At 67.7% G+C, this 113080-nt stretch carries 102 protein-coding genes (1 of these 102 running past the window's edge); 67 read left to right on the top strand and 35 right to left on the bottom strand.

What is annotated here, in order from left to right:
• On the bottom strand, positions 1 to 425 hold the 5' portion of the coding sequence (locus FBZ90_RS16705; RefSeq protein WP_145733805.1) for a carbohydrate kinase. The gene continues 682 nt to the left of window position 1, outside the view; 425 of the gene's 1107 nt are visible here — the first part of the coding sequence; the start codon lies at positions 423 to 425; its stop codon lies beyond the left edge, outside the window.
• A 290-nt stretch (positions 426 to 715) separates the two neighbouring features.
• Between FBZ90_RS16705 and FBZ90_RS16700 the strand changes: the two genes are divergently transcribed.
• From FBZ90_RS16700 to FBZ90_RS16690, 3 genes are all read left to right on the top strand, one after another.
• Positions 716 to 3298: a tyrosinase family protein gene (locus FBZ90_RS16700; RefSeq protein ID WP_186455855.1), complete on the top strand. Its 2583-nt coding sequence runs from the start codon at positions 716 to 718 to the stop codon at positions 3296 to 3298.
• A gap of 75 nt (positions 3299 to 3373) precedes the next feature.
• Entirely contained in the window at positions 3374 to 3769 is a 396-nt protein-coding gene (locus tag FBZ90_RS16695; protein WP_145733803.1) for a hypothetical protein, read from the top strand.
• Between the two features lie 216 nt (positions 3770 to 3985).
• Positions 3986 to 5491 (top strand): S10 family peptidase, encoded by a 1506-nt coding sequence (locus FBZ90_RS16690; protein WP_145733802.1) that lies wholly within the window; start codon positions 3986 to 3988, stop codon positions 5489 to 5491.
• A gap of 73 nt (positions 5492 to 5564) precedes the next feature.
• On the opposite strand, the gene FBZ90_RS16685 is transcribed toward FBZ90_RS16690, so the two are convergent.
• The 5 genes from FBZ90_RS16685 to FBZ90_RS16665 are packed head-to-tail and all read right to left on the bottom strand — an operon-like array spanning position 5565 to position 10814.
• Positions 5565 to 6629, bottom strand: coding sequence for an ABC transporter ATP-binding protein (locus FBZ90_RS16685; RefSeq protein WP_145733801.1), 1065 nt, complete (start codon positions 6627 to 6629; stop codon positions 5565 to 5567).
• A gap of 9 nt (positions 6630 to 6638) precedes the next feature.
• Positions 6639 to 7478 (bottom strand): carbohydrate ABC transporter permease, encoded by an 840-nt coding sequence (locus tag FBZ90_RS16680; RefSeq protein ID WP_145733800.1) that lies wholly within the window; start codon positions 7476 to 7478, stop codon positions 6639 to 6641.
• On the bottom strand, positions 7475 to 8362 hold the full coding sequence (locus tag FBZ90_RS16675; RefSeq protein WP_186455854.1) for a carbohydrate ABC transporter permease: 888 nt from the start codon (positions 8360 to 8362) through the stop codon (positions 7475 to 7477). Before FBZ90_RS16675 ends, FBZ90_RS16680 begins: the two co-directional genes overlap by 4 nt.
• On the bottom strand, positions 8359 to 9624 hold the full coding sequence (locus FBZ90_RS16670) for an ABC transporter substrate-binding protein (protein ID WP_145733799.1): 1266 nt from the start codon (positions 9622 to 9624) through the stop codon (positions 8359 to 8361). Before FBZ90_RS16670 ends, FBZ90_RS16675 begins: the two co-directional genes overlap by 4 nt.
• Entirely contained in the window at positions 9624 to 10814 is a 1191-nt protein-coding gene (locus FBZ90_RS16665; protein WP_145733798.1) for an aminotransferase class I/II-fold pyridoxal phosphate-dependent enzyme, read from the bottom strand. Before FBZ90_RS16665 ends, FBZ90_RS16670 begins: the two co-directional genes overlap by 1 nt.
• 380 nt (positions 10815 to 11194) lie before the next feature.
• Here FBZ90_RS16665 and FBZ90_RS16660 point away from each other — a divergent pair, with 380 nt between their 5' ends.
• Positions 11195 to 13531 carry an Orn/Lys/Arg family decarboxylase gene (locus FBZ90_RS16660; protein ID WP_145733797.1) on the top strand — a complete coding sequence of 779 codons (2337 nt, stop codon included), beginning with the start codon at positions 11195 to 11197 and terminating at the stop codon, positions 13529 to 13531.
• A gap of 11 nt (positions 13532 to 13542) precedes the next feature.
• Entirely contained in the window at positions 13543 to 14202 is a 660-nt protein-coding gene (locus FBZ90_RS16655) for a GNAT family N-acetyltransferase (protein WP_145733796.1), read from the top strand.
• A gap of 22 nt (positions 14203 to 14224) precedes the next feature.
• Here the strand turns inward: FBZ90_RS16655 and FBZ90_RS16650 are convergent, their stop codons facing one another.
• Positions 14225 to 14695 (bottom strand): hypothetical protein, encoded by a 471-nt coding sequence (locus FBZ90_RS16650; protein ID WP_145733795.1) that lies wholly within the window; start codon positions 14693 to 14695, stop codon positions 14225 to 14227.
• 274 nt (positions 14696 to 14969) lie between these two features.
• Here FBZ90_RS16650 and FBZ90_RS16645 point away from each other — a divergent pair, with 274 nt between their 5' ends.
• Positions 14970 to 15707, top strand: coding sequence for a FadR/GntR family transcriptional regulator (locus tag FBZ90_RS16645; protein ID WP_145733794.1), 738 nt, complete (start codon positions 14970 to 14972; stop codon positions 15705 to 15707).
• Positions 15708 to 15728: 21 nt separating this feature from the next.
• Here the strand turns inward: FBZ90_RS16645 and FBZ90_RS16640 are convergent, their stop codons facing one another.
• Positions 15729 to 18440, bottom strand: coding sequence for a glycoside hydrolase family 3 C-terminal domain-containing protein (locus FBZ90_RS16640; RefSeq protein WP_145733793.1), 2712 nt, complete (start codon positions 18438 to 18440; stop codon positions 15729 to 15731).
• 344 nt (positions 18441 to 18784) lie between these two features.
• On the opposite strand from FBZ90_RS16640, the gene FBZ90_RS16635 reads away from it, so the two are divergent.
• The gene (locus FBZ90_RS16635) at positions 18785 to 19858 is read left to right on the top strand and encodes an alpha/beta hydrolase (RefSeq protein WP_145733792.1); all 1074 of its coding nucleotides are present in this window, start codon (positions 18785 to 18787) and stop codon (positions 19856 to 19858) included.
• A 216-nt stretch (positions 19859 to 20074) separates the two neighbouring features.
• Here the strand turns inward: FBZ90_RS16635 and FBZ90_RS16630 are convergent, their stop codons facing one another.
• Positions 20075 to 21079 carry an alpha/beta hydrolase family protein gene (locus FBZ90_RS16630; RefSeq protein WP_145733791.1) on the bottom strand — a complete coding sequence of 335 codons (1005 nt, stop codon included), beginning with the start codon at positions 21077 to 21079 and terminating at the stop codon, positions 20075 to 20077.
• Positions 21080 to 21286: 207 nt separating this feature from the next.
• Between FBZ90_RS16630 and FBZ90_RS16625 the strand changes: the two genes are divergently transcribed.
• Complete coding sequence (locus FBZ90_RS16625; RefSeq protein ID WP_145733790.1) at positions 21287 to 22132, top strand: LytTR family DNA-binding domain-containing protein; 846 nt, start codon at positions 21287 to 21289, stop codon at positions 22130 to 22132.
• 33 nt (positions 22133 to 22165) lie between these two features.
• Here the strand turns inward: FBZ90_RS16625 and FBZ90_RS16620 are convergent, their stop codons facing one another.
• A complete protein-coding gene (locus FBZ90_RS16620; RefSeq protein WP_186455853.1) occupies positions 22166 to 22939 on the bottom strand; it encodes a bestrophin-like domain in 774 nt (257 codons plus the stop codon).
• Between the two features lie 165 nt (positions 22940 to 23104).
• Here FBZ90_RS16620 and FBZ90_RS16615 point away from each other — a divergent pair, with 165 nt between their 5' ends.
• The 3 genes from FBZ90_RS16615 to FBZ90_RS16605 all read left to right on the top strand — a co-directional run bounded on the left by FBZ90_RS16615 (position 23105) and on the right by FBZ90_RS16605 (position 24293).
• Positions 23105 to 23635, top strand: coding sequence for a nuclear transport factor 2 family protein (locus FBZ90_RS16615; protein ID WP_145733788.1), 531 nt, complete (start codon positions 23105 to 23107; stop codon positions 23633 to 23635).
• Entirely contained in the window at positions 23580 to 23900 is a 321-nt protein-coding gene (locus tag FBZ90_RS16610; RefSeq protein WP_211102123.1) for an arsenate reductase, read from the top strand. The genes FBZ90_RS16615 and FBZ90_RS16610 overlap by 56 nt, the downstream gene beginning before the upstream one ends.
• A gap of 198 nt (positions 23901 to 24098) precedes the next feature.
• A complete protein-coding gene (locus tag FBZ90_RS16605; RefSeq protein WP_145733786.1) occupies positions 24099 to 24293 on the top strand; it encodes a hypothetical protein in 195 nt (64 codons plus the stop codon).
• Positions 24294 to 24434: 141 nt separating this feature from the next.
• Here the strand turns inward: FBZ90_RS16605 and FBZ90_RS16600 are convergent, their stop codons facing one another.
• A complete protein-coding gene (locus tag FBZ90_RS16600) occupies positions 24435 to 25487 on the bottom strand; it encodes a hypothetical protein (RefSeq protein WP_145733785.1) in 1053 nt (350 codons plus the stop codon).
• 780 nt (positions 25488 to 26267) lie between these two features.
• On the opposite strand from FBZ90_RS16600, the gene FBZ90_RS27885 reads away from it, so the two are divergent.
• Positions 26268 to 26435 carry a hypothetical protein gene (locus FBZ90_RS27885; RefSeq protein ID WP_186455852.1) on the top strand — a complete coding sequence of 56 codons (168 nt, stop codon included), beginning with the start codon at positions 26268 to 26270 and terminating at the stop codon, positions 26433 to 26435.
• A gap of 16 nt (positions 26436 to 26451) precedes the next feature.
• On the opposite strand, the gene FBZ90_RS16595 is transcribed toward FBZ90_RS27885, so the two are convergent.
• The gene (locus tag FBZ90_RS16595; protein WP_145733784.1) at positions 26452 to 27414 is read right to left on the bottom strand and encodes an ROK family protein; all 963 of its coding nucleotides are present in this window, start codon (positions 27412 to 27414) and stop codon (positions 26452 to 26454) included.
• Positions 27415 to 27677: 263 nt separating this feature from the next.
• On the opposite strand from FBZ90_RS16595, the gene FBZ90_RS16590 reads away from it, so the two are divergent.
• The 3 genes from FBZ90_RS16590 (at position 27678) to FBZ90_RS16580 (ending at position 30345) form a co-directional block, all read left to right on the top strand.
• Positions 27678 to 28409 carry a hypothetical protein gene (locus FBZ90_RS16590; protein WP_145733783.1) on the top strand — a complete coding sequence of 244 codons (732 nt, stop codon included), beginning with the start codon at positions 27678 to 27680 and terminating at the stop codon, positions 28407 to 28409.
• A 207-nt stretch (positions 28410 to 28616) separates the two neighbouring features.
• Positions 28617 to 28931, top strand: a complete 315-nt coding sequence (locus tag FBZ90_RS16585; protein WP_145733782.1) for a hypothetical protein — start codon at positions 28617 to 28619, stop codon at positions 28929 to 28931.
• Between the two features lie 340 nt (positions 28932 to 29271).
• The gene (locus tag FBZ90_RS16580) at positions 29272 to 30345 is read left to right on the top strand and encodes an OmpA family protein (RefSeq protein WP_145733781.1); all 1074 of its coding nucleotides are present in this window, start codon (positions 29272 to 29274) and stop codon (positions 30343 to 30345) included.
• Between the two features lie 183 nt (positions 30346 to 30528).
• On the opposite strand, the gene FBZ90_RS16575 is transcribed toward FBZ90_RS16580, so the two are convergent.
• Positions 30529 to 31191: a LuxR C-terminal-related transcriptional regulator gene (locus FBZ90_RS16575; RefSeq protein WP_186455851.1), complete on the bottom strand. Its 663-nt coding sequence runs from the start codon at positions 31189 to 31191 to the stop codon at positions 30529 to 30531.
• Between the two features lie 546 nt (positions 31192 to 31737).
• Between FBZ90_RS16575 and FBZ90_RS16570 the strand changes: the two genes are divergently transcribed.
• Complete coding sequence (locus FBZ90_RS16570) at positions 31738 to 32529, top strand: response regulator transcription factor (RefSeq protein WP_145733779.1); 792 nt, start codon at positions 31738 to 31740, stop codon at positions 32527 to 32529.
• Between the two features lie 149 nt (positions 32530 to 32678).
• On the opposite strand, the gene FBZ90_RS16565 is transcribed toward FBZ90_RS16570, so the two are convergent.
• The 3 genes from FBZ90_RS16565 to FBZ90_RS16555 form a co-directional block, all read right to left on the bottom strand.
• Positions 32679 to 33428: a protein phosphatase CheZ gene (locus tag FBZ90_RS16565; protein WP_145733778.1), complete on the bottom strand. Its 750-nt coding sequence runs from the start codon at positions 33426 to 33428 to the stop codon at positions 32679 to 32681.
• Positions 33429 to 33497: 69 nt separating this feature from the next.
• Entirely contained in the window at positions 33498 to 34367 is an 870-nt protein-coding gene (locus tag FBZ90_RS16560; protein WP_145733777.1) for a 23S rRNA (adenine(2030)-N(6))-methyltransferase RlmJ, read from the bottom strand.
• A 112-nt stretch (positions 34368 to 34479) separates the two neighbouring features.
• Positions 34480 to 35184: a transglycosylase SLT domain-containing protein gene (locus tag FBZ90_RS16555; RefSeq protein WP_145733776.1), complete on the bottom strand. Its 705-nt coding sequence runs from the start codon at positions 35182 to 35184 to the stop codon at positions 34480 to 34482.
• Between the two features lie 475 nt (positions 35185 to 35659).
• Between FBZ90_RS16555 and FBZ90_RS16550 the strand changes: the two genes are divergently transcribed.
• Positions 35660 to 36991 carry a methyltransferase gene (locus FBZ90_RS16550; protein ID WP_145733775.1) on the top strand — a complete coding sequence of 444 codons (1332 nt, stop codon included), beginning with the start codon at positions 35660 to 35662 and terminating at the stop codon, positions 36989 to 36991.
• An 8-nt stretch (positions 36992 to 36999) separates the two neighbouring features.
• Here the strand turns inward: FBZ90_RS16550 and FBZ90_RS16545 are convergent, their stop codons facing one another.
• The 3 genes from FBZ90_RS16545 to FBZ90_RS16535 all read right to left on the bottom strand — a co-directional run bounded on the left by FBZ90_RS16545 (position 37000) and on the right by FBZ90_RS16535 (position 39413).
• Positions 37000 to 37725, bottom strand: a complete 726-nt coding sequence (locus FBZ90_RS16545) for an LrgB family protein (protein WP_145733774.1) — start codon at positions 37723 to 37725, stop codon at positions 37000 to 37002.
• Positions 37722 to 38147: a CidA/LrgA family protein gene (locus tag FBZ90_RS16540; protein WP_145733773.1), complete on the bottom strand. Its 426-nt coding sequence runs from the start codon at positions 38145 to 38147 to the stop codon at positions 37722 to 37724. Before FBZ90_RS16540 ends, FBZ90_RS16545 begins: the two co-directional genes overlap by 4 nt.
• Positions 38148 to 38297: 150 nt before the next feature.
• Positions 38298 to 39413, bottom strand: a complete 1116-nt coding sequence (locus tag FBZ90_RS16535) for a hypothetical protein (RefSeq protein ID WP_145733772.1) — start codon at positions 39411 to 39413, stop codon at positions 38298 to 38300.
• A gap of 465 nt (positions 39414 to 39878) precedes the next feature.
• Here FBZ90_RS16535 and FBZ90_RS16530 point away from each other — a divergent pair, with 465 nt between their 5' ends.
• The 11 genes from FBZ90_RS16530 (at position 39879) to FBZ90_RS16480 (ending at position 54271) form a co-directional block, all read left to right on the top strand.
• On the top strand, positions 39879 to 41576 hold the full coding sequence (locus tag FBZ90_RS16530) for a DEAD/DEAH box helicase (protein WP_246130458.1): 1698 nt from the start codon (positions 39879 to 39881) through the stop codon (positions 41574 to 41576).
• 82 nt (positions 41577 to 41658) lie between these two features.
• Positions 41659 to 43272 carry a peptide chain release factor 3 gene (locus tag FBZ90_RS16525; protein ID WP_088871275.1) on the top strand — a complete coding sequence of 538 codons (1614 nt, stop codon included), beginning with the start codon at positions 41659 to 41661 and terminating at the stop codon, positions 43270 to 43272.
• A 152-nt stretch (positions 43273 to 43424) separates the two neighbouring features.
• Positions 43425 to 44834, top strand: a complete 1410-nt coding sequence (locus FBZ90_RS16520; RefSeq protein WP_145733771.1) for a flavin monoamine oxidase family protein — start codon at positions 43425 to 43427, stop codon at positions 44832 to 44834.
• 207 nt (positions 44835 to 45041) lie between these two features.
• Positions 45042 to 45578, top strand: a complete 537-nt coding sequence (locus FBZ90_RS16515; RefSeq protein ID WP_145733770.1) for a flagellar basal body-associated FliL family protein — start codon at positions 45042 to 45044, stop codon at positions 45576 to 45578.
• A gap of 115 nt (positions 45579 to 45693) precedes the next feature.
• On the top strand, positions 45694 to 46773 hold the full coding sequence (gene fliM / locus FBZ90_RS16510) for a flagellar motor switch protein FliM (RefSeq protein ID WP_145733769.1): 1080 nt from the start codon (positions 45694 to 45696) through the stop codon (positions 46771 to 46773).
• Entirely contained in the window at positions 46770 to 47633 is an 864-nt protein-coding gene (locus FBZ90_RS16505) for a DUF6468 domain-containing protein (protein ID WP_145733768.1), read from the top strand. The genes fliM and FBZ90_RS16505 overlap by 4 nt, the downstream gene beginning before the upstream one ends.
• Positions 47634 to 47737: 104 nt before the next feature.
• Positions 47738 to 48574 carry a MotE family protein gene (locus FBZ90_RS16500; RefSeq protein WP_145733767.1) on the top strand — a complete coding sequence of 279 codons (837 nt, stop codon included), beginning with the start codon at positions 47738 to 47740 and terminating at the stop codon, positions 48572 to 48574.
• A gap of 99 nt (positions 48575 to 48673) precedes the next feature.
• Positions 48674 to 49333 carry a protein phosphatase CheZ gene (locus tag FBZ90_RS16495; protein ID WP_145733766.1) on the top strand — a complete coding sequence of 220 codons (660 nt, stop codon included), beginning with the start codon at positions 48674 to 48676 and terminating at the stop codon, positions 49331 to 49333.
• Positions 49334 to 49383: 50 nt separating this feature from the next.
• Positions 49384 to 50064, top strand: coding sequence for a flagellar motor protein MotB (locus tag FBZ90_RS16490; protein WP_186455850.1), 681 nt, complete (start codon positions 49384 to 49386; stop codon positions 50062 to 50064).
• The gene (locus FBZ90_RS16485) at positions 50061 to 50807 is read left to right on the top strand and encodes an OmpA/MotB family protein (protein ID WP_145733764.1); all 747 of its coding nucleotides are present in this window, start codon (positions 50061 to 50063) and stop codon (positions 50805 to 50807) included. Before FBZ90_RS16490 ends, FBZ90_RS16485 begins: the two co-directional genes overlap by 4 nt.
• On the top strand, positions 50804 to 54271 hold the full coding sequence (locus FBZ90_RS16480; protein WP_145733763.1) for a tetratricopeptide repeat protein: 3468 nt from the start codon (positions 50804 to 50806) through the stop codon (positions 54269 to 54271). Before FBZ90_RS16485 ends, FBZ90_RS16480 begins: the two co-directional genes overlap by 4 nt.
• Positions 54272 to 54331: 60 nt before the next feature.
• Here the strand turns inward: FBZ90_RS16480 and FBZ90_RS16475 are convergent, their stop codons facing one another.
• From FBZ90_RS16475 to FBZ90_RS28840, 5 genes are all read right to left on the bottom strand, one after another.
• Positions 54332 to 54787, bottom strand: coding sequence for an STY0301 family protein (locus FBZ90_RS16475; RefSeq protein WP_145733762.1), 456 nt, complete (start codon positions 54785 to 54787; stop codon positions 54332 to 54334).
• A 114-nt stretch (positions 54788 to 54901) separates the two neighbouring features.
• Positions 54902 to 55705, bottom strand: coding sequence for a flagellar type III secretion system pore protein FliP (fliP, locus tag FBZ90_RS16470; RefSeq protein WP_246130457.1), 804 nt, complete (start codon positions 55703 to 55705; stop codon positions 54902 to 54904).
• The gene (locus tag FBZ90_RS16465; RefSeq protein WP_246130456.1) at positions 55702 to 56070 is read right to left on the bottom strand and encodes a FliO/MopB family protein; all 369 of its coding nucleotides are present in this window, start codon (positions 56068 to 56070) and stop codon (positions 55702 to 55704) included. The genes fliP and FBZ90_RS16465 overlap by 4 nt, the downstream gene beginning before the upstream one ends.
• Positions 56060 to 56395 (bottom strand): hypothetical protein, encoded by a 336-nt coding sequence (locus FBZ90_RS16460; protein WP_145733761.1) that lies wholly within the window; start codon positions 56393 to 56395, stop codon positions 56060 to 56062. Before FBZ90_RS16460 ends, FBZ90_RS16465 begins: the two co-directional genes overlap by 11 nt.
• Positions 56392 to 56760 (bottom strand): EscU/YscU/HrcU family type III secretion system export apparatus switch protein, encoded by a 369-nt coding sequence (locus FBZ90_RS28840; RefSeq protein WP_145733864.1) that lies wholly within the window; start codon positions 56758 to 56760, stop codon positions 56392 to 56394. Before FBZ90_RS28840 ends, FBZ90_RS16460 begins: the two co-directional genes overlap by 4 nt.
• Positions 56761 to 57253: 493 nt before the next feature.
• Between FBZ90_RS28840 and flgB the strand changes: the two genes are divergently transcribed.
• The 8 genes from flgB to recA all read left to right on the top strand — a co-directional run bounded on the left by flgB (position 57254) and on the right by recA (position 64993).
• A complete protein-coding gene (gene flgB / locus FBZ90_RS16450) occupies positions 57254 to 57661 on the top strand; it encodes a flagellar basal body rod protein FlgB (protein ID WP_145733760.1) in 408 nt (135 codons plus the stop codon).
• Between the two features lie 94 nt (positions 57662 to 57755).
• Positions 57756 to 58166: a flagellar basal body rod protein FlgC gene (gene flgC / locus FBZ90_RS16445; protein WP_145733759.1), complete on the top strand. Its 411-nt coding sequence runs from the start codon at positions 57756 to 57758 to the stop codon at positions 58164 to 58166.
• Positions 58167 to 58190: 24 nt separating this feature from the next.
• Positions 58191 to 58496, top strand: coding sequence for a flagellar hook-basal body complex protein FliE (gene fliE / locus FBZ90_RS16440; protein ID WP_145733758.1), 306 nt, complete (start codon positions 58191 to 58193; stop codon positions 58494 to 58496).
• Between the two features lie 270 nt (positions 58497 to 58766).
• Positions 58767 to 59045, top strand: coding sequence for a flagellar biosynthesis protein FliQ (gene fliQ, locus FBZ90_RS16435; protein ID WP_145733757.1), 279 nt, complete (start codon positions 58767 to 58769; stop codon positions 59043 to 59045).
• Complete coding sequence (gene fliR, locus FBZ90_RS16430; RefSeq protein WP_145733756.1) at positions 59045 to 59806, top strand: flagellar biosynthetic protein FliR; 762 nt, start codon at positions 59045 to 59047, stop codon at positions 59804 to 59806. Before fliQ ends, fliR begins: the two co-directional genes overlap by 1 nt.
• Before the next feature lie 12 nt (positions 59807 to 59818).
• On the top strand, positions 59819 to 60901 hold the full coding sequence (gene flhB / locus FBZ90_RS16425; RefSeq protein ID WP_145733755.1) for a flagellar biosynthesis protein FlhB: 1083 nt from the start codon (positions 59819 to 59821) through the stop codon (positions 60899 to 60901).
• A 135-nt stretch (positions 60902 to 61036) separates the two neighbouring features.
• Positions 61037 to 63658: a hybrid sensor histidine kinase/response regulator gene (locus FBZ90_RS16420; protein WP_145733754.1), complete on the top strand. Its 2622-nt coding sequence runs from the start codon at positions 61037 to 61039 to the stop codon at positions 63656 to 63658.
• Between the two features lie 258 nt (positions 63659 to 63916).
• Entirely contained in the window at positions 63917 to 64993 is a 1077-nt protein-coding gene (recA, locus tag FBZ90_RS16415) for a recombinase RecA (protein WP_088871290.1), read from the top strand.
• A 74-nt stretch (positions 64994 to 65067) separates the two neighbouring features.
• Here recA and FBZ90_RS16410 read toward each other — a convergent pair whose 3' ends face one another.
• Positions 65068 to 65580 (bottom strand): DUF2867 domain-containing protein, encoded by a 513-nt coding sequence (locus FBZ90_RS16410; RefSeq protein WP_145733753.1) that lies wholly within the window; start codon positions 65578 to 65580, stop codon positions 65068 to 65070.
• 195 nt (positions 65581 to 65775) lie between these two features.
• On the opposite strand from FBZ90_RS16410, the gene FBZ90_RS27880 reads away from it, so the two are divergent.
• The 10 genes from FBZ90_RS27880 to FBZ90_RS16360 all read left to right on the top strand — a co-directional run bounded on the left by FBZ90_RS27880 (position 65776) and on the right by FBZ90_RS16360 (position 80590).
• A complete protein-coding gene (locus tag FBZ90_RS27880) occupies positions 65776 to 66789 on the top strand; it encodes a hypothetical protein (protein WP_186455849.1) in 1014 nt (337 codons plus the stop codon).
• Between the two features lie 174 nt (positions 66790 to 66963).
• On the top strand, positions 66964 to 69621 hold the full coding sequence (alaS, locus tag FBZ90_RS16400) for an alanine--tRNA ligase (RefSeq protein WP_145733752.1): 2658 nt from the start codon (positions 66964 to 66966) through the stop codon (positions 69619 to 69621).
• A gap of 189 nt (positions 69622 to 69810) precedes the next feature.
• Positions 69811 to 70656 (top strand): AAA family ATPase, encoded by an 846-nt coding sequence (locus FBZ90_RS16395; RefSeq protein WP_145733751.1) that lies wholly within the window; start codon positions 69811 to 69813, stop codon positions 70654 to 70656.
• A gap of 210 nt (positions 70657 to 70866) precedes the next feature.
• A complete protein-coding gene (locus tag FBZ90_RS16390) occupies positions 70867 to 71454 on the top strand; it encodes a hypothetical protein (RefSeq protein ID WP_145733750.1) in 588 nt (195 codons plus the stop codon).
• A 173-nt stretch (positions 71455 to 71627) separates the two neighbouring features.
• Positions 71628 to 73292, top strand: coding sequence for a methyl-accepting chemotaxis protein (locus tag FBZ90_RS16385; RefSeq protein WP_246130455.1), 1665 nt, complete (start codon positions 71628 to 71630; stop codon positions 73290 to 73292).
• A 434-nt stretch (positions 73293 to 73726) separates the two neighbouring features.
• On the top strand, positions 73727 to 75415 hold the full coding sequence (locus tag FBZ90_RS16380; RefSeq protein WP_246130454.1) for a methyl-accepting chemotaxis protein: 1689 nt from the start codon (positions 73727 to 73729) through the stop codon (positions 75413 to 75415).
• Between the two features lie 114 nt (positions 75416 to 75529).
• Positions 75530 to 76870, top strand: coding sequence for a carbohydrate porin (locus tag FBZ90_RS16375; protein WP_145733748.1), 1341 nt, complete (start codon positions 75530 to 75532; stop codon positions 76868 to 76870).
• 96 nt (positions 76871 to 76966) lie between these two features.
• A complete protein-coding gene (locus FBZ90_RS16370) occupies positions 76967 to 78160 on the top strand; it encodes a vWA domain-containing protein (RefSeq protein WP_145733747.1) in 1194 nt (397 codons plus the stop codon).
• 210 nt (positions 78161 to 78370) lie between these two features.
• Complete coding sequence (locus FBZ90_RS16365) at positions 78371 to 79822, top strand: NADP-dependent isocitrate dehydrogenase (protein WP_145733746.1); 1452 nt, start codon at positions 78371 to 78373, stop codon at positions 79820 to 79822.
• Between the two features lie 408 nt (positions 79823 to 80230).
• Entirely contained in the window at positions 80231 to 80590 is a 360-nt protein-coding gene (locus tag FBZ90_RS16360) for a GcrA family cell cycle regulator (RefSeq protein WP_145733745.1), read from the top strand.
• A gap of 74 nt (positions 80591 to 80664) precedes the next feature.
• Here the strand turns inward: FBZ90_RS16360 and FBZ90_RS16355 are convergent, their stop codons facing one another.
• The 3 genes from FBZ90_RS16355 to FBZ90_RS16345 form a co-directional block, all read right to left on the bottom strand.
• Complete coding sequence (locus tag FBZ90_RS16355) at positions 80665 to 81048, bottom strand: hypothetical protein (RefSeq protein ID WP_145733744.1); 384 nt, start codon at positions 81046 to 81048, stop codon at positions 80665 to 80667.
• 175 nt (positions 81049 to 81223) lie between these two features.
• A complete protein-coding gene (locus FBZ90_RS16350) occupies positions 81224 to 82447 on the bottom strand; it encodes an NADP-dependent isocitrate dehydrogenase (protein ID WP_145733743.1) in 1224 nt (407 codons plus the stop codon).
• Between the two features lie 208 nt (positions 82448 to 82655).
• On the bottom strand, positions 82656 to 83240 hold the full coding sequence (locus FBZ90_RS16345; protein ID WP_145733742.1) for an LOG family protein: 585 nt from the start codon (positions 83238 to 83240) through the stop codon (positions 82656 to 82658).
• A gap of 256 nt (positions 83241 to 83496) precedes the next feature.
• Here FBZ90_RS16345 and FBZ90_RS16340 point away from each other — a divergent pair, with 256 nt between their 5' ends.
• From FBZ90_RS16340 to FBZ90_RS16330, 3 genes are all read left to right on the top strand, one after another.
• Positions 83497 to 83991, top strand: coding sequence for a c-type cytochrome (locus FBZ90_RS16340; protein ID WP_145733741.1), 495 nt, complete (start codon positions 83497 to 83499; stop codon positions 83989 to 83991).
• 7 nt (positions 83992 to 83998) lie between these two features.
• Positions 83999 to 84718, top strand: coding sequence for a cytochrome b/b6 domain-containing protein (locus FBZ90_RS16335; RefSeq protein ID WP_145733740.1), 720 nt, complete (start codon positions 83999 to 84001; stop codon positions 84716 to 84718).
• A gap of 131 nt (positions 84719 to 84849) precedes the next feature.
• Positions 84850 to 85860: a LysM peptidoglycan-binding domain-containing protein gene (locus FBZ90_RS16330; protein WP_145733739.1), complete on the top strand. Its 1011-nt coding sequence runs from the start codon at positions 84850 to 84852 to the stop codon at positions 85858 to 85860.
• Between the two features lie 61 nt (positions 85861 to 85921).
• Here FBZ90_RS16330 and FBZ90_RS16325 read toward each other — a convergent pair whose 3' ends face one another.
• Positions 85922 to 86386, bottom strand: a complete 465-nt coding sequence (locus FBZ90_RS16325) for a hypothetical protein (protein ID WP_145733738.1) — start codon at positions 86384 to 86386, stop codon at positions 85922 to 85924.
• Between the two features lie 370 nt (positions 86387 to 86756).
• Here FBZ90_RS16325 and FBZ90_RS16320 point away from each other — a divergent pair, with 370 nt between their 5' ends.
• The gene (locus tag FBZ90_RS16320) at positions 86757 to 88025 is read left to right on the top strand and encodes an FAD-dependent monooxygenase (protein ID WP_186455848.1); all 1269 of its coding nucleotides are present in this window, start codon (positions 86757 to 86759) and stop codon (positions 88023 to 88025) included.
• Here the strand turns inward: FBZ90_RS16320 and FBZ90_RS16315 are convergent.
• Positions 88022 to 88735 carry a helix-turn-helix transcriptional regulator gene (locus FBZ90_RS16315; protein WP_145733736.1) on the bottom strand — a complete coding sequence of 238 codons (714 nt, stop codon included), beginning with the start codon at positions 88733 to 88735 and terminating at the stop codon, positions 88022 to 88024. The two genes, FBZ90_RS16320 and FBZ90_RS16315, sit on opposite strands and share 4 nt — an antisense overlap.
• 104 nt (positions 88736 to 88839) lie before the next feature.
• Between FBZ90_RS16315 and FBZ90_RS16310 the strand changes: the two genes are divergently transcribed.
• From FBZ90_RS16310 to FBZ90_RS16300, 3 genes are all read left to right on the top strand, one after another.
• Entirely contained in the window at positions 88840 to 89397 is a 558-nt protein-coding gene (locus tag FBZ90_RS16310; RefSeq protein WP_145733735.1) for a DUF5655 domain-containing protein, read from the top strand.
• Positions 89384 to 89893, top strand: a complete 510-nt coding sequence (locus FBZ90_RS16305) for a hypothetical protein (protein WP_145733734.1) — start codon at positions 89384 to 89386, stop codon at positions 89891 to 89893. Before FBZ90_RS16310 ends, FBZ90_RS16305 begins: the two co-directional genes overlap by 14 nt.
• Positions 89894 to 90017: 124 nt before the next feature.
• Positions 90018 to 90521 carry a hypothetical protein gene (locus FBZ90_RS16300; RefSeq protein ID WP_145733733.1) on the top strand — a complete coding sequence of 168 codons (504 nt, stop codon included), beginning with the start codon at positions 90018 to 90020 and terminating at the stop codon, positions 90519 to 90521.
• On the opposite strand, the gene FBZ90_RS16295 is transcribed toward FBZ90_RS16300, so the two are convergent.
• A complete protein-coding gene (locus tag FBZ90_RS16295; protein WP_145733732.1) occupies positions 90514 to 91338 on the bottom strand; it encodes a DUF2189 domain-containing protein in 825 nt (274 codons plus the stop codon). The genes FBZ90_RS16300 and FBZ90_RS16295 overlap by 8 nt on opposite strands.
• Positions 91339 to 91685: 347 nt before the next feature.
• Between FBZ90_RS16295 and ccoN the strand changes: the two genes are divergently transcribed.
• From ccoN to FBZ90_RS16230, 13 genes are all read left to right on the top strand, one after another.
• Positions 91686 to 93167 carry a cytochrome-c oxidase, cbb3-type subunit I gene (ccoN, locus tag FBZ90_RS16290; protein WP_145733731.1) on the top strand — a complete coding sequence of 494 codons (1482 nt, stop codon included), beginning with the start codon at positions 91686 to 91688 and terminating at the stop codon, positions 93165 to 93167.
• A 15-nt stretch (positions 93168 to 93182) separates the two neighbouring features.
• A complete protein-coding gene (ccoO, locus tag FBZ90_RS16285) occupies positions 93183 to 93908 on the top strand; it encodes a cytochrome-c oxidase, cbb3-type subunit II (protein WP_145733730.1) in 726 nt (241 codons plus the stop codon).
• 7 nt (positions 93909 to 93915) lie between these two features.
• A complete protein-coding gene (locus FBZ90_RS16280; RefSeq protein WP_145733729.1) occupies positions 93916 to 94107 on the top strand; it encodes a cbb3-type cytochrome oxidase subunit 3 in 192 nt (63 codons plus the stop codon).
• A gap of 9 nt (positions 94108 to 94116) precedes the next feature.
• Positions 94117 to 94986, top strand: a complete 870-nt coding sequence (ccoP, locus tag FBZ90_RS16275; RefSeq protein WP_145733728.1) for a cytochrome-c oxidase, cbb3-type subunit III — start codon at positions 94117 to 94119, stop codon at positions 94984 to 94986.
• A gap of 322 nt (positions 94987 to 95308) precedes the next feature.
• Positions 95309 to 96895, top strand: a complete 1587-nt coding sequence (gene ccoG / locus FBZ90_RS16270) for a cytochrome c oxidase accessory protein CcoG (RefSeq protein ID WP_246130453.1) — start codon at positions 95309 to 95311, stop codon at positions 96893 to 96895.
• A gap of 44 nt (positions 96896 to 96939) precedes the next feature.
• Complete coding sequence (locus tag FBZ90_RS16265; RefSeq protein WP_246130452.1) at positions 96940 to 97461, top strand: FixH family protein; 522 nt, start codon at positions 96940 to 96942, stop codon at positions 97459 to 97461.
• Between the two features lie 19 nt (positions 97462 to 97480).
• Positions 97481 to 99895, top strand: a complete 2415-nt coding sequence (locus FBZ90_RS16260) for a heavy metal translocating P-type ATPase (protein WP_145733727.1) — start codon at positions 97481 to 97483, stop codon at positions 99893 to 99895.
• Positions 99895 to 100059 carry a cbb3-type cytochrome oxidase assembly protein CcoS gene (ccoS, locus tag FBZ90_RS16255; RefSeq protein WP_145733726.1) on the top strand — a complete coding sequence of 55 codons (165 nt, stop codon included), beginning with the start codon at positions 99895 to 99897 and terminating at the stop codon, positions 100057 to 100059. Before FBZ90_RS16260 ends, ccoS begins: the two co-directional genes overlap by 1 nt.
• A 25-nt stretch (positions 100060 to 100084) precedes the next feature.
• Positions 100085 to 100300 carry a hypothetical protein gene (locus FBZ90_RS16250; RefSeq protein WP_145733725.1) on the top strand — a complete coding sequence of 72 codons (216 nt, stop codon included), beginning with the start codon at positions 100085 to 100087 and terminating at the stop codon, positions 100298 to 100300.
• A gap of 53 nt (positions 100301 to 100353) precedes the next feature.
• Positions 100354 to 100869, top strand: a complete 516-nt coding sequence (locus FBZ90_RS16245; RefSeq protein ID WP_145733724.1) for a mismatch-specific DNA-glycosylase — start codon at positions 100354 to 100356, stop codon at positions 100867 to 100869.
• 200 nt (positions 100870 to 101069) lie between these two features.
• On the top strand, positions 101070 to 102305 hold the full coding sequence (locus FBZ90_RS16240; RefSeq protein WP_145733723.1) for a GGDEF domain-containing protein: 1236 nt from the start codon (positions 101070 to 101072) through the stop codon (positions 102303 to 102305).
• Between the two features lie 124 nt (positions 102306 to 102429).
• Positions 102430 to 102732, top strand: coding sequence for a flagellar motor switch protein FliN (fliN, locus tag FBZ90_RS16235; RefSeq protein ID WP_145733722.1), 303 nt, complete (start codon positions 102430 to 102432; stop codon positions 102730 to 102732).
• Positions 102733 to 102755: 23 nt separating this feature from the next.
• Positions 102756 to 103196 carry a PaaI family thioesterase gene (locus FBZ90_RS16230; RefSeq protein ID WP_145733721.1) on the top strand — a complete coding sequence of 147 codons (441 nt, stop codon included), beginning with the start codon at positions 102756 to 102758 and terminating at the stop codon, positions 103194 to 103196.
• Positions 103197 to 103236: 40 nt separating this feature from the next.
• Here the strand turns inward: FBZ90_RS16230 and FBZ90_RS16225 are convergent, their stop codons facing one another.
• The 4 genes from FBZ90_RS16225 to FBZ90_RS16210 all read right to left on the bottom strand — a co-directional run bounded on the left by FBZ90_RS16225 (position 103237) and on the right by FBZ90_RS16210 (position 112396).
• The gene (locus FBZ90_RS16225) at positions 103237 to 109356 is read right to left on the bottom strand and encodes a hypothetical protein (protein ID WP_145733720.1); all 6120 of its coding nucleotides are present in this window, start codon (positions 109354 to 109356) and stop codon (positions 103237 to 103239) included.
• 532 nt (positions 109357 to 109888) lie between these two features.
• On the bottom strand, positions 109889 to 110581 hold the full coding sequence (locus tag FBZ90_RS16220) for a Crp/Fnr family transcriptional regulator (protein WP_338121727.1): 693 nt from the start codon (positions 110579 to 110581) through the stop codon (positions 109889 to 109891).
• A 192-nt stretch (positions 110582 to 110773) separates the two neighbouring features.
• On the bottom strand, positions 110774 to 111301 hold the full coding sequence (locus FBZ90_RS16215) for an isoprenylcysteine carboxyl methyltransferase family protein (protein ID WP_145733719.1): 528 nt from the start codon (positions 111299 to 111301) through the stop codon (positions 110774 to 110776).
• A gap of 3 nt (positions 111302 to 111304) precedes the next feature.
• On the bottom strand, positions 111305 to 112396 hold the full coding sequence (locus FBZ90_RS16210; RefSeq protein WP_246130450.1) for a type III polyketide synthase: 1092 nt from the start codon (positions 112394 to 112396) through the stop codon (positions 111305 to 111307).
• Between the two features lie 255 nt (positions 112397 to 112651).
• Here FBZ90_RS16210 and FBZ90_RS16205 point away from each other — a divergent pair, with 255 nt between their 5' ends.
• Positions 112652 to 113062, top strand: coding sequence for a hypothetical protein (locus tag FBZ90_RS16205; RefSeq protein WP_145733718.1), 411 nt, complete (start codon positions 112652 to 112654; stop codon positions 113060 to 113062).
• The last annotated feature ends 18 nt before the right edge of the window (positions 113063 to 113080 follow it).

Raw genomic sequence — 113080 nt, 5'->3', positions numbered from 1 at the left:
GCCTGGCTGACATCCACGCCGAGGCCCCGCAGATGGCCCAGGATTTCGCGGCCGGCCTCATCCTCCCCCACGATGGAAACCAGGGCGGTGGGCACGGCCAGGCGGGCCAGGTTCTCCGCCACGTTGCGGGCGACGCCGCCGGGGCTGCGCACCCCGGTCACGGGGTTGGAGGTGGCGGGAACCAGGGTGGCCAGCGCCTGGTACTTGCGATCCAGCACGGCGCCACCCAGGCATACCACGCGGCGGCCCGCCGGCAGGATATAGCCCCGGCCCAGCAGCAGGCCCTTCTGCGTCAGGCTGACGACATGGGCGGCGATGGTGGAGCGGGCCAGGCCCAAGGCGTCCGCCATCTCTTGCTGGCTGGCGAAGGGGTTGGCTTCGATGGCGGCTAAAACCGCGCGTTCCTGGTCGGTAAGGGTCGTCATGCCGATGGGCCCGGTGGCGGCTTCGCCTGCTGCGCAAAGGGCTATCTAAACATCTGTTTTACAAAAAACAATTGTTTGAGCGCGTTTGGCATGCTTCTGGTTGTGTATGTCCCTTATCACAACTCGTAACTTAATACGTCTTGGCCGGCGACGCCGATTTGTCCATACTCCAGGTTGTCTATTTATATATTAATGCGTTTATGACGGGCAATGCGTCGGACGCCTTGATGGGGGATGGAATGCGGCGATCAATGACGGCGATGGCACGCCGGTGGGGAATGTGCGCGGCCGTGGCGCTGGGGGTTGGGCTTGCGGCGGGGGCGGCGGCCGCCGACCCGCAGGTGGAAATCCTGGTGCATGGCGATGCCCGGACGGGCGCCCACTTCGACTATGTCACCTGGGCGCCCAGTCCGACCCTGGTGCGGGTGCGCGCCGGTTCCGGTTTGGCGCCGGACGCCACCGTCACCGTCGTGCTGACCAACGGCGCCGCTCCGGCCGACGGCAAGGGCCATGTCAACTTCGCCCTGACGACGGACGAGTATAGGAAGGCGGTGGAGGGGGGCGGCGCCAAGGACCAGATCACCCTGACGCTGAAGGCCGACGGCACGCCCCAGCCCATCATCGTGGCGGGTGATTTCCCGCATTTCAGCCGGAACGACAAGGACACGCCCATCGTCGCGCACCTGGGCACCGCCGCCGGGCCGGAGGTGGGCGGCGCCACGGTCATGGTGCGGGTGCGCCGCAATGAGGAGACGCTGAGCGCGGAGGAGCGCAGCCGCTTCCTGTGGGCGCTGGCGGCGTTGCGCTTCCAGAAGTCGCCGGACCCGCGCTGGAAAGACACCTATACCTTCCTGGTCGAGATGCACGACATCGGCGCGCGGGGCATCATGGAGCCGGAACCGGAGCTGTCGGCCAAGGGCTATCCCGACCAGGAACACAAGGCGGCCGCCTTCGTGGCCTGGCATCGGGCCTTCCTGCTGGAGATGGAGCGCGCGCTACAGAAGATCGATCCGGCGGTGACGCTGCCCTACTGGCCCATGTACTACTCCCCGGGGAAGGACGGGGCGACGGTGTTCCACGCCGACTTCACCGGCGCCAACACCGTGGCCAATGACCCGGATTTCATGGCGACGGACCTCATCCGGTTCGACGCCGGCAACCCTTTGTACGGCTGGAACATACCGGGACGCGGGCCGCTGATGCGCTGGCGCCAGGATCGCAACAACGTCAAGCTGTTCAACACGCCCGGCATGCTGCTGGACAAATCCAAGGCGGGGCTGAAGTCCAACTATTCCTTCATGGCGGGATCGGTGGAGGCCAACCCGCATAATGTCGGCCATGGTTGGTCTGGTGTGTGGATGTCGAACTGCATGATCTCCCCCAGCGATCCCATGTTCTGGCCGTTCCACACCTACTTCGATTGGGTTTGGGCCGCTTGGCAGCAGCATTACGACCGTTTCCGGTCCGATGGCGCCGATCCCGCCCAATATTGGCCTAACGACGCCTATGCCGACGGCAACCCCAGCAACCAGACCAATCCGCTGGGCCATCATCTGCGCGACACCATGTGGCCGTGGAACGGGGACATCCAGCCCACGCCGGTGGCGACCTTCAGCGCCCGCCGCCCGCCGGAGACCGTGGGGGGGCCGTTCGCGGCGTCGGGCGTGCCGGGTCTGTGGCCGCAGACCCCGGCCAAGCCCACGCCGGGCGCGTTCATCGACTACGCCGGTTATGTCACGTCCGATACCGACAGCGGCGTCGGCTATGACAACCTGCCCTGGTCGCCCAAGCAGCAGGCGCAGCCTTTCCAGGGGAACACCGCCCCCCCGCCGGCCGCGCTGGCCGTCTTCCTGGCCAAGGACCGCCCGGCGGCGGAACGGGTGGAGCAGGGGGGCCAGGTCGACTTGGCCGCAGCCTTGGATGCCGAGACCGCCGTCGCAGGCGTCGCGCTGGCGACGGGCGAGGATCCTGAGGTGCGTGCTGCGGCCCTCGACATTCTGGCCCGCGTCGACACCGCGACCGCGGTGGAGACGGCCTACAAGGTCGAGGGCGACGCCAAGAGCCCCACCCTGGCCCATACGGTGGAGCGGGTGCGCGCCATGAGCATGTTCGCCAACCGGCCGCTTGAGGCGCCGGCGCTGGCCGTCCCGGCGGCGCCCAAGACGGTGTCGGTACTGGACAAGGCCTTGTACAGCGCCGCCCGGAACGGCGTGCCCGACAACAATCAATGCCTCGTTGGCAGCCTGACGGTGGAGTTGCAGAATTTCCTGGCGAAGCCGACCAACGCCGTGCGCATGTTCCCACAGGATGCGGCGGCCTTCATCGCCTCCACCAACCTGTTCGAGGCGGTGCCGGCGGCCAACAGCCACCATGTGCATGAAGAGAACGCCGACGATTGCAAGCCCCCCTTCTCCAAGGCCGCGACGCTGGACACCATGCGCCGCATCCTGAAGACCAGTGCCACGACGCCCACCAGCGTCGGCGTCGATTGGTGGAGGACCAAAGCGATGGCCGTCACCGTGCTGGCCAATGCCGGCGATGGGGGCACCGTCAACCTGGTGAAGGACCTGGCGATGGATGCCAAGGCCACGGTCGATGCCCGCGCGGCGGCCGTGAACAGCCTGCGGCATATGAACGAAGTGGTCTTCGAGATTGTGGTGAGCAGCCTGGATCGGGACCCGAAGGCACCGTCCGAGCTGAAGGCGCAGGCCATCGCCGCTGTTGGCGCTTATGTCCAGGACCATGGCCGCGACCTGCGGGCGGACCAGCGCGCGCGCCTTGCCCACCTGCTGGCTACCGTGTCGGCCCAATCGCCTGAGGAACGGGCCGCGCTGGCCACGGCCCAGCGTATGCTGGCCCTGGCCGCCGGCTGATCCCATTCGTCTCATCCTCGACCGGACGGCGCGGTCCGTAGGCCGCGCCGTCCAGCCCCTTGAAGGAACAGTCCCATGGCCAATCCCCCGAACTTCGCCGACGTGCAGACCATCCTGTTCACCATCACCGCCTCGCAGGACGACATCCAGGAGCGGATCGAAATCTACGGCCGCCATGATGCCCAGGGCCGCTACAGCTGGGAAACCGAGCAAGAACTGCTGACCTCCATCGCCAACCCCCACGGGAAAGGCGACGTGCGGCTGATTCCCAACCTGAATTATGCCGCCATGACCGACGACGAGATCACCAAGCAGTGCACGCTGGTGTCCAAGCTGTCACCCGGTGCCGACGGCAGTGACCCTGCCATGCCGCCGCTCAGCCCCGCCACGGCGCGGCGCTATGCCAGGCCGGATGAGCTGGCCACCATCCGCGACTGGCTGCGCACCCTGCCTTATCCCCGCGGATTCTGATCCATTCCCCGCGACTCAGTGGGCGTCATTTGGGATACGATATCCTCCGTCGGTTGCGCTGGACGGCCCCTTGGGGCCATTCATCAACCCTGGGTCCGGGCCAAATGGCCCCCTGGTGCGGCGGTCGGCGTCCCACCCTTGCGGGGCGCCGCCGCCCATGGTCTAAAAGTCGCCATCAGGCACTAGAGATGCCGACCGATCAGGGGACCATCCTTCATGCGCATCACCACGTTCGTCTCGTGCTTCGCCCTGCTCATGGCCATGGGCGCCCCCACCTACGCCGCCGACAAGCCGTCCGACAAGCCCGCCCAGTCGGCGTCGAAGGATGATGGCGACCTGGCGCCGTTCCCGGCGCCGAAGTCGGTCAAGCAGACGGCCACCATTGCCGGCAAGCGGGTGGAATACACGGCCACCGTCGGGTCCCTGCCGGTGAAGGATGAGAAGGGCAAGACCATTGGCGAGGTGGTGTATACCGCCTACACCGTGGCCGGTTCCGGCGCCGCCTCCCGCCCGGTGACCTTCGCCTTCAACGGCGGTCCCGGCGCTTCCTCCGTTTATCTGAACTTGGGCGCCATTGGCCCCAAGCAGGTAGCCTTCGGCAAGGCCGGCGACAGCCCGTCCGACCCGGCCATCCTGAAGGACAACGCCAACAGCTGGCTGGACTTCACCGACCTGGTGTTCATCGACCCCATCGGCACCGGCTTCTCCCGCACCCGGGTGGATGAGGAGCAAACCAAGAAGGCGTTTTACACCGCCGATTCCGACATCCATTACCTCAGCCGCATCATCTATGACTGGCTGCTGACCAATAACCGCCTGACCAGCAAGAAGTACCTGGTGGGTGAGAGCTACGGCGGCTATCGCCTGCCGCGCCTGGCCTATTACCTGCAAAGCCGTATCGGCGTCGGCGTTTCGGGCATGACCCTGGTGTCGCCCTATCTGGACCCGCCCGCCATCGGTGAGGCCGACGCGCTGTCGCCCCTGCCTTGGATGATCAACCTGACCGCCATGGCCGCCGGCAATTTCGAGCGCCAGGGCAAGCCCCTGAACGAGACCACCATGGGCCCGGTCGAGAAGTACGACCGGACGGAGTTCATGACCGACCTCATGGCCGGCCCGCGCGACAAGGCCGCCACCGACCGCCTGTCCGCCAAGGTGGCGGACCTGACCGGCCTGGACCCCAAGCTGGTGCGCCGCATGAACGGCCGGGTGGATATCGGCACCTATCTGCGGGAAATCCACCGCGCCGAGGGCAAGGTGGGCTCGGTCTACGACAGCAACGTCACCGCCTACGACCCGTTCCCGTCCAGCGCCGAGGCCCGCTACAACGATCCGCTGCTGGACGGCCTGATCGCCCCCACCACCTCCGCCATGGCGGATTTCGTCACCAACCAGGTCGGCTGGAAGGTGGAGGCGCGCTACAACGCCCTGTCCTATGAGGTCAATGAGGCCTGGACCCGCGACCATGAGGACAGCCCGGTCACCGACCTGCGCAAGGCCATCGCCAACGACCCCAAGATGGCGGTGACCATCGTCCACGGCTGGAACGACCTGTCCTGCCCCTACTTCGGCTCCCGCCTGCTGATCGACCAGATGCCGACCTTCGGCGTGGCGGAACGGGTGAAGCTGCGCATGTACCCGGGCGGCCACATGTTCTACGCCCGCCCGGACAGCGGCGCCTCCTTCCGCAAGGACATCATGGCGATGTACGACGCGAAGTGACCGCCTGATCCGATTTAAGAGTGCGCCGGCCGGGACCCGTTCCCGGCCGGTTTCATTTAGGGGCCAGGGGCGCTCACGCGATCCGTGTTCCGGTGCCGGGATCGAACAGCAGCGGCGCGTCCGGCGGCACGACCATGCCCACAACTTCACCTGGCGCCAGGCGGCGCCCGTCCATGGTGAACAGCTTCAGTCGTTGAGCGCCGATGGCCAGGTGCGCCACTTGGCCGGTGCCGGTGGTCTCTACCACGTCAACGCGCGCCGCGACCCCCTCGGCGGGATCGGCCAGGGCCAGGCGTTCGGGGCGCAGGCCCAGGGTGACAGTGGCGCCGGGTGCCAAGCCGGCGGGCGGAGGCACGCGGGCCAGCGTCTGGCCTTCCACCACCAGGGCGCCGTCGGCTGCCAACGTCGCGTCCAGGAAGTTCATGGGCGGGGAGCCGAGGAAGCCGGCCACGAACAGGTTGGCGGGGGTGTCGTAGAGATCCTGGGGGCTGCCCACTTGTTGGATGGCGCCGTCGTTCAGGGCGACGATGCGGTCGGCCATGGTCATGGCCTCCACCTGGTCGTGGGTGACATAGACGCTGGTGGCGCCCAGCTCGCGGTGCAGCTTGCGGATCTCATAGCGCATCTGCTCCCGCAGGCGGGCGTCCAGGTTGGACAGGGGCTCATCGAACAGGAAGGCCTTGGGGTTGCGCACGATGGCCCGGCCCATGGCCACGCGCTGGCGCTGGCCGCCGGACAGGGCCTTGGGCTTGCGCTCCAGCAGATTGGTCAGGCCCAGCTTCACGGCGGCCGCCTCCACCGCCTGGGTGATCTCGGCCGGGGGCAGGCGGCGCTGCTTGAGCGCGAAGCTCATGTTCTCCCGCACCGTCATGTGCGGGTAGAGGGCGTAGGACTGGAACACCATGGCCAGGTCCCGGTCCTTGGGCGCCACGTCGTTCACCAGCCGGCCGTCGATGTGGATCTGGCCGCCGCTGGGTTCCTCAAGCCCGGCAATCAGGCGCAGCAGGGTGGACTTGCCGCAGCCTGACGGCCCCATCAGGGCCACGAACTCCCCCTCCCGGATTTCCAGGTCGATGCCGCGCAGCACCGGGCCGCCGCCGTAATCCTTGCTCACTCGGGACAGGGTGATGGTGGCCATGGGGATGGGTCAGCCTTTCACGGCACCGGCCGTCAGGCCCTGCACCAGATAGCGTTGGATCAGCAGGAAGAAGGCGCCGACCGGCAGCAGGGCCAGCACGCCGGCCGCCATCATCTGCCCGAAATCGACCGAGAATTTTGAGACGAAGCCCAGCAGCCCGGCGGGGAAGGTGCTGACGGCGGCGGAGGAGTTCAGCATCAGGCTGAACAGCAGCTCGCTCCACGCCGCGGTGAAGACGAAGCCGCCGGTGGCCGCCAGCCCCGGCAGGGTCAGGGGCAGGATGACGTGCCGCAGGGCCTGGAAGCGGGTGGCGCCGTCCATCATCGCCGCCTCCTCCAAATCCTTCGGAATGGCCTCGAAGAAGGATTGCATGAGGAAGGCGGCGAAGGGGGTGTTGAAGGCGGTGTAGACCACCACCAGGCCGGTCAGGCTGTTGGTCAGGCCCAGTGGCGCCAGCAGGCGGAAGATGGGTGCCACGATGATGATCAGGGGGAACATCTGGCTGATCAGCATGACCCCCACCACCCAGGCCTTGCCCCGGAAGCGGAAGCGCGAGAAGGCGTAGCCGGCGGCCGACGCGGCGGCGGTGGCCAACAGGCCGGTCGCGGCGGAGACGATCAGGCTGTTGCGGAAGAACAGCGGAAACTGGCTGTGGCGCAGGACGGCCCCGTAATGGTCCAGCGTCACGCGGGACGGCCATAGCCGCACGCCCTCGCCATACATCAGATCGTCGGGCGTCAGCGACACCTTCAGCAGCCAGAACAGGGGGAACAGGGCGAAGGCGACGAAGGCAGCCAGCGCCAGGGCGTGCAGCACGCGGGGCAGCACGCGGGCAAAAGTCTTGTTCATGCCCGCTCCGTCATCGCGTGGCGCAGCACCATGACGGCGGCGGCATAGGCCAGCAGCAACAGCAGCAGCACGGCGGCCACGGCGGAGGCATAGCCGAAGTCCAGGCGCTGGAAGGCCAGGGTGAAGATGTAGCTGGACAGGATCTGGGTGGCGTCGGCCGGTCCGCCCTTGGTCATAACCACGATCAGCTCGGCGAAATTGGCCACCCACACAGTGCGCAGCATGACGGTGATGGCGATGGTGGGCGCCAGCAGGGGCAGGGTGACGCGGCGGAAGCGCAGCAGCGGCCCGGCGCCGTCCATGGCCGCCGCCTCATAGATGTCCTTGGGAATGGACTGCAAGGCGGCCAGCAGGGTGATGGCGAAGAAGGGGATGCCCCACCACACATTGGCGGCGATGGGGCCCCACAGCGCCAGGTGCGGGTCGGACAGGATGTTCTGCGGCGTGGCCAGCAGGCCCAGGCCCTGCAGCCAATGGGGCAGGGGACCGATCACCGGGTTGAACAGCCAGGCCCAGGTGAGGCCGGAGAGGAAGCCCGGCACCGCCCAGGGCAGGAAGACCAGGGCCTGCACCAGCCCGCGCCCGGGGAAGGGCCGGTTCAGCAGCAGCGCCAGGATAAGGCCGAAGGTGAATTGCAGGGCCACCGACACCGCCGTCCACACCACCGTGTTGCGCAGCGCCGTCCAGAAGCCGTCGTCGTCCAGCAACTCCCGGAAATGGTCCAAGCCGACGAAATCGCCGCTCAACGGGTCCAGCAGGATCAGGTCATGGAAGGCGTAGGACAGGCCGGTGACCAGGGGCACCAGCATGATGGCGGCGATCAGCAGCAGCGACGGGGCGGTGTAGAAATAAGGTTCCAGCTTCAGGGCCAGGGCGCGGCTCATGGCTTCACCCCTTCTGCCTGCTTGCGCCGGGCCTTGGTCAGATAGGCGGCCCACTGCTTGTTCATGGTGGCGGGGCTGATCTGGCCCAGCAGCGCCTGCTGGCTGCTGCGCACCACCAGGCTGTCGGCGAAATAGGCGAAGCCCGGCAGATAGGTGGGCATCAGCGTGGGCACCACGTCCGGGTCCGCCAGTTCCGCGAACCAACCCTGATAGATGGCGCCGGCGTACAGCGGGTCGTGCGCGGCGGCGGTGTAGATGGGCAGCGCGCCGGTCTGCTGATTCCAGGCCAGGTTGCCGGCGGGGTCGTTCAGGGCCACCACCAGATCCCAGGCCAGATCCTTGTGCGCGGACCGCTTGAAGATGGACCAGCCGGCGAAGCCCAGGGTGGGATAGGCTTTGCCGTTGGGGCCCTTGGGCCAGGGCGCCACGCCGAAATCCTCCGCCTTCATGCGGGCCTTCAGCGCGATCAGGGCGTCGGGGTCCTGGTCCACCATGGCGCAGGTGCCGGTATAGAAGCCGGCCACCACCTCGTTGAAGCCCCAGTTGACGCTGTCCTTGGGCGCCAAGCCTTTCTGGTACAGGTCTATCAGCCAGCTGGTGCCGGCCACCCAGCCGGGATCGTTCAGGGTGCTGGTGCCGTCGTCATGGAAGAAGGCGTTGCCGCCGGCGATGCTGGCACCGAACATGACCCAGCCGTTCAGGCCGCCCGGCCCGCCGCGCAGGCAATAGCCGGACTTGCCCGGCAACTGGGCGATCCGGGCGGCGTCGGCGTGCAGCTCCTCCAGCGTCTTCGGCGGCTCGGCGATGCCCGCCTGCCGGAACACCGCCTTGTTGTAGTACAGGGCGCGCAAATAGAAGCCGTAGGGCAGCATGTAGGCGGTGTCGGCCACCGACCGCGCCACGGTCAGGGCCCGGTCGTTCAGGCCCTTGGTTTCCGGCCACCCCGCCAGATAAGGCTCCAGGCTCTCCAACTGACCATTGCCGGCATACAGGGACAGCCAGCGGTCCGGCATCTCCACCACATCGGGGATGTCGCCGGCCGCCACCATGGTGGCCAGCTTCTCAAACGCCGATCCCCAGGCCAGGGAGGTGATCTCCACATGGGTGCCGGGGTGGCGGGCCTCGAACCCCGCCACCAGATGCTTCAGCGTCTCCGTCCGCTCCGGGCTGCTGAGCACCTCCACCAGGCGCAGCTCCTCGGCGCGGGCCGGAAGCGCGGACAGCGCGAGAGCCAGGGTGAGGAGCAGCCGCTTCAGCATCATCAGCGTGCCCGGTCGCGTTTCTGGGCTACCCGCAAGGCCTGGTCCAGGTCGGCCCACAGCGCCTCCGTCCCTTCCAGCCCGACATGCAGGCGCACCATGGTGGCCGGCACGCCGAAATCGAGGGCGGAGTTGGGGCCGGCCGCCTGGACGTGGGTGACCAGCGCCGGCACCACCAGGCTTTCATGCCCGCCCCAGCTGACGCCCAGGTGGAACAGGTCCAGCGCGTCGCACAGGGTGGGAATGTCGATGCCATCATCCACGGTGAAGGAGAACAGGCCCGAGGTGCCGGTCAGGCCCGGCGGCAGGGGGGCCATCAGCGCCGGATGGTGCACCTTGGTGACGTTGGGATGCTCGGCCAGCCGCCGCGCCAGGGTCAGGGCCGACGCCTCGTGCGCCTTCATGCGGATGGGTAGGGTGCGCAGGCCGCGCAGCAGCAGCCAGGCCTCGAACGGCCCCAGCTTGGCGCCGATATAGGGGCAGATGGAACGGCGGATGAGGCCGGTTAGTTCCTGCCGGCCCGCCACCACGCCCGCCACCGTGTCGCTGTGCCCGCCGATGTATTTGGAGGCGGAGTGCAGCACCAAATCCACCCCCAGCGCCGCCGGCCGCTGGAAGACGGGCGTGGCCCAGGAATTGTCGATCAGGCTGATGGCACCGTGCTTCCTAGCCAGGGCCGCCAGGGCCGCCACGTCGTGCGCCTCCATCATCCAGCTGTTGGGGCTTTCCAGGTACAGCAGGCGGGCGCCGGGCAAGGCCGCGTCCACGGCGGTCAGGTCGGCGCCATCGACGTACGTCGTGGTGATTCCCCACTTCTTCAGCAGCGTTTCGAACAGGCGATAGGCGTCCGGATAGACATGGCGGACGCAGACGACGCGGTCGCCCGGCTGCACGAAGGCCAGCACGGCGCCGGAAATGGCGGCCATGCCGCTGGGGAAGCCGATGGCGTCCTCCGTCCCCTCCAGCGCGGCCATCTTGCGCTCGAACTCCGTCACCGTGGGGTTGGTGGTGCGGGAGTAGACGTTGCGCGCCTTCTTGCCGGCGTAGGTGTCCGCCATTTCCTGGAAGCTGCCGAAGGTGAACAGCGAGGTCTGGACGATGGCCGGCACCACCGCCTCATAGGCATGCGCGGCCTCGTCATGCGCCACCAGGCGCTGGGCACGGGCGACGGGATCGTCAGGCGGTTCGATCATGGGGACGTTCCGGTTTTGGGGACGGGGCCTGGCTGTCGTCCCGCACCGTTCCGGCACTTCGGGCGCGGGAAAGGACGGGTGGCCGGGCCAGCCAATGAGGTGGGGGGAGTGGAAGGGGGCGGGCGGGCGCGGGCACGGCACCTCGGATGTGTCGGCCAGGCTGGCGCTGTCCCGACGCCGCCTGAAATTGGTTTCACATCCGATGATTAGCCGCTTGGGGAGGGGTGTCAAGCGGATGCGGCCACGGCCGCCTGCGGAACCCGTCGGGGGAACGGTGTGAACTTTCTTTGAAATTTCTTTTGTGACGGATGGCGGGACATGATCCTTTCTCCACCCACGCCTGTTTCCCCACCCTGGCCAGTCCTTACGGAGCCATCGCCATGGACTTTTTCCGCCGCTTCAATTTCCTGGTCTGCGCCCCGGCCTTCGAGGCCGATGAGCTGGAGGGCACGCGGCTGCAGGACATTATCGTGGAGGTGGAGCGGCTGGGCTTCGAGGTGACCAAGGCCCGCCGCATCGAGGACGCGGAACTGGCCATCCGCACCGACGCGGCCATCGGCTGCATGGTGCTGGACTGGGGCAAGCGCGGGCCGGAAGGCAAGGCCGCGGCCCTGATCTCGCTGGTGCGCAGCCGCGGCCTGGAAATGCCCATCGTCCTGCTGGTCCGGCGCAAGCGGCTGGAAGACATCCCGATGGAAGTGATGCGGGAGATCGACGGCTACGTCTTCCTGGCGGAGGAAACGCCGCAATTCATCGCCAAGAACCTGATCAGCCGCCTGCGCCAATATGCCGAAACGCTGAAGACGCCCTTTTTCGGCGCCCTGGTCGACTATGCCGAGGAAGGCAACCAGCTGTGGACCTGCCCCGGCCACAACGGCGGCATCTTCTACAGCCGCAGCCCCATCGGCCGCATCTTCGTGGAGCATCTGGGCGAGGCCATCTTCCGCGACGACCTGGACAATTCGGTGGTCGACCTGGGCGACCTGCTGGTGCACGAGGGGCCGGCGCTGCGCGCGCAGAAGGAAGCGGCCAAGATCTTCGGCGCGGAGCGCACCTATTTCGTGCTGAACGGCACCTCGGCTTCCAACAAGGTGGTGCTGGGCGCCCTGGTGGCGGAGGATGACCTAGTCCTGTTCGACCGCAACAACCACAAGGCCGCCCACCATGGCGCCCTGCTCATGGGCCAGGGCACGCCCATTTTCCTGGAAACCGACCGCAACGCCCACGGCCTGATCGGCCCCATCGATTACGAGGCGCTGGACGAGGCGGCGATCCGCGAGAAGATCCGCACCCATCCCATGGTGAAGGACCCCGACGCCTGGAAGAAGCCGCGTCCCTTCCGCGTGGCGGTGATCCAGCAATGCTCCTACGACGGCACCATCAACAACGCCGACCTGCTGGTGCAGAAGCTGGGCCCGCTCTGCGACTACATCCTGTTCGATGAGGCCTGGGCCGGCTTCATGAAGTTCCATCCCCTTTACCAGGGCCGCTATGGCATGGGGGTGAAGGACCTGGGCCCCAACAGCCCCGGCATCATCACCACCCAGTCCACGCATAAGCAGTTGGCCAGCTTCAGCCAGGCATCGCAGATCCATGTGAAGGACAAGCACATCGGCGACCAGGAGCGGCGGGTGGAACACCGCCGCTTCAACGAATCCTTCCTGCAGCACGCCTCCACCAGCCCGTTCTATCCCATCTTCGCCTCGCTGGACGTCGGCGCGCAGATGATGAAGGGCAAGTCTGGCGAGGTGCTGTGGGACGACACCATCCGCCTGGGCATCGAAATTCGCAAAAAGCTGCGCGCCATCGCCCGCGAATTTATCGAGAAGGAGGGCGACGTCTCCCGGCAGTGGTTCTTCGACCCCTTCGTGCCCGACCTCACCCGCCTGGACGGCCGCGATGTGCGGTGGGAGGACGTGCCCACCGATGAGCTGGCCCGCGACCCCAGCCACTGGATGCTGGAGCCGGGGCGGTCCTGGCATGGGTACAAGCACCTGGGGCCGAACTATGCCATGACGGATCCCAACAAGCTGACCATCCTGACCCCCGGGTTCGACCGCCGCACCGGCGCCTATCTGGAACAGGGCGTGCCGGCCCCCGTGGTGGCGGAATACCTGCGCGAAAACCAGATCGTGCCGGAGAAGAACGACCTGAACTCCCTGCTGTTCCTGCTGACCCCGGGCGTGGAGAGCAGCAAGGCCGGCGGCTTGATGAGCGCGCTGATTTTCTTCAAGCGGCTGCATGACGACAACGCGCTGCTGGATGAGATCATGCCCGATTTCGTCCGCCGCCGTGCCCCGCGCTACAACGGCGTGCGCCTGGGCGACCTGTGCCGCGACATGCACAGTTTCTATCGTGAACACAACATCAGTGCCCTGCAGCGCCGCCAGTTCCGGCCGGAGCACCTGCCCGAGATGGCCATGCTGCCCCACGTCGCCGCCAAGCAGCTGGTGCGCAACAAGGTGGACTTCGTCACCCTGGACCAGTTGCCGGGCCGTATCGCCACCACCCTGATGCTGGTCTACCCGCCCGGGATCGCCACCGTGCTGCCGGGTGAGCGGCTGACGGAACGGGCGGCGCCCATGATCGACTATTTGAAGGTGTTCGAGCAGGCGACCAACCTGTTCCCCGGCTTCGATAACGAGATCCAGGGCGTGTATCGCAAGCTGGACCCCGACGGCCGCACCCGCTTTTATACCTACGTCGTCCGCGAATAAGGCCGCCGCCCATGAGCTTCATGCCCGACCGCGATCCCGCCACGGTTACCGACGGCGGCCCTGGCCCGGCCGCCGCCTCCACCGTGATCGTCCGCACCTCGACCGAGGCGGATGTGGAGGCGATGCTGGCCATCTACACCCATTACATCAACCGGGGGATCGGCGATTACGAGCCCGAGCCCCTGGACGAGCACGACATCAAGCGCCGGCGCAAGAACATGCTGAACAAGCGGCTGCCCCATGTGGCGGCCGAACTGGACGGCGTGCTGGTCGGCTACGCCTATGCCGTGCCCTTCCGCAAGCGCCCGGCCTATCGCTACACGGTGAAGCACTCGATCTACGTGCATCCCGACCATCTGTCGCGGGGCATCGGCCGGCAACTGATGCAGGTGCTGATCGACGCCTGCGCCGCGGCGGGGTACCGGCAGATGATCGGCTATATCGACGCGGAGAACACGCGGTCGCTGCAGATGCATGAAAGCTTCGGCTTCACGCGCGCGGGCTACCTGCCGTCCGTCGGGTACAAGTTCGGCCGCTGGACGGACTCCGTCCAGGTGATCCGCCCCTTGGGCGAGGGCAACACCACGCCGCCGACGCCCATGCCCAAAAAGGTGAAGGCGAAGCCGGTGGCGGCCGAGCCTGCGCCTCCGCCGCCGGGTGCGGTGTCCTGAGGCCGCACATCGCATCTGCCGATCACTTCACCAAGGCGTTGTCGACGTCGCTGAAGTCACCCGGTGCGGCGGACTGCTTGCAGGCGTAGCCGGGCCCCCATTGCACCAGGCCGTTCTTTCCCAGGATATAGGCCAGGTCCCATTGCCCCATCCTGCTGGCGCGGCAGGCGAGCAGGCCTTCCTCCAGGGTGGCCAGGGGCAGCAGCGTGCCATCGGCCTGCATGGCGCTGGTGATGGTGCTGAACTCACCCGGCACCCGGGATTGCTTGCAATCGTAGCCGGGGCCCCATTGGACCAGGCCGTCCTTGCCGGCGATGTAGGCCAGGTCCCAGTTCCCCATTTTGTTGGCGCGGCAGATGGCCAGGCCTTCCTTGGCGGTCGCCAGCTTGATCTCTGCCGCCGTGGCGGTCTTGGCCGTTGCCGGCACTGACGCGGCCATGGCCAGGGCGATCAGGCTCGCGGCGTGGAAACACAATGCGGTCGTCGTTTTCATGGGGGGCTGGATTCCGGCTTGGTTGGGGCGGGCGGCGCCGGATACAGCATGGGCCATGCCAACCCGAGACCCTCGCGGTCTGGCCGTTCCGCGCGCGCCTGGCCGGTTTGCGCCGTGCGCCGGACAGTGTCGGACATGGCGGACGTGTCCGGCGCCGGGGCGGAAGGGGCGGTGCGCGTGAATACACTCCTTGAAAGGTCGCCAAGGCTCGCGTGAGCAAGATGAATACTTTAAAACTGTGCGATGATTGAACCAACCGGGCGGAACCTGTCGCATGGATGAAATGATGGCCGGTCTGGCGCGCCTGGGCCGTGGGTCACCCATAGGCCGGTTGCACGGCGCGTTGGCCCGGCAGCTGGGCATCGACATCGTCACCGGCCGCTACCAGCCGGGGGATGTGCTGGGCAACGAGATCGTCAATGCCGAGCGGATGAAGGTTTCCCGCTCCGCCTACCGCGAGGCGTTGCGCATCCTGGCGGCCAAGGGCCTGGTGGAAAGCCGGCCCAAGAGCGGCACCCAGGTCTGTGCCCGGTCGCGCTGGAACCTGCTGGACCCCGACGTCCTGGCCTGGCACTTCGCGGCGGAACCCGGCAAGGACTTCATCTATAGCCTGTTCGAACTGCGCCTGATCGTGGAGCCGGGCATCGCCGCCCTGGCGGCGGAACGGCGGACGGAGAAGCAGTTGGCCCGCATGACGGCGGCCCTGGACACCATGGACCGCCACACCCTGGCGGCCGAGGAAGGGCAGGCCGCGGATGCCGACTTCCACGACACCCTGCTGGAGGCCAGCGGCAACCCGCTCATCGGGTCGCTGGCCGTCAGCATCGGTGCCGCGGTGCGGTGGAGCACCATCCACAAGCTGCGCGAGGGGGTGGTGCCGCATGAGCCCATTCCCCTGCATCGCCATGTCCTGGAGGCCGTTGCCGCCCGCGATGCGCAGGCGGCCCGCGACGCCATGCGCCGGCTGATCGATGAGGCGCTGCGGGACACGGCCCAGTCGTTCAAGGCCTAGACCGGGCCGCGTCCCGCACCGTTACCGCGCGATGGACAGCGCCGCCGTGGTGGCGAACTGCCCCTGCTGGCTGGGCACGCCGCTGTCCGGCTGGCCGGAACCGACGCTGACCTGGTAGGTGCCGGCCATGACCTGGCGGTCACCGTCGCGGGTGACGAAGCTGAGATCACGCGGCGACAGCTCGAACGACACCGTGCGGCTTTCGCCCGGCGCTAGGGACAGGCGCTGGAAGCCGCGCAGCGCCAGGCGGGGCGCCCCCTCGAACGCCGGCGGCTTCAGGTACAGCTGTGCCACCTCGTCGCCCGCGCGATCGCCGGTGTTGGTCACCGTGGCCGTCACGCGCACGCCGTTCTCCGCGCCACCGTGCGTCGGCTGCACGGTCACGGGGCCGTAGTCGAAGCGGGTGTAGGACAGGCCGAAGCCGAAGGGGTAGACGGCCTGGCCGGTGAAGTAGCGATAGGTGCGGCCGGTCATGGCGTAATCGTCGAAGGGCGGCAGGTCGGCCACGCTGCGGTAGAAGGTCAGCGGCAGGCGGCCGGCCGGGTTGGTCTTGCCCGACAGCACGTCGGCGACGGCCAGGCCCCCCGCCTGGCCAGGGTACCAGGCCTCCACGATGGCGGCGGCGTTGTCCTTGGCCCAGGACAGATCTAGCGGACTGCCGTTCAGCAGGACCACCACCACCGGCTTGCCCGTGGCCTTGGCCGCCTGCAACAGGCGGCGCTGCTCCGCCGGCAGGTCGAGGGAGGTCTTGTCGCCGCCGGCGAAGCCCTCGATCTGGCGCTTCATCTCTTCGCCCTCCAGGTCGGCGCTCAGGCCCACGGCGGCGACGATGACGTCGGCGTCGGCCACGGCTGCGGCCAGGTCACCGTCAGCGGTGGCAGCGGCGGGCGCCACCCGCTTCCACAGGAATTCCACCCCGCCCATGCCGTGCACGTCGGTGGCGACGCGGATGGGATAGCGCTTGCCCTTTTCCAGGGTCACGGTTTCCAGCTTGGGCAGGTCACCCCACAGCGGCGTGCCCAGGTCCACGCGGCGGCCGTCGAACTCGAACTCCCCGCCGGAGAAGCCGGTCATGCCCAGGCGGTAGGTGCCGGATTCGGGGGGTACCAGGAAGCCCGTCCAGACCACGCGGTAATTTTCCGCCACCGTCTTCTGATCATGGCCGCTGCCGCCCACTTGCGCTTCCACCCGCGTCAGCGCGGGCTTGGCCGCCACCTCCAGCGGCGGCATGGAACCGAAGGGCGCGTCCGGCGCCGGAGCCTTCACCGGGCCGGTGGCGTTGAAGTATTGCGCTTTCACGCCCGGCTTGCCGTCCGGCGTCACCAAGGCGGAGGTCGGCACCGGGTCGCCGTCCATGACGGTCTCGTTGAAGGGGACGTGGATGATGCGGGCGCCCGGCATCACCTGGCGCAGGCCGTCCAGCACCGATACCGGCGGGGCGGACAGGGCCGAGGAATAGTTGCCGCGCAGTACGCGGGTGGAATCGCCGTGCGGGCCGATGACTGCCACCTTGACGCCGGGCTTCAGCGGCAGCACGCCGTCGTTCTTCAGCAGCACCATGCTTTCGCCGGCCACCTTGCGCGCCAACTGCTGATGCTCCGCCGTGCCGATGGCCTGGACGGGGACGTCCTGCTTGGGACGATCCAGGCCAGGCAGGTCGCCGTTGCGATAGCGGGCGGAGAACAGGCGCACCAGCGCCAGGTCGATGTCCGCCGCGCTGATCAGGCCGCGCGTATATGCCTCCTTATAGCGGGCGGCCAGCCCGCCACCGGCGCCGAACAGGGTGGCGACGTTGCACTCGTTGTCCACCCCGGCCTTCAGGGCGGCGGCCACGGCGGCCGCCTGGTCGGGGGCGTACTTATGATTGTCGGCGATGTCCTTCACCGCGTCGCAATCGGATACCACATAGCCGGTGAAGTGCCAGGCGCCGCGCAGGTGGTCCTTCAGCAGAAGGTCGCTGGCACAGGCCGGCTGCCCGTCGACACGGTTATAGGCGCACATGATGGACCCGGCGCGCGCCTCCACGATGGCGGCGCGGAAGGCGGGCAGGTAGGTGTCTTCCAAATCGTGCGGGGACACGTACACGTTGGCGGCATGGCGGGTCGATTCGGGGCCGCTGTGGACGGCGAAATGCTTGGGTGTGGCCACCACGTCCGGCAGGTCGGGGTTGGGGCCCTGCATGCCGCCGATGAAGGCCACCGCCAGGCGCGCCGTCAGATAGGGATCCTCGCCATAGGTCTCCTGGCCGCGGCCCCAGCGCGGGTCGCGATAGATGTTGATGTTGGGCGACCAGGTATCCAGCCCGGTGCCGATGCGGCCCAGGTGGCCGGTGGCGCGACCCAGGGTGTGCAGGGCGCGCACCTCCACGCTGACGGTTCCGGCCACGTCATGCACCAGGGGCGCGTCGAAGGTGGCGGCCAGGCCGATGGGCTCGGGAAAGTTGGTGGTGGGAACGGCGCCGATGGCGCCGTGCAGCGATTCAGTCCACCAGTTGTAGGCGGGGATGTCCAACCGGGGGATGGCGGGGGCCACGTTGACCAACTGGCCCAGCTTCTCATCCAGGGTCATGCGGGCGACCAGGCCTTGCGCCTTTTGCCAAGCGTCGCTGATGGCCGGCGAGGGGGCCGTTGGGGGGAGGGACGATGAGGCGGGCTGGTCGGCCCGCGCCTGTGGCGTCAGGGCGAAGAAGGCGGCGCTGAGCAGCAGCGCGCGCGTCAGGGGGCGGTAACGCATTCTTTCCTTCCCATTCCTTGTTTTCTTCCTTGTTCCCATGGCGTCGACCATGGGTGCCGCCGGGGCCAAACGAGGCTATCCGGGGGCGTGGGTTTGCCGTGGGCACCTGTTCCGTCCGCCCGCGCCATCACCTTGGCGCATCTTGACACCAAACCCAATACTCAGACAATTAATCATTGTTAGCGCTCACATTGCGTCAAGCATCCCCCCATTCGCGTGATGATGGGGGCAAGAACGGGAGGATTCCAACCGGGGGCGGGCGCCCCGGGTCATGGACTTCAGCCGCCGTCGAGGCGGCGCGATGGCGCGGACGGCGACGAACAATTCCAAACAGGGAGGAATGAATGAGGAAGGCGGTTTACGGCCTGGTCTTGGCGATGGCGGCGTTGGCGGGGGGTGGCGCCCCATCCCAGGCACAGGTGGCGACGGAGGCGCCGGCGGCCGTGCCGGGCGCGCGCCCGGTGACGGTGGAGCACCTCCTGGTGCATGCCCCGACCTTGGAGGGAAACCTGGAGGGCGAGGCCGTGGACCGCGACGTCTATGTGCTGCTGCCGCCCGGCTACGCTGCCAATCCGCACAAGCGCTACCCCGTGGTCTATGCCCTGCACGGCTATTCCATCGGCGCCGCGCAATGGATGGCGGAGATCCATGTTCCGCAGACGGTGGAGGGGGCGTACGCCCAAGGCGCGCGGGAGATGATCGTGGTGCTGCCGGATGCCAAGACGGTGCACAACGGCTCCATGTACTCCAGCTCCGTGACCACCGGCGATTTCGAAACCTTCATTTCCCGCGATCTGGTCGCCTATATCGATGGCCACTACCGCACCATTCCCAAGCGGGAGAGCCGGGGATTGGCCGGCCATTCCATGGGGGGCTATGGCACCGCCCGCATCGGGATCAAGCATGCCGACGTTTTCGGCGCGCTCTACATGCTCAGTCCCTGCTGCCTGTCGCCGCGCGCCCTGGGGCCGATCGACCCCAAGACCTGGACGCTGCTGGAAAGCGTGAAGGCCCCGGCCGACTCCGGCACCTTGCCTTTCATGGCGCGGGCGCAGTTGGCCACGGCCGCCGCCTGGTCCCCCAACCCCCACAACCCGCCCCTTTATCTCGACCTGCCGGTCAAGGAGGGAGAGCCGCGCCCGGACATCCTGGCCAAATGGGCGGCCAACGCGCCGCTGGCCTTCCTGGACCAGTATGTCGGGGCCTTGCGCCAATACCGGGCCATCGCCATCGACGTCGGCGACCAGGACAGCCTGAAGGTCGATGCCGGCAAACTGCATGAGGCGCTTGACAGTTACCGCATCGCCAACAGCTTCGAGATTTATCCCGGCACCCACACCAGCCACGTCGCCTTCCGCATCCAGGAACAGGTCATCCCGTTCTTCAGCCGCGCGCTGGACTTCAACGAGACGCCTTGACCCTCCCCCCCCCGTGCATGAGGTGCGGCGGCCAGGCGCCCCTTGCCTCGGCGGGGGCCTGGCCGCTACATTATTGCAATAATAGAGGGTGGAATGCGCGTCAGGAACAGCAAGCGATGGGGGCTTGGCCGTGCGGCCTGGGTGCTGCTGACGGCGGCCGCCTTTCTCGCCCTCCTGTTCTGGGCGCGCACGGGCCCGTGGCACTCCTGACCGGCGTCACAGCGTTTTCTGGAAGAAGGCCACCACGTCCCTGTTGAAGCGCTGGTGGAAGGTGGCGCGGTCGAAGCCATCCTCGCTTTCACAGATGCGCGGGGCGGCCTTTTCCAGGATGGCGGAGCACGGCGCCAGGAAATCGAAATGCCGGGCGTGTGGCACGACATGGTTTTCCGGCGGTTGGGGCAGGGCCTGCCGCACCGCCTCGGCGTAAAAGGGATGCGGCAGGATTTCGTCATCCTCCGCCCGCCAGAGCTGCACCGGCACCCGCACCGCTTTCAATCCGTCCGCCGTGAAGGCGAAGCCCAGGGCCGGGGCGGCCGCGACCACGGCGCGGATGCGGGCATCGGCCGGGCGTTCCGACAGGCGCGCCGCGGCCGGAACGACGCCCCCCTGGACGTTGGCCATGATCAGTTGGCAGTCGAAGAAATCGGGATGCGCGGCGCAGTGGGGGCCAATCCTGGCCAGATCGGCATGGCCGCCCGCCGCCGCCAGGACGGTATAGCCGCCGGCGGAAAAGCCAAAGGCGCCGACGCGCGCCGGGTCGATGGCGTCGCCCCAGGTGGTGGTCATGTAGGTGATCAGCAGGCTCAACTGGCGCGGACGGTTGCCCAGGTCGGTGGCGCGGCTATGGTCGTTCACGTTGTCGCCGGTATGGGTCAAGGCGGCGACAATGAACCCCGCCTCCGCCAGCGCCTCTGCCGTGTCGGCATGGCCGGTGGCGGTGCCGCCATTGCCGTGGGACATGACGACCAGGGGCAGGTGCCGGCCAGCCACGGGCGCGTTCAGGGCCACGGTTTCGGTCAGCGGTCCCACCGGCGTGGGCTGGGCCGGGGCGTCGGTCGGATACCATACCGCCACCTCCACCGGGGTGGCCGCGCCGTCCGGCATGGACAGCCAGCGAAAGCCCACGGCGGCGGATGCGGGCGAGGACGACAGGGCCGTTCCGGCCAGGGCGAGGGTGATCAGGGCACGGGTGATCAAGCGAGCGGCGGATGTCTTCAGCATGAGGGGGATCCGGTGGATGACGCCCGTCACAAGGGATGGGCACTCCGATTTTGTCGGATGTTTTTCCAAGCAAATCCGCTCCCGATGCGCCAATGGGCGACCGGGTTCGGCACTGGGCGAGCGGGCAAGAGACAGCCCCTCCCGTCGCGGCGGGACCGCCAACCATGTTATGAAGCCTTGGTGGGGTATTAGGGTTTGGGGCAGGGCATGGACAGGGGGGATGCGCCACCGCGCGCCGGGATGATGGAAGAGGGCGTGCTGGGCGACCGCCGCACCTGGATACGGGCCTTCGCCGCCGCCACCTTCCTGGGGGTGGTGGTCGGCCTGGTGGGCCCGTTCGGCAGTTTCTACAACGACTCCTTGGCGATTCTCGTCGGCTATTGGGTGGTGGCCCTGTGGCTGGGCACCGGCTTGCTGGGCGTGGCGCTGCGTTTCGCCTTCCTGTGGTCGCGGACATGGTCGCTCGCGCGCGCCGCGGCCTTGGTGGCGCTGGCGACGGTCCTGGCCGCGGTGCCGCTGGCGATGCTGTGCCGGCTGCTGGCGCAGGCCCTCTGGCCCGGGCCCATCAGCCGCATCGGCTGGCCACTATGGTACGGCCAGACCTTGCTGATGTCGCTGTGCTGCGCCGTGGGGTATGGCGTGCTGGGGGGGCATCTGCGCCGGGCGTCGCAGAGGCGGCCGCCATCCGCGGGAGCGGCGGTGGAGACCCAGCCGGTCGCGGCCCCGATCACCGGCCGGTTCCTGAACCGGCTTCCGTCCGCCCTGGGCCGGGACCTCCTCGCCCTGCAGATGGAGGATCATTACGTCCGGGCCCACACGCCCCAAGGCTCCGCCCTGGTGTTGATCCCCCTGCATCAGGCGGTGGCGGAACTGGACGCGGTGCCAGGGCTGAGGGTCCATCGGTCGTGGTGGGTGGCGCGGCATGCCGTCTCAACCGTGGTGCGGGATGGCCGCAATCTTCGCCTGCGCCTCTCCAACGGTATCGAGGCGCCGGTCGCCCGGGCCAGCGTCGCCACCGTGCGCGCGGCCGGTTGGCTGGACGACCCGGGCTAAGGGGCAGGGCCCGGGGGTCAGAATTGGGGGGAATCAGCGCATTTCCGATTTCAGGTCGAGCAACGGCTGTTGCGACACCTGGATGGCGCCATCGCGCGGGCGGTCCAGGTCAAGGATGACGACGACCGCCAGCGACAGCAGCGCCGCCAGTAGGGTGGTGGCCAGACGGTGGGGGCGCCCGCCCGCCGCCAGCATATAGCCCAGCATGATCATGGACAAAGCGGCGTACAGCAGCAGTACGCCCAATACCCGACCGGGAATGTGGGCGGCGCGGGCCGCCGCGCGCGATCCCGCCAGGTCGAAGGCATCGTTCATGGCGTCCATCAGCCCACGCGCCAGCAGGGGGGAGGAGTCGCTGCGCACTGCCCGACCAGTTACCGCCCAGAGTTGGCCCTGCAGGGCGCTGGTGGCCGCGATGTCATTGTCGGCGCCGTCCGTGTCGGACCAAGCCAGGCGGATATCGACATACCGGCGCAGCAGCTCGCGCAACTCCTGCCGTTCCGGTTCTTCCAGCAAGTTGGCGCGCAGCCACACCGTGCCGATGGCGTTGGCCTCGCGCACCACGAGATCGCGCCGCCCCTCGAACCGGTTGAGCGACAGGGAAAAAGTGAAGCCCAGCAACAGCGCCAACAGGCCCAGGACCGCGGACAGGATATGGTCCGGCGGCGCGCCTTTGCCCTGATTGCGGGCGGAGAGCCAGAGTTGGCCGCGATAGCCCACCTCCACCCCGACGGCCAGCGTGGCCATGAACAAAAGCCCCACCAGCGCCAGCGGTGCCGCCTCCACCCAGGCCATCCCCGTTTCCATCCTTGCTGGCCCCCCGTTCTTATTTGGCGGCTCCATTAGACGGAATTTCATCCCAGTGGGAAATAGGGCCAGCGGGGAATAGGCGGCATGCCGAATACGGGCGGCGACGGGGCTGTGGCATGCCCGATAAAGGGGGCCTCATCTCCTTTTGAAGGATCGGCCGTCATGTCCCCGTCCTCCCCTAGCCTGTCGCCGGCCCAAGTGGTGGACGGGCAACTCCGCGCCTACAATGCCAAGGACATCGATGCCTTCATGGCCTTTTGGGCGGACGACGCGCGACTCTACCAACATCCCGACACCCTGCTGGCCAGTGGGGCGGCGGAGATCCGGGCCCGCCATGTCCTGCGCTTCCAGGAGCCCAACCTGCATGGCCGCCTGCTGCATCGCGTGGCGGTGGGCGCCACGGTGGTCGACCATGAGGTGGTGACCCGCACTTTCCCGGAGGGGCCCGGCACGGTGGAGGTGATCGGCATCTATGAGGTGGTGGCGGGCCGCATCAGCCGCGCCTGGTTCACCCTGGGAACGCCGCTGTTGGGCGAGGCGGCCCCGTTGGGCCAAAGGAAACCCAGGTTGTCATCACGCGAAACAAGGAGGCCCACCTGTGCCCGTCACCCTCTATGGCATCAAGAATTGCGACACGATGAAAAAGGCCCGCGACTGGCTGGCCCAGCGCGGTATCGACTATGCCTTCCATGACTATAAGGCCGTTGGCATCGACCAGGCCCGGCTGGAGGCCTGGTGCGCCGCGCTGGGATGGGAAACGGTGCTGAACCGTGCCGGAACCACTTTTCGCGCGTTGCCGGAAGCGGCGCGCCAGGACCTGGACGCCGCCAAGGCCGTGGCCCTGATGCAGGCCCAGCCCTCCATGATCAAGCGCCCGATTCTGGACCTCGACGGCACGCTGATGGCCGGCTTCAAGCCGGAACGGTATGAGCAGGCGTTCGCCGCCGCTGGGCGCTAAGCCGGGTGGATTCCATTCCTGGGGGTTGCCACGCCGCTCCGCCCCCAGGGATGGCGTGTTCTCCTGATGAGTCCAAAAAAGGAACAGGAGAAGAACATTTCCGCTTGATGTTCCCAGAACGTTCCGGCAACACTAAACCCATGAACGGCTGGGCGCGCTAAAGCGCCGGCCCCCGATAGACAAACGGTGGAGGGGTAAATGGCGTACATTGCGGTCCACGACACGATGCACGGTGTCGGCTTTGCCCCGAAATCGGCCCTGCTGCGTCGCCGCGCGCTGGGGCGGGCCGGCGCCAACGGCGGCCGGCTGGTGCGGGATTTCCTGGCGCTGGCCAGCTTGTTCGCCACCCTCTACGGCGCGGTGGTCATCCTCGGTGCCGCCATGGGCGGCTGAGACCGTCCGCCGGGCGCAAACCGGGCAAACAGCCTCCTTTACAAGTGCTGGCTTTAAACGAAACACCCCGCCCGGGTTTCCCTGGGCGGGGTGTCGTCTATTTGCACTTATTGAGCGCTGAAAAGGGATGTGGCCTATCCCTTAACGGCGCTGTGCCCGGTGGTAGGGGATCGGAATGGGCCGGGCCGCATGTTCTTCCTTGCGGCTGGCGGACATCTCGATCTCCATGCGGGCGATGACCTTGCGCAGCTCGTGCAGCGCGTCGGTCAGGCCCTGCATGCCACCCTCAGGGTTGGCCTTCCAGGCGGTATATGCCTCGGCGCTGCGCTGAGCGGCGGCGGTCATACGCTGGTCGGCCGGTTCGGTGGGCGTCTCGGCCGCTTCCAGGCGGGCGGCGTTGCGCTGCTGCTGGCGATACGGATACTCCGACCCCACCGGACGGTCGCCGCCATAGGGGCGATCCAGCAACTGGTCCATGGTGTCCGTCTCGACCGGGGCGCGTGACGGCTGACGGTCGCCGTAGGGGCGCTGCCCCTGGCTGACCGCCGGCGGCTGGCTGCGCTCTTGCGCGGCGTTCGCGACGGCCGCCCCGGTCAGGGTGCGCCGTTCACCGCGGGCTTGACGATCGCCGAAGCGGTCACCACGGGGTTGTTCACCCTCACCACGATGTTCGCGGTCGGCGCGGGGCTCCCGGCCTTCCTGCGTGCGGCCATGACGGTCACCACGGGCGGGGCGGTCGCCACCGGCGGCGCGCGGCGCGCGCTGCGGCTGCTCCGTGCTCGGCGCCATCGCCACCGGGGCGGCGGGGGGCACGGCGACAGGCGCTTCCACCACTACCGGCTGCTCCAGCGGCAGGGTGGGCGACGGGGCCGGAGCGTCGGCGGCGGGCGCCTCCGCATTCGGGGCTTTCACCGCCTTCGGGGCCGGTGCGGCCTCAGCGGCGGATGCCTCGCCTCCCTCACTGGGCTGCGCCGTTTCGGCCTTGCGCACGATGTAGGAAATGGCGCTGGGCGTGCAGTCGAATTCACGGGCGATGGCCGACAGGGTGGCGCCGGCACGATACCGTTCCAGGATGGACGGCCACGCGGACTGCGGGATACGGCCACGGCGCTTCGGGGCGTCGCCATCGGCTTCCTTCACGGCACCTTCCTCGCTCTGTATGTCGCTAGGCTGCCACAGGGGCTCTTGGGTCATGTCTGTCACACATCATCAAAAGGCCGGCAGCCGACGATGGGGCCGACCCGGCAGTCACGGACGGGTGTGCGCAAGGCGCGCCTGAGACACGGACCGAAGTCCGCCGCCATGGCGTCCCCTGATGTCGCCGCCGTTCCTTTACGACAGGCGGGCCACACCTTTAAAAGGCGATATTCAAAACCCTGAAGTATTCGAATGTCTTTGCAAAAAAGACGAAGAATACCAACGTCACGCCATGCGGGTTCCCGCCCGAAGGGCGACGACGCCAGGTTTATGAAAATCCGTTTGAACTGAAGTGCCGGGTCGCCGTTGCGAATGTCCGCCAGGGCTAACCAATGACACCCAAGTCCTGACCTTTATTTAAAAGAAAATCCCCGGACTGCAAGCGCTGATTCTGCGGTTGTCGCTCTTTTTTAAAAACTAAACCTCCGACTCGCCCACAACCCTCCGGATACCCCTGGCGATGGGCTATGATCAGGCCCCCATCAGCGGGCCGGCCTAGGCGGAAAGGCCGCATTTTTAGGGTCGGTCCGGGCTCGGACAGCCGTTTCCGTCACCCGCCGCCCGTCATCGGGGCCCACCCCGCGACCCGCCACACCGTGTGGTGGGCGACTCAGGTGAAAATTGGCCCCATGGCCTTGTCGGGCGGGGCCGGCGCTGTTATGCCCCTGGTCCATGACCAAGCGATCTTCCGCGTCCCGTTCCCGTCCCGGCCGCCCCAGCGGCAACCGCCGCGGCGGTGGCATACCGTCGCGCCCCGCCCCACGACCGGCCAGTCCGGTGTCGGCCCGACTCACGCCCAAGGCCCGCTTGCACATGGTGTCGGCCGGCTTGGTCGTCGCGGGGGCGGTATTGATCCTGGCGTCGCCGGCGATGTGGGCGGCCATCCTGGCCCTGGTGCTGTTCGCGGGGGCGGCTGGCACCCTGGTCCTGGCGCGCCGGGCGTGACCGTTCGCCGGCCCGGTCAGCACGGGGCGGGCCAAAGCCAGGCCGCGCCACGCACGCCACTGGAGTCCCCGTGACGTGCCCGCCGTATCGGCGTGGTGACATCAGGGGAGAAGCACCAGGCGGCCAGGCGCTGCGGCAAGCGCTGATACAAATGGTCCATGTTGGACAGGCCGCCCCCCAGGACGATGACATCCGGGTCCAGCAGGTTCACCACACCGGCCAGGCCCCGCGCCAACCGGTCGACATGACGATCCAGTGTCGCCCGTGCCGCTTCGTCGCCCGCCGCGGCCAAGGCGGCGATCTCGATGGCCGGCAGGGTGTTGCCGGTGGCCCGGGCATGGTCCTGTGCGAGGCCGGGGCCGGATAGCCAGGTTTCAAGACAGCCGCGCCGCCCGCAGTAGCAGTCCGGGCCGGGGCGTTCGTCCTCCCCACCCGATGCCGTGGGCGCCTGGGGCCAGGGCAGGGGGCTGTGTCCCCATTCCCCGGCCGCGGCATGCCGCCCGGTGACAATGCGCCCCTCCACCACCAGGCCGCCACCGCAGCCGGTGCCCAGGATGGCGGCGAAGACGGTGTGGCACCCGGCGCCCGCGCCATCGGCGGCCTCGGACAAGGCCAGGCAGTTGGCGTCGTTTTCCAAGCGCACCGGCCGGCCGATGTGCGCCGCCAGATCACGATCCAGGGGATGGCCGATCAACCAGGTGGAGTTCGCGTTCTTCACCAGCCCGGTCAGCGGCGATATCGCGCCCGGAATGCCCACGCCCACGCTGGCCTGCGTGTTGGTCCGGTTCGTGGCTCGGCGGCCGCCGGCCGGCATGATCTCGCCGTCCAGCCAGGCCACCAGCCCCGCCACGGTCTCGATCGTGGCGCGATAATCGTCGCGTGGGGCGGGGATGCGGCGGCGGGCCAATTCCCGCCCGGTGTCGTCCAGGGCCAGGCCCTCGATCTTGGTGCCGCCCAGGTCGATGCCGATGCGGGGCATGCGTTTTTCCTCAATCCTGTCGGGGTATGACGGTGGAAAAGGCTGTCGCTGGTGGCCGCAACCCTCCCTTATGGGCTATGCTGCGCCCCGACTCTTGCTCATGGTGGGCTTGCGGGGCTAAATGTACAAGATGTGGTGGATGCGGGGGCCTGATCGCGGGCGTTCCCCCAGGCCTTGACGGGCAGGGGGATGTCTTCATGGGGATGTGCCGCGCCGCCGCCACGATAATGACCGACCTTCCAATGAAGATGGAACCCCGCGCCATGACGCGTGCCCGTTTGTTCGCCGCCCCGCTGCTTTCCCTGGCCCTGGCTATGACGGCCATAGGCGCACCGGCCTTCGCCGCCGAAAACACACCGGCCAAGAAGGCCGCCACGTCCAAAAAGGGCAAGGCCGCGCCGGAAAAGGCCGCCAAGACGTCCCCCAAGGCGGCCAAGGTGTCCGGCCCGTGCTATTCCCCGGCGGAGTTCGACGCCGAACAGGCCATCCGCTTCCACACCCGCCTGATGGTCATCGGCCTGACCTGCCAGCAGCTGGGCGGCAACTACGAAGGCCTCTATGTGCGCTACAAGAAGTTCACGCTGGCGCACAAGACCCAGATCATCGCCTGGGAAGACGCGCTGATCGCGCGCTATCGCAAGACGTCCAAGGGCAATCCCAACCGCGCGCTGGACACCCTGCGCACCCATCTGGCCAATGAGATGTCGCAGCACATCGCGGCGGTTTCCACCGACGTGTACTGCGCCCAGCATGCCGACAGCCTGGCCCAGGCCGAGCTGATGAGCGACGCGGACGTGGTGAAGGCCGTCACCAATGACGCCGTGATCCGCGTGTCCGAACTGCCGCGCTGCGACCTTCCGCCGCCGGTCATGGTCGCGGCCACGGCCAGCGACCGCATCACGGGCCCGACGCCCGCCGTCGCCCCCGCCGCATCCGCCGCCGTCCCCACCGCGGTTAAGGATACCGCCGGCGCCGCCAGCGGCGCCTCGCATTAAGGGTACCGCCACGGCTCATAGGGTCCCGCCCGGTTATCCGGACGGGGCCCGGTCGGCCAAGCCAAGTGGGCGATGGCTAAGGGCCGGGTGACAAAGTAACGCTATGCCCTTTAGCGTGCTGGAAATCGTAATGCTCTGGGCTGTTTAATCCCGCCTGCAAGTCGGCGCCCTCCACGGGAGGCGCGCCCGATTAAAGGAGAACGGGTTATGCCCAGTACAGCAGCTGTCCGCGAGGATACGGATATTATTCCGGCCGGCGGTGGCAGCCTTGAATTTTTGACCACCCATTCCCATGGGGCCCCCGAAGGGGCTGTGGCCGGGCGTCGGCCGCCGGCCCTGCCGGAACCCCCGGCCTATGTCATCGAAATCGACGAAGAGGCGGTGGGGCTGGTCACCGTCCATCCCCAGGGCGTGTCGTTCCATGCGGTGGACATGCGCGCCCTGGCGCTGGAAGGGCAAGTCTTCACCGACGCTGCGGCCGCTCGCGCTGCGGCTGAATCGGCTTTTTATGGTCGTGGGTGACATTGGGGCTAACTAAAGCCCTAAGACCGTGCAATATGCGATATGCGGATAGGGCACCCGCTACTTATGCAAACCGCGCCCCTTGAAAAATCCTGCCTCAGTTTAACCTTAATTCCATCCGATTAACGGTCTGTCCCGATGGGCCGAACGGCGTAGCTCACAAGGCTGGGTTGCTCCCGCTCCGGCGTTGAAGGATTGAATTAACTCAGGACGTTGTCTAACCCTGCCTCACGGCGGGACAATCAAAGCGCCACGTCCTGGCGCAAAGGGTAGTCTTAATTCAACTGAGGGTTCCTTCGGGAAGAACTAAGCCCTCGGTCAGAAGGAGGAGAAAAGACGAATGAAACTCCGTCATTCATTACTGTGCGCGGTGTTCGCGCTCGGTCTGCCGGCCACCGCGCTGGCGCAGACCAACGAAGGCTACTACCTGGGTGCCCAGGCCGGTGTGAACTGGGCCGACAAGACCGACCTGAAGGGCTCGGCCTACACGGACAAGGCTGACTTCACCACGTCGCCGACCGGCCTGGTCGAGGGTGGCTACAAGTTCGGCAACGGCGTCCGCGTCGGCCTGGAAGTGGGCTACGGCGGCAGCACCGTCGGCGACATCACCGGTGGTGGCCCGGGCCGCGCCGGCGGCGCTGGTGACGTGACCGCCATGACGTTCATGGCGACCACCTATTACGAGTTCAACGTCGACAGCCCGCTGCGTCCGTATGTCGGCGCCGGTATCGGTTTCGGCCGCTACAAGTTCGACGGCGTGGGCGACCTGTACACGCCGGGCCTGTCGGTGGAAACCTCCACCACCGCCTTCACCTACCAGCTGGCCGCCGGCGTCGCGTACGCGCTGAGCGACAACCTGGACTTCACCGTCGGCTACCGCTTCATGGGCACGCCGGAGACGACTTACGAGCCGTCGAACGCGCCGCGCTTCAAGGCCGGTTACCAGAACCACTCGGTGCTGGTTGGCCTGCGCTACACCTTCGGTGCCCCGCCGGCCGCTCCGGCGCCGAAGCCGACCCCGGCCGTGGCCCCGCCCGCGCCTCCGCCCCCGCCGCCCCCGCCGCCCCCGCCGCCGGCTCCGTCCATTTCGCGGAACTTCACGGTGTTCTTCGACTGGGACAAGACGGACCTGTCGGCTGACGCCAAGACCGTTCTGGACAACGCCGCCAAGGACGCTGCCACCGGCCACATCACCAAGATTCAGGTCACGGGCTACACCGACCGCTCCGGTTCGGACGCTTACAACCTGAAGCTCTCCATGCGCCGCGCCGAGGCTGTGAAGGCTTACCTGACGTCCAAGGGCGTCGGTGCTTCCATCGCCACCGATGGCAAGGGCGAGTCCGATCCGCTGGTCCCGACCGCGGACGGTGTGCGTGAGCCGTCCAACCGTCGCGCCGTCATCATTTTCCCCTGATCCAACCGGGGAACGGGTGACAGCCGGGCCAAGGGATGAAGTTCTCCTGGCCCGGCGATCCCCGTCTTGATGAGGACGCCACTGGATCGGTCCCATGGCCTGTCCGGTCGGTTGAAAATAAGAAAGGGGCGCCACCCGGCCTGGGTGGCGCCCCTTTTCTTTGGGCGCGATGGATCAGGAAGCTCAGGTCAGGGGCCCAATACCGCGCTGGATGGCCCAGACGGCGGCCTGGGTGCGGTTTTGCGCGCCGATTTTGCGCATCACGTTCTTGAAGTGCATCTTCACCGTGGACTCGGTGATCTCCAGCCGGCGGGCGATGGACTTGTTGGATTGGCCCGCCAGCAGGCAGCCCAGGATTTGGATTTCGCGGCGGGACAGATCCGCGGTGGCGGCCACCAGGTCAGCCGGGGTGGGGCCCTGCGGCTGCTGCGCCTGGGTCACCAGGGCTGTCGCGCGCGGGGGGAACACGGCGTCGCCGGCCAAGATCAGTTCCAGGGCGTCGCGCAGGGTTGCCACGCCGGATGATTTGGACAGATGGCCGTCCATGCCGGAGAACAGGCTGGCCTTCAGCACCGAGTCACTGGTGTCCGAGGTCAGCACCGCGATTCGGGGCTGAGGCGCGGCCGCGCGCAGGCGCCGCAACTCGCTGGCGACACGCGGTGGATCGATGCCCCAGGGATCGACCATGATCAAATCCGGCGCTGGCATGTCCCGCAGCACCCGGATTGCTTCTTCGACCGAGGGCACGGGCGGTAACAGCTGGAAACTGTCCTCCCCCAGCAATGTACCGAGCGCCGCCCCGAACAACTGATCCTGGTCGATCAGAAGAACGCTGCGGGCCGTCATTGCCAATTCCCCCATGGTGATTGCTGTCTCCCCCACCGGAGACTGTTTATTAAAAATTTTATTAACATTGTCCCCGATACTCATTAAATGCCGACGCTAACCTGTTAACGGCCTATTCGCCCCATCGCCAGGTAATAGATCGCCAGTTCTATTGCGACAATCCTATGGGAAAGTGACCCTGAACGCCATGTTTCTGTTGCGGCATGTCTGAAAACGGGTCACAGTCTGTCACATCGCTAGATGGATCGTTTGGCCAACCGGGAATCGGAGAGATCTGTCGGGGTACCTCGGCAGCGATGGGGTTCCGGATAAAAAAGGTTAGGCGCGCCCCATTTTGGCCGTGATCCGATGGTCATAATGGTGTTGATGTCGCTAACCAGTCAGGGTCACGCGTTCATCGATGCTGTTGGGGTCGGTTTACAAAGCGGCCGGTGCCAACGGGCGATCATCATGGGGCGCATCCGCGTTCCTGATGTCAGATGATGCGGTTTAGATGGCCTGGGCCGGAAGTGGCCGGACTCAAACGTGGGGTTTCAGATGATGAGCATGACCGCGCGTTTTCCCGGGACTGTCAGCAGTCTAGCCGAGGATGGTTTGGAAAACGGAATCGCCGGTGTGGGCGCCTCGCCCCGCCACCGCACTTTTCTCGTCGTGGATGGCCAGGCCCTGGTGCGTCGTGGCGCCGCTCTGATGCTGACCAGCCAGTTCCCTGGCTCTTCGGCGCTTGAGGCGGGTACTGTGGAGGAGGCTTTGGCCCAGGCCATGTCCGCCCCCGGTATCGATCTCGTGTTGCTGGACCTGGACAGCCTGTCCGGCAGCCGGGTTGAGGCGATCGCCCAGCTGACATCGGCGTTGGGCTCCGTGCCTGTCGTGGCGGTGTCCGCTGTGCAGGAGGGGGATGAGGTCATCGCCTCCATCCGCGCCGGTGCCCGTGCCTATGTGCTGAAGACCGGCCCGACCGAGGTGCTGGAGCGGACGCTGACCCTCATCCTGTCGGGTGAGAATTACGTGGCCATGCCGCGCCAAGCCCTGACCGCCGCCTTGGCGGGGGTGCGGGGCGCGTCGGGCCCCGCCATGGGACAGGCCCCCGCCGGTCGCGAGGCCGCGCTGGCTGACCGCCTGACGGAACGTCAGCAGGATATTTTCCGCCTGATCCTGGCGGGCTGCTCCAACAAGGAAATCGCCCGCGAGCTGGGCGTGTTGGAAGGCACGGTCAAGGTTCACGTGCGCGCGGTCATGCAGAAGCTGGGCGCGAAGAATCGCACGCAAGTGGCCGTGGCCGCTGCGCGCAGTGGTTTCGGCAGCATGGCCTTCATGGCCGGCACGCTGACCAACTAGGGCGCGTCATCCTAAATACTCGACGTCCATGGGCGTGGGATACGGTGCAGGGGCCCCTTGGGCCCCTGTTGCCGTTTTGGGCTCCCGTCAGATCCGCCGTGCGCCGGTCCACCGGCGTGAGGCAAGCCTCAGGCCGGTGGGGCAGGGGATCAATCAAACAGCGCGTCGATATCCGCCTGCGAGATCGTTACGCCGCCATCCTTGACAGGCCCGTGCAGTTCCAGGCCCTCATCATGCTTATGGATGGACGGGGGCAGGGGCATGGTCTCGAACTCCTTGGTGTTCCAGACCGACATCATGGCCTCCACCCGCTCCTCGATAAAGCTCAGGGCCTGCACCACCTTGGTGATCCGCTGGCCTGTGAGGTCCTGGAAGTTGCAGGCCTCGAAAATGCGCAGCGTGACTTCGTTCAAATCCTTCAGGCGCGAGTTCTGATAGCCCTCCGGCAGCTGTGAGCGGACCTCGTTGACGATGTCGTCGATCTCTTCCGCCGCCTGGATGATGCTGTTGGTGGCGGTCTCGGTCGAGGCGACAACGGCGGTCAGCTGCTGGCTGGCCTCCATGAAGGTGTCGTCCTTGGCCAGCGGGTGGCGCAGGGCCGCCATTTCCAGTTTGGTCGCCTTGATCCGGCCGGCGATGTCCGCGATTTCAACGTGGATCGCTTCGATCTGGGTATGGTCGGTGTTCAGGAAGCGGTCCAGCTTCTGGCCCAGGTGCTGGATCGCCTCCATCACCTCCGACGTGTCCAGCCGAATCTCCTGCGCCGGGGTCAGGGGCGCCAGAGCCGCCGGATTCAGGGCGGCGGATGACAGCGACAGGGAGTCAACGGTGCCGGGTTGCTCCTGAGCGCGCCGCTGCCGCTGTATCTCCGCCATGAAAGGCCGCTGACCGTTCGCCATCCGCAGGATCCTCTTTCCCGTCTCGTCCACGTCTGTCGCGTTCGGTAACCTAACCGAAAGGCTATGCCCTTAGGCGGTACTTTCCCCGGCGACCCATTCAACATGGGCGATACCTTGGGTGAAGCCAAGGGCCTGATGCAGGGCGGGCAGCATTTGCTGCAAAGTTTCATCCAATTGCCAGGGCGGGTTCACCAGGATCATGCCGGAACCGTTCAGCCGGTCCACCCGGCCGTCGTCGTTCCAGGTCAGTTCCGCCGCCAGAATCTTGGGAATGCCGCTGTCTTCCAGCCGCTGATGCAGGCGCCAGGCGACGGCGCGGTCCTTGATGGGGTACCACAGGGCGTAAATGCCCGTGGGCCAGCGCTCATGGGCCAACGCCAGGCCGGCCACCAGGCGATCGAAATCATCCGCGGCCTCGAACGGCGGGTCGATCAGCACCAGGCCGCGCTTCTCCTTGGGCGGAAGGTGGGCCTTCAGCGCGGTCCATCCATCCATGTGATGCACGGCCACCTTGCGGTCCCCGCGAAACACTTCTTTCAGCGTCCGCGCGTCCTCGGGGTGCAACTCCGCCAGGACCAGACGGTCCCCCGGGCGCAGGAAGGCGCGCGCTAGGCAGGGTGAGCCGGGGTAGGTGGTGATGGCGGGGCCGGCTTCCGCACCGGCGCGCACGACATCCAGGTAAGGGGCCAGGGCGGCGGCGGTCGCCGCATCCAGGCCACCGGCATCGGCGGCCTGCAGCAGGCGCTGGATGCCTTGGGCGGCCTCTCCGGTGCGGGTGGCTTCATCCCCCGTCAGGTCGTAGCGGCCAATGCCGGCGTGCGTGTCCAGCACGGCGAACGGATTGGCCTTGGCGGTGAGGCGGGTCATCAGCAGCGCCAGGATGGCGTGCTTCATGACGTCGGCCGGGTTTCCGGCGTGAAAAGCGTGGCGGTAGTTCATGGGCCGGGAGCATGCCAGCAAACCGAGGTCAGCGGCAATCCCAGCGGCATTCCGGAAAAACAACAGGCCGCCCGGGGGCGGCCTGGTTCATCAGCGGCGCTGTCGGGAAGGGTCAGCCCACCGGCTCGCTGGTGGCGTTCTGGTAAACCCGGCGGGTCCGCGGCGTCACCGCGGTGCTCGCCTCATCCGAGCAGCCATTGCCGTCGATCAGCGAGGCATTAATGGAATTCAGGCTTACCAAGTTGCTGCGCACCTTGCAGGCATAGGCGTGCGCGGTCTTGCCGCTGCCACCATTGTACCGAGCCACGGCGGCGGCCCAGCTGCCGGCGGTGGCGCGCAGACGGGCGAGCATGCGGGCCGCGTACTGCACATTTTCCTTGGGGTCGACGATCTTTTCCACGGGGTGGAAGGCCGCCTTGTGATCGGAAAGCGACAGCTGCATGCAGCCGGCGGTCACATCCTGGCGCAGGTTACCCTTGGGGTCGCGCAGGTACTTGGCGGCGGCGGTGGGCGTCGACACGAAATGGGCGGTGCCCTTCACGTTGACGGCATACGCCTCGGATGAAATCGACTGCCCGCTTTCCACCAGGGCCACAGCCAGCAGCAGACCGGACGGCACGCCGGCCTCTTTCTCCGCCTGCAGGATGTGATCCAGGCACGCGGCGCCAGCGGGGGCGGCGCTCATCAAGCCCAGGCCAATAACCAAGCCGGCGATGGCGGTCTTGAAGGAACGGAGGGCAGGACGGACAGCGCTATCTGAGACGGATTCTGACTCCCGGCCTAGAAGGGCGTCGCTCTGGCGGCGCGCGATCTGCATGAGAGTCCTCCATCATCGTCGGTGGCGTATCGGCCCGATGCCGTCACGTCCACAAGGCGTTTTGTGCCGGTTTCCCGGGGCACATTCCCGCTGGCGGGCGGGTCATTCCGTCAGGCCACCGATACTCAGTGCGGTGACCGCTCCCTAACCGAATGGGTCAAACTGCCGACGTTGGATGTCCGTAAGGCCTATATCCATGCATCGGCCGCATAGCAATTGCAGACAAAACGCAGCAGGTCAATAAAAAATATGACCGGAGTGTGGCAGGCATGCCACGCCGCCGCGTTGTCAGCGGGGGCACCTTGCCCCATGTTGCCCTGGATTCCAAGCCCTTAGCGTGCGTCATGTTGACCCCGTGTGAACTGTTTTTGCCCTACGAATAGCGTACCGGCATGGCTTGCCCCCCAGGAATGGAGGCGCCATAAGAGGTGCCCGGCCGCCCGCCGCCGCTTCACCCCGAAAGTCGATTCCCGCCATGCCGTCCGATCCCCTGTCTGATTATGAGCAACGCATGGTCTGGGCCTACGACGCCCTGCACCATGGCGACGCGGTCGCGGCGGAAGCGGCGATGATGGAGGCGGTCGCCCTGGTTCCGGACGCCGCGGAGGCGCGGGGCGCGTTGGGCGCGCTATTGCGCCGTCAGGGCCGGCCTGTCGAGGCAGCGGAGCATTTCGCGGCTGCGGCGACGGCCGAACCGGTGCGGCCCGCCTGGGTTCTGGAACGCGCCCGCTGCCTGGCCGATGCCGGCGATGTCGAGGGTGCCTGGGCCCTGGTGTCGCGCTTGGTGGTGGATCGGGCGGATGATGCCGCCAGCCACCGCCTGGCCGCGCGGCTGCGGTTGGCCCAGGGGGATACGGCCGGGGCGCTGACCCATGCGCGCGAGGCCCGCTTCCTGGCGCCCCATGACCTTGAGGGCAGCGTCGAGGTCGGGCAGGTGCTGGTGGATGCCGGCGATCCCCTGGCCGCCGCCGAGATGCTCGAACCCCTATTGGCCCATGCCCACCCGGCCGACCCCGCCCGCGCGGCCGCGCTGGTGCTGCAAGGCTGTGCCTGGGCCGCCCTGGCGGAAGGGGAGAAGGCTGCCCGCCGCTGGCGCCAGGCGCTGGAGGCGGATCCGGAGGATGTCGGCGGCGCCGCCCGGCTCCTGGCCGGGCTCGAAGCCGCGGCGGCGGCGGGCGGCGGCGACCTGACGCCCACTTATATCAAGGCGCTGTTCGACCGCTATGCCGACCGTTTCGATAGCGACCTGACCCAGAAACTGCGCTACCAGGCGCCGCGCCTGTTACGCCAGGCGCTGGACGCGGTGGGCGTGGGCGCCGGCCTGGACATCCTGGACGTGGGGTGCGGCACCGGTTTGGGCGGTGTTGAGGTGAAGCCGCTGGCGCGCCACCTCGCCGGGGTCGACCTGTCGCCGCGCATGGTGGAGCATGCCCGTGCCCGGGGCCTGTACGACCGGCTCTGGGACGCCGACCTTATGGGCGCCCTGGCCGAGGCCCCTGGCGCCTGGGACCTGGTGCTGGCGGCTGATGTGCTGGTCTATCTGGGGGACCTGGCGCCTGTGTTCCAAGCGGCGGTCCTGGCGCTGAAGCCGGGCGGGCGCTTGGCCGCCACGGTGGAACGCTGGGAGGGGGAGGGCCCCTACGCCTTACGCGAAAGCCGTCGCTACGCCCACGCGCAGGAGCACGTGCTGGCCGCTGCCGCCGCCGCTGGCTTGGCGGTGGAACACTTGGCGCCGGTGGCGCCGCGCTGGGAAAAAAGCCGCCCGGTGGACGGCCTGCTGTTCATCCTGCGCAAGGCCGGCGCCTGAGACGGGCCTCAGAGCAGCAGCGCCAGCAGGATGGGGACCAACAGGGCGGTGATCAGGCCGTTCAGCGCCATGGCGATGCCGGCGAAGCTGCCAGCCAGCGGGCTCAGCGTGTAGGAAACGGCGGTACCCACGCCGTGGGCCGCCACGCCCATGGACAGACCCTTGGCCCGGTCGTCCCGCACCTTCAGCCAGCGCAGCAGCAGCGGGCCGAACACGGCGCCGATGATTCCCGTCACCATGACCATGGCGGCGGTCAGCGATGGGATGCCGCCGATGGTCTCCGATATGCCCATGGCGATGGGCGTGGTGACCGACTTGGGCGCCAGCGACAGCACCGTCTGACGGTCGGCCCCCAGCGCATGGGCGATGAACACGGCGGACGCCGCGGCGGTGACGGAGCCCGCGACCAGGGCGATGGCCAGGGGCACGGCGCCGCGCCGCACGTCGGCCCTGTGGCGCCACAGCGGCACGGCCAGGGCCACGGTGGCGGGGCCCAGCAGGAAATGGATGAACTGCGCCCCATTGAAATAGGTGGGATAGGGCGTGTTGGTGACCAGCAGCAGGATGACCAGGAACAGGGACGCCAGCGCCACGGGGTTGGCGAAGGGGTTGCGGTTGGTGCGGACATGGAGCCACACGCCGACCAGATAGGCCACCAGCGTCGCCGCCAGCCACAGCAGCGGACTGGCCGACAGATAAACCCAGATATCGCCCAGGCCCGTATGGCTCATCATGACGCCCTCCCGCTGTCCTTATCCGTATCGGTATCGAAAGGATCGCTGCCATCGGCCTCATTGGCCGGTGAGGCCGCCTTGCCGCCAAAGCGCCGGTCGGCCCACAGGAAGGCGTAGGCGGTGACGGCGATGGTCAGGGCGGAACTGCCGACCAGCGCGGCCACGATGGCCGGCCCCTGGGTCATGAAGCGCTGGCCATGCTGCACGATGCCCACGGCGGCGGGCACGAACAGCAGGGACAGGTTGCTGAGGATCACGTCAGCGGTGGTGCCCATGGTCTTGTCGGGGCCGCCGCGCCAGGCGAACCAGGCGACCAGCAGCAGCAGGCCCAGCACCGGGCCTGGTACGGGCAGGTGCAGGCCATGGGCCACGATTTCCCCGATAAGCTGACAGACAACCAGCGTGGCAAGCGCGCCGACCATAGCGTACTCCGGCATGTGAGGCGGTTTCAGGCTTGAAAGCCCGGTGACGCCTGACGCGGTGGGTTTGGTGGAGGGGATTATTGGTGGCAGGCTGGACCGATTGCGCCGCTGGGGTCAACGGGCGTGGGACGCGGGGGTGTCCCGCGATTTCTACCGGCCGCCGGGATCGGTATCGGCGGCGGCGGGGGTGGCGGAGAGGGGGACGGGCCGCGCCTCCTGCGTCGTCAGGTCCAGCCCCTGGGTGCCTAACCGCGCCTCCAACCAGCGGGCGTCCGTCGCCAGGGTGGGCAGGGGGCGGGTGGCCTCGTCCGTTATGGGCGGCGCGCCGGGGCGCAGATGCACCACCGTCATGCCGCTGGCCTGGCGGAAACGGTCCAGCGCCCGGCCCAGGGTGTCGCCGGCGTCGGCGCCAGGGCGCAGGCGGGCCAGGTGGGCGCGCCAGCCGGTGATGGGCGCGCGGGGCCCGCGGCTCAGCACCAGGGCCGCGCGACAGCCGCGCAACCGGTCCAGCCGCTCCGTCAGTGCGTCCGGATCGGCGGCGGCGTCCAGCGCCAGCACGCCCAGGCGGTTCAGGGTCAGGCCCTGCACTAGGTCGTTCGCGCCGGCCCACGCGTTCTCCGCCTTGTCCTCCACCCCAAGGCCCAGGGCCAACAGGCGGTGCAACGCGCGGGCGGCGGCCGCCTTGGCTGTTTTCGCGCCGCGTCCCGTCCAGGCTGCCAGGTGGGGCACGCTGGCCATCAGGGCGCGACGCTCCGCCTGGGCCGGACCGGACAGGCTGCCGCCCGGCGCCAGGCCGCCCATGGATGGATCGGCCGGCACCAGGCTGGTGATGACAAAGAGGTGGAAGGGCTGCATCCGATGGCGTGACAGAAGGGCCGACCAGGGGGAGGGGCCCGGCGGCGCATCACCGGCGGCGTCCGCCAGCACCAGGCGCGGCGGCACCGCCATGCCCGGGACGGCGAAGGACCAGGGTGTGCCCAGGTCCAGGAAGCCATAGTCGGCGCGGCCGTCCTGCACGCCCCGGGGGACGGCGAAATCGTAACGCCAGGCGACGCCCTTGCCTTCGGGCAATTTGCCCAGCCAGCGGGGCGGCACGGGCAGGCCCACGCTGCTAACTTTCAAATCTGGCGGCTCATCCTCGCCGTCCGTGACGATCACGGCACTGATGCGCCAGCGGTCGCCCTGGCCGCCCCGGGCCAGCAGCAAGGGCCCCAGCAGCAACTCGGGCTGGACGGGCCGTCGGGGGATGGAGGCGCGGCGTTTCATGGCGGCGGACCATGGACGACGGGGCCCGGCCGGCGCAAGGGTCAAGCGCCCATCCTATATCTTAAGCGGACCTGTATCTTAAGTGGACGTGAGGGGCGGCCGACAGCGCCCGCGTCTGGCGCCACGCTGCTTTGCGTTGTGGCGTATCACGGAATCCTTGGCTTTTGCGGTCCATGCCCGTATGGTCCGCCTCGCCTGAGTGGCCGAGGGGCCCCCTGGCGCATGGTTATGGTCGTCTCCGCGTTCCAGGAGTCGACGCCAGCGCCGCTTCCATAGCCCCGCTTCTTTCGGGGTTGTGATTGCCGGATAGGTCCGGCTTTCCACACGTTCCGACGTTGCGCCGCTCTTTCGTTGGCTGGTGCGGCCTGCCGTTTGATCGGCAGGCGCGGTGCCGGCTTGTTTGTTCGCGTGCCTTTCCCGGGCGGGAAGGGCGCGGCGCCGCCTTATTTCGTGAAGGAAAGTCCCTTGGATTTGCCCGTTTCCGCTGAGAATGAAGTGATCGAGACCGAAATCCTGGAAACCGCCGAGGTCGACATGGTCGACGACGGCCGCACCACCTTTGCCGACCTGGGCCTGGCCCCCGCCCTGACCAAGGCGCTGGAAGAGGTCGGCTACCAGTACCCTACCCCCATCCAAGAGCGCGCCATTCCCGTCGCCCTGGAGGGCCGCGACCTGATCGCGTCCGCCAACACCGGCACCGGCAAGACCGCGGCCTTCGTGCTGCCGGCGCTGCACCGCATGGCCACCACCCCGCGTCCGCTGAGCGCCGAGGGCCTGCAGACCTTCGGGCCCCGCCTGCTGGTGCTGACCCCCACCCGTGAGCTGGCGACCCAGGTGATGGACGCCGTCCGCGGCTATTCCAAGTACAGCCGCATCCACACCCTGGCCATCCTGGGCGGCATGCCCTACCGCCAGCAGCTGGAGATGCTCCGCCGCCGGGTCGACCTGGTGGTCGCCACCCCTGGCCGCCTGATCGACCATCTGGAGCGCGGCCGCCTGGATCTCTCCACCGTCGAGATGCTGGTGCTGGACGAGGCCGACCGCATGCTGGACATGGGCTTCCTGGAGCCCGTGGAAATGATCGCCAACGCCTGCCCGGAAAACCGCCAGACCCTGCTGTTCACCGCCACGGTGGACAAGGCCATGGTGCGCCTGGCCGGCAACCTGCTGAAGAATCCGGAGCGCGTTGACGTCGCCGGCGGCAGCGTCAACGTCAGCGCCATCGAGCAGCGCTTCCTGCGGGCCGACGGCCTGGAGCATAAGGAAAAGCTGCTGGCCCATCTGGTGGCCGACCCGTCCATGAACAAGGGCATCGTCTTCGCCGCCACCAAGCGCGATGCCGACCGCCTGGCCGACAGCCTGTCGGAAATGGGCTATGCCGCCGCCCCCCTGCACGGCGACATGCGCCAGCAGGAACGTAACCGCACCGTCCAGGCCCTGCGCAACGGCCGCGTCCGTCTGCTGGTGGCCACCGACGTGGCCGCCCGCGGCATCGACGTGCCGGACGTGACCCACGTCATCAACTTCGACCTGCCGCGCCAGGCCGAGGACTACGTGCACCGCATCGGCCGCACGGGCCGCGCCGGCAACACCGGCAACGCCTTCAGCCTGTACACCCGTCATGAGTGGGGCCTGGTGCGCGGCATCGAGGGCTACACCCAGACCCGCGCCGTTGAGCACGTCATCCCGGGCCTGGAGCCGCGCGAGCTGCCCAAGCGTCCGGCCGGCGGCCCCGGCGGCGCCCCCGGTGGCCGTCCGCGCAAGTCGTTCGGCGGCCACGGTGGCGGTTTCAAGCAAGGTGGCTTCAAGCAGGGCGGCTTTGGTGGCGACCGGAAGCCGGAAGGTGGTTTCCGCGCCGACGGTCCGCGGGGCGAAGGCCCGCGCGGTGAGCGCGGCGACCGCCCGGAAGGCGGCTTCAAGAAGTTTGGCGGCCCCCGTCCTGAAGGCCAGCACCGCGGCGAAGGCCATCGGCAGGACCGCCCGGCCCGCGCCCACGGCGCCGGTCACGGCGGCGGCGGCAACGGTGGCGGTTTCCACCCGCTGGACGGCGCCAAGCCGGCCCGCGACGGGGCGCGCAAGCACGGCAACGGCCCGCGCCCGGCCCGGGTGCAGAGCGATGGCGGGACGGGGGGCTTGCGCCGCCCGCGTTCTTCCGCCAATTAAGTCCCGCGTTTGATGACGGGGCCGTCCAGCACCGGACGGCCCCGTTTTCGCCTTTTAAGACTTCAGCCTTACGTTTGGTCCCATGAGCGCGCTCCCCCAGGAAGTCCATAACCGTCGGACGTTCGCCATCATCGCGCACCCCGACGCCGGCAAGACCACGCTGACGGAAAAGCTGCTGCTGTTCGGCGGCGCCATCCAGATGGCGGGTGCGGTGAAGGCGCGCGGCGAGCAGCGGCGCGCCCGGTCGGACTGGATGAAGGTGGAGCGCGAGCGCGGCATCTCCGTCACCGCCTCGGTGATGAACTTCGACTATGCCGACCGCACCTTCAACCTGGTGGACACGCCGGGCCACGAAGACTTTTCCGAAGACACCTACCGCACGCTGACGGCCGTCGACAGCGCGGTCATGGTCATCGACGCCGCCAAGGGCATCGAGGCCCAGACCCGCAAGCTGTTCGAAGTCTGCCGCCTGCGCAACGTGCCCATCATCACCTTCGTCAACAAGATGGACCGCGAGGCCCGCGACCCCTTCGACCTGATGGACGAGGTGGAGCGCGACCTGCAGCTGGAGGTGACGCCCGGTTCCTGGCCCATCGGTTCCGGCCCGGACTTCCGTGGCTGCTATGACCTGATCCGCGACCGGCTGGTCCTGCTGGACCGCCGCCAGGGCGACATCGCCAGCGAGGGCATCCAGTGCGATGGCCTGGACGATCCCAAGTTGGATGAGCTGCTGCCCGCCGACCAGGTGGCCAAGCTGCGCGAGGACGTGGCCATGGTGCGGGAACTGTGCCCGCCCTTCGACCTGGAAACCTATCGCGAAGGTCACCAGACCCCGGTGTTCTTTGGCAGCGCCATCAATAACTTCGGCGTGCGCGAGCTATTGCTGGGCCTGGCGGCCTATGCGCCGTCGCCCCGGCCGCAGCAAGCCGACAGCCGCACCGTGCAGCCGGAGGAGCCCAAGGTCACAGGCTTCGTGTTCAAGGTCCAGGCCAACATGGACCCCAACCACCGCGACCGCATCGCCTTCTTCCGCCTGTGCTCCGGCCATTTCCGCCGGGGCGTGAAGCTGAAGCACATGCGCTCGGGCAAGCTGCTGGCGGTGAACAACGCCGTGCTGTTCCTGGCGCGCGACCGGGAACTGGCGGAGGACGCCTACCCCGGCGACATCATCGGCATCCCCAACCACGGCACCCTGCGCATCGGCGACACGCTGACCGAGGGTGAGGATCTGCGCTACACCGGCGTGCCCAGCTTCGCGCCGGAACTGCTGCAGCGCGTGAAGTTGGACGACCCCATGAAGATGAAGCACCTGCGCAAGGCGCTGGAGCACTTCGCGGAGGAAGGCGCCAGCCAGGTGTTCAAGCCCTTGATCGGCGCCGACTGGGTGGTGGGCGTTGTCGGTCCGCTGCAGTTCGAAGTGCTGGCCGCCCGCATCGACGCCGAATACGACATCAAGGCCAAGTTCGAGAGCTGTGGATATGATTCGGCCCGTTGGATCGAATGCGATGATCCGGTGGTGCTGAAATCCTTCCTGGACAGCAACCGCTCCGCCCTGGCGGAGGATCATGACGGGGCCCTGGTGTTCCTGGCGCGCAACGGCTGGCAGCTGAACCGCGCCCAGGAGGATTATCCCAAGATCCGGTTCCAGAAGACTCGGGAACAGAACCGCGCGGTGACGACGTCCGCCCTGGGTTGAGGGGGGCGCCCCTGTTGCGGCCATCCGGCCAATATCCATGAAGCCATTATCCGAAAAGGACGAAATGGCACATCGGCCGGATGGCGCGGTGACAGCGCCATCCGGCCGGCGGTATCATCCGCGCCAAATATGGGTAAGTCGGAAGGCGTGACATGTCGGGTGCATCCCGGTTATTGGGCCGGTCGCTGGTTTTGAGCGGCGGCGGCGCGCTGTCGCGGCGCGCTCTGGTCGGCGGCTTGGCGCTTGCGCCCCTGATGGCCGGCCTCCCCGGATTGGCGGGCGCCGTGGCCGGCCGCCCTGGCCCCATCCGGCCGGGCCGCACGGTGGTGGTCATTGGCGCCGGTCTCGCCGGTCTGGCCGCCGCAGGCGCCTTGCGCCAGGCGGGGGCCGAGGTCACGGTGTTGGAGGCCCGCGCCCGCGTCGGCGGCCGGGCCTGGACCGAGGCGCGTCCGTTCGGTTTCCCCTACGATATCGGTTGCGCGTCGCTGGAGGCGACGGCGGACAATCCGCTGCGCCGCCTGGTGGATGAGCGCGGCCTGGAGTCGGTGCCTGATGACGGCGCCGATGATCTGCTGTTCTTCGGGGACAAAGAGGTGGATGCCGACACGGCCGCCGCCGCCGCCGACGCCATCGACCGGCTGGAACGGGCGGTGAAGGACGCCGGCCGCGCCCAGATGGACCGCTCCGCCGCCGACCTGGTGCCGGACCTCGGCGACCTGGGGCAGTTGGCCACCGCCCTGGTGGGGCCGCTGGACTTCGGGGTGGAACTGAAGGACCTGTCCAGCCTGGACGCGGCCCGCCGGCCGGATGCGGAGGCGGCGCTGTGGTTCCCGCGCGGCATCGGCACCGCCGTCGCCAGCCTGGCCAAGGACATGGCGCGGGATGTGAAGATCACCCTGTCCGCCCCGGTCACCCGCATCGACTGGTCGGGGACGGGGGTGCGCGTGACGACACCCAAGGGCGTGGTCAGCGCCGACGCCGTCATCATCACCATCCCCATCGCCGTCCTGGCGTCGGGTGGGGTGGCGTTCGATCCGCCGTTACCCGATGGGGTGCGCACCGCCTTTGACGGGCTGGCCACCGGCTTGGTCAACCGCATCGCCCTGGGCTACAAGCCCGACAGTCTGGATTGCGACCCCTTCACCGCCCTGGACCAGGTGCGCGCCGACGGGCGGGTGCTGGACCTGTGCCTGCGGCCCTTCGGCCGGGAACTGGCCATCGCCACGGTGGGCGGCGACCTGGCGCGTCAACTGGAAAAGGCCAGCGACCAGGAGGCGGTGGATCTGGTGCGCGACGCCGTGGCCGACGTGTTCGGATCGCTCACCCGTCGGCAGGCCACCGCCTGGCATGTCAGCCGCTGGGGGGCTGATCCCTATTCCCTGGGGTCCATGACCGCGGCGAAGCCTGGCCACGCCGAGGCGCGCCGCATCCTGTCGGAGCCGGTGGGCGACCGCCTGTGCTTCGCCGGCGAGGCTTGTTCGCTGAATTGGCCCGGCTGGTTGCCCGGCGCCTATGAGACGGGCATCGCGGCGGCCCAGCGGGTGCTGGCCCTGCCGGCCTGACCGGCCACCGCGGCCCCGGTCCGCCATCCCGGTGGAACGATAAAGGATGGGGCGCCCCCCGCACCGGGCCGCCCCCCGCCGATTTTGTTGAAAGGAAGGGTTAACGCCTTCATGATTATATGAACCTGCCCTAAACCGGGGCGGGACGGTGGGCCCTACCTGGACGCAAGTCCGAACGGAGCCCGTGCACGAGCGTTGCGGGGTAGCATGACGGCCATCGAGACGGATGGTGGGGGCGAGCAGGAACTGCCGCGAAAGAAGTTCAGCGGCAAGAAGATCGTCATGTGGGTGGTGGTGCCTCTGCTGCTGATCGCGCTCATCGCCGGTGGATTGATCTTCAGCGGCCTGCTGGATGGATTGCTCGGCAAGAAGAAGGCGGAAGAGGTGGAGGAGAAGCCCGCCGCGGCGGAGGAGGCGTTCGATCCCAAGGCGCCCCCGGTTTTCTTCCCCCTGGGCGAACTGCTCATCAACCTTCAGACCAATGAACGCCGCCCCGCCTTCCTCAAGCTGAAAATCCAGCTTGAGATCTATAAGGAAGAGGACAAGGCCAAGCTGACCGTGTCTACGCCGCGCATCATCGACACCTTCCAGACCTATTTGCGCGAATTGCGGCTGGACGATCTGAAGGGGTCGGCCGGCATTTACCGCCTGCGCGAGGAATTGCTGCAGCGGGTGAACGCGGCCGCCGCCCCGGTGCGGGTGAGGGACGTGTTGTTTGAGGAAATTCTGGTACAATCACAGTGACATGATACCCGGGTTGCCTGGGCGCGCCCGGGGCTGGATGGACCGGGCGTTGAATGGAAGGATGGCGGGGCGCCGGTGCCCCGCAGCTAAGTTTTGGACGCTGGAGCGTTGACCGATGCCGGATCCGCAGGAGCTGAGTGAAGAGGAACGCATGGCCGCCGAATGGGCGGCCTTGGCGGACGAGGGCGCCGGCGACAGTGGCTTCGGCGACATGGGCGGCGGGGCGACCCGCGTCCTGAACCAGGATGAAATCGACAGCCTGCTGGGCTTCGACAAGGATGGCGCCGGCGACGGCGACAATTCCGGCATCATGGCGCTGGTCAACTCGGCGCTGGTCAACTACGAACGCCTGCCCATGCTGGAGGTGGTCTTCGACCGCCTGGTCCGCATGATGTCGACCTCCTTGCGCAACTTCACCTCCGACAACGTCGAAGTCAGCCTGGACCAGATTTCCTCAGTGCGTTTCGGCGATTACCTGAACTCCATTCCGCTGCCCGCGATGCTGGCCGTCTGCAAGGCGGAGGAATGGGACAACTATGGCCTGATGGTCATCGATTCGGCGCTGATCTATTCCATCGTCGACGTGCTGCTGGGCGGCCGGCGTGGCACGGCGGCCATGCGCATCGAGGGCCGTCCCTACACCACCATCGAGCGCAACCTGGTGGAGCGCATGGTGCATGTGGTGCTGTCCGACCTGTCGGCCGCGTTCGACCCCCTGTCGCCCGTCACCTTCCGCTTCGACCGGCTGGAAACCAACCCGCGTTTCGCCACCATCGCCCGCCAGGCCAACGCCGCCGTGCTGGTGAAGCTGCGCATCGACATGGAGGATCGCGGCGGCCGGCTGGAACTGCTGATCCCCTACGCCACCCTGGAACCCGTGCGCGAACTGCTGCTGCAGATGTTCATGGGTGAAAAATTCGGCCGCGACAGCATCTGGGAAACCCACTTGGCCAGCGAGCTGTGGATGACCGACGTCCACCTGTCGGCCGTGCTGGATGAGATCACGCTGTCGCTGTACGACGTGCTGAACTGGAAAGTGGGCTCGCGCGTGCTGCTGAACGTGGCGCCCGACGACACCATCGAGCTGCGCTGCGGCGATGTCCCCATGTTCCTGGGCCGCATGGGCCGCAAGGGCGGCAACATCGCCGTGCGCATCGACCGCGAAGCGCCCAAGCCGGAGGCCGCGCCGACATGAGCCTGACCATCCTGCTGTCCCTGGCCCTGGATGTCGTGGTGGGCGGCCTGCTGGTCGCCACCATCATCTATGCCCTGCGCCTGAACCGCCAGATCGCCCAGCTGCGCGACAGCCGGGGCGAGATGGAGGCCCTGGTAAGGGAATTCAGCGACGCCACCGCCCAGGCCGATGCCGGCGTGAAGGGGATGCGCAAGGCCGCCGCCGAATCCGGTGAGGCGCTGCAATACCTGATCAGCCGCGCCGACAAGATGCGGGAAGAGCTGGAGCAGATCACCCAGGCGGCCGATGCCTTGGCCGGACGGCTGGAAGGCGCCGCCGGCCGCGCCCGCGCCAGCGCGGCGGAACCCGTGCGGGACACCCGGCCCGAACCCCGCGACCTGCCCCGGGCCGAAGCCCTGCGGGGCAGTGCCGCCGGCGGCATGGTGGGCGGTCTCACCCCTGGCGGCGTCCCTGGTGGTGTCAACGGCCATCGGGCGGAGACGCCCCGCGCCGCCGCTATCCGCCCCGATCCCCGCCCCGTGCCGGCGCGCCCATTGCCGGCGCATCTGGAGCCCGAGCGCGGCATGGAACGGCAGGCGCCGGACCGTCTGGCTGGCGAGCGTCTGCCTGATTCGCGTTTGGCCGATTCCCTCAATGATGGGCGTGCCCCGGAGCGCGCGCCCCGGCCGGAGCGATCGGCCGACCGCTATGGCACCGATGCCGGTCTGGACGATGGCCGCCCCGCCCCACGGTCGGCGCCCGCGCGCCTGCCAGCGCCGGGTGGCGCCGGTCCCGCTGGGGACGCGGCCGCCGGCCAGCCGGAGGCGCGGTCCCGCGCGGAGCGTGAGCTGCTCCAAGCCTTGGAGAATATGCGTCAATGACGGCGGAACCCTCGGCCCCCCGGCAAGGACGGCCCACGTCGGCCCCTGCAGCGGCCGTGCCCAAGGCCCCAGCACCCTCGAAGCCGGCGTCCTCGAAGAACGCCGTGGCTGTGACGCGGACCCAGCGTCCCGCGCCGGCGGTCGGTCGCGCCGGCGGTGGCAAGGGCGCGCGTGGCCCGGCGCGTGCCGAGCCCAAGGTCCCCTTCTGGCGGCGCCTGCGCATCCGCCTGCTGCCGGTGACCATCTTCGCCGCCGTGTTGCTGCTGGGCGCGCGGGCGGGTGATATCTGGTGGACCCTGACCATGGGCGTTGCGCCGCCGGATGTGCCGGCCGCCAGGGCGCAGAGCCCGTCCCCAGAGAAGCCGGCGCCGGCCGCCCAGGGCCAGACGCCCTCTAAGCCTGCCGAGGCCGCCGCGCCGCACGCCGCCGCCGATGCGAAGGGGGATGCTGCCAAGAAAGGCGATGCGGCCAAGGGCGAGGCGGGCAAGCCGGAACCGTCGGGCAGCCCGTCGGACGGCCAAAGCTTCACGCCCAAGGACGTTGAGCTGCTGCAGCGCCTGGCCGAACGGCGCGAAGCGCTGGACAGCCGCGAGCGCGACCTGGACCAGCGCGAGGCCATGTTGCAGGTGGCGACCCAGCGCCTGGACCAGAAGCTGGCGGAGATGCAGGCGCTGAAGAAGCAGCTGGACGGCCTGGTGAACCAGGTGAACGCCGACCAGGCGCAGCAGCTGGACAGCCTGGTCAAGATTTACGAGACGATGAAGCCGGCCGAGGCCGCCCGGATTTTCGAGGCCATGGACGACAAGGTCCTGCTGAACGTGATCAGCCGCATGAAGGAGGCCAAGACGGCGCCCGTGCTGGCGGCCATGACGCCCAAGCGGGCGGAGCAGGTGACCACCATGCTGGCCGAGCGCAAGCGACTGCCCAACGTGCCGCAATGAGCCGACGACGACCACCGCCCCCTTGCCTGCCTTGATCCCTGCCCAGATGCCACCGGGCCCGGCGACAACCGGTCCCATTTTGACGAGACGAGAGCCGCCATGATCCGCCACGCCGCCGACCCGATGCTTCAGGACCGGCTGGATGCCGCCCGCTCCCAGGCCCGCCAGCCGCTGTCGCGGGAAGAGGTCGCCCAGATCGTCTCCACCGTCGTCGCCTCCATGGGCGGCGACGTGAGCCAGCATGACATCAAGCTCTATGGCGAGCTGGAGGGCCTGGCCCGCTTCATCCATAACGCCAAGAAGGAAATCGCGGCCCTGCAGCCCAGCGATATCCATGCGGAGCACATTCCCCGCGCCACGGATGAGCTGGACGCCGTCGTGGGCGCCACCGAGGATGCCACCAACCGCATCATGGACGCCTGCGACCAGCTGATGGGCATGGCCGGCGACGTCAGCCCGGAGGTGTCGTCCAAGATGATGGACATCACCACGGGCATCTATGAGGCGTGCAATTTCCAGGACATCACCGGCCAGCGCATCACCAAGGTGGTGAAGGCCCTGAAGCACATCGAAGCGAAGGTCGAGGCCATGCTGGTCGCCTTTGGCGAGGATGTGCAGCGCCGTCACCCCGATGGCCCGCCGGCGGCCGACACGCCCGCCAGTGGCAAGGATGATGACTTCCTGTTGCATGGGCCCCAGTTGCCCGGCCGCGCCATCGACCAGGATGAGATCGACCGCCTGTTGGCGAGCTTCGACTGATATCCCTGAAGGCGATCGGCATGACGGTGGGGGCGTCCAGGAACCGGCCCATGGCGGGGTTGGTGTCGGGGGGGAAAAGGATCGTCCAGGAAGAGGGCGGTGTCTTCGTCCTCTACTTGTCGGTTTTCTTCCTGTTGCTGGCGTTCTTCATCCTGCTGACCTCGCTCTCCACTTTTGAGAACCGCAAGTTCGACGCCGTCGTGCAGGCGGTGCAGGACGCTTTCGGTGTGACCATGGCGCAGGGACCGGCCGCCCAGGCGGCGCTGGCCCGTGCGGACGAGCGGCTGGGCGCCGTGGGGCGCCGCCTGGTGGCCGTTGTGCCGGATGCCGTGATCGACCAGGGCGGCAAGGGGGGAACCCTGGTTGCCACGCTGCCGGCATCCAGCCTGTTCGCCCCGGCCACGGCGGAAGGGGGCGGCACCGTTGTCACCGTCCTGCCCGGGCGCGAGGGGCTATGGCGTCAGATGGCCGAGGCGGTGCGGCCGGATGAGGAGACGGGGCTGGAAATCGATCTGGAGTTCCTGGTGGCCGACGGCGGCAACCCGGGCGCCAGCCTGCCCGTATTCCAGGCCGGCGCCATGGCCCGCACCCTGACCGCTGCCGGTGTCAGCCCCAACGCCATGAGCGTGGGGGTGGAGAAGGGCACGGCGGACCAGGTCCGCTTCCTGTTCCACGCCCGGCCGCCGCATGCCGGCGCCCCCCTGAACCCGGCGCCGGAGGGGCGGCCATGAGCGAGCCCGACATCCTGCCGCCGCCGGTCCCGGGCTTCCTGCCGCCCTTGGCGCCCAAGGCGCCGGTGCCCAAGCGCATCTGGCTGATCTCCTTCACCGATTTCGTCTGCCTGATGCTGTCCTTCTTCGTCATGCTGTACGGCATGACGGCTCCGGACGCGCGGCGGGACCAGGTGCTGCAAGCCCTGTTCGGCGGCTCCCCCACCGAGCAGCATGGCAACGGCAATCTGGATCGGGGCCGCGCGACGGACCTGGGGTATCTGGGCCGGGTGATGGAGCGCCAGTTGTCCACCGTTCCGGCCCTGGCTGCCGTGCGGGTGACCCGGTCGGGCGACCGCCTGGTCGCCATCTTGCCGGAGGCGGCGCTGTTCGCACCCGGCTCCACCACCCTGTCGTCCGCCGGTGCCGCCACCCTGTTCGCTTTGGGAGGGGTGGTCAGCAACATCGCCAACGCGGTGGAGGTGGTGGGGCATACCGACGCCAGCCCCGTCGCCAACGCGGCCTATCCCTCCAACTGGGAATTGTCGCTGGCCCGGGGGCGCACCATCGCCCTGGCCCTGGCCCGGTCGGGATACGCGGCACCCATCACCGTGCGCGGCCAGGCTGACGGCGCCGATGCGGCGGCCGCCGCCGGAAGTGCGTCCGAATCCCCCTCCGATACCGAGGTGGAGCGGGCGCAGCAGCGCCGCGTCGATATTGTCATTCGCGATTACGCCGCCCAGGCCGGCAGGGGCCCATCATGACCACGTCCGCCCCCAAGCCCTGTTTCCCGGCCCTTCGCGTCCCGGTCCGCCGCCTTTTGACCCACCGGTCGCTGATCCTGGGCGCCGCCCTGATGCTGGCGCTGGCGGTATCGCCCACCTGGGCCGCCCCCCAGGAGGTGAAGGAGCCGCCGGCCGATGCCGCCGCCGCGGCCCTGTCGGCCGTGGCCCTGCCGACCGTGACCGTGCGGGCGGGGGAGCATCCCGGTCGCAGCCGCCTGGTGTTCGACTGGCCGACGCCGGTCAAGGCGACGCTGGAGCGGGATGGCGCCAAGCTGCTGATCCATTTCGACAAGCCGGCCAAGGCCGACCTGGCCGCCCCGCGCCGAGCCGGGTCCCCGCGCATTTCGCGGGTGGAGACGGTGGCTGGAACCCCCGGTCTGACCGTGGCGCTGACCATTCCCGCCAATGCGACGGTGGAGCAGTCGCGGTCCGGCGATAAGGTCGTCATCGACGTGGGCGATGGCAAGCCGGGCGCCCCGCCCGTCGCCGCCAGCACCACCACCTCCACGCCCCCCGCTGCCCCGCCCGCCGCCAAGCCTGAAGCGCCGAAAGAGGGCAAGGCCCCACCCGCGGCCTCTACGCTGCCGCCCGCCGCCGGTGCGGGCGAGCCGCCATCGGTGGCCGCTGCGCCAGCCGATCCCCGCGCCGCCAAGGAAGGGCGGCCGCTGTACCTGCTGCAGCAGCAGCCCCCCACGGACGCCAAGGGTACCAAGGACGCCAAGGCGCCCGCCGCGAAGGAGCCTCCTACCAAGGAGCCGGCAGGGAAAGAGCCGGGCAAGGAGATCCCAGGCAAGGATATCAAGGAAGCCCAGGCCAAGCCGACCCCGTCCTCAGCCCACCCGAACGCGCCGGACACCAAGGCGGCCCCGCACGGCGCGCCCGCCGCCGAAGCGGCGCCGCCGGGTGCGGAGGCGGGCCAGCCGGCGGAAGGGGCCCCGGCGGCACCCGCGCCCAGCCTGGTGTTCGATCCGGGGCAGCCGTCCGCCGTGGCGGTGTTCGCCCGCGCCGGATGGCTGTATGTGCTGTTCGACCGCCCCGTGCCCGCGACCACGGCCCCGGCCGCGCCCCAAGGCGGCCCCGCCGACGAGTCCGCTTTCCTGGGCCAGGTGGAACCGGTGGCCCTACCCGGCGGTGGCGGTTTCCGCCTGCCGGCGCCGGCTGTTCTGGAACCACGTGTCACGGGGGAGGGGCCCACCGGCTACCGCATCACCTTCGATCATGCCCTGGCCATGCCATCCGAGGGCACGCCGGCCGGCGTGCCGGTGACGACCGATCCCGATTTCGCCCTGGGACCCCGCCTGGTGGTGAAGACGGCCAAGCCGGCCAAGGTCTTCACCTTCACCGACCCGGTGGTGGGGGACACGCTGAAGGTCGTGCCCCTGAGCCCGGCGCCGCAACGCACCCCGGCCCCCCTGCGCTATGCCGAGGCGCAGTTCCTGCCCACCGCGCAGGGGGTGGTGATCCGCCCCATCGACGAACGCCTGCTGGTGCAGCCGGCCAAGGAGGGCGTGGAACTGACCGTGCCCGGCGGCCTGCGCCTGTCGCCGTCGACCGATGTCGCTGTCGCCGCCCCGCCCCCGCCGGTGGTGGAGCCCGACCGCTTCTTTGATTTCCAGCGCTGGGCCAAGGTGGACCCCAATGGCTTCATCGCCGGCCGCCAGCGGCTGATGAACGAGATCACCAAGGCCCCGCCGGACGACCGACCCAAGCTGCGCCTGGACCTTGCCCGCTTCTACGCCGGCAACGGCTTCGGGCAGGAGGCGCTGGGCCTGCTGGAGATGGCGCGCAAGGACCAGCCGGATTTGGAAAAGCGGGCGGAGTTCGCCGCCGTGCGCGGTACCGCCCGCATCCTGACGGGCGACGCCAAGGGCGGGCTGGACGATCTGACGGCGCCGGCCCTGCAGAACGAGCCCGACGTGGCCCTGTGGCGCGCCTATGCCGCCCACACCACCGGCGACGACGACACCGCCTATCGACTGTTCCAGAGCCGCAAGGAGCTGCTGCGCACCTATCCCGAACCCTTCAACACCCGCTTCGGCTTGGCCGCCGCCGAAGCCGCCCTGGCCAAGGACGACGTGGGCACGGCCAACGGCCTGCTGGATCGCCTGGTCAAACGGGGGGCCACCAAGGGGCCGGCCGAAACCGCCGTCAACTATCTGCGCGGCGAGGCGGCCCACCTGGAAGGGGACCATGAGAAGGCCATCGAGTCCTACCGTGAGGCGACGGAAGGGCCCGACCGCCTCTACCGCACCAAGGCGCGCATGGCCCTGGTGGATGAGGAACTGGCCGCCGGCAAGCTGACCCCGGCCAAGGCGGCGGAGCAGATGGAGAAGATGCGCTTCGCCTGGACCGGCGACGATCTGGAGCTGCACATCCTGCGCCGCCTGGCCGACCTGCACATCAAGGCCGGCAACTTCCCCCAGGCCTTCGACACCATGAAGCGCGCCATCACGCTGTTCCCCAACAGTCCCGAGGCGCCCCTGATCACCAAGCAGATGACGGACACCTTCACCGGCCTGTTCGTGCGCAACGGCGCCGACAAGATGCCGCCCCTGGAGGCGCTGTCGCTCTACGAGCAATACAAGGAACTGACGCCGCCCGGCCCCGACGGCGACACGGTCATCCGCGTGCTGGCGGAGCGGCTGGTGGATGTGGACCTGCTGGACCGCGCGGCCGAACTGCTGGACCGCCAGGTGCAGTACCGCCTGCAAGGGGAGCAGAAGGCCCAGGTGGGCACGCGGGAGGCCGCCATCCGCCTGCTGAACAACCAGCCGGATAAGGCGCTGGCGGCCCTGGACCAGTCGGAGGTGGCGGGCATCCCCGACGCCATGGCGGCGGAACGGCGCCTGTTGCGGGCCCGTGCCCTGTCGCGCACCGACAAGGGGCCGGAGGCCGTGGCACTGCTGAAGCAGGACAATTCCCGCCCCGCCAACCTGCTGCGCATCGACATCGCCTGGCATGCCAAGCAATGGCCGCTGGCGGCCCAGGCCTTGGCCGACGTCATCGGCCCGCCGCCCGCCGCGGGTCAGCCCATCGACCCCACCATCTCCCGCCTGGTGGTGAACCGGGCGGTGGCCCTGTCGCTGGCCCAGGATATGCCGGGTTTGCAGAAGCTGCGCACCGATTTCGGCCCGTCGATGGACAAGGGGCCGGACGCGAACATGTTCCAGGTCATGACCCGCCCCAACGAGGCCACCGGCCTGCTGGACGCCACCACCATCCAGAACCAGGTCAAGGAAATCGACCTGTTCAAAAGCTTCCTGGACAGCTACCGCACCCGTCAGAGCCAGGGGGCGGCTGTGCCGGGCGATGCGTCGGCAGCCGGGGGCGAGGCCCCGCCCAGCGCTACGGCGCCACCGGAATCAGCCAAGCCGGCGGGCGAGCCGCCCACGGCCTCCAGCGCCGCCGCCACCCCGCCCGCGCCGGAAGGTCAGCGGCGCTGATTTGTGGCCGGGGCATTCGGATGGGGAGGGCATGGAGGCCCTCCCTTTCCTTTTCAGCTCTTACTGGCAGTTCAGACCGGCGGCCATGTTGCCGTCGGGCGACAGGGTGACGGTGCAGGTGTGGACGCTGGCCGGCATCTTGGACGCGATCATGATGGCGGTGGCGTCGTAGGCGCAGGCCATCCACAGGTTCTGGGCCTGTGCTGGGGTGAACTTCCAGGTCAGGGCCGTGCGCGACTGGCTGGCCGGCGGCAGGGGCGGCTGGCCGCCAGGCTCACCGTTCCAGAACAGGATGGCGGCCAACGGCAGGGGCAGGACGCTGCCGTCCGGTGCCTTGGGCGGGTTGCCGTCCTGATAGGCCTTGAAGCCGGCCGGCACGTCCTTGACCATCTCGGTGACCGGCAGGGTCTTGGGGCATTGCGGGCCCACCTGGGCGGCGGCCTGGCCGGCCCCCAACCCGGTGACGGCGGTGACGGCGAACAGGGACAGCAGACCGCTGGTCAGAACCTTCTTCATTTTCCTCACTCGGGCCATGGTGATTTGGGTTGTGTTGCGGCGTTGGCGCCAATGGGTGATACGGATCTAGGGGGCGAAAGCCTGACGCATAGCGGCAAAGCGCCCCGCCCACGCTTATCCGAAGCTTTTCACCAGGCTGCCGACGATCAGGTACCAGCCGTCCACCAGCACGAAGAAGATGATCTTGAACGGCAGGGAGATCATGGCGGGGGGCAGCATCATCATGCCCATGGACTGCAGCACCGACGACACCACCATGTCGATCACTAGGAAGGGGATGAACACCAGGAAGCCGATCTCGAACGAGCGCTTGAGCTCCGAGATCATGAAGGCGGGGATCACCACCTGGATGGGCAGATCCTTGGCGGTCGTGACTTTGTCGACCTTGGCGATGTCGGTGAACAATTGCAGATCGCGCTCGCGCGTGTGCTTCAGCATGAAGTCCTGGAAGGGGACCACGGCGTTCTTCAGGCCCGTCAGCTCATCCACCTGTTCGTCGATCATGGGCTTGATGCCCGCGTCGTAGGCCGCCTGGAAGGTGGGCGCCATGATGAAGAAGGTGAGGAACAAGGCTAGGCTCAGCATCACCTGGTTGGGCGGCACCTGCTGCGTGCCCAGGGCGGAGCGCAGGAAGCCCAGCACGATGATGATGCGCACGAAGCTGGTCATCATCACCAGGATGCTGGGCGCCACCGACAGCACGGTGATCAGCACCACCAGCTGGATGATGCGGCCGGTGGAACTGCCGCCCTGGGAGCCCAGGTCCAGATTCAGGCTCTGGGCGTGCGCCACCCCAGCCAGCAGCGACACGGCCACCGTCAGCAGGATGGCCAGGGCCGGTGCGCCCCAGCGGAACAGGCGCGATGGGTGCCGGCAGGGGGCGTGGCGGGAGGGGGCGGGATGCACGGTGGTGCTCATGACAAAGGCCCCGGGACGGGTGCCGGCGGGGCGGCGGTTTCGTTCAATACGGTCTGGAAGGTCTGGTGGCCGTCGCCTGTCGCGGGGATGGGCCCTTCCAGATGCAGGTCCTGGGTGCCGCCCAGCAGCAGCAGATGCTCCACCCCGTCCCGGCGGATCAGCACCAGCCGGCGGCGCGGGTCCAGCGCCATGGCCTCCACCACGCCCAGGCGGCGCTGGGCACGTCCCGGCAGGCGCAGCAGGGCGCCGCCGCCGAAACGGCGGACCAGCCAGCCGGCGACCAGGATAAAGCCCAACACCAGGCCCAGCATAAGGGCGGCGTACAGGTAATAGGCGGCCGAGGTGACCATGGGTTCAGCCGACATCTGGATCTTCGGCCCGGCGATAGGCAGCGGCGGCCCGGCCGACGGTGGCCTTGCCCTGGGTCAGCTCATTGGCCTTTTTCACCACCGTCTCCAGCCGTTCCAGCGCCGCCAGCACCGCCTCCAGCCGCGGCAGGAAGGCGCGCGCCTCCGGCGGCGGCAATTGGACAACTGCATTGCATAATGCAGTGGCCTCATCCTCCAGCCCGGCGAATTCCACCGCGTCGCCGGCGGCGACGAGGTCGGCGGTGCGATTCAGGATGGACAGCAGGCCGTCCATGGCGTCGGCCAGGGCTTCCGCTTCGGGGGAGGGCGCGGGCGTGGTCATCTGAGCGGCGGTGTTCCAGAAGTAGTGCCGAGGCCCGTGGGGGCCTGGCCAGGGGAGGTGGGGCCATAAGGATTGGGACCATAGGGGCTGGTCGGCGGGGGGACGTCATCCAGTGCGGCACCGCTGCTGAGGCGGCCATTGGCACGGTAGACGTGGGCCAGGATTTCCGCCACCGCCGCCAGCGCCTCGATGGGGATTTCGCTGTCGATGTCGATGACCGACAGGATTTCCGCCAGATCCGCGTCCTGCCGGACCTTCACGCCGTTGGCGAAGGCCAGTTCCAGGATCTGCTCCGCCACGGCCCCTTGCCCGGTGGCGACGATGCGCGGCAGCCCCTCCGCCATGTGCTGCAAGGCCACGGCCACCTGGCGTTTGGGCTTGTCGCTGTCGTCGGTGGGGGCCAAAGGTGGAACAATCCTCGTTAAAGTGGGCCTCGTTAAAGCGGGCCTTGTTGAAGCGGGGGCGTTCGCCCATATCCCGGCTGCGGTATGCGGGGCCGTTTCCGGCTCATGCACGGGCGGGGCCAGGGTATAACTCTCCGCCGTGATACGCAAATGGGCAGCCGGCGATTGAACAGGCGGCGTAACGCCCCTGTTGTAAAACGCCGCTATTGTAAAATGCATGGGGCAGTGGGGATGGTGCCCGGCAGCGCTGGTTGGATGCGGGCAAATAACGCTGGAATCCCCATTGGTTTAGAGCGATTCTCCAAGCGATGGCTTGCAGATTGCATATAACTCATCTATGGCAATAGAGGTGCCTGGGCCTGGTGTGGATGCCGATCGTGGCGGTGTCCTTGCGGAGAGAGCGGTCCTGACAGGGCCTTTCGGTTTAACCCCACCGGGGTGGTGAGCGCGGATCATGGATCTGAACAGGCTGGGTATCTTCAAGCTGATGTCGGACAAGATGGCCTGGGACAACCAGCGCCAGGAGGTCCTGGCGCAGAACGTCTCCAACTCCGACACGCCGAATTACCAGGCGCGGGACCTGGTGCCTTTCGATTTCAAGCACCAGCTGCGTGAGGCCAGCCAACTGGATCTGGTGGCCACCGACCCGGCGCACCTGTCGGCTAGCAGCACGGGGGCCGGTGGCTTCCGCGCCGCCAAGGACCGCACGGCCTATGAGACCTCGCCCACCGGCAACGCCGTGGTGCTGGAGGACCAGATGACCAAGATCGGTCAGAACGCTATCGATTTCCAGGCGCTGACCAACCTGTACCGCAAACAGATCGGCATGCTGAAGATGGCCCTGGGCAAGGGGTCCAGCTGACGCGGCGGTCTGGTTAACGTCTTCTTGATGCTTCGCCCGCTAAATTGGGCTTGTCCGTTGAATTGGGTCTAAGGGTTTTGGGACGAGGGTTTCGATGGATTTGATGAACGCCCTGAACTTGTCCACCGCCGGCATGAAGGCGCAGGGCACGCGCCTGCGCGTCATCGCGGAGAACCTGGCCAACACCGACAGCACGGCCGCCAGCCCCGGCGACCTGCCCTACCGGCGCAAGGTGGTGCTGTTCGCCAACACCCTGAACAAGGCCCTGGGCATCGACACCGTCAACGTGAAGAAGGTCGATGTCGACCGCAGCGACTTCCAGCGCAAGTTCGATCCCGGCCACCCCAGCGCCGACAGCGAGGGCTATGTGCTGATGCCCAACGTCAACGGCCTGGTGGAATCGATGGACATGCGTGAGGCTCAGCGCTCCTACGAGGCCAATTTGGGCGTCATCGACGCCACCCGCACCATGCTGACCAAGACCATAGACCTGCTGCGCAACTGAGCGGCTTAGGAGCTGATCCCCACGATGGCCATTCCCCTTCCCAGCGCGATCGCCGCCTACGCCAACACCGCCCGCCAGGGCGCCGGCCCCGGCATGGCCGCCCCCACCAGCGGCCCCAGCTTTGGCGAGCTGATGAAGCAGGCGGCGGTGGACGCCGTCGACACCATGCACCAGGGGGAACGCATGACGGCGGCCGGCGTCCTGGGCAAGGCCGACCTGACCGACGTGGTGAACGCCGTCAGCAACGCCGAGGTGACGCTGCAGGCCGTGACCGCCGTGCGGGACAAGGTCATCTCCGCCTACCAGGAAATCATGCGCATGCCGATGTGATATCAGCGGCGCGAGACAGTGGCTCGTGCCGCTTTAGCCCGCGACTGCGGGCGCCGGAGCGAGTACCGCCCCGTTGACGTGAAAGCGGCGCAGCGAGGAAGCCAACGGGCGCGGATGCGCCCGCCGGCGCTTGAGGATGAGCATTTGAGAGGCCCTGATCAAATGCGGTGTGTATAAGGGCGGGGCTTGCGCCCGGCCCGCGCCCTAGCGTCTATTGGGGTATCTTGAGGGCTGGCCCATCGGCGGGCCCGCGCTTCCCGGATCGTGCGCATGAATGAACAGGAAATCATCGAACTCGTGCGCCAGTCGCTGCTGACGGTCATCATCGTCAGCGGCCCGGTCATGGCCGTGTCCATGGTGGTGGGCCTGGCCATCTCGCTGTTCCAGGCGCTGACCCAGATCCAGGAACAGACGCTGACCTTCGTGCCCAAGATCATCGCCATGTTCGTGGCGCTGGTGTTCTTCGCGCCCTTCATGCTGCACCACATGGTGACCTTCACCGAGGGCATCATGGACAAGATCGTCGGGGTTGGGACGGGCAACGAGTGATGTTGCAGACCCTCCTCCTCAGCCAGCTTTACACCTACCTCATGGTGTTCGTCCGGCTGGGGGCGGCCTTCCTGATCATGCCCACCGTGGGCGAAACCTTCGTCTCCACCCGCATCCGCCTGTTGTTCGGCCTGATCGTGGCCCTGGCGGTGGCGCCCGCCGTGGGCGGGACCCTGCCGCCGGAACCGGCGCAGCCCGCCAATATGGCCGTTCTCATCGCGGGGGAGGCGCTGATCGGCATCTTCATCGGCACCATCGCCCGCACCATGATGGGGGCCCTGGAAACGGCCGGCAGCCTGATCGCCAACCATGTCGGCCTCAGCTCCGCCCAGGCGTTCAACCCGGCCATGTCGCAGCAGAGCACGGTGGTGAACTCCATCCTGGGCATCCTGGGCCTGCTGCTGCTGTTCGCCACCGACATGCACCACATGCTGATCCTGGCGGCGGTGCAGAGCTACAGCCTGTTCCCCCCGGGCGGGGCCATCCCGCTGGGCGATTTCACCGAGCATCTGACGCGCATCTTCTCGGAAAGCTTCAGCATCGGCCTGCAGATGTCGGCGCCCTTCGTCATCATCGGCCTGCTGTTCTTCCTGGGCATGGGCCTGGTGGCGCGGCTGGTGCCGTCCATCCAGGTCTTCTTCGTGACACAGCCCCTGCAGATCGTCCTGGGCCTGCTGCTCCTGGGCGGCAGCTTGTCGGGGCTGATGGTCTATTGGCTGCGGGCCTTCCAGGGGCAGATGATGCCCTTCCTGTCGTCGTAAGGGGCGGGGGCCATGTCGGAAGACCAGGATCCAGATTCCAAAACCGAAGAGCCGACAGGCAAACGGCTGACGGACGCCCGCTCCAAGGGCAACATCCCCAAATCGCAGGAGGTGCCGCACCTCTTCATGCTGGGCGCCATCTTGCTGATGGTGGTGGCCGTGCTGCCCTGGACCTTCGGGCGCATCCACACGGTGCTGATCCCCTTCATAGAACGGCCGGAGACGCTGCCGGTGGACCGGGGCGGCCTGGGGCACCTGCTGACCGAGCTGCTGGGCCAGGTGGCGGTCGCCATGTCGGTGCCCTTCGCCCTGCTGGTCATCGCCGCCGTCCTCGGCTCCTTCCTTCAGGTCGGGTTCGTCTTCAGTTTTGAGCGCGTGCTGAGCTTCGACCTCAACCGCTTCAACATCGTCACCAACCTGCTGAACAAGTTCAAGGTCGCCAACCTGCTGGAGTTCGCCAAGTCGCTGATCAAGCTGGTGGTGGTGTCGGTCGTCGTGCTGCCCGGCCTGTTCCCCCTGGCCCATTCCGTGGACCATTTCATCGGCATGCCGCTGATGGGCCTGGTGAACGAGACCAAGAGCCAGGCGGTGGGCCTGATCTTCCGCGTGCTGATCGCGCTGGGCCTGCTGGCCGGCGCCGACTGGTGGTATCAGCGCTGGAAGTTCATGCGCGACATGCGCATGACCAAGCAGGAAGTGAAGGACGAGCATAAGCAGACGGAAGGCGACCCGCTGATCAAGGGCAAGATCCGCGCCCTGCGCATGCAGCGCGCCCGCAACCGCATGATGGAGAACGTGCCCAAGGCCGACGTGGTGGTGACCAACCCCACCCACTACGCCATCGCGCTGAAATACGATCCCCTCAGCATGGGCGCGCCCATGGTGGTGGCCAAGGGCGTGGATTTCATCGCCGCCCGTATCCGCGAACTGGCGGAGGAACATGGCATCCCCCTTGTGCCCAACCCGCCCCTGGCCCGCGCCCTCTATGCCAGCGCCGAGGTGGACGAGGAAATCCCGGCGGAGCATTACAAGGCGGTGGCCCAGGTCATTTCCTATGTCTTCAAGTTGAAGAAGAAGACCTTCCCCAAGCGCTGATTCCACCCGGGGCGGCGGTCGAGCGCGAACCCGCCATCCGGCATTTATTGATTCAAATTTATTTCCGTCCGGTATCTCGTCCCGCGGGACCGGTACTGGTAGGATCGGGCCCTTCCGATCCAGAGGTGCTTGCCGGTGCCCGCCTTCCCCTCCCGCCCATCGTCCCCCCCGCCCGCGCCGTCGCCGGACATCCCGGAGGGCGGCACAGGCGTTGGCACGGCGCCCGGGGGGGCGGCGCAGTTGGGCTTGGCGCTGGTGGCGGGCGTTCCCTTGACCGCCAGCGCCCTGTTCCTGGGGGCGGCCGTATCATGGTCGGGGCTTGCTGATTATACGGCCAGCCTGGCGGCCATCGCCGCCGCGGGCGCCTTCCTGCTGATGGCCCTGTTGGGCGTTCTCTGGCTGCGGCAGACCACGGCGCAGACCGCCGTGCTGCGCGCCGTGGTGGAGGCGGTGCCGGAGGCCCTGGCCGTGGCGGGGGCGGATGGACGGGTGGTGGCCGCCAACGGCGCCTTCGCCGCGCTGGCCAAGGCCGCGGACGGCACGGCGGCGGAGGGGGATCGCGTCGTCGACATCCTGGCCCGGCGCTGCCGCTCGGACGCCGACGCCCAGCGCTTGGAGGAGGTGCAGGCGGCCGCGCACCGGGGCGAAGGTGGGGAGGCGCCGGTCGTCTTCGTCGATGACGCCCCCGGGGGGGCGGCTGACGGTCCCACCGTTGGCCCCGCCGGCGGCCCCACCGGCGGCATGGTCCGGCTGGTGCCTTGCCTGGTGACGGCGCGGCCTTTGGTCGTGGCCAAGCGGCCCGGCCTGGTGGAATGGCGGGTGCGCAGCGGCGGGGCCCAGCCTGCGGCGGGCGGCCATCCCTGGCGGGAGCTGTGGGACCTGGCGCCCCTGGGCGTCCTGCTGGTCGATGGGGCCGGCACGCTGCTGCGCGTGAACCTCACCCTGGCCGATTGGCTGGGCCTGGGCCGCGATGGGCTGGAGGATGGCAGCCGCCACCTGCGCGACCTGCTGGCCACCCCGCCGCAGGGGGAGCTGTTTCCCGAGCGCCTGGCCGGCATGGCGGAGGTGGACCTGGCGGCGGCCCGCGCGGCCCCGTTGCGCGCCAGTGTTCTGCATGTGGCCGTGTCCCCCGGCGGCACCCTGATCTTCTTGGGCGACCTGACCCGGGAGACGGCGCGGGAGGAGGAGCTGCGCCGGGCGGAGCAGCGCTTCCAGCGCTTCTTCCAGTTCGCGCCCACGGGCTTCGCCTTCGTGGATGGCGAGTTCCGGCTGGCGGAATGCAATCCCACCTTCCTCACCATGGCTGATCTGCGCCTGGGCGATGTGCAGGGTGAGCCCATCGCCAGCCTGTTCCAGCAGGAACACCGCGCCAACCTCATGGCCCGCCTGGCCGACGTGCTGGAGGGACGCAGCCAGGCCGGCACGCCGGTGGAGGCGCGGCTGCGCGGTGCCCAGGGGCCCGTGGTCCATGTCTACTCCCGCCGTTTCGACGGGGATGGCGATGGCGACCGCGGCCTGATCTTGCATCTGGTGGACATGACCGCGCAGAAGAACCTGGAGGCGCAGTTCGTCCAGTCGCAGAAGATGCAGGCCATCGGTCAGTTGGCCGGCGGCGTGGCGCACGATTTCAACAATCTGCTGACGGCCATGATCGGCTTCTGCGACCTGCTGCTGCTGCGGCACAAGCCGGGCGACCAGTCGTTCAGCGACATCATGCAGATCAAGCAGAACGCCAACCGCGCCGCCAACCTGGTGCGCCAACTGCTGGCCTTCTCGCGCCAGCAGACCCTGCAGCCCCGGGTGCTCAGCATCACCGACGTGCTGGCGGAGCTGTCCAACCTGCTGCGCCGCCTGATCGGTGAGAACATCGAGCTGCGCATGCTGCACGGCCGCGACACCGGCCTGGTGCGGGTGGACCAGGGGCAGTTGGAGCAGGTCATCATCAACCTGGCGGTCAACGCCCGCGACGCCATGCCCAAGGGCGGGCGGCTGACCATCGTCACCGGCAACCTGCACACCACCGAGCCCATCCGTCATGAGACGGAGGAGATGCCGCCCGGCGATTGGGTGGTGGTGGAGGTGATCGACACCGGGATCGGCATCCCGCCGGAAAACCTGCAACGCATCTTCGAGCCCTTCTTCTCCACGAAGGAGGTGGGATCGGGCACGGGGCTGGGCCTGTCCACCGTCTATGGCATCGTGCGCCAGACGGGCGGCTTCGTCTTCGTGGAGAGCAAGCCGGGGGAGGGGGCCAAGTTCTCCATCCACCTGCCGCGCCTGGATGAGAAGGCCCTGGCCCAGGCCGCCCCGGCGGAGGAGTCCAAGGACAAGGGCGCGGCCGACCTCACCGGCATCGGCACGGTGTTGCTGGTGGAGGATGAGGACGCCGTGCGCGTCTTCGGCGCCCGCGCCCTGCGCAACAAGGGCTATACCGTGCTGGAGGCGCGCAGCGGGGAAGAGGCGCTGGACCTGCTGCAGGGCGCCCGGGGCGGGGAGGTGGACCTGATCGTCAGCGATGTGGTCATGCCCCAGATGGACGGCCCCACCCTGATCGAGCAGGTGCGCCGCTTCCGCCCCGACGTGAAGGTCATCTTCATCTCCGGCTATGCCGAGGACCGCTTCCGCCATTCCCTGAAGGACGGCGCCGTGGTCGACTTTCTGCCCAAGCCCTTCAGCCTGAAACAACTGGCCGCCAAGGTGAAGGACGTGATGGAGGGGCCCCCGCGCCCGGGCCAGGAGCCCGCGAATCCAAGGTGATCCCACCCGACTCTGGAGCGTAGCGACGAGGCCCCGACCGGGGCCGCCGCAGCTTTCCGGGGAGCGCAGCGGGCTGGAAAGCGAGGAAGCCAAGCGGCCGGACGGCCGCGCCCGGCGTTTGAGGGCATCATAACAAGAACAAAAAAGAACAAACGGCAAACTTTCGCCCTTGGCGAATGAGAACATAGCGGGTACATTCCCCTTCACCGCAGCCGTTGAACGCCCGTTGGCCGTATGCGACAAGAGGGGGACAGCAAGATGTCGGCACCACTTCGTCTGGTAGAAACACCCATGGATAAGCAAAAGGCCCTCGACGCCGCCCTCGGCCAGATCGAACGCGCGTTCGGCAAGGGCTCCATCATGAAGCTCGGCGCCAAGGAGGCGTCGATGGAGGTGGATGCCATCTCCACCGGTTCCCTGGGGCTGGACATCGCCCTGGGCATCGGCGGCCTGCCGCGCGGCCGTATCATCGAAATCTACGGGCCGGAAAGCTCGGGCAAGACCACGCTGGCCCTGCACGCCATCGCGGAGGCCCAGAAGAGCGGCGGCACCTGCGCCTTCGTCGACGCCGAGCACGCGCTGGATCCGTCCTACGCCCGCAAGCTGGGCGTGAACGTGGATGACCTGCTGGTCTCCCAGCCCGACGCCGGCGAACAGGCGCTGGAGATCACCGACACGCTGGTGCGCTCCGGCGCCATCGACGTGCTGGTGGTGGACTCGGTGGCGGCCCTGGTGCCGCGCGCCGAACTGGAAGGCGAGATGGGCGACAGCCACGTCGGCCTGCAGGCCCGCCTGATGAGCCAGGCGCTGCGCAAGCTGACCTCCTCCATCTCCAAGTCCAACTGCCTGGTCATCTTCATCAACCAGATCCGCCTGAAGATTGGTGTGATGTTCGGCAACCCGGAGACGACGACCGGCGGTAACGCGCTGAAATTCTACGCCTCCGTCCGCCTGGATATCCGCCGCATCGGCGCTATCAAGGACCGCGACAACGTCGTCGGCAACCAGACCCGCGTGAAGGTGGTGAAGAACAAGCTGGCCCCGCCGTTCCGCGTGGTCGAGTTCGACATCATGTATGGCGAGGGCGTGTCCAAGGTGGGTGAGCTGATCGACCTGGGCATCCAGGCCGGCGTGGTCGAAAAGTCGGGCGCCTGGTTCTCCTACGACGGTCAGCGCGTCGGTCAGGGCCGCGAGAACGCCAAGCAGTTCCTGCGCACCAACCCGGCTATCGCCAAGGCCATCGAGGAAAAGGTCCGCGCCAACGCCGGCCTGGTGGCCGGTGCCATGATGGTGGGTTCCCCCGAGGCTGACGGCGACGCCGACAGCCCCGAGTGACCGGGGCTAAGAACCACAGTTGAGACAAGGCGGATCGGTGACGGTCCGCCTTTTCTTTAGGTGCCGCGGAGGGCTCAGGGGGCTGTGACCTGTTTCAGCATGCTCCGCACCACCTGGCGATGGAACGGCATGATGAGCGCCAGGTAAGTCCGCCCCAGCCAATTGTGGGTGCGCACCAGCGTGGTGGCGGTGATGTGGCGGCCGGCGGCGTCCTGGCGCACGTCGACCACGGCGCGAAAGTCCAGGTGCTTGTCCGCCATGCCCAGCACCACCCGGTTCGGCCCACGGCTCAGGATGGGGAAGATGCCGATATGATCGGCCGCGCCGGGCTCCCATGGTGCCGGCGGGCGGGGCGCCTTCAGGCCCAAGGGGGCTACCAGGGCGTTGCGCAGGGCCAGCAGCCAGCGGACCCAGATGGGGGAGGTGCCCATCATGCGGCGGGCCGCTACCAGGGCGTCCACCACCAAGGTGCCCTGCGCGGGCGTTTCGGATGACGGCGGCATCACCAGTCGGAAGGCATCGGCGAACTGGGCGCCCGGCAGCAGCGCCTGAATGCCGGCCTCGGGGGTGACTTCCTGTACGGACATTCGGGCGCGCTCCCCGGGTTTGCGGACTGTCTGAGGGCTGTTGGTCAGAACCTTGTCGGCACCATAGGGCGGGGTCGACCGTGCGGCAATGTAGCCTGTGGCGCAGCCGCTATTGGTTGCATAAATGACATAAAAAGCGTATCATCCGGGCCATCGCATGAATGCGAGAAATGCCTTACCCAAAATGGGGAGCGGATGATGGTTACGACCTCGGGCACCTCCGTCTATTCCCAGGCTCAGAGCCTGGCATCCTCGGCGACTCAACAGACGTCGCTGTTCCGCTCCACCCCCTCCACCACGCCCCAGATCACGGCCCAAAAGGTCGCCGACGCCTTGCAACGGGGCGATACCGCCGGCGCCATTGGCGCCTTCGTCGATGAAAAGACGCTGAAGAAGCTGACCAAGCTGCAGTCCGACGCCACCAAGCTGGACAAGCAGATCAAGCAGAAGGCCGCCGACAACGACAAGAAGACCGCCCAGGACAAGGTCGACAACGCCAAGCGTCAGCTGAAGGCCCTGCGCATGCGCGCCCAGCTGGCCGCCGCCATGGGCGACAAGCAGGCCGCTGCCCGTATCGCGCGCGAGGCGGCGGACGTGGCCAAGTCCTTGGGCTCCGCCGCGCAGGAATATGCCGGCGCCGTGAAGAACGGCGCCACGGTGGGCGCCACCGACGCGTCAGGCGCCAATGGGGGAGCCGCCACCGCCGCGGCCGGCGTGGGCAGTGACGCGGCCCAGGTCCAGGCCACCGCCGCCGGCACCGGCCAGGCTCAATCGGCCGCCGCCCAGCCTGCCGCCGCCCAAGCTGCCACCACTCAGGCCACCACCACGGCCGGTGCCGACGCCACCCTTCAGACCGGGAACGCCCAAGCGGCTCAAAACGGTGCTGGCCAGTCCGACAAGCCCGGAACGATCTCCGTATCCAGCACGGATGAGGCGGCGGCGGCGCGCAAGGAACGCCTGGACTTCATGGGCAACGTCCGCACCCTGATGGACCAGGCCCGCAGCGTCTACAACCAAGCCAAGCATGTGCTGGACCGCAAGCGCAAGCCCGGCGATCCCACCGACCCGGACCATAGCGCCCAGGACATGGCCGATGCCGCCAAGCAGGTGGACGCCGCCGACCAGTCCCTGGCCGCCGGTGACACCCCGGCCGTGCCTCAGGCCCCCACGGTCATCGCCACGCCCAACAATACGTTGCTGCTGGTCTGACCGGCCCGGCTGGACGGAAAAGCCCCTCCCGGATGGAAAAGCGATGAAAAGCCGCGTCCTCGGGACGGTTCGGCGCCCCCATCCCATGGACAGCGCCCGTATCCACACGCTACAAACCCTGTCCCGGTGTTTCGCGCCCGGGGTGTTCCGTCGCATGCTTAAGGCTGTTGCCCGATGAAGACCGCCAACGAGATCCGCTCCGCTTTCCTGGACTACTTCGTGAAGAACGGCCACACGGAGGTGGAGTCCAGCCCGCTGGTGCCGCGCAACGATCCGACGTTGATGTTCACCAACGCCGGCATGGTGCAGTTCAAGAACGTCTTCACCGGCAATGAGGTGCGCCCCTATACCCGCGCCACCACCTCGCAGAAGTGCGTGCGCGCCGGCGGCAAGCACAACGACCTGGAGAATGTGGGCTACACCGCCCGGCACCATACCTTCTTCGAGATGCTGGGCAACTTCTCCTTCGGCGACTATTTCAAGGCCGACGCCATCGAGCTGGCCTGGAACCTGATCACCAAGACCTTCGCCCTGCCGAAGGACAAGCTGCTGGTCACGGTCTACCACACCGATGACGAGGCCCACGGCCTGTGGAAGAAGGTGGCCGGCCTGTCGGACGACCGCATCATCCGCATCCCCACCGCCGACAATTTCTGGGCCATGGGCGACACCGGCCCCTGCGGCCCATGCTCCGAGATTTTCTACGACCATGGCGAGGGCATCCCCGGCGGCCCCCCCGGCAGCCCGGACCAGGACGGCGACCGCTTCATCGAAATCTGGAACCTGGTGTTCATGCAGTATGAGCAGGTGACGAAGGAGGAGCGGGTGTCCTTGCCCCGGCCCTCCATCGACACCGGCATGGGCCTGGAGCGTCTGGCGGCGGTGCTGCAGGGCGTGCACGACAATTACGACACCGACCTGATGCGCGCCCTGATCGTCGCGTCGGCCGATGCCACCAACAGCGACCCGTCGGGCGCGCACGCCGTGTCGCACCGCGTCATCGCCGACCATCTGCGCGCCTCCTCCTTCCTGATCGCCGACGGCGTGCTGCCGGCGAACGAGGGCCGTGGCTATGTCCTGCGCCGCATCATGCGCCGCGCCATGCGCCACGCCCACATGATCGGCGCCCGCGATCCGGTGATGCACACCCTGGTGCCGGCGCTGGTGCGCGAGATGGGCGGCCATTACACCGAGTTGCAGCGCGCCCAGGCCCTGATCACCGAGACCCTGCGGCTGGAGGAAACCCGGTTCAAGCAGACGCTGGATCGCGGCCTGAAGCTGCTGGACGAGGAAGAGGACAAGCTGGGCGCCGGCCAGCCCCTGCCGGGCGAGGTGGCGTTCAAGCTGTACGACACCTACGGCTTCCCCCTGGACCTGACGCAGGACGTGCTGCGCGGCCGCAACCGCACCGTCGAGGTCGACGGCTTCACCGCCGCCATGGAGCGCCAGCGGGCAGAGGCGCGCAAGGCCTGGGCCGGCAGCGGCGAGGCCGCGACCGAGCGCGTGTGGTTCGAGCTGAAGGATGAGCTGGGCGCCACCGAGTTCCTGGGCTACGACACCGAGAACGCCGAGGGCAAGGTCACGGCGGTGCTGGACCGCCAGGGCAACAAGCTGGACAAGGCCGCCGCCGGCCAGGACGTCATCGTCCTGGTGAACCAGACGCCGTTCTATGGCGAGTCCGGCGGCCAGGTGGGCGACAGCGGCGTGATTTTTGGCGCCGGTGGCGTCGAGGTGGCCGTCAGCGACGTGCAGAAGAAGCTGGGCGCCGTCTTCGCCCACATCGGCACCGTCACCCACGGCACCCTGGCCCCCGGCCAGTTGGTGGAACTGCGCGTGAACGGCCGCCGCCGCGGCGACATCCGCGCCAACCACTCGGCCACCCACCTGCTGCATGAGGCCCTGCGCCAGCGCCTGGGCGAGCATGTCACGCAGAAGGGCTCGCTGGTGTCGGCGGAGCGCCTGCGCTTCGACATCAGCCAGCCCACGCCGCTGAACGATGAGGACGTGCGCGTGGTCGAGGCGGCGGTGAACGCCCGCATCCTGGGCAACAGCGAGGTTGTCACCCGCCTGATGACCCCGGCCGAGGCCATCGAGCAGGGCGCCATGGCCCTGTTCGGCGAGAAGTATGGCGATGAGGTCCGCGTGGTTTCCATGGGCGGACAGGACGAGGGCACCAACCGCCAGTATTCCGTGGAGCTGTGCGGCGGCACCCATGTGCGCCGCACCGGCGACATCGGCCTGTTCAAGATCGTGTCGGAGGGGGCCGTCTCCGCCGGCGTGCGCCGTATCGAGGCGCTGACCGGCCGGGGCGCGTTCGAATACCTGGAAGGGCAGGAGGGCCGCCTTTTGGCCGCCGCCGGCGCCCTGAAGGTTTCCGCCGCCGAGGTGCCGGCCCGCGTCGCCACCCTGGTGGAGGAGCGTCGCCGCCTGGAAAAGGAAGTGGCCGACCTGAAGCGCCAGCTGGCTCTGGGCGGGGGCGGCGGTGCCGCCGCCACGCCGGAGAAGGTGATCAACGGCGTGAAGCTGTCGGCCCGCGTGCTGGACGGCATCGACGCCAAGGACCTGAAGCCCCTGGCCGATGAGATCAAGGGCCAGATCGGCAGCGGCATCGTCCTGCTGGTGGCCAAGGGCGAGGGCAAGGTGACCCTGGTGGCCGGCGTGACCGCCGACCTGACAGGCCGCTTCAACGCCGTGGACCTGGTGAAGGTCGCGGCGGCGGCCGTGGGCGGCAAGGGCGGCGGCGGCCGCCCCGACATGGCCCAGGCCGGCGGCAGCGAGCCCGACAAGGCCGACGCCGCCGTGGCGGCGGTCGAAGCGGCGCTCGCCGGCTAGGTTCGAAACAAGACATCGGCGTGGGGGGTGACCTCACGCCGATGTTGTTTCTGGCTCTATCTTTTCCCGATCTTTAACCTAGGACGCGAGCGCGTCCGCCGGAGATTCCCGGGGAGCGTGAGCGGACTGGAAATCGAGGACCAGCCAAGGGCGCGGATGCGCCTGCCCGGCGTCTGAGGGAACGCGCATATGAAATTCCAGGGCACGGAGAACTACGTCGCGACCGATGACCTGCGGGTCGCTGTCAACGCCGCCGTCACCTTGCAGCGCCCTCTGCTGGTGAAGGGGGAGCCGGGCACGGGCAAGACCGTGCTGGCGCAGGAGGTGGCGAACGCCCTGGGCCGGCCGCTGCTGCAATGGCATGTGAAGTCCACCACCAAGGCGCAGCAGGGCCTGTACGAGTACGACGCCGTCAGCCGTCTGCGCGATGGCCAGTTAGGCGACGCCCGCGTCAACGACATCGCCAACTACATCCGCAAGGGCAAGCTGTGGGAGGCGTTTGAGGCTGACGTGGCGCCTGTGCTGCTGATCGATGAGATCGACAAGGCGGACATCGAGTTCCCCAACGACCTGCTGCAGGAACTCGACCGTATGGAATTCTTCGTCTACGAGACGGGGCAGACCATCAAGGCGCGGCAGCGGCCGGTGGTCATCATCACCTCCAACAATGAGAAGGAACTGCCGGACGCCTTCCTGCGCCGCTGCTTCTTCCATTACATCCGCTTCCCCGATGCGGAGACCATGGCCCGCATCGTCGACGTCCACTTCCCCAAGCTGAAGCAGGATCTGCTGCGCGACGCCCTGACCCTGTTCTATGAGGTGCGGGAGGTGCCGGGCCTGAAGAAAAAGCCCTCCACCTCCGAACTGCTGGACTGGATCAAGCTGCTGATGATCGAGGATATCGACCCGGCGGTGCTGCGTCAGCGCGACCCCAAGAAGGCCATCCCGCCGTTGCACGGCGCCCTGCTGAAGAACGAGCAGGACGTGCATCTGTTCGAGCGCCTGGCCTTCCTGGCGCGGCGGGAACGGGACTAAGCTCGCTTTTTGTTGCGGTGCGGTATCTGTGTCGGGCGCAAATCAGCCCTTCCGTCCCTGCAAGATGGGCAGAAAAGCGACAGATTATCAATGGTGTGGCCGTTTCGCCGCTCCCTCGCTTTGTGTGCGGCGCAACATTCATCACAGTACATCCGGACATGTTTGCGGTAACACTGTTGATCTCTCAACGGTGGGCGAAGGGTCGCGGTCATGGGTGCCGGTGTCGTGCGGCGGTGGATGGTGGCTTTCATTCTGGCCGGGCTGGCGGTGGCACCGCAGGCGGCCCAGGCTGGGGCCGGTCTGGGCCTGGAGATGGTGTGCGCCGACGCCGTGAACGCCACGCCCACGCCCGACCGCATTCCGCCGTTAGCCCGCCTGCTGGGTCTGATGCCCGCGCACCCGACGCCGGTACCGATGGCCCTTTGCCTGCGGGGCTACGAGGCGCTGATGGCCCGTCCGCCGGCTGAGCCTGCCCCGGCAGCTCCCGCCTCCGCTCCCCTCCCCACTGCCGGCCTGCCGGCTTCCCCCCAGAGCCTGGCGGGGGAGCGTCGCGCGTTGGGACTGTACACCCATTATGTTGGCGCGCTGCTGGCCAGCCTGCCCGCCGACCTGGCGCTGCGCGGTGACCAGGTGCGTGCCGCCGCGGCGGTGCGCTTGATCGTCATCGGCCAAAGCCTGGCCGCCAGCGCTTACCGCCCCGTGGCGGTCCTGTCCAGGGACAACCATGCCCCATCGGAAACCGCGCCGGTGCGGATGGCGCGCCTGCTGCGCCCGGATGCGGAGATGGTCAGCCCTTGAGGCGCCGGCCGGGTATAAGCGCCGACGTATCGCAGGCTGCCAGTATCTCAAAAAATATGATTAATTATCTAAAATTATAGCAAATTAGTGGGTTATTAACCCTTACAGGGTAACCCATAAGCCTCAACACACGTGATGGGGCTTATATGACTAATTTTCTTTCCGCATTAAGCGTGGGGCGAAAGCTGGCGGCCGCGTTTTCGGTCATCGTTGCCGTTACGCTCATCGCCTCCGGCATCAACTATCGGGCCTTATCCACCATCCGGGATACGACGGGGTGGGCGGAGCACACCTACAGGGTGCTGGAACGGCTTAGCGACGCCATGACGGCCATGGTGGACGGGGAAACGGGGCTGCGCGGCTATCTCATCGGCGCCGACACCAAATTCCTGGCCCCCTATCAGAAAGGCCAGGCGGCGTTCGACGCGGCCTTCGCGGAGATGAAATCCCTGACGGCGGACAATCCAGCGCAGCAGGCGCGCCTGGATGATTTGCGCCGCCATGAACAGACATGGCGCCGGGAGGTGGCCGAGAAGGAAATCGCCCTGATGGGCAAGCCGGAAACGGTGGAGCAGGCCCGCAAGCTGGAGGCCAGCGGGGCCGGCAAGGCCTCCATGGACGCGATCCGCGCCAAGGTGGCCGAAATCGACAAGGTGGAACGCGATCTGATGGCGCAGCGCGCCGAGCTTCAGGCGGGCGCGCTCAGCACGGCGACCACCGTGGCGTTGGGAAGCAGCGGCTTGTCCATTCTGCTGGCGGTCCTCATGGCCCTGGGCCTGACCCGCGCCGTGGCCACGCCTGTCGTGACCATGACCGCCGTGATGAAGCGCTTGGCGAACGGTGACACCGGGGTCGACATCCCGGCGCGCGAGCGCCAGGACGAGATCGGCGGCATGGCCCAGGCCGTCGGCGTGTTCAAGGACAACATGATCGAGGCGGAGCGCCTGCGGTCGGAGCAGGAGGCGCTGAAGCAGCGGGCCGAGAAGGAACGGCGCCAGGCGATGCTGGACCTGGCCAGCGCCTTCGAGAACCGAGTGGGTGGCATCGTCAACGGCGTGACGTCGCAGGCCACCGAGTTGCTGGCCACGGCGCAGACGCTCAACGCCTCATCCGACAACGTCGCCCGCCAGGCGGGCACGGTGGCGGCAGCCTCGCTGCAGGCGACGCAGAACGTGCAGACGGTGGCGGCGGCCACGGAGGAACTGTCCGCCTCCATCCAGGAGATCACGGCGCAGGTGTCCCGCACGACCCAGATGATTTCCAACGCCGTCACCGAGGCCGACCGCACCAATGCCGAGGTGCAGGGCCTGATGCAGTCGGCCCTGCGCATCGGGGAGGTGGTGACCCTGATCAACGACATCGCCAGCCGCACCAACCTGCTGGCCCTGAACGCCACCATCGAGGCGGCGCGCGCCGGCGACGCCGGCAAGGGCTTCGCCATCGTCGCGTCGGAGGTCAAGTCCCTGGCCACTCAGACAGCGCAGGCGACGGACGAAATCCGGGCACAGATCGCCGGCATGCAGGCGGCGACGGAAACGTCGGCCAAGTCCATCCAGGGCATCGCGGAGATCATCAACCAGGTCAATCAGGCCTCCACCACCATCGCCTCGGCGGTGGAGGAACAGGCCGCGACCACGAACGAGATCACGCGCAATGTCCAGCAGGCGGCCCAAGGCACCAACGATGTTTCCCAGACCATCGGGCAAGTCAGCGACGCGGCCCAGGAAACCGGCGGTGCCGCTGGCGAGGTGCACTCGGCCGCCAACGACCTCAGCAAGAACGGTGAATTGCTGAAGCAGCAGGTGGACAGCTTCCTGCGGGAAATCCGCGCTGCCTGAGAATGGCGGTCATGCCTGACGCAATGATCGGCCATGGCGCATTCCTTGAGGGGACGCCATGGCCCCTCATTGCTTGAGGCCCCGCTCCTGCAAACACTCGACCTTGGCCAGTAGCCGGGTGGGGCGATCGTGGCGGGCGTTGGACGGAAGATTGAGGGGATTTAATTATTAACAGAACCCTTTTACTTCCTGCTATTTCCGCTTCTGTTGCGGTATTCGTCGACTACATATGTATTTTTATTTTTCAAAGGGTGTTTTTACGCAGTGCGACAGGCAGTTAAAACAGGAATATGTATAACATACATGCCAGATGAATCTTATATATGCTTCAGTATATTGATGAATCGTTGGAATCCCTTGGGAGCGTTATCACTCCGTTAATCCTCGAAGCTATAAAACTCTGCCAAATGTTATAGCCTGAAAGGATTATGGTTATGAGTTTCTTATCGTCCATGAAGGTGGGGCGGAAGCTGGCTGCCGCCTTCGCGCTCATCGTCGCCGTTACGCTGATCGCCTCCGGCATCAACTATCGCGCGCTGTCCACCATCCAGGACACGACGCGGTGGACGGACCATACCTATAAGGTGCTGGAGCGGCTCAACAATGTCATGGCTGCCATGGTCGATGGCGAAACGGGGCTGCGCGGCTATCTGGTCGGCACCGATCCCAAATTCCTGGAACCTTACCATAAGGGCAAGACGGCGTTTGACGCGGCCTTCGCGGAGGTGAAGTCCCTGACCGCGGACAATGCCGCCCAGCAGGCGCGCCTGGATGATTTGCGCCGCTATGAGCAGACGTGGCGCCAGGACGTGGCGGAAAAGGAAATCGCCCTGATGGGCAAGCCGGAAACGGTGGAACAGGCCCGCAAGCTGGAGGCGAGCGGCGCCGGCAAGGCGTCCATGGACGCGATCCGCGCCAAGGTCGCGGAGATGGACAAGGTGGAGCGTGACCTGCTGGGGCAACGTGCTGTGCTCCAGGCCGATGCCCTCGGCACCGCGACCTCCGTGGCGTTGGTCAGCAGCGGCCTGTCGGTTCTTCTCGCCATCATCATGGCGTGGAGCCTGACCCGGTCCGTGGCCAAGCCCATCGTGGACATGACGGCGGCGATGCAGACCCTGGCCGGTGGCAACACCGGCGTGGACATCCCGGCGCGCGAGCGCCAGGACGAGATCGGCGGCATGGCCCAGGCGGTCGGTGTGTTCAAGGACAACATGATCGAGGCGGAGCGCCTGCGGTCGGAGCAGGAGGCGCTGAAGCAGCGGGCCGAGAAGGAACGCCGTCAGGCGATGCTGGACCTGGCCAGCGCCTTCGAGAACCGCGTGGGCGGCATCGTCAACGGCGTCACGGCCCAGGCCACCGAGTTGCTGGCCACGGCGCAGACCCTGAGTTCCTCGTCGGACAACGTCGCCCGCCAGGCGGGCACGGTGGCGGCGGCCTCCCTGCAGGCGACGCAGAACGTGCAGACGGTGGCGGCCGCCACGGAGGAATTGGCGGCGTCCATTCAGGAGATCACGGCGCAGGTGTCGCGGTCCACGCAGATGATTTCCAGCGCCGTCGGCCAAGCCGACCGCACCAATGCCGAGGTGCAGGGCCTGATGCAGTCGGCGCAGCGCATCGGCGAGGTGGTGACCCTGATCAACGACATCGCCAGCCGCACCAATCTGTTGGCGCTTAACGCCACCATCGAGGCGGCGCGCGCCGGCGATGCCGGCAAGGGCTTCGCCATCGTTGCGTCTGAGGTCAAGTCCCTGGCCAACCAGACGGCGCAGGCGACGGACGAAATCCGGGCGCAGATCGCCGGCATGCAGGCGGCGACGGAAACGTCGGCCAAATCCATCCAGGGCATCGCGGAGATCATCAACCAGGTCAGCCAGGCCTCGACCACCATCGCCTCGGCGGTGGAGGAGCAGGCCGCGACCACGAACGAGATCACGCGCAATGTCCAGCAGGCGGCCCAGGGCACCAACGACGTGTCCCAGACCATCGGGCAAGTCAGCGACGCTGCCCAGGAAACCGGCGTCGGCGCCGGTGAGGTGCACTCGGCCGCCAATGATCTCAGCAAGAACGGCGAGTTGCTGAAGCAGCAGGTGGACAGCTTCCTGCGGGAAATCCGCGCCGCCTGAGGCCCGGGGGCCCTTCGCTCCCTTTCCTCCTGTCCTTTCATTTCTCCTGGCGAAGGCGCGCTCCTGGCGGGCGCGTCCAAGCCCCCGCTTCGTCCAGTGGACGGTGGAGTTCCCATGCGCCCCAATTCTTTGCCCTGTATTGCCGGCCTGCTGCTGACCGCCGGCCTGTTCATGCCCGCCCTGGCGGGTGCCGCCGAAGCCCCGGACGCTGCGACCCTGGGCGATCGCCTTGCCAACGCCGGCTTGTCCCTGGCCTTGGACTACACCGGGGAGGCGGCGGCCAATCCCAGTGGCGGATTGCGGCAAGGCAGCGCCTACGCCGGCCAGATTCATGCCGGCGTCGATGCCGACCTGGAGCGGATTCTGGGTCTGGATGCCACCGTCCTCCATGCGGCGCTGACCCAACGGCATGGCCGCAACCTTGCCGCCGACGCCATCGGCAACAACACCTCGGTGCAGGAGGTCTATGGCCTGCAGAACCTGCACCTGCTGGCCTTGACCCTGGAAAAGAAGCTGCTCGACGGGCGCGTGGATATGGAGGCGGGCCGCATGGTGGCCAACGCCTCCTTCCTGAACGGCCCCCTGTACTGCCACTTCCAGACCAACGCCATCTGCGGCAACCCGGTGTTCGTGAACCATGTCAGCAACTACACCTCGGCGCCCGGCAGCAGCTGGGCGGGGCGGATCAAGGTGGGGCTGACCGATACCGTGTACGCCCATGTCGGCGCCTATGAGGCCAATCCCCGGGATCAGTCCCCCACCGGCCACGGCCTGCATTTCAGCACGGACGGCGCCACCGGCGTGGTCGTGCCGTTCGAGCTGGGCTACGCGCCGGGCGGCCAGGCATCCACCCAGCCCGGCCACTACCAGGTGGGCGGCTGGTACGACAGCTCGACCTATGCCGATCCCCTGAACGACGCGGCCGGCCGCCCGTCCGTGCTGACGGGTCAGCCCGGCGTGACCGAACGGGGGCGCTGGGGCGCCTTCGGCCGGTTTGATCAGGTCGTCTGGCGCTCCTCCGCCAATCCCGCGCGGACCCTGTCCGTCCTGGGCGTGGCGATGGCCAGCGTCTCGGGCCGCGCGGTCGAGGATCGCTACTACGCCCTGGGCGTGGTGCAGACGGGCCTGTTCGAGGGGCGGGACCAGGACACCCTGGGCTTCGTCGTCACCGACCAGCAATTCAGCGACCTGACCTTGGCCCGCATCGCCGCGGCCCGGGCCAGTGTCGGCAGCACCGTGGCGCCCGCCCGGCATCAGGTGATGATGGAACTGGCCTACGGGATGCAGGTCACGCGCAGCGTCCGCCTCTCGCCCAACCTGCAATACATCATCAACCCCGACGTCACCGGCCACCCCTTCACCCGCGACAATCCCCAGGATGCCGTCGTCGTCGGACTGAAGTTCACCGTGGATGTCGCGGATATCCTGGGGCTGGCGCCCCGGCATCGTCCGTAACGGCCGCTTCTCCGCTGGCTGGGCCACGCGTGCTCGCGTACATTTCGGGACGGGATGCGTTGTCCGACCCCGGAAGGCCCAGACCTCGGAAGGCCCATGTTCTCCACTTTCTTCTTCCAGCTGCGCCAGGCCCGTATTCCCGTCACCCTGCGGGAATACCTGGCCTTGATGGAGGCCATGTCGGCCCATGTCGCGGGCTATAGCGTGGAGGATTTCTACCACCTGTCCCGCACCATCCTGGTGAAGGATGAGCGCAACCTGGACCGGTTCGACATCGTCTTCGGCCAGGTGTTCAAGGGGCTGGAGGGGGCTGCCGGCGGGGAGGGTGGTGAGGTCGCCGCCCGTGACCTGCCTGAGGAATGGCTGCGCAAGCTGGCCGAGCGCCATCTGACGGACGAGGAAAAGGCGCAGATCCGGGCCCTGGGCGGCTGGGAAAAGCTGATGGAGACATTGGCCCAGCGCCTGAAGGAACAGCAGGGCCGCCACCAGGGCGGGTCCAAATGGATCGGCACGGCCGGCACCTCCCCCTTCGGTGCCTATGGCTATAATCCGGAGGGCGTGCGCATCGGGCAGGAGGGCAGCCGCCACCGCCGCGCCGTGAAGGTCTGGGACCGCCGCGAGTTCCGCAACCTGGACGACACGGTGGAACTGGGCACCCGCAACATCAAGGTGGCGCTGCGCCGCCTGCGCAAGTTCGCCCGCACCGGGGCCGCCGAGGTGCTGGACCTGCCCGACACCATCCGCGCCACCGCCGCCAACGCCGGCCATTTGGACCTGAAGCTGCGCCCCGAACGGCACAACGCCGTCAAGGTGCTGCTGTTCCTGGACGTGGGCGGTTCCATGGACGACCACATCCGCCTGTGCGAGGAGCTGTTCTCCGCTGCCAAGGGGGAGTTCAAGCACCTGGAGTATTTCTACTTCCACAACTGCATCTATGAGGGCGTGTGGAAGGACAACCGCCGCCGGCGGACGGAGCAGATGGCGACCGTCGATGTGCTTCACACCTACCCGGCCGACTACAAGCTGATCTTCGTCGGCGACGCCAGCATGAGCCCTTATGAGATCACCCATCCCGGCGGGGCGGTGGAGCATTGGAACGCGGAGGCGGGGCAGGTGTGGCTGCGGCGCCTGCTGGACGTCTACCGCCGCGCCATCTGGCTGAACCCGGTGAGCGAGGGGCATTGGCCCTACACCGCCAGCATCGGCCTGATTAAAAATTTGATGGAAGGCCGCATGTATCCCTTGACCCTGCAAGGGCTGGAGGCGGGCATGCGGGAACTTAGCCATTGATTTATTAACGTTTCTTGGCGCCGTCCCCGCAAGTCCCGAGGGGCAGGGGCGCCCAAAGCACAGTTGCCCCGCAGAGTGTCCCGGCATAGTGTCCGCCCGGGTCAAAAATTTTGACCCGGGATGCCGCGGCCTGTCGCGGGGGCGGCCCCAAACCGCGCCATGTCCCCCGATGGTTGGGGAAAGGCGCCAGTGCCAAGGATGAAAGAGAAGATGAATTCTCCGACCAAGATCACCATCGCCCGCGGCGACGGTATCGGCCCCGAGATCATGGACGCCACCCTCGAGGTGTTGGCCGCCAGCGGCGCCAACCTTGAGTACGAGGAAATCCAGATCGGCGAGAGCGTCTATCGCCGGGGCATCATGAACGGCATGGAGCCCAGCGCCTGGGACAGCCTGCGCCGCACCAAGGTGTTCCTGAAGGCCCCCATCACCACCCCGCAGGGCGGCGGCTACAAGTCGCTGAACGTGACCATTCGCGGCGCGCTGGGCCTGTACGCCAACATCCGCCCCTGCGTCTCCTACTCCCCCTTCGTCGCCACCAAGCACCCGTCCATGGACGTGGTCATCGTGCGTGAGAACGAGGAAGACCTGTACGCCGGCATCGAATACCGCCAGACGCAGGACGTGACCCAGGCGGTGAAGCTGATCTCCCGCCCCGGCTCGGAAAAGATCATCCGCTACGCCTTCGAATACGCGCGGGCCAACCATCGCCGCAAGGTGACGGCCTTCGTGAAGGACAACATCATGAAGATCTCCGATGGCCTGTTCCATCGGGTCTTCGACGAGATCGCCGCCGAGTACCCGGACATCGAGGCGGAGAGCATGATCGTCGACATTGGCGCCGCCCGCCTGGCCGACACGCCGGAGCATTTCGACGTCATCGTCACCCTGAACCTGTACGGCGACATCATCTCCGACATCGCCGCCCAGATCACCGGCTCGGTCGGCCTGGCCGGCTCCTCCAACATCGGTGACCAGTGCGCCATGTTCGAGGCCATCCACGGCTCCGCCCCCACTATCGCCGGCAAGGGCATCGCCAATCCGTCGGGCCTGCTGCTGGCTTCGGTCATGATGCTGGTCCACATCGGCCAGTCGGAAGCGGCCGAGCGCATCCATAACGCCTGGCTGAAGATGATCGAGGACGGCATCCACACCGTCGACATCTTCAAGCGCGGCGTCAGCAAGGCCCGCATCGGCACGCGCGACTTCGCCGCCAACCTGATCGACCGCCTGGGCGAGCGCCCGGCCACCCTGGTGCCCGCCAGCTACCCGGCCGGTGTGGCCAGCAGCTTCAGCGGCATCGCCCTGAAGGGCGCCCCGGCCCAGAGCAAGAAGCTGGTGGGCGTGGACGTGTTCCTGGAGCGCAAGGGCGGCAACGGCGACGACATGGCCGCGCTGTTCCAGCCGCTGCTCCCGGCCGGCCTGAAGCTGGTGATGGTGTCCAACCGTGGCCAGAAGGTGTGGCCGGATGGCGCGCCGGAAACCTTCTGCACCGACCATTGGCGCTGCCGCGTCATGGCCGACGGGGCCGAGGAGCTGAAGCACGGCCAGGTGGCCGAGCTGCTGGCCCGTGTCGCCAAGGAGGGCCTGGACTTCGTCCAGAGTTCCAACCTCTACACCTTCGACGGCGCCAACGGCTTCTCCGCCGCCGCCGGCCAGTAAGGTTCTTGGTTCCCAGGCCGGTGGGCGCGAATCCCGTGCCCGCCGGCCTGGTGTCCCTTGTGGTCCCTTAATCCCCTTTTAACGGGGGCGGGGTGATACTGACGCACCAGCCATGGTGTCTATTCCAGGGATATACCCACTAAGGAGAGGGATGCGGGAATGGAAAGGCTGGCGCCGCCTCGGGCTGCCGGATTCTGTATCCGCAGACAAAAAACGAGTCGGAATCACCTGTTCAGGCTTTGGCAAGTTTGGTAGTCTCCCTCGCATCTCGATACCAAATCTTGTTGATGGGAATTTCCCGGTATCGACTGCTGGAGCGGGGCGCTCGGCGGTGACAGCATACTGTTGCGCCCGCCGATCTCGGGGGCTAAGGAGCGAGGGCTTTCGATGGAAGAAGAAAAAGCGTCGATGAGTTGGACGGACGAGCGGATCGAGCGCCTGCGCCAGTTGTGGGGCCAAGGCATGAGCGCCAGCGAGATCGCCGAGGTGCTGGGCAACGTCACCCGCAACGCGGTGATCGGCAAGGCGCATCGGCTGGGCCTGTCGGGTCGGCCGTCGCCCATCAAGAAAAAGCCTACGCGGGGTGCCACCATCCTGTCGCTGAACGAGCGCATGTGCAAATGGCCGGTGGGCGATCCCAAGCACGCCGATTTCCATTTCTGCGGCTGCCCTTCGCTGCCCGGCATGCCCTACTGCCGCGAACACGCGCAGATGGCCTATCAGCCCGCCAAGAAGCGGGATGACGAGCGCAAGCTGGTCATGGCCTGAGGCCGCGCCTCACGCATGCGATGAATTAAGCGAACCCCTGCCGGCGACGGCGGGGGTTTAGCTTTTTAGGGGGCTCAGAGGTCGGGCACGGTGCCGCGACGGTAGACGGGTATGGTCGCCTCGCCGGCCACGAGGGCCAGGGCCCAGCGGGCGTAGGGGAGGCATCCCACCAGATGCTCCGAAATGCCCGCGATAAGGGCGGACCACTCGGCATCATCTTCAGTCGCCTGGGCTGTCAGCCCATCACGGGTGGTTATGGTGAGACTGATGGTATCACCAACCATATGATCCGTGCGCTTCGCGATGATGCTTTCTATCGCCGCCCAAACCACCTGGTGGTTCTGCCCCTTCTTCTGAATGATGAGGCCGGCGGAACTGATCGTCATCTTGCCGCGACGCTGCTCTCTCAGGTGCTGCAGCCTATTGATGACCCACAGATTTAATCGATCGATCAACATGGCTAGAAAATCCATGTTTGAGCGGGGGGGCGCAAGCGCGCCAGATGCTTAAACCTCGCAGAGGGTGGATGCGGCCGGCAAGGTCGCCGATGGCAAGCATCCCTTCTGGCCAAAGAAAACGCCGGGCGGTGGGTGCCGCCCGGCGTTGCCGTCACATCGCAACCGTCAAGAGGTCTCAGGCGTCAAAGCCCATGGCCTTGCGCAGGTTCTCGTCCAGCTTGGCCAGGAAGTCCTGGGTGGTCAGCCAGGGCTGGTCCGGGCCGATCAGGATGGCCAAGTCCTTGGTCATGAAGCCGGACTCGACCGTCTCCACGCACACCTTCTCCAGCGTCTTGGCGAAGTTGGTGACCTCCGGCGTGCCGTCGAACTGGCCGCGGTAGGACAATCCTTGCGTCCAGGCGAAGATGGAGGCGATGGGGTTGGTGGAGGTGGGGCGGCCCTTCTGGTGCTCACGATAGTGGCGGGTCACCGTGCCGTGGGCGGCCTCGGCCTCCACGGTCTTGCCATCGGGGGTCAGCAGCACCGAGGTCATCAGGCCCAGCGAGCCGAAGCCCTGGGCCACGGTGTCGGACTGCACGTCGCCATCGTAGTTCTTGCAGGCCCAGACGAAGGCGCCGTCCCACTTCAGGGCGGAGGCGACCATGTCGTCGATCAGGCGGTGCTCGTAAACGATGCCCTTGGCCTTGAACCGCTCGGCGAACTCGGCGTCGAAGATTTCCTGGAAGATGTCCTTGAAGCGGCCGTCATAGGCCTTGAGGATGGTGTTCTTCGTGGACAGGTACACCGGGTAGCCGCGCTGCAGGCCGTAGTTGAAGCAGGCGCGGGCGAAGCCGGCGATCGACTCGTCCAGGTTGTACATACCCATGGCCACGCCGGCCTCGGGGAACTTGAACACGTCGTAGGTGATGGCCTCGCCGCCGTCGTCGGGCGTGAAGGTCATGGTCAGCTTGCCGGCGCCGGGCACCTTGAAGTCGGTGGCGCGGTACTGGTCGCCGAAGGCGTGGCGGCCGATGACGATGGGCTTGGTCCAGCCCGGCACCAGGCGCGGCACGTTTTTGCAGATGATGGGCTCACGGAAGACGGTGCCGCCCAGGATGTTGCGGATGGTGCCGTTGGGCGACTTCCACATCTTCTTCAGGCTGAACTCGGCCACGCGGGCCTCGTCGGGGGTGATGGTGGCGCACTTCACGCCCACGCCGTACTTCTTGATGGCCTCGGCCGCGTCCACGGTCACCTGGTCGTTGGTGGCGTCGCGATGCTCGATCCCCAGGTCGAAGTACTTCAGGTCGATGTCGAGGTAGGGCAGGATCAGCTTGTCTTTGATGAACTGCCAAATGATGCGGGTCATCTCATCGCCATCAAGCTCGACGACGGGATTGGCAACCTTGATCTTCTGCATTCTCAATGCCTTCTGCGTATAGGTAATTTTTATGACAGCCGGCGCCGCATCCTCGCGCGCCTCGATATGCCAGAACCGTTTCCCGGGTAAGAAACGACCATCTTTATCGGACGGCCGGTATAAGAGCCCATTCGGGCCCGGCGATCAAGCAAGCGGGGCGGGGAACCGGCGTGCGGTCCCCGCAACGGTGTCCCGCTCTTGAAACGGCCTACAGCCGTTCCACCGCGATCTTCTGCACGGAGTCCGGCGCCTGCCGCAGCGCCGGCAGGATGGCGTCCACCGTGTCGACGAAGGTGAAATAGGTCTCGATCTCGCCCCGGCCGAAACCGGTGTCGCGGATATGGGTCAGCAGGACCCGCAGCGGGTCCCAATAACCGCCGATGTTGGCGACGACCACCGGCTTGTCATGCAGCCGCAGCTGGCGCCAGGTGATGATCTCGAACGCCTCGTCCAGGGTGCCCAGGCCGCCGGGCATGATGACGAAGGCGTCGGACTTCTCCACCATCATGCGCTTGCGGGTGTGCATGCTGTCGACCACATGCAGCTCGGTCAGGCCGGTATGGTCGACCTCGCGGGCCTGGATGTGGTCGGGGATGATGCCCACGACCTCGCCACCCGCCGCCAGGGCGGCATCCGCGGTGATGCCCATCAGGCCGACGCGGCCGCCGCCATAGACCAGCCGCAGGCCGGTCCGGCCGATCAGCGTGCCCAGCTCGTGGGCGGCCTTCTTGTATTCCTCAGACACCTGGCCCGAGGACCCGCAATAGACACAGACGCTACGCACCTTGGACATTCCTCTCATCCTTATGGAACGGGTCGGTTGGATGGTCGCTGGAACCATCCTCCTCCGACCCAGGCCCCTCCGGCCCGGGATGCCGCCGCCCGATCGCCGCCAGCGGGACGTGTCGCCAGCGGGGCTTGCCGGACAGGTGACGGCCCGTTACACCATCCTTGCGCATCGACTGCAAGCCATCCGGCCAGCGCAGGACGGTCAAGGCCTTAGGATACGTGGTTACACCACGTGGTTATAGACAGGGCAGGAGAATAGAATGCCGCGTGCTTTTCGTGAAGTTCCCCATACCCACCGCGCTGCGCGTCTGGCCGCTGGCCTAGCCATCGCCGCGGCCCTGCTGGGCGGCAGCGTCGCCCACGCGGCCCTAGACCCCACCGAGATCGTCAAGGCCCGCCAGCAGGACATGAAGAAGCTGGGGGGCGGCATGAAGGTGTTCATGGGCTATCTCAAGGACGACAAGGGCACGCCGCAGGATGTGGCCGCCGCCGCCGCCGCCATGGCCGCCGTGACCAAGGGCCTGCCCGACCAATTCACCGAAGGCACCGCCGTGGGCGTGGGCGAGAGTGAGGCGCTGCCCGCCGTCTGGCAGGACAATGCCAAGTTCCGTCAGGGCTTCACCACCATGGCCCAGGCGCTGGACAAGGTCCTGGATCTACCCGCCAACGCCGACAAGGCCGCCATCGGCCAGGCGGTGCAGGCGGTGGGCGGCACCTGCAAGCAGTGCCACGAAACCTATCGCCAGAAGAAGTAAGCCGGGCATGACGCCCACGGATCAGGGCGGGGCCCCTGGGGATCGCATCCCCGTCTGGGACCTGCCCATCCGGCTGTTCCACTGGCTGCTGGTCGCCGACCTGGCCGGCCTGTGGTGGACGGCCACGCACGATGACCTGGCCCTGCATTTCAAGCTGGGTTATGCCGCCCTGGCGCTGTTGCTGTTCCGCCTGTTCTGGGGCGTGGCGGGCAGCGACCAGGCCCGCTTCGCCCGCTTCCTGAAGGGGCCGGCGGCCGTGTTGCGCCATGTGCGCCACATGGTGGCGCCCGGCCCGCTGCCGCTGGAGCGGGGGCATAACGCCCTGGGCGGCTGGGCCGTCGTCGTCCTGCTGCTGGTGCTGCTGGCCCAGGTGGGCACCGGCCTGTTCGCCGTGGATGACGATGGGATGGAGGAGGGGCCGCTGGCCCATAGGGTCAGCGGGGCGGCGGCGAAGCTGGCCCGCCGCCTGCACCATGCCAATTTCACCCTGATCCAGGGGGTGGTGGCCGGCCATGTGGTGGCGGTGCTGTTTTACCTGGTGGTCAAGCGGGAGAACCTGGTGCGGCCCATGGTCACGGGCTGGAAGCGCCTTACCTTCCTGCCAGCGGATGCCGCCGCCGCGGCGTCTGGCGGCGCGGATCGTTCGGGCTGGGCGCCCCGGGGGCGGGCGGCGCTGCTGGCCGTCCTGGCCATCGGCTTGGTGGCGGGCTTGGTCGCTTTCGCCTGACCCGGTGATCATCCGCGCTTGATCGCGTGGGCGCCACCGGGCTATTCCGGGGGTGAACCCCATTCGATCTGGGGGGCTCATAAAACCGGCGGCGGGGGCTGGCCGCCGGGATAATGGCAAAGGAACCGACTGTGACGCAAAACAAGGTCATTGCCGCCGTTGTCGGCGTGGGCGCGCTGGCGCTGCTGGTTTGGGGCTTGTCCCACATGCAGGCCGACCGCACCGCGGGCACGACGCAGGCCCCCGCCCCGGCCACGGCCGAGGCCCCGTCCGGCCCCAGCGCGGTTCCCACCTTCGACGTGGTGCGCGTCAGCCCCGACGGCACGGCGGTCATCGCCGGCCGCGCAATGCCGGGCGCCACCGTCACCATTTCCGATGGCGACAAGGAACTGGGCACCGTCACCGCCGACAAGCGTGGTGAATGGGTGCTGACCCCCACCCAGGCGTTGACCCCCGGTTCCCGCACCCTGTCCCTGAAGATGAAGACGGCGGAAGGCACCGAGGTCGCGGCGGATGAGACGGTGACCCTGGTGGTGCCGGACGCCAAGCGCGACGTGGCCGGGCGCAAGCAGAACGAGACCGGCGGCGCCCTGGCCGTCGTCACCCCGCGCCAGGGCGGCAGCCGGGTGCTGCAGGCCCCGGGCAAGACCGACAAGTCGCTGGCTGTGGCCATCGACACCATCGATTATAACCGCGCCGGCGCCGTCACTGTCGGCGGCGACGCCCCGGCCAAGGCGGAGGTGCAGCTGTACCTGGACAATACCCTGGTGGGCCGCGCCACCGCCGACCTGGCCGGCCGCTGGTCCATCACCCCGGAACGCCTGGTCGATCCCGGCCGCTATACCCTGCGCGTCGACCAGGTGGGGGCGGACGGCAAGGTGGCCGCCCGCGCCGAGGTGACCTTCGAGCGCCAGCCCATCGCCGACAGCGACAGCCGCGCCGTGGTGGTGGTGGCCGGCAACAACCTGTGGACCCTGGCCCGCCACCTCTATGGCGAGGGCATCCAGTACACCACCATCTTCGACGCCAACCAGGAGCAGATCCGCGACCCCAACCTGATCTATCCGGGGCAGATCTTCATCCTGCCGACCACGACAGGGCAGGCCAGTGGAGGGACGGCGGGGGCCGGCGGGCATCACTGACGCGTCAAAGAAAAAACGCCCCGGACAGCGATCTCCGGGGCGTTTTTTTCTGGGTGGCGGCTTACAAATAACTGCCGAATATCCGCAGGTAGGGCCGAGCCTCCTGGATGAACTGCACCGTCTCATACATCAGGTCGGTCAGGCTGACATGGCCCGGCACGTCCTGCTGGCTCAGCACCAGCACCTTCTGCTGTTCGTCGACGATGAAGCGGGCGGTGCGCAGGCTGGCGGTGGCGCGCAGGATGGTCTGCAGCTTGGCGCGCTTCTCCGGCGCCTCGATGGTATAGGGCATGAAGCCGACTTCGGCCCAGATCTGAAACAGAGTGCTTTCGGGCCGCGGGGTGATGGAGACGTGGAACAGCAGGCCGTCCAGGTAGAAATGATGGCGGGAGGGGGAGCGGTCGCTGTTCACCCGGACGGTGCCGTCCTCACCGAACAGCAGGGCGTCCTTGCCCAGCGGCAGGCCCGCCTGGGCGCTTTGCGCCAGGCCCGCGAGGTTCTGGACGGTGACGATCGCCTGTTCCATCGACTGAACGCCCTTTCAATCCCTTAGAGCAAGATGCGATCAGTCGTGATCGCATCTTGCTCTTAACCTGTTCATGATAGAGCGGAACGCGATCAGGTGACTCCACCTGATCGCGTTCCGCTCTAACGCCGGTTCCCTCGTACTGCCGGTTCGGCAGCAGAACAAACCAGATGCATGCTTACCCTTAGGTGCCGTTGGCCGTCCACCTTAATCCCGGGACAATTTCCCCTGACATAAAGGTTCCCTGATATAACGGCACCTTATTGCCAAGGGACGCCTGCGGAAGCACACGCGCGGGCAGCATATCGGCAAAGAACTAACAAGAAGTAAGCGATCCAATTCCCGAGGATGGCGTGGGGAGGAGGCGATCTTGACCAAGGATAGGGATGTGGAGGTCCTGGTGGTCGGGGCCGGCCCCACGGGCCTGGCGCTGGCCGCCATGCTGGGCCGTACCGGCATCGCCGTGCGGGTGATCGACAAGGCGGCGGAACGGTCGCGGAAGTCCAAGGCGCTGGGCGTGCATGCCGGCACGCTGGAAGCCCTGTCGGACGTGTTCGGCCTGGGCCTGCCGGCCCGCATGGTGTCCACGGGCCAGCCGGTGCGCACCGTCCATTTCCACCTTGGGCGGCGGCGCCCCATCGCGGTGGACCTGGGCGGCCTGCCCAGCCCCTATAACTTCGTGCTGGTGCTGCCGCAGGGGGAGACGGAGCGCCTGCTGGCGGAGCAGGCGGCGGCTTTCGACGTGGCCGTCGACTGGAAACACGAACTGACCGGCCTGCGGCAGGATCGCGACGGCGTGCAGTGCGAGGTGCGGCGCCCCGACGGCGCCGTCGAGTTGGTGCGCGCCGCCTATGTCGTGGGCTGCGATGGCGCCCACAGCGTGGTGCGCCGACAGGTGGGCGCCCAGTTTGCCGGCGGCGCCTACCCCGGCACCTTCCTGCTGGCCGACGTCACCCTGGACTGGGGGCCGGGACAGGCGCATTGGGGCCACGACTCCGTCCGCTTCTTCAGTACCGAGGCGGGTGCCATGGCCTTCTTCCCCCTGAAGGATCCCGCGCACGCCGCCGTCGGGCCCACCCTCTGCCGCCTGGTGGTGATTCCCAAGGAGGAACCGCCGGTGCCAGGCGCGGAGATCGACCTCGCCACCTTCGCCACCCTGGCCCGGGCCGTATCCGGCCTGCCCCTGGCGCTGGGGGAGGCGACGTGGCTGACCCGCTTCACCATCCATCACCGCATGGTGAAGCGCCTGCGCCATGGCCGCGTATTCCTGGCGGGTGATGCCGCCCATATCCACAGCCCGGCTGGTGGCCAGGGCATGAACACCGGCATCCAGGATGCCCTCAACCTGGGCGCCCGCCTGACGGAGGCGCTGCGCCGGGCCGCCCCGGACAAGGTGGATGCCGTTCTGGACCGGTACGCCGGGGACCGATTGCCCGTGGCGCGGGGCGTGCTGCGCGGCACCGACCTGATTTCCCGCGTGGGCCTGCTGGCCGACGGCTGGTGGGGCCGGCTGCTGCGCCGCCACATCCTGCCCTTGGTCATCGGCAGCCCGTTCCTGCGCCGGCGCATCGCGTTGACCCTGTCGCAATTGCCGGTGTCGCGCCAGGAGCGGCCGGTGCGGCTGCGGGCGCTGGACTAAACCCCGCTGCCGGCCATCTCCCGCACCACCGCCTCGCCCTTGGCGCGGCGGAAGTCGGCCAGGCGCTTGCCCGGCTCATCCCGGAAGGTCTGCTCCAGCACCTCCGAAGCCCGCAGGCGGTCCAAGCGGAAGCAGCGGAAGTCCGCTTTCAATTCGCACCAGGCGATCAGCAGCCACACAGGCCCGAAGAAGCTGAGCGACAGGGGGCGCACCGATCGCTCGCTCAGGGTGCCGTTCAGGGTTTCATAGGTGATGCGGAGGTACTGCCGCCGCTGGGCAGCGCGCTTCAACTGCAGCAGGTCCACCGCGGGCGGGTGGCGGGTTACCCAAGGGGGCGCCCACAAGATCTCCCGCGCCGCGCTGTCGCGGGCAGCCTGGGGCAGCACGGCCCGGATCTTGGTCAGCGCCATCTCCACCTGTGCGGCCATGGCGCCGTCGCTCCAGATGCTCAGCACCCGGGCGCCGAAGGCCAGGATCTCCGCTTCGTCCTCCGTCAGGGTCAGGGGCGGCAGGAAATAGCCCTGGCCCAGGCTGAAGCCTACGCCGGCCTCTCCCCGGATGGGAACGCCGGCGGCTAGCAGCGCTTCGATGTCGCGGTAAACCGTGCGGGCGGAAACCTCCAAAGCCTCCGCCAGGGTGGCCGCCGTTACCACCGGGCGGCCTCGCAGCAGGTCCAGCAGGATCAACAACCTTTCCGCGCGACGCGCCATCTTGCCACCATGCTGTCAACAGGCCGACCATAGAATGCATGACGGCGCTGGCTTCCGGGAAGACGGTGCGGGTGCCGAAGCCGGGAACAGGAATGGGGGCAGCCATGGCGTCGGTGGAAGATGCGATCGCGACAATGGAACGGAACATCGAGGCGGCTTCGGGGCAGCCGGTGGCCGTGTGGGTAGGACGCATTCGGGCGCAGGGCCTGACCAAGCACGGGGAGATGGTGACTTGGCTGAAAGCGGAGCACGGCTTCGGCCACGGCTATGCCAACCATGTCGCCAAGCGCGCTTTGGCTGACGCGGCGCCGCGCTCGGTCGACGATCCCGTGGCGCACCTATTCGAGGGCAAGGCGGGGCTGCGTCCCCTCCATGACGCGCTGGTCGCGGCGGTGAGGGCTCTTGGGCCCGATGTCGAGGTGGCACCCAAGAAGGCCAATGTCAGCATCCGCCGGCGCAAACAGTTCGCCTTGATTCAGCCATCGACGCGCACCCGCCTCGATCTGGGCCTGGTGTTGAAGTCCCGTTCGCCGGAAGGCCGGCTGGAGGCGTCGGGCAGTTTCAACGCCATGTTCACCCACCGGGTGAAGCTGGCGGCCGTGACCGATGTGGATGCCGAAGTGCTGGGCTGGCTGAAGGAGGCGTACGATGAGGCGGTTTGAGCGCGGATTGGCTGCGGCCGCGCTGGCGGTGGCGGCGTTGATGCCCCATGCGAAGGCGGCGGAGTCGCTGGCGGCCCTCTCTTTCCTGGTGGGCGAACGCGTTGCCGACCCCGTTTCCGGTGGGCGGCCCAATCAGGGGGGCAAGTCGGAGATCAGGCCCGACCTGAACGGCAGCCTGCTGGTGCGCCGCGACCACACCCATATGGCTGAGGGCGGCGACCTGGACATGATCATGACCATGTATGCGGAAGGCGGGTACTTGCGCGCCGATTTCTTCGACACGGCCGGGCACGTCATCCACTATCACGTGACGGAATTGGCGCCGGGCCGGCGCGTCCAGTTCACCAGTGACCCGGCGCCGGCGGCCCCCACCTTCCGCCTGACATACGAAGGGCTGGCGGGCGGCCGACTGGCCGTCCGGTTCGAGATCGCGCCGCCGGGGCCGCAGCCGTCCTTCACGCTGTTCACCGATGGGACCTTGTCGCCGTCGCCGTGATAAGTGCTGTGCAGGCGACTCCATCCCCCCTTCCGCGCATGCCCGCCCGCCATTGGCGCCGCTTTGATCCATCGGGTGGCCTGGGTATACAAGGGGTGGTGGCAGCCCAGACAGGATGAACCCCGTGGTCAGACGCGTTTACGCCCGCAAGGAGGTGGTGGGTCTTCTCGACGCGCTGGAGCGTCAGGCGCGGGAATCCACGCAATTGGCCAAGCAGGCGGAGGCCGCGGCCGCCCGCGACAGTTTCGAGGCCTACAACGCCTTCCGCAACAAGGTGGGGGAGTTCCGCGCCCTGTGTATCCTGGTGGAGGGGCGCCTGCGCAGCATGGACGGCCCGGCGGATGACGTGCGTGAGCGCTATGCCCAGCTGGACACCCTGATGCTGAGCCTGCTGGTGCGCGCCAGCATGCGATTCTTTTTCGTGCTGTCGGCCAAGACCGTGCTGCCGCTGGGCGCCCGCGAAATCTTTGTGACCGAGCTGCGCAGCCTTTACGAGGCCAGCGAAAAGCTGCGCAAGCCGGAATACGCCAGCCGCCTGAACGAATCCATCCGTGGCGAGCTGGAGACGGCGGAGATGATCCTGGAAGAGATCATCGACAAGGCGCCCTCCATGCTGCAGTTCAGCTGACGGCTGAACGGGCCGGCGCCGCCTCCGCCGGCAGGCGCACCACGTCGCGGTAGGCATGCCAGCTGGCGTGCCCGATCAGGGGCAGCAGCGGCACCAGGCCGATGAACAGCGTCGCCATGCCCAGCGCCACCGACCCCGCGATCAGGGCGGCCCACAGCAGCATGGCCCGGGGGCTGGCGCGCACGGCCATGATGCTGGTGGCGACGGCCATGAAGACGCCGACATCCCGGTCCATCAACAGAGGCAGGGTCACGACGCTGATGGTGAAGGTGGTCAGGGCCAGGGCGGCGCCCAAGACCGTGCCCACGATCAGGAAGGGCAGGGCCTCCGGCGTCAGCAGCGTGGCGGCCACGCTTTCTGGCGCCACATGCACGTCGCCCAGCATCAGGGCGTAGAGCAGGGTGGCCAGGCGCACCCAGAACAGATGCAGCAGCAGCAGCACGACGCCAAAGGCGCCGATGGCCGGCAGGTTGCCGCGCCAGGCGTTGAGGCAGGCGGCCGCGTCGGGGGGCAAACCCTGTTCCTGCCGCCGCGACGCCTCGTAAAAGGTGACCGACAGCAGGGGGGCCAGCAGCATGAAGCCGCCGGTCAGCGGCAGCAGCAGGGCCAGCCAGCCGCCCAGGAGGATCAGCGCCGTCGCGAAGAAGCCCACCGACGCCAGGATCAGGCCGTAACCCAGGCTGATGGTCGGCGTGGCCGCCATATCGGCGGCACCGAGCCGCAGCCATAGCCAGGGCCTGTCCATGGGTACCCGTCGCACGGCGGGGGAGGGGTGGGTGAATACCGGAATCAGCGTCCCGTTCGTCGTCGCCGTCATCGCCGCGCGCCCCTTTCTTCCTTATGGCGTTCCCATGGTAACGCCCAGAAGTTGCAACGCCAACCGCCCGGATAAGACTTTTTGATCTTTGGCGGCCATCTTGCCGCGTATCCGCCTATCCGTCACTCACCCAACAGTACGCCAGGTGGAAGGGTGGCGGCTTGACGCAGGTCAATGCGTCTGAGTGTGCCCACCATCACAGTGCCGACGCTGAGGAGCATCGGTCCCGTCGCCCGACGGACATCTGGGAAACCAGGCCGGCCGGTGCCCGCAATCGTTGTCTTAAGAGACGAGGTCCGGGGGTCAACCCGGGTCCCTGCCGCTTGAGCCCATATTCGGGGGGTGTCATGAGTGTAGCGGTTTCCGGGGGGGTGCCCATAACGGCGGCCCAACCCGCCAGCCGGGAAGCCTATGTGGAGGATGTGGTCCGCGCGTTCACCATCGCGACCATGTTCTGGGGTATCGCCGCCTTCACGGTCGGTGTCCTCATTGCCTTTCAGTTGGCGTTTCCCGCGCTGAATTTCGGATTGGAATGGACCAGCTTCGGCCGCGTGCGGCCGCTGCACACGTCCGCGGCCATTTTCGCCTTTGGTGGCAACGCGCTGCTGGGCACCTCCTTCTTCGTGGTCCAGCGCACCTGCCGCGCGCCCCTGTTCGGTGGCGCCCTGCCGGCCTGGTTCATCTTCTGGGGCTATCAGCTGTTCATCGTGCTGGCCGGCACGGGCTACCTGATGGGCATCACCCAGGGCAAGGAATATGCCGAGCCCGAGTGGTACACCGACCTGTGGCTGACCATCGTCTGGGTGGCCTACCTGATCGTGTTCGCCGGCACGCTGATCAAGCGGCGTGAGCCGCACATCTACGTGGCCAACTGGTTCTACCTGGCGTTCATCATCACCATCGCCATGCTGCACATCGTCAACAACCTGGCGGTGCCTGTCAGCTTCACCGGCACGAAGAGCTACGGCGCCTTCGCCGGTGTGCAGGACGCGATGATCCAGTGGTGGTACGGCCATAACGCGGTGGGCTTCTTCCTGACCGCCGGCTTCCTGGGCATGATGTACTACTTCATCCCCAAGGCGGCGGAGCGGCCGGTTTATTCCTACCGCCTGTCCATCATCCACTTCTGGGCCCTGATCTTCCTGTACATCTGGGCCGGCCCGCACCACCTGCACTACACGGCCCTGCCGGACTGGACGCAGACCCTGGGCATGGTGTTCTCCATCATGCTGTGGATGCCCAGCTGGGGCGGCATGATCAACGGCATCATGACCCTGTCGGGCGCTTGGGACAAACTGCGCACCAACCCGTCCCTGCGGTTCACCGTCACCGCCGTCGCCTTCTACGGCATGAGCACCTTCGAAGGCCCGGTCATGTCGATCAAGCCGGTGAACGCGCTCAGCCACTACACCGACTGGACCATCGGCCACGTGCACTCCGGTGCCCTGGGCTGGGTCGCCTTCGTCACCTTCGGCGCCCTGTACTACCTGGTGCCGGTGCTGTGGCGGCGTAAGGGGCTGTGGAGCCAGACGCTGGTCGAATGGCACTTCTGGACCGCCACCCTGGGCATCGTGCTCTACATCACCTCCATGTGGGTGTCGGGCATCATGCAGGGCCTGATGTGGCGCGCCTACGACGACATGGGCTTCCTGCAGTACTCGTTCGTCGAGACGGTGGCCGCCATGCATCCCTACTACATCATCCGCGGCATGGGCGGCGTCCTGTTCCTGACCGGCGCCATCATCATGGCCTTCAACCTGATCCGCACCGTGAAGAACGGCCAGCCGCTGGCGGAAGACCGGCCCGCGGGCCTGGTCGCGGCCGAGTGAGCGGAGGGACGAAAAATGAAATTCTCTCACGCCATCGTCGAAAAGAACGTCGTCATCCTGGCGCTGCTGACCCTGATCACCGTGTCCATCGGTGGCCTGGTGCAGATCGTGCCCCTGTTCTCCATCGAAACCACGATCGAGCGGGTGGGTGGCGTGCGCCCCTACACCCCGCTGGAGCAGATGGGCCGCAACATCTACATCCGTGAAGGCTGCTACGTCTGCCACAGCCAGCAGATCCGCACCTTCCGCGATGAGGTGGAGCGCTATGGCCCCTACAGCCTGGCGGCGGAAAGCATGTACGACCATCCCTTCCAGTGGGGGTCCAAGCGTATCGGTCCGGATCTGGCCCGCGTCGGCGGCAAGTATTCCAACGACTGGCACGTCGCCCACCTGAAGAATCCGCGCGCCGTGGTGCCGGAATCGATCATGCCGACCTACGCCTTCCTGGCCAGCCGGCCCCTGTCGGTGCCCAACATTCAGGATCACCTGAAGACCCTGCGCACCGTGGGCGTTCCCTACACGGACGACATGATCGCCAACGCCGCCGCCGACCTGAAGGCCCAGGCCGACCCGGACGCCGACACCAGCGGCTTGCTGAAGCGGTACCCGAAGGCGGTGGTGGGCAAGTTCAACACCGAAAGCCCCGAGCTGACGGAGATGGACGCCCTGGTGGCCTACCTGCAGATGCTGGGCACGCTGGTCGAGTTCAGCAAGCTGCAGCCCGAAGACCTGCACCAGTGAGGCGATCATGGAAGAATTCCACGCCCTGATCTCGCAGGTTTGGTTGCTGTGGTTCGTGGCCTTGTTCAGCGGCATCGGCATCTGGGTCTACTGGCCCTCGCACCGCCGCCGCCTGGACGCCTGCGCCCGTATCCCGCTGCTGGATGACGCCGATCACCCGCTGCCCGCGCGGCGGCCGGCGCCGACAATGAAAGGCTGAGGTCCTCCCATGTCGACCCACATCGAAAAAGACGCCCATACGGGCCGGGAGACCACCGGCCATGAATGGGACGGCATCAAGGAACTGAACACGCCCCTGCCCAAGTGGTGGCTGTACACCTTTTATGCCTGTATCGCCTTCGCCCTGGTCTACACCGTGCTGTATCCCGCCTGGCCCAGCCTGCACTCCCACACCAAGGGCGTGCTGGGCTGGACCCGGCGCGACACGGTGAAGTCCGAGCTGGACACCCGCCAGCAGGCGCTGGCGCCCATCAAGGCCAAGTTGCTGGCCACGCCCATCGGCGACGTCGAGAAGGACCCGGACCTGCGCAACTACGTGCAGGCCGCCGGCCACATCGCCTTCGCCGAGAACTGCGCCGCTTGCCACGGCGCCGGCGGCGCCGGCGGCAAGGGCTTCCCCAACCTGGCCGACGACGATTGGCTGTGGGGTGGCTCGCCGGAGCAGATCCTGCAGACCGTCACCTACGGCGTCCGTAACTCCAACCCGGACTCCCGCGTGTCGGACATGCCGCGCTTCGGCGCTGATGGCCTGCTGACCAAGGAGCAGATCAACGACGTGGCGGAGTATGTGCTGAGCCTGTCGAACACCGGAACGGACAAGGCGGCCGCCGGCCGCGGCGCCCAGGTGTTCGCGGACAACTGCGCCGCCTGCCATGGCGAAAAGGGTGAGGGTAACCCCGACGTGGGCGCCCCCCGCCTGAACGACGCCATCTGGCTCTATGGCGGGGACAAGGCCACGGTCGTCCAGACCATCACCTACGCCCGGCGTGGCAGCATGCCGGCGTGGAGCGAGCGCCTGGACCCGGCCACCGTCAAGTTGTTGGCCGCTTACGTGCATAGCTTGGGTGGCGGGAAGTAAGTGATCGGGGGATGGTTTCCCGCCTTCCCCCATCCCCCGATATCCTACTTTCGTAGACCACTACCCCAGGTATTGCACGTGAACCCCCGCCGCGTCCCCATCCGGCGGGGGTTTTTCTTTGCCCGGATCACAGTTCGCGCGCTTTGCAAGCGGTTGTTTTCACGCCCGTGACCTGCCGTCGCGGGCAAGGGGCGGGCCACGCCGGGTTGATCTATCGCAAGGCGAGAGAAACGGTCCGGGCCTAGGTTCCCCCCATATCCGCGTTGGTGGCCCAACCGTTAGGCCACGCCCCGCACGCGGTCGACACGAATGGACCGACGCCATGGACACGACTCCCAAGGATGGCCGCCCCGGCGGTGAGGCTCAGGACGCCGAGGTGCTGGACCGTCCCACCGCCAAGCCGGCGCGCGCCGACAGTGCCCGCGAGGGCCGCCCCCGCTCCATCAAGGCGGATTTGGGCAATGGGGACGGCGGCAGCCTGTATGCCGAGCATATCAAGGTCTATCCCAAGGCCGTGTCCGGCCGGTACCGTACCATCAAGTGGGCCGTCCTGGCCCTTTGCCTCGCCGTTTATTACACCGTGCCGTGGCTGCGTTGGGACCGCGGGCCCGGCGCGCCGAATCAAGCCATCCTCATCGATCTTTCCGCGCCGCGCGCCTATTTCTTCGGCATCGAGATTTGGCCGCAGGAGGTCTACTACATCACCGGCCTGCTGGTGCTGGCCGCCGTGGGCCTTTTCCTGGTGACGGCTCTGGCTGGGCGTGTCTGGTGCGGCTACGCCTGTCCCCAGACGGTGTGGACTGACCTGTTCATGGCGGTTGAGCGCTGGACTGAGGGCGACCGAGGCGCGCGTATCCGCCTGGATCGCCAGCCCTGGAACCGGGAAAAGTTCCTGCGCAAGACCGCCAAGCATGCCGCCTGGCTGGCCATTTCGCTCGCCACCGGCGGCGCCTGGATCCTGTACTTCGACGATGCGCCCACGGCGCTGATGGGGCTGGTCACCGGCCACGCCACGATCAGCGAATATTTCTTCGTCGGCCTGTTCACCACCACCACCTATGTCCTGGCGGGTTGGGCCCGGGAACAGGTCTGCACCTACATGTGCCCGTGGCCGCGCATCCAGGGATCGATGCTGGACGTCCATTCCCTGGTGGTGACCTATGAGGCTTGGCGGGGTGAGCGGCGCGGGCCGCACAAGGCCGGCACCAGTTGGGAAGGCCGGGGCGACTGCATCGACTGCGGCCAGTGCATCGCCGTCTGCCCCACCGGCATCGACATCCGTGACGGCCAGCAGTTGGAATGCATCGGTTGCGGCCTGTGCATCGACAGTTGCAACGACATCATGGCCAAGGTGGGCCGCCCGTCCAACCTGATCCGCTTCGACACCCTGGCCAACCAGGAGACGAAGGCCGGTGGGCAGGCCAATCGCTATCGCCTGCTGCGGCCGCGCGTGGTGATCTATGCCCTGGTGCTGGCGATCGTGGCGGGGGTCATGCTGACGGCCCTGGAAACGCGCACCACCATGAGCATCAGTGTGCTGCGCGACCGGGCGCCCCTGTATGTCACCCTTTCGGATGGCTCCCTGCGCAACGGCTACACCGTCAAGGTCATCAACAAGCGGCGGGGCGAGAGCGCCTTCCAATTGGGCGTTGTCGGCCAGCCGGGCGCCACCGTCGCGGTGCAGGATGTGGGCGAGGCCCACGGCGGCGAAGGCGTGACCCTGCCTGTGCACGGCGACGCGGTCGCCACCTTCCGCGTCTTCGTCAGCCTGCCGCGCCAGTCGATGACGCGCGACGGCGGCGCCCAGGGCTCCATCCCCTTGGTGTTCAGCCTGACGGAGCAAGGGGTGACCCCCACCCATGCCACCTTCTACGAGGGTGTGTTCATGGGCCCCGGCGCCAAGCCCTGATCCCAAGCCGATTTGCAGGACCCGATTTGCAGGAAAGGACCGCCATGACCGTCATCGAACTGCCCCGCCGGTCACCGCCCCCCGCCCAGGCCAAGCGCTCCCTGATCCCCTGGATCTTCGTGGGTGGCATGGGCGTGGTGATCGTGGTGAACAGCATCCTGATCTACTACGCCCTGCACAGCTGGACCGGCATCGTGACCGCCAAGCCCTATGAGCGCGGCATCGAGTACAACAAGGTGCTGGAGGCTCAGGCCCAGCAGGATGCCCTGGGCTGGGTGTTCGACGCGGATATCGAGCCGGTGGCCAAGGATTCCCAGGGGAACAGCGTGCTGACCGTGCGCATCACCGGCCCGGATGGCGCCGCCCTGGAGGGCATGGCCCTGACCGGCCGCCTAGTCCGCCCCATCGACATCATGCCCGACGTGCCGCTGACCTTCACCGCCGCCGGCAACGGCCGCTACACCGCCAGCGTCGCCCTGCCCAAGCATGGGCAATGGGATCTGAAGCTGAAGGCGGAGAAGGGGGCCAACTGGTACCACCTGACCCGCCGGCTGTTCGTGAAGTAGGAAACGGGGAACGACGGCCATGCCCTTGGACAGCGTGACGACGCACTGCCGGCATTGCGGCCAGCCCCTGCTGGGGGCGGCGACGGAGCGGGGCGCCTTCTGCTGCCAGGGGTGCGCCGGCGCCTATACCCTGATCCACGACCTCGGCCTGGACGCCTATTATGATCGCCGTCCCCTGGACGCGGCCGCGCCGGCGGCCACGGTGGAGGAGGGCGAGGGCGCCGACCCCCTGCTGGGCCTGCCCGAGGCGGTGGCCACGGCGCCGGACGGCACCTGCCTGCTGCGTCTCAGCGTCGATGGCCTGCATTGCGGCGCCTGCCTGTGGCTGATCGAGGCGGCGGTGACCAAGCACCATCCGGAGGTGCAGTCCGCCCGCGCCAACCTGACCACCCGCTGCCTGACCCTGCGCTGGACCGGCGCGCCGGCCAAGGCGGTGGAGTATGCCCGGCTGGTCACCGGCCTGGGCTATCGCGTTGCCCCCTTTGGCGCCGGTGGCACGGCGGCGGTGGCCGACCCGGCGGCGGCGCAGGAACGGGCGCTGCTGCGCCGCATGGCCCTGGCTGGCTTCGCCGCCGCCAACGTCATGCTGCTGTCCGTGTCGGTCTGGTCGGGCGCCGACGCCATGGGCGACGCCACCCGCACCCTGCTGCACTGGGTGTCGGCCCTGATCGCCCTGCCCACGGTGGCCATCGCCGGGCAGCCGTTTTTCCAGTCGGCGCTGGCAGCGCTACGGGCTGGCCGTACCAACATGGATGTGCCCATTTCGGTGGGCGTGCTGCTGACCACGGGCATGAGCCTGGTGATGACGGCCCACCATGGGGAGCACGCTTATTTCGACGGCGCCGTCATGCTGCTGTTCTTCCTGCTGGTCGGCCGCTATCTGGACAGCCGGTCGCGGGGCCGTGCGCGGTCGGCCGCCGCCCATCTGCTGGCCTTGAACCAGGCGCCGGTGACGGTGCTGGGCGCCGATGGCCTGCCCCAGATCCTGCCCCCCGCCCGCGTGCCGCTGGGCGCCACGGTCCTGGTGGCGGCGGGGGAGCGCATCGGCGTCGATGGCACGGTGGCCGAGGGCGTGTCCGACCTGGACGCCAGCCTGGTGACGGGGGAGACGCTGCCCCTGGCGGTGGCGCCCGGCGCCCAGGTCTTCGCCGGCATGATCAACCGTACCGCCCCCTTGCGCCTGACCGCCACGGCCAGCGGCGAGGGCACGCTGCTGGCGGAGATGGTGCGCCTGCTGGAGGCGGCGGAGCAGGGGCGGGCGCGTCATGTCCTGCTGGCCGACCGCATCGCCCGGGCCTATACCCCGGTGGTGCACCTGACGGCGCTGGCCACCTTCCTGGCCTGGGTGTTCCTGGGCGGGGCCGCCTGGTACCAGGCCCTGCTGATCGCCGTGTCCGTCCTGATCATCACCTGCCCCTGCGCCCTGGCGCTGGCCGTGCCGGCGGTGCAGGTGACGGCCAGCGGCCGGCTGATGCGCCAGGGCATCCTGCTGAAATCCGCCTCGGCCCTGGAACGCCTGGCGCCGGTCGACACCGTGGTGTTCGACAAGACGGGAACCCTGACCCTGGGCCGGCCCGACCTGCTTCCCGATCCCACCCTGACGGCGGCGGAGCTGGAGTTGGCGGCCACCCTGGCCCGCGCCTCCCGCCATCCCCTGTCGCGGGCGCTGGCCCGCGCCGCCGGGCCCGGCCCCGTGGCCGATGGCGTGGTCGAGGTGCCGGGCGGCGGCCTGCGCTGGCAGGGACCCGATGGCTTCGTCCGGCTGGGATCGCGGGGCTTCTGCGGCGTAAGCGATGCCGGGGAGGGGCAGGCGGGCTCGGAACGGCCGGGACCGGAGTTATGGCTGGCCCGCTGCGGCCACCCGCCCCGCCGCCTCCGCTTCGCCGATCGCCCCCGCCGCGACGCCGCCGCCGTGGTGGCCGGCCTCAAGGCCCAGGGTTACCGGGTGGAACTGCTGTCGGGCGACCGGGCGGTCACCGCCCAGGCCCTCGCGGCGGATGTCGGCATCGACATCGTGCGGGCCGATGCCCGACCGGCGGACAAGTGCGCCCACCTGGCGGCGCTGCGGGCGCAGGGGCGCCGGGTGCTGATGGTGGGCGACGGTCTCAACGACGCCGCGGCCCTGGCCGCCGCCGACGTGTCGCTGAGCCCCGCCAGCGCCGTGGACGTCACCCAGACGGCGGCTGACGTGGTGTTCCAGGGCGATGGCCTGGCGGCTGTGGCGGAGACGCTGGCCGTGGCGCGGCGGGCGCGCACCCTTGTGCGCCAGAATCTGGGCTTCACCCTGCTGTACAACCTGTGCGCCGTGCCGGTGGCCATCGCCGGCCTGGCGACACCCTTCGTGGCTGCCGCCGCCATGTCGGGCTCGTCCCTGGCGGTCATGGCCAACGCCCTGCGCCTGGGGGGCAAGAAACCCCGCGATGGAGGTCACTGATGAACAGCCTGCTTTTCCTTATCCCCGCCGCCCTGCTGCTGGGCGGGCTGGGGCTTTGCGCCTTCCTCTGGGCGGTGCGCGATGGCCAGTTCGAGGATCTCGAGGGCTCCGCCACCCGCATCCTGTACGAGGATGAAACGCCGCTGCCCAAGCGGCACACCTGATCCGTTTAGTCTGATGGAGTGAGTCATGAAAGCGTCCAATACCCTGCCGGCGATCTTCGTTCATGGCATGGGCATCATCGTGGCCGTGCTGGGCCTGTTCTTCGCCGCCGGGTCCACCGATCTGGCGGGCTACATCGACGGCCTGCTGTTCGTCGCCTTCGGCGTGCTGGTCAACTTCTTCACCATCGCCCGCACCATCGGCGGGCATGCTGACGAGCTGGCGCAGCAGCCGGCGGAGTGACCCAAGCGGGGTAGGCACTGGCGCGGGATGGGGGGCATCCCTATCTTTGCGCCATGCTGATCCCCGACGTTCTCGCGCCTAGTCTCGATTTGGTGTTTTGCGGTACGGCGCCCAGCCGTGCCTCCATGGCGGCCAAAGCCTATTACGCCAAGCCCGGCAACGCCTTCTGGCCCAGCCTGCACGCCGCCGGTTTCACGCCCACGCGGCTTAATCCGCAGGATTATCCCACCCTGCCGACGCTGGGCCTGGGGTTGACGGACCTGAACAAGACCCAGTTCGGCAATGACGTCGATCTGGACCCGGCCGCCTATGACGTGGCGGCCTTCGTGGACAAGATGCGCCGTCATCGCCCCGCCGCCGTTGCCTTCACCAGCAAGACGGCCGCCTCGGTGTTCCTGGCCGGTCATTTCGGCCTGACCGGCAGTCCCCCCTACGGGCGCCAAGCCCAGGATTTCGAGGGCACCGCCCTGTTCGTCCTGACGTCGCCGTCGGGGCAGGCGCGGCGCTTCTTCACGCTGGAACCCTGGCGGGAGGCGGCGGCCTTCGTCGCTGCCCGTCGCCGCGCGTAAAACCAAAACGCTTAATTTTGCAGATCTGCATTTCCAAGTGGTGCACTCGTATGGCGCGCTCCGTTAACAGTTGTATGATACAAACCACATATGGTTTGGTCGCCGACTGATGGATTAACGCGTGCCAAGTGGCATTGCTATCCTGATCGTTCGTCCGGGCATATTCATCATTTCCGCCGACGCGGGGATGGCGGGGCGAGATGAACATCCTGACACTTCTCATCGTCAATATTCTGCTTCATGTCGTCGCCGTCTTGTGTCTGTTCCCGGTAGGCCGCACGCTGAAGGCGGGTACCGCGGTCTGGTTCTGGATCTTGTCGAACCTGTTGCAGGCCGCGGGCCTGTTGATGGTGATGGCGCCCTATCCGGCTCCGGGCCGGCCCCAACCCATTTTCAGCCTGGTCGGCAATCTGCAGCTCGACTGGGGGACGATGCTGGCTTACGTCGGGATCCAGTCCTTCCTGAACCGGCCACGGCGTACGCTTTGGCTGCTGGTGCCGGCGGGTATCCTGTCCTGCGCCAAGATCGGCGTTTACGCCACGGCGGGCCTGTACCTTCCCGTCAATGTCATCCTGGGATGCGGATGCCGGTTCCTCCTGGCGGTGGGCACCGCTTGGTTGTTGCTGCGTTACGCGGATCGGGACATGCGGATGGCGGCCTGGACCATGGCTGGTTTCAATTTGGCCTGGGCCGCTGTGCTGTTGACCCGGATGGTTTGGGAAGCGTTCCAGGTCCTGCCCCATGGCGACATGGTGATCGGCGACCTGCGTGAGCCGACATCCTCGATGGCCTTGCTGTTGCGGGTCGGGGTCACCTTCACGCTGACCCTGGGGTATCTTTGGATGGTGGGGCAGCGCCTGCAGGCGCGCCTGGTCGCCCTGGCGGACCAGGATCCCCTGACCGGCATCGCCAACCGGCGCGTGCTGTGGGAGAAGGGCGCCCGCATGGTCGCCCGCGCCCACCAGAACCGGGAAGCGCTGGGCGTGCTGATGGTCGACATCGACCATTTCAAGGCCATCAACGACCGGTGGGGACACGGCACGGGCGATGTGGTGATCACGCGCGTGGCGCAAACCATCGCCGATGTCATACGCGCCACCGATGTGCTGGGCCGTATCGGCGGGGAAGAGTTCGCCATCATCCTGCCGGAGGCCGAAGCGGTTACCGTGGCCACGGTGGCGGACCGAATTCGCCGGGCGGTGGAGCAACTGGTAATCGACCCCGGAACGGCGATCCGATGCACCGTCAGTGTCGGCCGGGCCAACATCGTTCCGGATGTCGGCTGGGATACCCTGGTCGATGCCGCCGACCAGGCGCTCTATCGCGCCAAGGCCGGTGGCCGCAACCGGGTGGAAGCCCACACCTGGGAGGGCAGGGGGCGGGAAGCGCCCACTCCGCCCGAAGCCCCCGGCCTGGCCGCCGCCTGCATGATATGACGGGCGATGATGGTCAGCGGGGGCAGCCGGTTCTAGCGCCAAATCGCTTTCCCCCCGGCTGCCCGGTCATGGTAATGTCATTCCGCATCCCACGGACGGGATTGGCGATTACGGGTCCGACGACATGAGCAACCAGGACGATATCGATGCCATGTTCGGCGGCGGTGGTCCCGCGATGGGCACGTCGACGGAGCTTTCGGCCATCTATGACACGATGGTCGAGGTGTCGGTGGTGCTGGGAACCTCCACCATCCGGGTGCGGGATCTTCTGAAGCTGGGCCGTGGCGCCATCGTGGAACTGGACCGCAAGATCGACGATCTGTCCGACATCATCGTTTCCGGCCGCACCGTGGGCCGGGGCGAGGTCACCATCGTCGAGGACAAGATCGCCGTCACCTTCCGCGAGTTCACGCGGGTTAACGGCTGACATCGTACCCAGGGGGCACGGGCATGATGGCGGATGGCGCCGCTGACACGAATGCCGAAGGTTGGGCGCTGTGCCCAGTGACGCCCGGCTTCGTCGCCCACATTGGCCCTTTTTGGGAGGGCCGGCCGGCCCGGGGCGGCGGCTATGGCGGTTGGGTCCGCGCCTTCGTGGCCGATGAACGCCACCTGGCCGCTGGCGGCCAAATCCACACCTCCGTCCTTGCCGCGTTCGCCGAATTGGTCTGCCTGCGCGCCATCAGCGATGAGGGCGTGCCGGAAAGCGAGGCGGTGCTGCTGAACTTGTCGCTGAACCATCTGGGCAGCGGGCCGCGGGGCACCCTGGTTCAGGGTGAGGCGCGGCTGATCCGGCGCAACTGGTCACAACTGGTGACCGAGTTCCGCATCCACGACGGCGATCGCCCCCTGGCGGCCGGCAGCGCGCTGTGGAGCCTGGCCGGCGCGTGACGGGCCCGGCGACGGTATCCTTTCGATAACCCCACCCGCCTTATGATGACGACGAACGGGCCGTCTGCCAGGCATTGGTCTGGTCCGTGGTGAACACGCCCAACTGATCGCCCGTGAAGGCGTTGGCTTGCGCCGAGTGCATCGATTGGATCTGGTTCGGGCTCAGGCCCGGTATCTGATCGGTGGTGAACATCGGCACCTGGTTGACCGTGAACTCACGGATATCGTCCGTGCTCAGCGAGATCAGTTGCTGTGTCGTCAGCGCGTCAATCTGCGCGCTGCCCAGCAGCGAAATCTGCGTGCCGGTGAGGGCGGACAGGTTGTCGGTGCTGAGGCCCGCGATCTGCGCCGTGGTCAGGGCGGCAACCTGCGCCGGCGTCAGATTTTGGATACGATCTGTGGCCAGGGCGTCCAACTGGTCGGTATTGAGCGACTTCACCTGGGTCAGCGACAGGCCCGCCACCTGGGACACGGTCAGGGCGGCGGCCTGGTCGGTGGTCAGCGCGCCGACTTGGCTGGTGCTGAACGCGGCCAACTGCCCAGCCGTCAGGGTGGACACTTCGGCCGTGGTCAGGGCCTCGATCTGGTTGGTGGTCAGCGCCCCAATTTGGGAGGCGGAGAACTCCCGGATATCGGAGGTGGTCAGCGCGCTCAACTGGCTGGTGGTCAGCGCCTGGATCTGGGCCGTGTTCAGCACCGAGGCTTGCGGCGCGCTCAGCGCCGACAGGTTGTCGGTGCGCAGGCCGGATATCTGGGCCGTGGTGAGCGATGAGACCAGGGTGGCCGACAGGCCCCGGATCTGTGCCGTGCTCAGTGTGTTCAGCTGATCGGTGCTGAGTGTCTGGAACTGCGTGACCGACAGGCTGCTCAATTGCGCGTTGCTCAGCGCCGACAGCAACGCGGTGCCGAAGCCGGCGACCTGGGTCGTGCTGAAGGCCTGCAACTGCGTCGCCGTCAGGGCGCGGACGTCGGCCGTGGCCAAGGCCGCCAACTGGTCGGTGTCGAGAACCTTGACCTGGGCGGCCGTCAGGCTGGCCACCTGCGTGGGGAGCAGGGCGGCCACCTGGCTGGTGGTCAGCGCCTGGACCTGGGCGGTGGTCAGGGCCGCGGCCTGCTGGCTGGTCAGGGCCGAAATGTGGGCGGTGTCCAGGGCCGTCAACTGGTCCGTGGTCAACTGGGCCGCCTGCGCCGCCGTGAATTCCGTGATGTCCGTCGAGGTCAGGGCGTTCAGCTGCCCGCTGCCCAGCGATTGCACCTGGGCGCTGGTCAGGCTGGCCACCTGCGTGGGGCTCAGGGCGGACAGGTTGCTCGTGCTGAGGCCTGAAACCTGATCGGTGGACAGCGCCGCCACCTGCGCGGTCGTCAGGGCGCTGGCGTCGTCGGTGCTCAGGGCGTTCAACTGGCTGGTCGACAGCACCACGGCCTGCGCGGTGGTCAGGCTGGCCACCTGGGCCGTGGTCAGGGCCTGAAGGACGGTGCTGACCAGGCCGCCGACCTGGGCGGTACCGAGACTGGCCACCTGCCGGGTCGTCAGGGCGACGATGTCCGCCGTGGACAGGGCGTTCAGTTGGTCGGTCCCCAGCGCGTTCAGTTGCTGGGTGGTCAGGCTGGCCACCTGGGCGGTGGTGAGGGTCGAGAGGAAGGGCGTGCCCAGCTCGCTGACCTGGTCCGTCGTCAGGGCCGCGACCTGGCCGCCCGTCAGCGTCTGCACCGTGTCGGTGCTGAACGCGCTGACCTGGGCTGTGGACAGGGCGGCCACCTGAGCGGCCGACAAGCTGGTCACCTGAGTGGTGGTGAGCGCCGCGACCTGGTCGGTGCGCAGGCTGGCGACCTGGGCGGTGGTCAAGCCGCCCACTTGGGCGGTGGACAGGGCCGTCAGCTGGTTGGTGCCCAAGGCGGACAGCTGGTCCGTGGTCAAGGCACCCACCTGGGCCGCCGTGAACTCCCGGATGTCGGCGCTGGTCAGGCTGTTCAACTGGCCGCTGGTCAGCGCCTCCACCTGGGCGCTGGTCAGGGTGCCCACCTGGGTGGAACTGAGCGCGGACAGGGCGTCGGAGCCCAGGCTGGCGACTTGGTCGGTGGTCAGCGCCGTCACCTGCGCGGCGGTCAGCGCGCGGGCGTCGGCGGTGGGCAGGACCCCCAGCTGGACGGTGGACAGTGCCGCGACCTGCGCGGTCGACAGGCTGCCGATCTGGCTGGTGCTCAGCGTCACCAGGAAATCGGTGGCGAGCTGCGAGATCTGGACGGTCGTCAGGGCCTGGATCTGGGATGCGGTCAGGGCCCGGGCGTCGTCGGTGGAAAAGGCGTTCAACTGGTCCGTGGTCAGTGCCGGCACTTGGCCGGCGGTCAGGCTGGTCACCTGGCTGGTGGTCAGGGCCGCGACGACGTTGGTAGCCAAGCCGCCAATCTGGTCGGTGGTCAAGGCGGCGACCTGGGTCGCGGTCAATTTCTGAACGGTGTCGCTGGCCAGGGCGTCCAACTGGCCGGTGGTCAGGGCCTTGACCTGCGTGGCCGACAGGCTGGCCACCTGCGCCGTGGTCAGGGACGCCACCTGTCCGGTGCCCAAAGTGGTGATCTGCGCCGTGGTCAGGCCGGCGACCTGGGTGGTGGTGAGGGCGGTCAGCTGGTCGGTGCCCAGGGCGGACAATTGGCCGGTGGTCAGCGCGCCCACCTGGGTCGCCGTGAACTCCCGGATGTCGGCGCTGGTCAGGCCGTTCAGCTGGTCCGTGGTCAGGGATTGGACCTGGGCGCTGGACAGGCTGGGCACCTGCGCGCTGCTCAAGGCGGAGAGGTTGGTCGTGCCCAGGGCCGATAGTTGGTCCGTGGTCAGATAGCTCACCTGGGTGCCGGAAAGCTCTCGCACGTCGGCGGTGGTCAGGCTGTTCAGCTGATCGGTGGTCAGGGACCGGACCTGGGCGGAGGTCAGGCTGGCCACCTGGCTCGCGCCCAGGGCGGACAGGGCGTCGCTGCCCAGGCTGGCCACCTGGTCGGTGGTCAACGCCGTGACCTGGGCGGCGGTCAGCGCGCGGGCGTCGGCGGTGGGCAGCGTTCCCAATTGGTCCGATGTCAACGCCTTGATCTGCGTGGCCGACAGGCTGCCGACCTGGGTGGAGCTCAAGGCCGCCAGGAAGTCGCTGCCCAGGCTCGCCACCTGGTCGGTGCCCAGGTTGGTCAGTTGCGCCGCCGTTAGGGCCCGCGTCTCGGCCGTGGTCAAGGCGTTCAACTGGTCCGAGGTCAATGCCCGCACCTGCAGCGAGGTCAGGCTGGTGACCTGGGACGTGGTCAGCGCGGCCAGGGCGTCAGTGCCCAGCCCCGCCACCTGGGCCGTGGTCAGCGCCGCCACCTGCGTGCCCGTCAGCTTCTGCAGGTTCGCGGTGGGCAGGGCCGCCAGCTGGTCGGTCGACAGCGCCGCCACCTGGCCGGCGGACAGGGTGGTCAGTTGCGCGGTGGTGAGGGCCGCGACCTGGTCGCTGGTCAGCGCCTTCACCTGGGATGTGGACAGCCCGGCCAACTGCAGGGAGGTCAGCGCCGTCAGCTGGGTGGTGCCCAGGACCGACAGCTGGTCGGTGCTGAGCGCTCCCACCTGGGTGGCGGTGAATTCACGCGCGTCGGCGGTCGACAGCGCGTTCAACTGGTCGGTGGTCAACGCGCGGATCTGCGCGCTGCCAAGGCTGGGCACCTGGGTGCTGCTGAGGGCGGACAGGTTGGCGGTGCTGAGCGACGAAAGCTGGTCCGTCGTGAGGAACGACACCTGGGCGGCGGAAAATTCGCGGATGTCGGCCGTTGTCAGGCTGTTCAGCTGGTCCGTGCCCAGCGCCTGGATCTGGGCGCTATTCAGGCCGGTGACCTGGCTGGCGCTCAAGGCCGACAGGGCGTCGGTGCCCAGTTCGGACACCTGGTCGGTCGATATGGCCGCCAGTTGCGTCGCCGTCAGGGCGCGGGCGTCGGTGGTGGTGAGGCCGGCCAGCTGGTCGGAGGTCAGGGCCCGGATTTGCCCGGTGCTCAGGGCGGCCACTTGGGCGGTGCTGAGCCCCGCCAGGGTGGCGGTCTGCAGGCTGGCCACCTGGGCCGTGGTCAGGGCGGCGATCTGGCCGGGCGTGAATTCCCGCAGGTCGGAACTGGCCAGCGCGTTCAACTGGTCGGCCGTCAGCGACTGCACCTGCGTGTTGGTCAGGCTCTGCACCTGGGTGCTGCCCAGGGCGGACAGGGCGTCGGTGCCCAGCGTCGCGACCTGCGCCGTCGTCAGGCCCTGGACCTGAAGCGCGCTGAGGGCGCGGATATCCGCCGTGGACAGCGAGGCCACCTGATCCGATCCCAGCGTGCGCAGCTGAGCCACCGTCAGGCTGGCCACTTGGGACGTGCTGAGGGCGGACAGGGCGCCGCTGCCCAGGGCCGAGACCTGGGCGGTGGTCAGGGCCGCGATCTGGGTGACCGTGAACTCCCGTATGTCGGCGGAATTGAGGGCGTTCAGCTGGTCGCTGGTCAGCGCCTGGATTTGCAGGCTGCCCAGCACCGCCACCTGGGCGCTGTTCAGCGCCGACAGGTTGGCCGTGGACATGGCCGCGATTTGCGCGGTGGTCAGCGCCGCGACCTGCGCCGCCGTCAGGTTCTGGACCGTCGCCGTGCCCAGCGCGCCCAATTGCTCCGCGTCCAGGCCCTTCATCTGGACGGCCGTGAGGCTGGCCAGCTGGGCCGTGGTCAAGGCCGCCACCTGGTCGGTGGTCAACGCCGACAATTGGGTTGAGGTCACGCCCGTCAGTTGCGCGGTGGTCAGCGCCGTCAGGTTGTCGGTGTCCAGGGCGGCGATCTGGGCCGTGCCCAGCGCCGTCAATTGGCTGGCGGCGAATTCCCGCATGTCGGCCGTGGTCAGGCCGTTCAACTGGTCCGTGGTCAGGGCGCGAATCTGGGCGCTGCCCAGCCGCTGGACCTGGGCGCTGGTCAACGCGGACAGGTTGGCGGTGCCCAGGCCGGCGACCTGCGCCGTCGTCAGGGCCGCCACCTGGATGCTGGTCAGCTTCTGCACCGTGGCGGTGCCCAGGGCGTCCAGCTGGTCGGTCGACAGCGCCTTGAGCTGGTTGACGGACAGGCCGGCGACCTGCGCCGTGGTCAGGCCGCCCACTTGGTCGGTGCCGAGCGCCGCCACCTGGGCGGTGGTCAGGGCGGCGGTCTGGAGGGAGGTGAGGGCGGCCAGGCTGCCGGTGTTCAGGGCCGCCACCTGGTCGGTGGTGAGCGCCGCGACCTGCAGACTGGTGAACTCGCGGATATCCGCCGTGGTCAGCGCGTTCAACTGGTCGGACCCCAGCGCCTGAACCTGGGCGGTGGTGAAGGCGGCGACCTGGACGGAGTTCAGGGTCGACAGCACGCCGCTGGTCAGGAAGGGCACCTGGCCCGTGCCCAGCGCCGACAGTTGCGTCGCCGTCAGCGCCTTGGCATCCACCGTCGACAAGGCCGCCAGCTGGTCCGAGGTCAGCACCCGGACCTGCGCCGTGGTCAGGCCCGCCACCTGGGCGGTGCTGAGCGCGGTGACAGCGCCCGTGGTCAGGCCCGCCGTCTGGCTGGTGGTCAGGAAGGCGATCTGGGCGGCGGTGAATTCCCGAATGTCGGCGCTGGACAGTGCGGCCAACTGGTCGGTGGTCAGCGCCTTGACCTGGGTGGAGGACAAGCTGGCCGTCTGCGCGCTGCTCAGGGCCGACAGGTTGTCGGTTCCCAGCCCCGCCACCTGGGCGCTGGTCAGGCCGCTCAACTGGGTGACGGTCAGGGCGCGGACGTCGGCGGTGGAGAGGGCCGCCAACTGGTCGGTGGTAAAGGAACCCACCTGGGCCTTGGTGAATTCCTGGATGTCGGCGGTGGTCAGCGCCGCCAGCTGATCGGTGGTCAGCGCCTGGATCTGATTGGAGGTGAGGGCGGAGATCTGGGTGGCCTTCAGGGCCTTGAGGTCGTCAGTCTCCAGCGCGGCCAGGTCGGCTTCGCTGAACGCCTGCAGCTGGGACGCGGTGAAGACCATCTGGCTGACCTGGAAGGCGATGGCCTGCGCGGTGGTCATCGCCTTGATCTGCGCGGTGGTCAGCGCTTGGACATCCTGCGTCGTCAACCGCTGGATGTTGGCTGTCGTGACGGCGGCGAACTGCGCCGGCGTCAGATAACTGATCTGCGAAACCATACCCACCCCCGACCGCATCTCTTTGAGATGCCGCGTGTTCGGCGTATTAACCCGCACCCCTTTTGGGTGTCGCCACGGCAGCGTGGCATGACGTCCGCCTTCCCCCACGCTCCCTCATGGAGGCGTCGGATCAAGGTATTGAGACACACGACGCCCGGACGTCCCTTTGGATCGCCATGAATTGGGCGGCGCGATGCCAATCGCAAGATTGCATTCAGATAATGAATGTATCCGTTTTCGTGGTGTTTCGCATCCACGATTGCACGGTGCGGCTTTGTGCCCGACGGAAGGCCGCCTTGCGGCAACTGTCATGGCCCGCCGCTGCGGGCCGCGGCCAAAAAAAACGCCGGCTGTCTCGAAGACAGCCGGCGAAGATGAAGGGAGCCTCATAAGGAGGTTGAAGGCTTGAGAGTGTCAAATCCGTCACGGTCAAGCCCCTCTTATATAGCTCCGACGTGGATTGATGAAAAGTTAAAAAACCGTGGCAAGCGTGTCACACTTCAAAAAAGTCCTCGTGGTTACCCCCAAAGGCTCAATCGCCCCGGACCTCCTCCACCATCTCCTCCAATCGGGCGAAGTCGCGGACGAGGAGGGAGTTGTCCTGGCGGACCACCAGCTTGTCGCGCGACAGGTCGCCCAGCACGCGGGCGACCGTTTCGCGGGTGGTGCTGACCCGCGCCGCGATGTCGCTGTGGATCGGGATGGGGGAGATGGCGGCGGTGTTGTCGGACTTCAACGTGGGCTTGGCCAGGCGCAGCAGTTCGGCATGGACCCGGTTGTTGGCGCCCAGCGTCGACAAATCCATGATCCGTCCGGTGGCGGAACGAACGATGCTGGCCAGCCGGGTCATGACGCCCCAGGCGATGATGGGGTTCTGGGTCACCACCTGCTGGAACAGCCGCGGCGACATGAAGGCGACCATGACCTCGCTCAGCGCCACGATGCTGGCCGACCGCGCCTCGCCGTCGATGGCCGACAGTTCACCCAGATAGCCGCCGGCCTCCACATCGTCGAAGGTGACCTCGCGGCCGGAGAGGGAGTAGTTCACCACCCGCACCCGGCCTTCGACGATGAAGCAGACGTCGCGGCTGTCCGACGCGCGGTCGATCACCTGTTCCTGGGGGTGGAAATGACGCCAGCTGCATTGCTTGGCCAGGCTGGCGCGCTGGTCGGCCGTCAGAGGGGCCAGCAGTTCGATGCTGTCGAGGGACGCGGCTTCGATCACGGGATGGGCTCCGGATAGGGGCGTTTGCGGCGTGGCTCCCGGTCCGGCAGCCACGCCCGGCCCCCGCACAGATCCCGGGGGCCTTTCACAAGGGCTGGCCGGACAATAACGATCCGCGCGCCCGCCGTAAACGGCCCCACGCCCTTTGGTGGTGGCTGTTAACCAAAGAGGGGGGCAGGGCCGGGCGGGCGCTCAGGGCTGCGCCGCCGCGCCCCGGCGCGGGGCCAGCGCCGCCTCTTCCACCCGGATGCGGTGGGCCAGCAGCAGAGCGTTGGCGATGGAGAAGATCAGGGCCAGGCGCCAGGCGCCGAACGCCAGCGGCACGGCCGCGATCTCAGCCACCACCACGCAGTAATTGGGATGCCGTACCCAGCGGAAGGGGCCGCGCCGCACCAGCGGGGCTTGGGGCAGGGTGATGATGCGGGTCGTCCAGTAGGGGCCCAGGGTGCGGATGACCCAATAGCGTGCCAGTTGCAGGGGAATCAGCAGGGCCACCAGGGGCCAGACGATGGGCGCGTCGGCCGGGACGAACAGGAACAGCGCGGCCAGCCAGGCGCTATGAAGCACGATGAACAGCGGATAGTGCGCCCGCCCCACCTCCTGGCCGCCTTGGGCCAACAGGCGGCGGGTGTTGCGGTTGGCCACGCGCAGCTCCGCCAGGCGCTGCACGGCCAGCAAGAGGACGACGATTTGCGGGGGGCCGAAAGCGAATCCGTCCATGGCTTAGAACCGCATCAGGCCCAGGGCGGCGATGAAGCCGGGCCCCAGGGCGGACAGCAGATGCAGGCCCCGCGCGCCCTGGCGCACGCGGCGTTCCAGCACGAACAGCACGGTCGCGGCCGACATGTTGCCATGCTGGCGCAGCACGTCGCGGGCGTCCGCCAGCCCATCGGTGGCCGGGGCCAGGACCTCCTCCAGCGCGTCCAGCACCTTGGTGCCGCCGGGATGGCAGATGGTTCCGGCGAGGTCGGACAGCGTTACGCGCTGGCGATCCAGGAAACCGGCGACCACCTCGGGCAGCTTCTCCCGCACCAGGGTGGGGATGCTCTGGGCGAAGATGACGCCCATGCCGTCGTCCTCCACCTGCCAGCCCATGATGCCCAGGCTGTCGGGCCAGCGGTGCTCGGCCGACGCCAGGAAGGCGGGGCCCGCCTCATGGTCTTTGGGATCGGCGCGCAGGATGGCCGCGGCCCCGCCGTCGCCGAACAGGGCGGTGGCGATGACGTTGGCCTTGGACAAATCGCCCCGCCGGAAGCTGAGGGCGCACAGCTCCACCACCAGCAGCAGGACGTTGGCGCCCGGCCGGGCGGTGGCCCAGGTGGCGGCCCGCGCCAGGCCCAGCACGCCGCCGGCGCAGCCCAGGCCAAACAGGGGCATGCGCTCCACGTCGGGCCGCATGCCCAGGCGCTGCATGATCAGCGCGTCCAGGCTGGGCGTGGCGATGCCGGTGGAGGAGACCGCGACGATGGCGTCCACGTCGGTGGGCTTGAGGCCCGCCCGCTCCAGCGCCTGGGTGGTGGCGCGGGCCAGCACGTCGACGGCATGATCCAGGTACAGCCTGTTGCGCTCCGCCCAGCCGTGCGGCTCCAGATACCACTCCAGCGGCACGCAGGAGGCGCGACCCTCGATGCCGGCATGGGTGAAGACGGGGGCCAGGCGGTCGAAATCGCGCAGCCGATGGGCGAAGACCTGGCGGGCACCGGCCAGCGCCTGCTCCTGCGTCAGGCGATAGGGGGGCAGGGCGGTGGCGATGGACAGCAGCCGGGCGGGGGCAGGCGGGGTGCTGAATCCAGGTGCGGCGCTGGCCATGGTCATGTTCGTCCTTCCCTGTTGTCAGCGTGTACTACGGCCAGCGGCCGGCAATGGTTCATGGGGCGCCGCCGGAGACGTTGCCCGGAACCCAGCCATGCTAAGGGGAAGGGGCCCCGCCAACATGCGCCACTTTGGCGGGGTGGGCCGTCCGGCAGCGGTTGGAATAAATCCGCGCGCGGTTCCGTCGGGCCCGGACCTGTCAGGATGGCGCCCCGCACCCATGTCATTGCGGATCATCCCTGTGACGAAGGTCATCCCGTGAACGTGGAAGCCTCACACCATGTCGACTGTTCCGACATCGGGCCGGACGGCTATTACGACTATTATTATGCCTACACCATCTGGCGCTTTTCCGATGGGGGGCAGCGTGTCCTGATCGTTCGGGGCTATGATGATGAAACGAACGCCACCTTACGGGCGTGGGAGAACCCGGACGGCACCCGCGACCCCGTGGGGGCGGTCGACCTGTTCCATCCCCTAGTCCGCCAAGCCATGGAGCATCTGCGCCGCGAGGGGCGTTCGGTCCAACGGCTGAGCCCCTACGGCATCGTGTCGGCCACCCCCATGCGGGGGTGGGCCAAGGCGCTCACGCTCGGGCTGGGTTATTGGCTGGGATGGCTGGCGATGATCTTCAAATCACCATCAGGGCCGCCAGGCCCACGAAGATGAGGGCCAGAGGCGCTAGGC

The sequence above is a fragment of the Nitrospirillum pindoramense genome (genome assembly GCF_007827955.1).
GTDB classification, from domain to species: domain Bacteria; phylum Pseudomonadota; class Alphaproteobacteria; order Azospirillales; family Azospirillaceae; genus Nitrospirillum; species Nitrospirillum amazonense_B.
The sequence above is the reverse complement of the archived record's forward strand: the minus strand, read 5'-3'. Positions and strand labels throughout refer to the sequence as shown.

Excerpts from the sequence above, each read along its gene's own strand:
- FBZ90_RS16695 (WP_145733803.1), top strand. The coding sequence starts at position 3,374 with ATGGCCAATCCCCCGAACTTCGCCGACGTGCAGACCATCCTGTTCACC.
- FBZ90_RS16690 (WP_145733802.1), top strand. The coding sequence starts at position 3,986 with ATGCGCATCACCACGTTCGTCTCGTGCTTCGCCCTGCTCATGGCCATG.
- FBZ90_RS16685 (WP_145733801.1), bottom strand. The coding sequence starts at position 6,629 with ATGGCCACCATCACCCTGTCCCGAGTGAGCAAGGATTACGGCGGCGGC.
- FBZ90_RS16680 (WP_145733800.1), bottom strand. The coding sequence starts at position 7,478 with ATGAACAAGACTTTTGCCCGCGTGCTGCCCCGCGTGCTGCACGCCCTG.
- FBZ90_RS16675 (WP_186455854.1), bottom strand. The coding sequence starts at position 8,362 with ATGAGCCGCGCCCTGGCCCTGAAGCTGGAACCTTATTTCTACACCGCC.
- FBZ90_RS16670 (WP_145733799.1), bottom strand. The coding sequence starts at position 9,624 with ATGATGCTGAAGCGGCTGCTCCTCACCCTGGCTCTCGCGCTGTCCGCG.
- FBZ90_RS16665 (WP_145733798.1), bottom strand. The coding sequence starts at position 10,814 with ATGATCGAACCGCCTGACGATCCCGTCGCCCGTGCCCAGCGCCTGGTG.
- FBZ90_RS16660 (WP_145733797.1), top strand. The coding sequence starts at position 11,195 with ATGGACTTTTTCCGCCGCTTCAATTTCCTGGTCTGCGCCCCGGCCTTC.
- FBZ90_RS16655 (WP_145733796.1), top strand. The coding sequence starts at position 13,543 with ATGAGCTTCATGCCCGACCGCGATCCCGCCACGGTTACCGACGGCGGC.
- FBZ90_RS16650 (WP_145733795.1), bottom strand. The coding sequence starts at position 14,695 with ATGAAAACGACGACCGCATTGTGTTTCCACGCCGCGAGCCTGATCGCC.
- FBZ90_RS16645 (WP_145733794.1), top strand. The coding sequence starts at position 14,970 with ATGGATGAAATGATGGCCGGTCTGGCGCGCCTGGGCCGTGGGTCACCC.
- FBZ90_RS16640 (WP_145733793.1), bottom strand. The coding sequence starts at position 18,440 with ATGCGTTACCGCCCCCTGACGCGCGCGCTGCTGCTCAGCGCCGCCTTC.
- FBZ90_RS16635 (WP_145733792.1), top strand. The coding sequence starts at position 18,785 with ATGAGGAAGGCGGTTTACGGCCTGGTCTTGGCGATGGCGGCGTTGGCG.
- FBZ90_RS16630 (WP_145733791.1), bottom strand. The coding sequence starts at position 21,079 with ATGCTGAAGACATCCGCCGCTCGCTTGATCACCCGTGCCCTGATCACC.
- FBZ90_RS16625 (WP_145733790.1), top strand. The coding sequence starts at position 21,287 with ATGGACAGGGGGGATGCGCCACCGCGCGCCGGGATGATGGAAGAGGGC.
- FBZ90_RS16620 (WP_186455853.1), bottom strand. The coding sequence starts at position 22,939 with ATGGAAACGGGGATGGCCTGGGTGGAGGCGGCACCGCTGGCGCTGGTG.
- FBZ90_RS16615 (WP_145733788.1), top strand. The coding sequence starts at position 23,105 with ATGTCCCCGTCCTCCCCTAGCCTGTCGCCGGCCCAAGTGGTGGACGGG.
- FBZ90_RS16610 (WP_211102123.1), top strand. The coding sequence starts at position 23,580 with ATGAAAAAGGCCCGCGACTGGCTGGCCCAGCGCGGTATCGACTATGCC.
- FBZ90_RS16605 (WP_145733786.1), top strand. The coding sequence starts at position 24,099 with ATGGCGTACATTGCGGTCCACGACACGATGCACGGTGTCGGCTTTGCC.
- FBZ90_RS16600 (WP_145733785.1), bottom strand. The coding sequence starts at position 25,487 with ATGACCCAAGAGCCCCTGTGGCAGCCTAGCGACATACAGAGCGAGGAA.
- FBZ90_RS16595 (WP_145733784.1), bottom strand. The coding sequence starts at position 27,414 with ATGCCCCGCATCGGCATCGACCTGGGCGGCACCAAGATCGAGGGCCTG.
- FBZ90_RS16590 (WP_145733783.1), top strand. The coding sequence starts at position 27,678 with ATGACGCGTGCCCGTTTGTTCGCCGCCCCGCTGCTTTCCCTGGCCCTG.
- FBZ90_RS16585 (WP_145733782.1), top strand. The coding sequence starts at position 28,617 with ATGCCCAGTACAGCAGCTGTCCGCGAGGATACGGATATTATTCCGGCC.
- FBZ90_RS16580 (WP_145733781.1), top strand. The coding sequence starts at position 29,272 with ATGAAACTCCGTCATTCATTACTGTGCGCGGTGTTCGCGCTCGGTCTG.
- FBZ90_RS16575 (WP_186455851.1), bottom strand. The coding sequence starts at position 31,191 with ATGACGGCCCGCAGCGTTCTTCTGATCGACCAGGATCAGTTGTTCGGG.
- FBZ90_RS16570 (WP_145733779.1), top strand. The coding sequence starts at position 31,738 with ATGACCGCGCGTTTTCCCGGGACTGTCAGCAGTCTAGCCGAGGATGGT.
- FBZ90_RS16565 (WP_145733778.1), bottom strand. The coding sequence starts at position 33,428 with ATGGCGAACGGTCAGCGGCCTTTCATGGCGGAGATACAGCGGCAGCGG.
- FBZ90_RS16560 (WP_145733777.1), bottom strand. The coding sequence starts at position 34,367 with ATGAACTACCGCCACGCTTTTCACGCCGGAAACCCGGCCGACGTCATG.
- FBZ90_RS16555 (WP_145733776.1), bottom strand. The coding sequence starts at position 35,184 with ATGCAGATCGCGCGCCGCCAGAGCGACGCCCTTCTAGGCCGGGAGTCA.
- FBZ90_RS16550 (WP_145733775.1), top strand. The coding sequence starts at position 35,660 with ATGCCGTCCGATCCCCTGTCTGATTATGAGCAACGCATGGTCTGGGCC.
- FBZ90_RS16545 (WP_145733774.1), bottom strand. The coding sequence starts at position 37,725 with ATGATGAGCCATACGGGCCTGGGCGATATCTGGGTTTATCTGTCGGCC.
- FBZ90_RS16540 (WP_145733773.1), bottom strand. The coding sequence starts at position 38,147 with ATGGTCGGCGCGCTTGCCACGCTGGTTGTCTGTCAGCTTATCGGGGAA.
- FBZ90_RS16535 (WP_145733772.1), bottom strand. The coding sequence starts at position 39,413 with ATGAAACGCCGCGCCTCCATCCCCCGACGGCCCGTCCAGCCCGAGTTG.
- FBZ90_RS16525 (WP_088871275.1), top strand. The coding sequence starts at position 41,659 with ATGAGCGCGCTCCCCCAGGAAGTCCATAACCGTCGGACGTTCGCCATC.
- FBZ90_RS16520 (WP_145733771.1), top strand. The coding sequence starts at position 43,425 with ATGTCGGGTGCATCCCGGTTATTGGGCCGGTCGCTGGTTTTGAGCGGC.
- FBZ90_RS16515 (WP_145733770.1), top strand. The coding sequence starts at position 45,042 with ATGACGGCCATCGAGACGGATGGTGGGGGCGAGCAGGAACTGCCGCGA.
- fliM (WP_145733769.1), top strand. The coding sequence starts at position 45,694 with ATGCCGGATCCGCAGGAGCTGAGTGAAGAGGAACGCATGGCCGCCGAA.
- FBZ90_RS16505 (WP_145733768.1), top strand. The coding sequence starts at position 46,770 with ATGAGCCTGACCATCCTGCTGTCCCTGGCCCTGGATGTCGTGGTGGGC.
- FBZ90_RS16495 (WP_145733766.1), top strand. The coding sequence starts at position 48,674 with ATGATCCGCCACGCCGCCGACCCGATGCTTCAGGACCGGCTGGATGCC.
- FBZ90_RS16490 (WP_186455850.1), top strand. The coding sequence starts at position 49,384 with ATGGCGGGGTTGGTGTCGGGGGGGAAAAGGATCGTCCAGGAAGAGGGC.
- FBZ90_RS16485 (WP_145733764.1), top strand. The coding sequence starts at position 50,061 with ATGAGCGAGCCCGACATCCTGCCGCCGCCGGTCCCGGGCTTCCTGCCG.
- FBZ90_RS16480 (WP_145733763.1), top strand. The coding sequence starts at position 50,804 with ATGACCACGTCCGCCCCCAAGCCCTGTTTCCCGGCCCTTCGCGTCCCG.
- FBZ90_RS16475 (WP_145733762.1), bottom strand. The coding sequence starts at position 54,787 with ATGAAGAAGGTTCTGACCAGCGGTCTGCTGTCCCTGTTCGCCGTCACC.
- fliP (WP_246130457.1), bottom strand. The coding sequence starts at position 55,705 with ATGAGCACCACCGTGCATCCCGCCCCCTCCCGCCACGCCCCCTGCCGG.
- FBZ90_RS16465 (WP_246130456.1), bottom strand. The coding sequence starts at position 56,070 with ATGTCGGCTGAACCCATGGTCACCTCGGCCGCCTATTACCTGTACGCC.
- FBZ90_RS16460 (WP_145733761.1), bottom strand. The coding sequence starts at position 56,395 with ATGACCACGCCCGCGCCCTCCCCCGAAGCGGAAGCCCTGGCCGACGCC.
- flgB (WP_145733760.1), top strand. The coding sequence starts at position 57,254 with ATGGATCTGAACAGGCTGGGTATCTTCAAGCTGATGTCGGACAAGATG.
- flgC (WP_145733759.1), top strand. The coding sequence starts at position 57,756 with ATGGATTTGATGAACGCCCTGAACTTGTCCACCGCCGGCATGAAGGCG.
- fliE (WP_145733758.1), top strand. The coding sequence starts at position 58,191 with ATGGCCATTCCCCTTCCCAGCGCGATCGCCGCCTACGCCAACACCGCC.
- fliQ (WP_145733757.1), top strand. The coding sequence starts at position 58,767 with ATGAATGAACAGGAAATCATCGAACTCGTGCGCCAGTCGCTGCTGACG.
- fliR (WP_145733756.1), top strand. The coding sequence starts at position 59,045 with ATGTTGCAGACCCTCCTCCTCAGCCAGCTTTACACCTACCTCATGGTG.
- flhB (WP_145733755.1), top strand. The coding sequence starts at position 59,819 with ATGTCGGAAGACCAGGATCCAGATTCCAAAACCGAAGAGCCGACAGGC.
- recA (WP_088871290.1), top strand. The coding sequence starts at position 63,917 with ATGTCGGCACCACTTCGTCTGGTAGAAACACCCATGGATAAGCAAAAG.
- FBZ90_RS16410 (WP_145733753.1), bottom strand. The coding sequence starts at position 65,580 with ATGTCCGTACAGGAAGTCACCCCCGAGGCCGGCATTCAGGCGCTGCTG.
- FBZ90_RS27880 (WP_186455849.1), top strand. The coding sequence starts at position 65,776 with ATGATGGTTACGACCTCGGGCACCTCCGTCTATTCCCAGGCTCAGAGC.
- alaS (WP_145733752.1), top strand. The coding sequence starts at position 66,964 with ATGAAGACCGCCAACGAGATCCGCTCCGCTTTCCTGGACTACTTCGTG.
- FBZ90_RS16395 (WP_145733751.1), top strand. The coding sequence starts at position 69,811 with ATGAAATTCCAGGGCACGGAGAACTACGTCGCGACCGATGACCTGCGG.
- FBZ90_RS16390 (WP_145733750.1), top strand. The coding sequence starts at position 70,867 with ATGGGTGCCGGTGTCGTGCGGCGGTGGATGGTGGCTTTCATTCTGGCC.
- FBZ90_RS16380 (WP_246130454.1), top strand. The coding sequence starts at position 73,727 with ATGAGTTTCTTATCGTCCATGAAGGTGGGGCGGAAGCTGGCTGCCGCC.
- FBZ90_RS16375 (WP_145733748.1), top strand. The coding sequence starts at position 75,530 with ATGCGCCCCAATTCTTTGCCCTGTATTGCCGGCCTGCTGCTGACCGCC.
- FBZ90_RS16370 (WP_145733747.1), top strand. The coding sequence starts at position 76,967 with ATGTTCTCCACTTTCTTCTTCCAGCTGCGCCAGGCCCGTATTCCCGTC.
- FBZ90_RS16365 (WP_145733746.1), top strand. The coding sequence starts at position 78,371 with ATGAATTCTCCGACCAAGATCACCATCGCCCGCGGCGACGGTATCGGC.
- FBZ90_RS16360 (WP_145733745.1), top strand. The coding sequence starts at position 80,231 with ATGAGTTGGACGGACGAGCGGATCGAGCGCCTGCGCCAGTTGTGGGGC.
- FBZ90_RS16355 (WP_145733744.1), bottom strand. The coding sequence starts at position 81,048 with ATGTTGATCGATCGATTAAATCTGTGGGTCATCAATAGGCTGCAGCAC.
- FBZ90_RS16350 (WP_145733743.1), bottom strand. The coding sequence starts at position 82,447 with ATGCAGAAGATCAAGGTTGCCAATCCCGTCGTCGAGCTTGATGGCGAT.
- FBZ90_RS16345 (WP_145733742.1), bottom strand. The coding sequence starts at position 83,240 with ATGTCCAAGGTGCGTAGCGTCTGTGTCTATTGCGGGTCCTCGGGCCAG.
- FBZ90_RS16340 (WP_145733741.1), top strand. The coding sequence starts at position 83,497 with ATGCCGCGTGCTTTTCGTGAAGTTCCCCATACCCACCGCGCTGCGCGT.
- FBZ90_RS16335 (WP_145733740.1), top strand. The coding sequence starts at position 83,999 with ATGACGCCCACGGATCAGGGCGGGGCCCCTGGGGATCGCATCCCCGTC.
- FBZ90_RS16325 (WP_145733738.1), bottom strand. The coding sequence starts at position 86,386 with ATGGAACAGGCGATCGTCACCGTCCAGAACCTCGCGGGCCTGGCGCAA.
- FBZ90_RS16315 (WP_145733736.1), bottom strand. The coding sequence starts at position 88,735 with ATGGCGCGTCGCGCGGAAAGGTTGTTGATCCTGCTGGACCTGCTGCGA.
- FBZ90_RS16310 (WP_145733735.1), top strand. The coding sequence starts at position 88,840 with ATGGCGTCGGTGGAAGATGCGATCGCGACAATGGAACGGAACATCGAG.
- FBZ90_RS16305 (WP_145733734.1), top strand. The coding sequence starts at position 89,384 with ATGAGGCGGTTTGAGCGCGGATTGGCTGCGGCCGCGCTGGCGGTGGCG.
- FBZ90_RS16295 (WP_145733732.1), bottom strand. The coding sequence starts at position 91,338 with ATGACGGCGACGACGAACGGGACGCTGATTCCGGTATTCACCCACCCC.
- ccoN (WP_145733731.1), top strand. The coding sequence starts at position 91,686 with ATGAGTGTAGCGGTTTCCGGGGGGGTGCCCATAACGGCGGCCCAACCC.
- ccoO (WP_145733730.1), top strand. The coding sequence starts at position 93,183 with ATGAAATTCTCTCACGCCATCGTCGAAAAGAACGTCGTCATCCTGGCG.
- FBZ90_RS16280 (WP_145733729.1), top strand. The coding sequence starts at position 93,916 with ATGGAAGAATTCCACGCCCTGATCTCGCAGGTTTGGTTGCTGTGGTTC.
- ccoP (WP_145733728.1), top strand. The coding sequence starts at position 94,117 with ATGTCGACCCACATCGAAAAAGACGCCCATACGGGCCGGGAGACCACC.
- ccoG (WP_246130453.1), top strand. The coding sequence starts at position 95,309 with ATGGACACGACTCCCAAGGATGGCCGCCCCGGCGGTGAGGCTCAGGAC.
- FBZ90_RS16265 (WP_246130452.1), top strand. The coding sequence starts at position 96,940 with ATGACCGTCATCGAACTGCCCCGCCGGTCACCGCCCCCCGCCCAGGCC.
- FBZ90_RS16260 (WP_145733727.1), top strand. The coding sequence starts at position 97,481 with ATGCCCTTGGACAGCGTGACGACGCACTGCCGGCATTGCGGCCAGCCC.
- ccoS (WP_145733726.1), top strand. The coding sequence starts at position 99,895 with ATGAACAGCCTGCTTTTCCTTATCCCCGCCGCCCTGCTGCTGGGCGGG.
- FBZ90_RS16250 (WP_145733725.1), top strand. The coding sequence starts at position 100,085 with ATGAAAGCGTCCAATACCCTGCCGGCGATCTTCGTTCATGGCATGGGC.
- FBZ90_RS16245 (WP_145733724.1), top strand. The coding sequence starts at position 100,354 with ATGCTGATCCCCGACGTTCTCGCGCCTAGTCTCGATTTGGTGTTTTGC.
- FBZ90_RS16240 (WP_145733723.1), top strand. The coding sequence starts at position 101,070 with ATGAACATCCTGACACTTCTCATCGTCAATATTCTGCTTCATGTCGTC.
- fliN (WP_145733722.1), top strand. The coding sequence starts at position 102,430 with ATGAGCAACCAGGACGATATCGATGCCATGTTCGGCGGCGGTGGTCCC.
- FBZ90_RS16230 (WP_145733721.1), top strand. The coding sequence starts at position 102,756 with ATGATGGCGGATGGCGCCGCTGACACGAATGCCGAAGGTTGGGCGCTG.
- FBZ90_RS16225 (WP_145733720.1), bottom strand. The coding sequence starts at position 109,356 with ATGGTTTCGCAGATCAGTTATCTGACGCCGGCGCAGTTCGCCGCCGTC.
- FBZ90_RS16215 (WP_145733719.1), bottom strand. The coding sequence starts at position 111,301 with ATGGACGGATTCGCTTTCGGCCCCCCGCAAATCGTCGTCCTCTTGCTG.
- FBZ90_RS16210 (WP_246130450.1), bottom strand. The coding sequence starts at position 112,396 with ATGACCATGGCCAGCGCCGCACCTGGATTCAGCACCCCGCCTGCCCCC.